We start from the raw sequence: 107,054 nt of genomic DNA on the forward strand, positions 1-107,054 counted from the left end.
GTCGTTTCCTGTGGTCGTGCGTCGCCGCATGAACGGCGACGTCAATAGCGGGGGCCGCCTATGCGGGCGCGGAGTTTGACACGGCCATGTTGCTGCTTCATGACGCGTCCCGGGCGGAGCCGAAAACCGTTCACACGTGCAACTAGTCGAGCTTCAGTGCCGCGCGCACTTCCGCCTTCGCATCGGCAAAGTCGCGCTGAAAATCCGGATTGGCCATCAGCGCCGCCGCGACGAGCGTTCCGTCGATGCGACCCGCTTCGACATCGCTCGGATAGTGGACGCCGTCGACGACGCGGTTCATGCCGAATTCGCGCCCGCGCGCGAATAGCGCATCGCGCTTCTCGGGGACCATCTGCGCGAGCAGGATCGCGCACAGATAGCCGAAGGTCGCATGACCGCTCGGGTACGAGTTGTAGTCGTCGCCGGGCCGCTTCGGCACGATCGGTTGCACGTCGCGGCTCGCGATGAAGGGCCGCGCGCGGCTAAAGAAATGCTTGCCGCCTTTTGCGACCCGCTCGGCATCGTGATCGACGGCTTCGAACAGCGCAGCGGTTTTCGGCAGACCGGCTTCGTTGAAGTCCGGTCCGAGCACATCCGCGAAACGGAACACGGACTTGGTAGCGTCCGCCTTCGCGCGCGCCACCTGCTCCGGCGTGCGGCTGCGCTGCGCGTTCAGCACGGCATCGAGATCGGCTTGCTGACGCTCGGAACCATCGGCGGCAGGTGGCGCGAGCAGCACGCCAAGCGGAATTTGACGGGCGTCGAGATAACTCGCCTCCGCGGACGGTGCGGCGTAACTCGCCGCGCTCGCAGCGACGAAGAGGGAAGCCGCGAGCGGCAAGTAGGTCAAGCGTTTCATCGTGTGCGAGAAATGAAGAGAGATTGCAACGAAGTGGCACGGCGCTATCGCCGCCAGGAGAACAGGCGTGATTCACCGCCTGAACGGTGCTGCCGATGCTAGTGCGCACGTATGAATGCGCGGTGTCCACAAACTTACAAACCTGAGCGCGTCGCGTAGCGTCAGTGCGGATCGCGCTGTTGTGGGGGCATCCGTAATAGCAACATTAGATTCGTAAGATACCGATCACTTCGCATTAACGGACGGTTGATAGCATCCCGCCTCGTTCGACTCCCAGTTCATCGCCCCACTCGCGAAAGGATGCTGCACCATGCAACGGGTTAGTTTTCCCCTTAGAAAGAAGCCGCTGACGCAATTCGTTCTTGCCACACTGTGCGCGGCCGGCGCACAGATCTCGCATGCCCAGACCTCGGGCGATCTCGGCTCCGTGCAAAGCATGGCCGTCTCGTCATCGAACAGCGGCACGGCCACCAGCACCAACGTGCCGTCGGCACCGGCACAGGCGCCTTCGCAAGGCTCGCTCACCGCAACCCAACCGCAGTCGGTGATCAGCCGGCACTACATCGAAAACAGTACCGCTCCGACCGCGAACTACAGCGAGATCGTGCAGATCGCGCCGAGCGTGTCGAATGTTTCTCCGAACGGCTCCGGCCTGATGGAATCGCAGAGCCTGTCCATTCGCGGCTTTCAGGACGGTCAGTTCAACGTGACATTCGACGGCATCCCGTTTGGCGATACCAACGACTTCACCCATCATTCGACGTCGTTTTTCTCGAACCGGGTGCTCGGCAATATCGTCGTCGACCGCGGTCCCGGCGACGCTTCGCAGATCGGCTTCGCCACATTCGGCGGAACGATCAGCCTGCAGTCGAGGGATCCGTCGGCATCGCCGGCATTCTCGGTGCTCGGCTCGTACGGCAGCTTCGACACATGGCAGGCCGGCGCCGAGTTCAATACCGGCTATCTGCAGCAATGGGGCGATGCGCGCGCAATGGTCGGCTATGCGCAGAGCAGCAGCGACGGTTATCTGACCAACGCGGACCAGCGCCGTCAGAACGTCTACTTCAAGCTCGACAAGCCGATCGGCGACAACACGCTGCTCACGCTGTTCGCGACTTACAACAACATCCACCAGAACGTGCCGCTCGGCGCGACGGCCGCGCAGATCCAGCAGTTCGGTCCCAACTTCGGTCTTAGCGCCGACCCGACGAGTCAGGCCTATGCCGGCTACAACTTCGACAAGATCAACACGGACTTCGAATACATCGGCGTGAAAACGAAGGTCGCCGAGTGGGTGATCGACAACAAACTCTATACGTACGGTTACTACCACAACGGCTTCAACGGACTCGACCCGAACGGTGAAACGCCAAACGGCACGATCTTCGGCCCGAACAACGTGCCGGGCCAGGAAATGAACAACAACTACCGCGCGTTTGGCGACGTCCTCGCGCTCGAGCGGCAGCTCGGTCCCGGCAAGCTGCAGACCGGCATGTGGATCGCGCACCAGTCCAACTTCCGCGACAACTTCAATGTCGATTCGTCGCTGAACTTCGCGTTCATCTCGCAGAACTTCACGATGAACGACACGATGCTGACGTTTCAGCCGTATCTGCAATACGCCTGGCAACTGCAGAACGGTTTGACGATTACGCCGGGACTCAAGTACGTGTCGTTCAACCGCAGCATCGATACGCCGATGAACCAGAAGACCGGTGAGCCGCTCGATTTCAGCCACACGTGGGACAAGGTGCTGCCGTCGTTGACGCTGCACCAGCAGATCACCCCGCAATGGAGCGCGTATGCGCAGTACGCGCAGGGCTTTCTCGCGCCGAACCTGAATGTGTTCTATGTCAACGATCCGACCGTCTCGGGACAACCCGATCCGGAACAGACCGACAACTACCAGATCGGCACGACGTACAAAACGGGGCGTCTGACCGTCGCCGCCGATCTGTACTACATCAACTTCCGCAACGCGGTGACGAGCCGCACGGTCGGCAACAACGTGATCTTCTCGAATGCGGGTGGTGCGACCTACAAGGGCGTCGAAACCGAAGCGACCTTGTCGGTCGGCGACGGCTTCAGCCTGTACGGCAATCTGACCTTCAATTCGGCCAAACAGAAGAGCACCAATACGTGGATGCCGAACGCGCCGCAATCGACGGCCGCCGCCGGCGTGCTCTACGAACGCGGGCCGCTCAACGGTTCGTTGCTGATGAAGTTCGTCGGCCATCAGTATGGCGATACCGGCAACACCCAGCCGATCGGCGGCTATGCGATCACCAACTTCGCCAGCTCGTACACGTTTGCCCGACTCGCACCGTGGACGCATGACACGCGCCTCGGCTTCCAGATCGACAACCTTTTCAACCGCACCAGCATCAATGCGCTGGCCGGCTACACCGCCGCGGACAACACACCGCTTTACTGGACCATCCCGGGCCGCGCGTTCGTCGCGACGCTGTCCACCGATTTCTGAACGGAGCTTCTTTCATGACTGTCGATAACCTGCTGCACCTCGCGAACAATTCCGGTGGCGTGTTGTATGTGATTGCCGCCATGCTGTTCGTTGCCCTGACGATCATCATCGAGCGCTCGTGGTTCCTGCAGCGCGCATCGAGCGGCAGCCGCGCGGTGCTCGACCAGGTCGACCGCCTCGAACAACTGAACGCCGCCTCGCTGACGGCATGCGCCGAACAGTTTCAGGCGCTGCCGATGGCGAGCCTGCTGAAGGTCGCCGGCCGGCTTGCCGGTCAGACGTCGCGCGATGAGCTCGATGCGTGTCTCGACGAAGCGATCATGCGCGAAGCACCGAACATCGACCGCTTCCTGTGGGTGCTCGACACGATCGTCACGCTCGCGCCGTTGCTCGGTCTGTTCGGCACGATCGTCGGTATGTTCAACGCGTTCCAGGTGCTGTCGAATCCGGGCAACGCGCCGACCCAGGTCACGGGCGGCGTGGCCGAGGCACTCATCGCTACGGCGTCGGGTCTGTTCGTCGCGATGATCGGCCTCGTGTTCTTCAACGGCCTGCACAACCGCGTAAGAGGCGTCGTCCATCAGCTCGAAACCCTGAAGGCGGCGCTCGTAAACCGGCTTGCGGCCAGAACGCATGAGTCGCTCAAGCCGGTGCATGAAGTGCCGCGCCCGGTGGTCGGCAAATTCGCCTCGCAGGGAGTCTGACGATGAAGTATTTCGAGGCGCGAAAGGCGCGCATCGAGATCATCCCGATGATCGACATCATGTTCTTTCTACTGGTGTTCTTCATCATGATCACGCTGCACATGATCCCGAACGCGGGGCTGCGCTCGCAGCTGCCGTCGAGCGCCACGGCACAAGCGCTGCCGCCGGCGCAGGTCACGGTAACGCTCGCGACCGACGGCAGTCTGTCGGTCGACGGCCGCACGCTGAGCCTTGCGCAATTGACCACCCTGCTCGCCGCCCGCACGGACGTCGCGCATACGGTCGTGACGATTGCCGGCTCGAAGCAGGCGCAGATCCAGCACCTCGTCTCGGTGATGGACGCGTGCCGCGCCGCGGGTGTATCGCAAATCGCGCTCGCCGCGCAGCCCGTGGCGAACTGATATGGCAACCGTACCCGCCTCCGGGATCGTGCAGGAACGAACGCGCCTATTGCCGGCCGCCGCCATCGCGCTCGTCGCGCAAGCGCTGCTGCTCGGCGCGACGATTGCGCTGCTCACGCATACGACCCGGGTGTCTTCCGTATCGCATGAAGCGCCGCCAACGCTGCTGACGCTGACGGCACCGGCTCCCGCGCCGCAACCGCCGCAGCCGCCTGCGAAGCCCGTGCCGCCTCCCGCGCGGCCGGTCGTACCCGTGCGCCATGCTGCGCACACGCCCGCGAAGCCCGTGACGGCCGCGGTGCCGAAGCGCGTGCCGACTCCGGTGCCGGTGCAGCCCGCGGCGACACCGACCGAGCCGCCATCCGCGCCCGCGCCGCAACCGCCAGCCGAGCCCGCGCGGCAACCGCCCGCACCCGCTGCGGCGCCGGTTGCAGCCGCGCCTACGCCAAGCTTCGAGGGTGCGCTGCGCGCGGCGATTCAGGCCGCGCTGCGCTATCCCGAGTCGGCCCGCATGGCTGGCATGACGGGCCGCACACGCGTCGCGTTCCGGTATCGCGACGGCGTCGTGTCCGACCTCAGCGTCGTGGTGTCGAGCGGTATCGGACTGCTGGACCGCGCGGCGCTCGCAGCCGTGCGCGACGCCGCTTATCCGAAACCCGAGTCCGCATTCGTGGGCAAAACGCTCTCGGAGCAATTGTGGGTCGACTTCAAACTCGACGACCACGAATGATGATCCGCTAACGCCCAACCGCACGAGAGACGTCATCCGCCCACCGGAATGGCGTCCCTCTTCCCAATCCATCCGCAGTACTAGTATGAATCTGCTCAACGTGAAACTGAAAAATATCCTGTCCGCCTTGATCGCCGGCGGCGTCGCTTCCCTGCTCGCGCTGTCGAACGTCCATGCGGCGACGGGCGCCAACGCCGATCAATTCGAAATCGCGAAACGCTATGGCCTCGAAGGCGGCGAGCGTTGGGATTACGTGGCGTACGACGCTGTTCGCCAGCACCTCTTCATCAGCCGCGACACGCACGTGCAGGTGATCGATACGCGCACCGGCAAACCGGTCGGCGAGATCGCCAACACCGACGGCGTGCACGGCTTCGCGTTCGTGGAGGACCTCAAGCTCGGCTTCGTCACCAACGGCCGCGCCAATACGGTGAGCGTCGTCGATCTCGACACACTCAAGGTCGTCGACAGCATCAAGGCCGCGGGCTCCGACCCGGACGGCATCCTCTACGTGCCGGCCTTGCGGCGCATCTTCGTGAGCAATGGCCACGACGGCAGCGTCAGCGCAATCGACGTCGCGACGCGCAAGGTGGTCGCCACGATGAGCGTGGGCGGCAAGCCGGAGGCGCTCGCGGCGGACAGCCACGGGCACGTGTTCGTCAATGTGGAAGATCGCGCCGAGATCGTCGAGATGGACGGTCGGTCCGCGACGGTGCTGGCGCATTGGCCACTCGCACGGTGCGAGTCGCCGACCGGACTCGCGATCGATCCGGCGAGCGAGCGCCTGTTTTCGGTTTGCGCCAATCACCGCATGATGATCGTCGATACGACGTCGGGCCGTCGCGTGGCCGCGGTGCTGATAGGGGGTCACCCCGACGCGGCGGCTTTCGATCCGGCCTTGAAGCTCGCGTTCAGTTCGAACGGCGCGGACGGCACGCTGACGATCGTGCATGAAGACGATGCGGACCATTACACGGTCGCGCAGAACATGCCAACGCTGGAAGGCGCGAAAACGATGGCGCTCGATGAACAGCAGCACCGGATCTATCTGGTGTCGTCGAAGTTCGGCGCGGCCGACCCGGCCACGGCTGCCAATTCTCATCCGCGCGCGACGGTCATCCCCGGTACGTTCGAAGTGCTCGAGGCGCAGCTCAAGGCACGCTGACGTGTGGCATCGACGCACGGCCGCCCGTTGATCGCGGCGGCGCGTCAAACATCGGTTCGCCTAGATGAGGCCGTGCGCGACGCCGCTCGGCGTCGCCCAGCGCTCGCTGTCGTTCGACACGCCGAAATCGGCGGCCCGTAGTGAAACGGTGGCCGAGCAGGCCGTCGCACGCTTTGCGCTGGCGCGCGCGAGGATGCGCTGCTCGTGCACATAGAAGAATTCGAGTTGGCGCGCGTCGGACGCTTTTCGTTGGAGCTCGAACACATCCTCGAGCACGCGCCGCGACACATGAAAACGCTGAAGTCCGCGGCCAAGCCGGATCTGAAAGACAACACCGTCGCTGTTGTGCGGCACCGCTGCCCAGATAAGCGGAATGCTACTCATGGAGCCCCCGTAACTGGATCTTCATGTCAGGAACATTGACGATTTCATCGTCGCACGGATAAACGCACGGCGCGACTTGTCAAAATTAAACAAGGTTGAGTTGTCGTTTTCACCACAGTGGCAGGTGTTGCGACGCAACGCCCCATTGATCGACGACGCACCAATCTGGAGCGAATCCTTACTCGACAGCAGTCCGTCGCTTGCGCCGCGCGGTCGTTCGTCGGGTACGATGCAATGCGGCCCGATTTAATTTGCCACGCTTCTCGCTGATTTTTCGGTGGCCGGCCATGCAGAAGAATCATTCGCCTTTGCGTCGGGAATCCACACGCAAGGAATATGCGTTGGCTCGTTTGCGTCTTGCCACGAGCCGCCTTATGCGCGCTGAGTCAGAAGCTGAAAAGACACTCGCCACCTGCTGGATGAAGGCGTGGGCAAGCGTCATCGGCGATGCGCAGTTCCCTAAGCTTCCTTACCGACCGGCCACACCCAAAGCGAGGCGGCGCGCCTCGCCAAGGCCCCGCGATTGATATCTGCCGTCGCTCGAACTGAATGGCGACGCGGCGACATCGTCGCGCACTCCGACCCCATTCATTTGACCGTATGGTTCGCCACCTCACAGACCGTCTACGCCCTCTGCTCGCATGATCGCTTCACGACGCCTTCGAGCGTTCGCGACAAACAGAGCAACAAAGAAGAAACGACAAAACGGCGAGCGCGTCCCGCAACGATCGGGCTGCCCGCCGCTCAAGGGTACCCATGAAAGCTGGAAAGGTAATCTGGGTAGTGGCCTTGCCGTGTCTGATCGAAACGTCGCATGCGCAGGAGGTCTATCTGCAAGGCGGCACACTGGGCATCGGAGTTGGCGCGGCGTGGAGCGTCACGTCGTGGTTCGGCGTGCACGCGGACTTCAACGCGATCAATTTGTCGCACAACTTCGAGGTTGGCGGCAATCGCTACGAAGACGGCATACGGCTGCGTCAGGGCGGTCTCTACGGCGATTTCTTTCCGTGGGCCGGCACCGGCTTTCGCGTGACAGCGGGCCTGCGTCTGACCGACAACGAAGTCAGCGGCAACTCGGTTCCGACCAACGGCATGTACGTATTCGAGGGCAAGGCCTCGCCGGCCTTTCCTGGCGAATACGCGACGGCGACCGCCCGATACCCGACCGCGATGCCCTACCTTGGCATCGGCTATGGCTTGCACCCGGGAGCCAAGGGCTGGGGGCTCGTGGTGGATCTCGGTGTCGCCTACGGCATTCCGAAGACCTCTTACACACTGTCGCCGGCGCTGTCGCAGGCCGCGGGACCGGAGATGAGTCAGCAGATCATCAACACCGGATTGCAGCAACTGCGCGATAAGGTCTCGCCTTATCGATGGTATCCGACGTTGCAGGTCGGCATTTCTTATCGCTTCTGAGGCGCAGCGCACGGAAACCGTCGCAGTACTATAAATTTGCGAAGGACTTTTCACAATCCGATTGCATAAAAAAACAAACGAAAGAAAGCGCGATACGACCTTCGCTTTTTCTGGTTATTTATCGAGATGAAAAGATATGCAATGATCGCCGCCGAATCAGCGGAGCATGTCTGAACCTTGCGCGAGCATACGTTCCGGCAACCCCACGGCCCATTGCTTTTTCATTGAACCGATAATGACCACCTTTCTGTTCGATCTGCTGTCGAACCTCGCCTTGTTCGCTATCGTATCGATGGCCTGTCGACTGTATAACCGGTTCGGGTCGGGTGCCGCGCTGAGCGGCCCTGCGATTTTCATCGTGATCGCGCTGGCCGCGTGCGTGCTCGACGGCGTGTTGACGTTTGTCGTGTTCGCCGACGCGCAGAACCGCTATGGACAATTCGCCCTGCCGACGTCGTTTCTTCAGCGTGCTGGCGCGTATGCGCTCGCGATCGTGATCGCGTTCACGTGGCACCGGATATCGAGGCGCCGGCGCGCCGTGAAAAGCGCCCCGGACGACGCGGTTGTCATCCAGACGTCACCGTACTCCGAATCGCGGCTGCGCATGTGAGCCCGGCACGCCCCGACCGACTTTTCACGTACGCCCCGCCATGTTTCATCTCTGTATTGCCGCCGCGAGCAGGGCAGGAACGGTCCTTGCGCATGCGGGCGCCGTCGGCTATAACTCCCGAAGACCGCGCGTTGTGGGTCATGGCACCACTGTCGTTCAATCCGTTGATGGCAACCTATAACGAGGAAACATCTTGGATATCGAAACCGTACGTGCATTCGTCATGACCCGTGGCATCGACATCGGCACCAAGGTCATCGGCGCAATCGTGCTGTGGATCGTCGGCCGCTGGATCATCGGGCTGATCTCCAACCTGTCGCGCAAGCTGCTCGCACGCAACGGCCGGGTCGACCCGACACTTGCCCACTACCTCGCGTCGATTCTCGCCGGGTTGCTGAACCTGCTGCTCGTCCTCGCGATCCTGGAAATCTTCGGGGTGCAGACGACGTCGTTCGCCGCGTTGCTCGCCGGCCTCGGCCTCGCGATCGGTACTGCGTGGGGCGGCCTGCTCGCGCACTTCGCGGCCGGCGTGTTCATGCAGGTGCTGCGGCCGTTCAAGGTCGGCGATTTCGTCATGGCCGCGGGCGTCACCGGCACCGTCACGGAGTTGGGCCTGTTCGGCACCACGATCGTGACGCCGGACAACGTGACGACCATCATCGGCAACAACAAGATCTTCTCCGACACGATCTCGAACTACAGCGTGCTGCCGTTCCGGCGCGTCGAGCTGACCGCGAAGATCGCCAATGGCGTCGATCCGACCGATGCGATCGCGCGTTTGAAAGCCGCCGTCGCGAAGATTCCGAACGTGGCCGAAAACCCCGCGCCGGATATCGAGGTCTTGAGCTTCACGCCAGAAGGACCGCTGCTGTGCGTGCGCCCTTACTCGTCCAACCAGAACTACTGGCAGGTCTACTTCGACACCAATCGCGCGATCGTCCAGACCTTCAAGGAAGCCGGCTATCCGACGCCGGAAACGCCACTCGCACCGCGAGCGATCACGCGCGATTGATCTGATCGAACCTCCGCGCGCACCCGACACGGGTCGTCGGCATGGCGGCATGAAACAAGGCGTCGCGAGATTCGCGACGCCTTTCGTGTTTTCAAGGCCCGAAATACCGCAAACAACCCGTCATCAACGCGTACTCGCGTTCGCGCGATTCTTGCGCAGCATCTTCCACAGCGCGCCGAGCACGATCGGTACGATCGCCGCGCCGATACCGACCAGCACGATCACGTTCAGATACTGACGGATGAACGGGATGTTGCCGAAGAAATAGCCGAGCAGTGTCAGCAGCAGCACCCACAACAGCGCGCCGACGACGTTGAACATCTGGAAGCGGCTCCACGTCATGGACGACGCGCCCGCGACGAACGGCGCAAACGTCCGCACGACAGGGATGAAACGCGCGAGCACGATCGTCTTGCCGCCGTGTTTTTCATAGAAGTTGTGAGTCTTCTGCAGCGCGGCGCGATCGAGAAAGCGCTCGAGCACCGGAATGTGCGTATTGAACACGCGCGGTCCGATCGCGCGGCCGATCAGATAGTTGGTCGTATTGCCCAAGACCGCCGCCACCAGCAGCAACAGGATCAGCAGTCCGAGATGCATCTGCCCGGTTGCGCAGAACGCGCCGCCGATGAACAGCAGCGAATCGCCCGGCAGAAACGGCAGCACCACGAGCCCCGTTTCAGCGAACACGATCGCGAACAGCACCGCGTAGACCCAGGCACCGTACACATGAATGAAGTCTCCGAGAAACTTGTCGATGTGCAGGACAAGATTGGCGAAATGTAGCAGCGTATCCAAGGAACGTCCTTTTAAACCAGTGTATGCGTAGAGGGAAAACGGCCGCCGCGCGACCCTGCAACAGGCGCAGCGAGCGGCGGGCCGACCGCTGCGAATTGACCGCGACATGATACCGAAAGTGCCTCGGGTCGAATGAAAATCTGCTGGTTGGGCGTCTGCGCGGGCGGCGTGCGCCGAGTCGCTATAATTTCGCCATGTCCGAATTCTCCGAAACGCCTGCGGGCACCGCGGCCGCACCTTCCGACGCCTCCCTCGCGGCGCCCGTGCCGCGTCCGTTGCGCGCCATCCAGCCGCTCCCCGATCAATTGATCAGCCAGATCGCCGCCGGCGAAGTGGTCGAGCGGCCGGCGTCGGTAGTCAAGGAGCTGCTCGAGAACGCGCTCGACGCGGGCGCGCAGACGCTGCGCATCCTGCTCGACGAAGGCGGCGTCAAACGCATCTCGATCACCGACGACGGCTGCGGCATCCCCGAGAACGAACTCGTGCTCGCCCTGACGCGCCATGCGACCAGCAAGATCCGCTCGCTTGCCGAACTCGAAGCGGTCGCGACGCTCGGGTTCCGCGGCGAAGCGCTGGCGTCGATTGCGTCGGTCGCGCAGATGAGCATCACGAGCCGCACCGCAGATGTGCCGCACGCGGTGCGCATCGACGCGGAAACCGGCGTGCTGAGTCCCGCCGCCGGCACCCAGGGCACGACGATCGAAGTCCGCGAGCTGTACTTCAACACCCCGGCACGCCGCAAATTCCTGAAAAGCGAACAGACCGAACTCGGCCACTGTCTTGAACAGATCCGCCGCGCCGCGCTCGCGCGGCCGGACGTCGCGATCTCGGTGCTGCACAACGGCAAGGCCGTCGAGCACTGGAACGCGAGCGAGCCGCCCGCGCGGGTTGCGAAGATTCTCGGCGAGACGTTCGCGACCGCCCATCTGCCGCTCGGCGAATCCGCCGGTCCGCTTGCGATCTACGGCTGCGCCGGTCTGCCGACCGCGAGCCGCGGTCGCGCCGATCAACAGTATTTCTTCGTCAACGGCCGCTTCGTGCGTGACAAGCTGCTCACGCACGCGGTGCGCGCCGCGTATGAAGACGTGCTGCACGGTGAGCGTTATCCGTCGTACGTGCTGTTCCTCGATTTGCCGCCAGAAGGCGTCGACGTGAACGTACATCCGTCGAAAATCGAGGTGCGTTTCCGCGATTCGCGCTCGATCCACCAGTTCGTGTTCCATGCGGTGCAGCGCGCGCTCGCTCGGCACGCGGGCGCGTCGCCTGAAACGACGGCGGGCGGGCATGCGGCGCACCTGGAACCGTCGGCCGATGGACCGGCTTCATCTGGTTCGACGCCGCCGGGTGTCACAAGCGGCGTAGGCGACGGCATTGGCGCGGGCGCCGGTCTTTCGAGCGGCGCGGGCTTCGGCGCGGGAAGCCGCGGCGTCCTTGGCGGCGGCAGCGGCTTCAGCAGCTTCGGCGCCCCGGGCGCCTCGCAGCCTGGCAACACGTGGATGCGCCAGGCACGCATGACGCAAGGCACGCTGCCGGTCGCGCAACCGCTCGCCGGTTACGACGCGCTGTTCGGCCGCAAGGATCCGCTTGCCGGCCGGGTCGAAGGCGCGTCGCTGTTCGAAGCGCGCGACTCCGCAACCGACGCGACGTCGCCATACGACGCAGCGCCGATCGCGCCGCGCCCGGCTTCCCCCGCATTCGACGCCACCGACGACCAGCCGCTCGGCTTCGCGCTCGGCCAGATCCACGGTATCTACGTGCTCGCGCAGAACCGCCAAGGGCTCGTAATCGTCGACATGCATGCGGCACACGAGCGCATCCTGTACGAGCAGTTCAAGAGCGCGCTCGCCGACCGCGCGATCGCCGTGCAGCCGCTGCTGATCCCGCAGACGATGCAGGCCGATCCGGTCGAAATCGGCACGGTCGAGGAAGAGCGCGATACGCTCGATGCGCTCGGCTTCGACCTCGCGGTGTTGTCGCCGACCACGCTCGCGATCCGCGCGGTCCCCGCCTTGCTGAAGGACGCCGACCTGCAAGCGCTTGCGCGCGCGGTGCTGTCCGACCTGCATGCATTCGGCGGCTCGCGCGTGCTGACCGAGCGTCAGCACGAACTGCTCGGCACGCTCGCGTGCCATCACGCGGTGCGCGCGAACCGGCGTCTGACGCTCGACGAAATGAACGCGCTGTTGCGCCAGATGGAAGCGACCGAGCGCGCCGATCAGTGCAACCACGGGCGTCCGACCTGGTATCAGCTGACGCTGGCCGATCTCGATCGGCTGTTCATGCGCGGGCAGTAACGACGCTGCGTTTCGATCACACCGTTGCGCCGCGCGCCCGCTTGCCCATGACGTCACACCCTACCCCCATCCCGTGCCTGCTCGGCCCGACCGCGTCCGGCAAGACCGCCGCCGCGCTCGCGCTCGCCGCGCGGCGGCCGGTCGAAATCATCAGCGTCGACTCGGCGCTCGTCTATCGCGAGATGGACATCGGCACCGCGAAGCCGACCGCGGAAGAACGCGCGGTTGCGCCGCATCATCTGATCGATATCGTCGATCCGGCCGACTCGTACTCGGCCGCGCAGTTTCGCGCCGATACGCTGCGGCTCGTCGGAGAAATTCATGCGCGCGGGCGGCTGCCGCTGCTGGTCGGCGGCACGATGCTTTACTACAAGGCGCTCACGCAGGGCCTCAACGACCTGCCCACCGCCGATGCCGAAGTACGCGCGAGGCTCGACGCCGACGCCGCCCGCGACGGCTGGCCGGCGCTTCACGCGCGGCTCGCCGCGCTCGATCCGGTCACGGCCGCGCGTCTCGCGCCGAACGATTCGCAGCGCATCCAGCGCGCGCTGGAAGTGTTCATGCTGACCGGCCAGCCCATGTCGACGCTGCTCGCCGCGCCCGCGCGCACCGACGACGCCGCATCGGCACGCTTCGTGCCGGTCGCGCTGGAGCCGTCCGAGCGTGGCGTGCTGCACGCGCGCATCGAGCAGCGCTTCGATTCGATGCTCGCGCACGGTTTCGTCGATGAAGTGGTGAAGCTGCGTGCGCGCGGCGACCTGCTGCCCGAGATGCCGTCGATGCGCTGCGTCGGGTATCGGCAGGTGTGGGAATACCTCGATGGCGCGGTCGACTATCGGACCATGCGCGACAAGGGCGTCTTCGCGACGCGGCAACTCTGCAAGCGGCAGCTCACGTGGCTGCGCAGCATGCCGGAAAGACAGGTGGTGGATTGCTGCGATCCGCACGCGACGGCGCGGGTGGTGGAGTTGATCGAAACGCTGGTTTGAGGCGCCGATCAGCGTGAGGGAATCGGAGGGACGTAAAGCGGGAATTTGAAGCGGAAATTTGAAGCGGGAAATGTGAAGCAAAGGATTCGAAGCCCGCGCGGCGCACCATTGCGGCACGCCACGCGAGCCCGCGTCAATCTTTAGACCACGACCGTCTGCGCTTCACCCGCTGCGCTTTCACGGACCGTGCCGATCTTCCAGACCTGCTCGCCCGCCGCGGACAGCAGACCGATCGCCGCTTCGGCATCCGCGGCCGACACGATCACCGCCATACCGATACCGCAGTTGAACACGCGGTGCATTTCCACATCGGCGACGCCGCCGTGCTTCTGCAGCCACGAGAACAGCGGCGGCAGCGGCCACGCGCGATGGTCGAGCTCGGCCGTCAGGCCTTCGCGCAGCACGCGCGGAATGTTCTCGACCAGGCCGCCCCCCGTGATGTGCGCCATACCCTTGACCTCGATCTGCTGCATCAGCGCGAGCAGCGGCTTCACGTAGATGCGCGTCGGCGCCATCAGCGCGTCGGCGAGCGTGCGGCCGTCGAAGTCCGCGTTCAGATCGGGATTGGCACGCTCGATGATCTTGCGCACGAGCGAAAAGCCGTTCGAATGGATGCCGCTCGACGCGAGCCCGAGCACCACGTCGCCCGACGCGATCTTGCTGCCGTCGATGATCTTGCTCTTTTCCACCGCGCCGACCGCGAAACCAGCCAGGTCGTATTCGCCGTCCGGGTACATGCCCGGCATTTCCGCGGTTTCGCCGCCGATCAACGCGCAACCCGACAGCTCGCAGCCGTGCGCAATGCCCTTCACGACGGTCGCCGCCGTGCCGACGTCGAGCTTGCCGCAGGCGAAATAGTCGAGGAAGAAGAGCGGCTCGGCGCCCTGCACGAGGATGTCGTTGACGCTCATCGCGACCAGATCCTGGCCGACCGTGTCGTGCTTGTTCAGCTGGAACGCGAGACGCAGCTTGGTGCCGACGCCGTCGGTGCCGGACACGAGCACCGGTTCCTTGTACTTCTTCGGCACTTCGAACAACGCGCCGAATCCACCGATGCCGCCCAGCACGCCGTCGCGCAGGGTCTTCTTGGCAAAGGGCTTGATGGCGTCGACGAGGGCGTCACCCGCATCGATGTCCACGCCGGCGTCGCGATACGACAAACCTTGGGCCGAATCGGTTGAAGGCTCGGCGGATTTCGGTTGATTCATGGGGAAAAGCTCGAAGGTCGGTAAAATGCGATTTTAACCGATGCTGGTCGCCTGGCTGGAATTCACGCGTTCCGACGATATCCTGGAAACGACATTGCAACACGACACCCCGATTCCGGCGCCGCCGACCCGCGCAATTGCGCGAGCCGTGCTTCGCGACGCGCGGCCTCACGACCCGGCGAGCACGCTTCACGACAACTGAGCGCCTGGCGACCTTCCAGGCCCCGAGGTCCGGGCCACTCGCGGCCTGAGCCTCATTTTCGGCATGAACCTACTGTGCTTCGTCAACTGACGCTCGATCTCGGCACCCCGCCGCCATCGACATTCGACAATTTCTTCGCCGGCGCGAACGCCGAGCTGGTCACGCGCCTGCGTGAGCTCGACGACGCGCTCGCCTCCGGACCGGTCGCCGATCGCACCTTCTACATCTGGGGCGAAGCCGGCAGCGGCCGCACGCACCTGCTGCAGGCGCTCGTGCACGAAGCGCCGCCGGGGCATGCGCGCTTCGCCGGGCCGCAAAGCAGCCTCGCCGCCTTCGGCTTCGATCCGCGCGTCGCGCTCTATGCAATCGACGACTGCGACGCGCTGTCGGCCGCGCAGCAGATCGCCGTGTTCAACCTGTTCAACGAAGTGCGCGCGCATCCGACCAGCGCGCTCGTCGCCGCGGGCAACGCGGCGCCGATCGGCATGACGGTGCGCGAAGATTTGCGCACGCGCCTCGGCTGGGGACTGGTGTTTCACCTTGCGCCGTTGCCCGACGACGCGAAGGCCGCGGTGTTGAAACGCGCGGCGCGCGAGCGCGGCATCATGCTCGCCGACGACGTGCCGGCCTACCTGCTCACGCACTTTCGCCGCGACATGCCGAGCCTGATGGCACTGCTCGACGCGCTCGACCGCTTCTCGCTCGAACAGAAACGCGCGGTCACGCTGCCGCTGTTGCGCACGATGCTCGCGTCGCCCGACCCCGCCGCCGCGCCGGGTTCACACGCCGCTCTTCCCGCTTCAAGTAAAATAGGCGCCCATGGCTAACCTTGCACTCTTCGATCTCGACCACACGCTCATTCCCACCGACAGCGACCACGAATGGGGCCGCTTCATGGTGAAAAAAGGCATGGTCGACGCCGAAAATTTCGCCCGTGAAAACGATCGCTTTTACGCCGACTACAAGGCCGGCAAGCTCGACATTCACGCTTATCTGATCGCCATGCTGACGCCGCTCGCGAAGTACACACGCGCGCAGCTCGCTGACTTTCACGCGCAGTACATGCACGAGGTCATCACGCCGGCCATCCAGCCGGTGGCGCTCGAACTCGTGAAACAGCATCGTGAAGCGGGCGACCTGTGCTGCGTCGTCACCGCGACCAACGAGTTCATCACGCGGCCGATCGCGCAGGCGTTCGGCGTCGACACGCTGATCGCCTGCGAGGCGGAGACCGTCGGCGGGGAGCCGCACGGCGCCTACACCGGTCGCCCCACCGGCACGCCGAGCTACAAGGAAGGCAAGATCGTGCGCGCCGAAATGTGGCTCGCGTCGCTCGGCAAGAGCTGGAGCGACTTCGAGCACAGCTATTTCTATAGTGATTCGCACAACGACATCCCGCTGCTCGAAAAAGTCACCGATCCCATCGCGACCAATCCGGACGACACGTTGCGCGCCCATGCGCAGGCCAAAGGCTGGCGCATCCTCGAACTCTTCCAACCCTCGTGATCAAGAAACTCATCCGCAAGCTATTCGGCCAGGACACGGCGACCGCTGACGACACGCTCTCCGCCGCCGCCAGCGTCGACGGCAATGCCAATGGCAAGCCGCCGGCGCGCGGCAAGTCCGTATCCGGCACGACCGCGCGGCCGCGCCGCAAGTCCGCAGGTGCCGCTGCTGCCGCGCAAGCGCCGCGCGAGCCGGACGTACCCGTCATCATTCCGCACGACGTGCACGGCATCGACCCCACGCTGATCTCGCGCAATGCGATCCGCGTGACCGAGGGCCTGCAACAGGCGGGCTTCCGTGCGTTCATCGTCGGCGGCGCGGTGCGCGACCTGCTGCTCGGCGTCAAGCCGAAAGACTTCGACGTCGCGACCGACGCGACTCCCGAACAGGTGCAGAAGCTGTTCCGCCGCGCGCGCATCATCGGCCGGCGCTTCCAGATCGTGCACGTGCAGTTCGGCCAGGAAATCATCGAAACCTCGACGTTCCGCGCGCTGGTCGATCCGCCCGCGGCCGACGCGCCGCCGCCGAAGCGTCTGAAGCGCGACGAGCTCGACCGCCGCACCCACGCGGTCGATGCGAGCGGCCGCGTGCTGCGCGACAACGTGTGGGGCGAACAGCACGAGGACGCCACGCGCCGCGACTTCACGATCAACGCGATGTACTACGATCCGGCCACGCAAACCGTGCTGGACTACCACAACGGCATGGCCGACATGCGCGCGCGCCTGTTGCGCATGATCGGCGACCCGGCCACGCGCTATCGCGAGGATCCGGTGCGCATGCTGCGCGTCGTGCGCTTCGCCGCCAAGCTCGACTTCGACATCGACGACGCCACGCGCGCGCCGATCGAGAAGATGGCCGATCTGATCGACAACGTGCCCGCCGCGCGTCTGTTCGACGAAATGCTGAAGCTGATGCTGTCGGGTCACGCGCTCGCGTGCCTGACGCGGCTGCGCCAGGAAGGCCTGCATCACGGGCTGTTGCCGCTGCTCGACGTCGTGCTCGAGCAGCCGACCGGCGAAAAATTCATTTCTCTGGCACTCTCTAACACAGATGCACGCGTGCTCGCCGGCAAGCCGGTGTCGCCGGGCTTCCTGTTCGCGACGCTGTTGTGGCACGACGTGCAGCAGCGCTGGCAGAAGTTCGAGGCCGAAGGCGAGTATCCGGTGCCCGCGCTGCATCGCGCGATGGACGAAGTGCTCGACATGCAGACCGAAAAGCTCGCGATCCACAAGCGCTTCTCGGCCGACATGCGCGAGATCTGGGGCCTGCAGCTGCGCCTCGAAAAACGCTCGGGGCGCAGCGCGCTGAAGCTGCTCGAACACCAAAGATTTAGAGCGGGGTATGATTTCCTCCTGTTGCGCTGCGCATCGGGCGAACTCGACGAGTCGGTCGGTGCATGGTGGACGGAGTTCATCGAAGGAGACGTCGCCGCGCGCGAGACATTGCTCACGCAAGGCGGGAAGGACCGGAGCCCAAGAAAACGACGGCGGCGCGGTGGCGCCAGAAGCCGCAAATCAGGTGACGGAGTGGAGGGCGGCTCGTCCGCCGAACGCACGGACAACGACGCGGGCCTCGAAGGCTCGCACGAAGACTGACGCGGCGTTCGCGGAAAAGCCGTCAAAACGATAGCTGCAGGAAGTTATGCCATGACGGTTGCTTATCTCGGCCTCGGCGCGAATCTCGGGGACGCGCGCCAGACCCTGAAAGACGCGGTGGTGTGCCTCGCACAACAGCACACCATCACCGTGCTCGCCAAATCGAGCCTGTATCGTACTGCCCCGATCGACGCGGGCGGCGACGACTATTTCAACTGCGTCGTGAAGCTGGAAACGACGCTCCCCGTGCGGCATCTGCTCGCGCTGTGCCACAAGATCGAGCATCAGTTCGGCCGTGAGCGGCCGTTCCGCAATGCGCCGCGCACGCTCGATCTCGACATCCTGCTGTATGGCGATCAATCGATCGACGAAGCCGATCTGATCGTGCCGCACCCACGCCTCGTCGAGCGCGCGTTTGCGCTGGTGCCGCTCGTCGAGATCGACGCGGCGATCGTCATTCCGCTGCATGGCCGGGCCGCCGCGCTGCTCGACAGCGTGAGCGATCAGCGCATCGAGAAAGTGAAGTCGCCCTGCCAGTGCCCGATGCTCAATGCGCTGACCGGCAATTCCGCCGAAAAAGGCCGTTGCGAATGAGTTCGCCGCCGCTCACGGTCACCGCGCCGCAGCTGCGCCCGCCGTTCGGCTATATCGCGATCGAAGGGCCGATCGGCGTCGGCAAAACCTCACTCGCGCGGCGCCTCGCGCAACGCTGGTCGATGCACGAACTGTTCGAACGCTCGCAAGACAATCCGTTTCTTGAACGCTTCTATCGCGACACCACGCGCTATGCGCTACCGGTGCAGTTGCACTTCGCGCTGCAACGCGCGCAGCAGGCGCAGGAAGTCAGCGCCGCGCAGGCGAGCGGCACGCCGCTGATCGCCGACTTCATCACGCAGCGAAACGACATCTTCGCGCGTCTGACCTTGCAGGAAGACGAGTGGCAGTTGTACCGCGCGCTTGCCGTGCGGCTCGACGTCAGCGCGCCGGAGCCGGACTTCGTCGTTTATCTGCAGGCGAGCCCGGAGGTGCTGTTCGCGCGCATCCAGAAGCGCGCGGTGCCGATGGAGCTGCAGATTTCCGATGCCTATCTGCGCGCGCTGTGCGACGCGTACAACGAATTCTTCTACCACTACGACCGCACGCCCGTGCTGACGGTCAACGCCGAACACCTGAATCCGCTCGACTCCGACGCGGACCTTGCGCTGCTCGCCGAACGCATCGAGACGATGCGCGGCCGCAAGGAATTCTTTGTCAAAGCCACGTCGCTGTAAGCGGCGCGGCTAGTTCATTTTTTTCACTGGATTGACCATGACTTATTTGCAGGAAGCGAGCCGGAGCGCGATCACCGTGCCGAAACTGCAGGCAATGCGCGACGCTGGCGAAAAGATCGCCATGCTCACCTGTTACGACGCGAGCTTCGCCGCGCTGCTCGATCGCGCGGGCGTCGACGTGCTGCTGATCGGCGACTCGCTCGGCAACGTCCTGCAAGGCCAGGCGACCACGCTGCCGGTGTCGCTTGCCGACATCGCGTATCACACGGCGAGCGTCGCGCGCGCGCGGCCGTCGGCGCTGATCGTCGCGGACCTGCCGTTCGGCACCTACGGCACGCGCGAAGACGCATTCAGGAGCTCGGTCGAACTGATGCGCGCGGGCGCGCAGATGGTCAAGCTCGAAGGCGGCGAATGGCTCGCCGACACGGTGCGGTTTCTGGTGGAACGCTCGATTCCGGTGTGCGCGCATGTGGGTCTCACGCCGCAGTCGGTGCATGCGTTCGGCGGCTTCAAGGTGCAGGCCAAGACCGAAGCGGGCGCGAGCCAGCTGCTGCGCGATTCGCTCGCCGTGCAGGAAGCCGGCGCGCAATTGATCGTGATGGAAGCGATCCCGTCGCAACTCGCGGGCGAGGTCACGCAGCAGCTGCGCATTCCGACGATTGGTATCGGCGCGGGCCTCGGCTGCTCGGGTCAGGTGCTGGTGCTGCACGACATGCTCGGGATTTTTCCTGGCAAGCGACCGCGCTTCGTGAAGGATTTCATGCAGGGGCAGCCAAATATTCAGGCGGCCGTCGAGGCGTATGTGCGGGCGGTAAAGGACGGCACGTTTCCCGGCGCCGAGCACACGTTCTGATGCTTCATTGCCGCGCGAGCGCGCGGCATTCCCGTATTTTTCAGTGCTCTAACCAACCAGCCGTGCCGGCACCGCGCCGCGCAACGCGTTGCACACGAGCAGCGCTTCGGCGTTCAGCACATCCGCCCGCGTCAGCACTTTTTCACCTGCCCGCAAGCCCGACGCCTCGTCGAGCAACACGCTTCGCATTACACCTGGCAGCACGCCTGACGCGAGCGGCGGCGTCCACCATTGTCCCGCGAGCTTCACGAACACGTTCGACCTGCCGCCTTCGGTCAGTTCGCCCCGTTCGTTGAAAAACAGCGTATCGAAGGCGCCCTTCGCCTCGGCTTCGCGCCAGCCGCGGTCGTAGTCTGCCCGGCGCGTGGTCTTGTGGCGCAGCAGCGGATCGGCGGCGTGGGTCGGCGCGAACTGCGCTTCGGGGCCGAGCAGAACACCAACGATCGCATCCGCCAACGGCGCAAGTATCGCGGCCGAGATCTGGGTCACCCCGCTCTTGCTCAAAGCAAGCCGCATTCGATGCGGCATCTGCGCCGGGAGCGTGGCGCACCGCGCTGAAATCTCCCCACGAATGCGCGCTTCGTCGAACCCGAAGCCCAGCGTCGCGGCGCTCGACGACAAGCGCCGCAGATGCCGCTCGACGTGCCGCACGCCGTCTTCCCGCGTCGCGTACATCGTTTCGAACAGTTCGAAACCCGGCTCGGCGCCCATCAGAAAACGTGCTTTCAATCGACACTCCTCGTGCTCGTCGGCGGCCACGCTGTCGAGCACGATGCCCGCGCCGATGCCCATGCTGCCGCGCAGACCATCCGTGCCGCCGGCTTGCGCGGTCGACGCAGTCAACGTCAACGTGCGAATCGCGACCGACATGCAAAAGTCGCCGCAATCGTGATCATCGCCCGGCGCATCGAGCCAGCCGATCGCGCCGGTATAGAGCCCGCGCGGCGTGCTTTCCAGTTCGTCGATCAACTGCATCGTGCGATGCTTCGGCGCACCGGTAATCGAGCCGCAGGGAAACAGCGCGCGCAGGATCGTCGCGAACGAGGTGCCATCGAGCAACGTCGCCTCGACAGTCGACGTCATCTGCCACACCGACGCATACGGCTCGACCGAAAACAACGCCGGCACGCTGACCGAGCCGATCCGCGCGACTCGCGACAGATCGTTGCGCAACAGATCGACGATCATGACGTTCTCGGCGCGGTTCTTCGGATCGGTCGCGAGGAACTCGGCGTTACCCCGGTCGACGGCAGGATCTTGCGAGCGCGGCGCCGTGCCCTTCATCGGCCGCGCGCGCAACGTCGGGCCGTGCTTTTCGACGAATAGTTCGGGCGAACACGACAGCACCCACGCACCGTCCGGCAACGCGATCAGCGCGCCGAACGACACGGGCTGGCGCGCGCGCAACCGCCGATAGAACGCGAGCGGCGAGCCGAACACGTCGAAGCCGAGGCGGTACGTGTAGTTGACCTGATAGGAATCGCCCGCGCGCAGGGCGGCGTGAATCGCGTCGATCGCCGCGTCGAACTCGGCGCGATCGACGCTCTCGCGCACGTTCTCGGTGCCCGCGACCGACGGCTCGAAAGCGCCGTTGTCCCGCGCCGTCAGCCACGCGTCGACCTCGTCGCGCGAAAGCTTCGCACAACGTTCGAACAATGAAAAACGCAGCGTGGCATTGCCACGCTGCGTTTCAGAAGACCGGCGCGCATCGAAACCCATCAGCGCGCGGCCAAATTCATAATCGGCGAGCACAACGGCGTGCAAACCGCTTCGGGTATCCGCCGCGACGCTGTCGCACACGGCTTCGAGCTGCGCCGCCTCCGTGCAGACCCGCTCGCGCACGAAACCCGTGTACAAGCGGCTCGACGGAAGCGCCGCCGTTGCACCGCAATCGTCGAGCAGCGCGAACGCCGCGCCGCGACTGTCCACCGTCATACTGACCGCCGAATCAAATCAATCGAAAAAGCTCTTTACGCGATCGAACCAGCTCTTGCTTTGCGGACTATGCCGCGAACCGCCTTCCACGAGCGCCTTTTCGAACTGCTTGAGCAGATCGCGCTGCGCTTCGGTGAGCTTGACCGGCGTTTCAACCTGCACGTGTACGTACAGATCGCCGGCGATGCTCGAACGCAGCCCCTTGATGCCCTTGCCGCGCAAACGGAACGTCTTGCCGGACTGCGTGCCTTCCGGCACCGTGAAGCTGGCGCGACCGGCGAGCGTCGGCACCTCGATATCGCCGCCGAGCGCCGCGGTAGTGAACGGGATCGGCATCTGGCAATGCAGATCGTCGCCGTCACGCTCGAACACCGAGTGCTGCTTGATATGAATCTCGACGTACAGATCGCCCGCCGGACCGCCATTAATGCCCGGCTCGCCATTGCCGGCCGAGCGGATGCGCATGCCGTCGTCGATACCGGCCGGGATCTTCACTTCGAGCGTCTTGGTTTCCTTCACCTTGCCCGCGCCGTGGCAGTGATTGCACGGCTCGGGGATGTAGGTGCCGGTGCCGTGGCACTTCGGGCAAGTCTGCTGGATGCTGAAGAAGCCCTGCGACATGCGCACCGAACCCGAGCCGCTACAGGTCGGGCAGGTTTCCGGCTTGGTGCCCGGCTTCGCGCCCGAGCCATGGCAGACTTCGCACGAAACCCAGCTCGGCACGCGAATCTGCGTGTCATAGCCGTGTGCGGCCTGCTCGAGCGTGATTTCCATGCTGTAGCGCAGATCGGCGCCGCGATACACCTGCGGGCCCGCGCGGCCGCCTGCGCGTGCGCCGCCGCCGGCCGCCTGGCCGAAGATGTCGCCGAAGATGTCGCCGAATGCATCGGCAAAGCCGCCGAAACCTTGCGCGCCGGCCCCACCCATGTTCGGATCGACGCCCGCGTGACCGTACTGATCGTACGCGGCGCGCTTTTGCGAATCCGACAGCATTTCATAGGCTTCCTTCACTTCCTTGAAATGCTCTTCCGCATCCTTGTGACCCGGATTGCGGTCGGGGTGGTGCTTCATCGCGAGCTTGCGATAAGCCTTCTTGATTTCGTCGTCGCTCGCGTTCTTTGCGACGCCCAGAACCTCGTAGTAATCCCGTTTCGCCATATCGGTTCAACGCCGCCGCGCAAAGCGACGCGGTAGCTCCTTGTGAATGCTGTGGAGTCTCACGACTCGTCCGGCCGCTGTCTGCGCCGCGCCAGGGCACGGTTCAAAACAACGCCCTCCATAAAACGAACGTGCCCGGAGAGCCCCAAAAAGGCTCGCCAGGCGCGAAAACCGCTCTTGCACTTTGGGCGCCCCGGGGGCGCCGTTCTCGTGCAGCCGGGCCGCGCACATTGCTGTGCACGGCTTTACGGTCGGATGCCGACCTGGCTTTAGTCTTTCTTCACTTCCTTGAACTCAGCGTCGACCACATCGTCGGCCTGCTGGCTCGCACCCGCCGATGCACCGGCACCGCCCGCCGCGCCCGCCGCCGCTTCGGCACCTTGCGCAGCCTGCATGTCGGCGTACATCTTCTCGCCCATCTTCTGCGACGCCGTGGCCACCGCTTCGATCTTCGCTTCGATCGCGGCTTTGTCGCTCGAGTTGCTCTTCAGCGCGTCTTCGAGGTCCTTCAACGCGGCTTCGATCTTGTCCTTCTCGCCAGCTTCGAGCTTGTCGCCATACTCGGTCAGCGCCTTCTTCGTGCTGTGGACGAGGGCGTCACCCTGGTTGCGGGCGTCGGCCAGCTCACGCAGCTTGTGATCTTCTTCCGCGTTCGCTTCGGCGTCCTTCACCATCTTCTCGATTTCGGCTTCGGACAGACCCGAGTTCGCCTTGATCGTGATGCGGTTCTCCTTGCCGGTCGCCTTGTCCTTCGCGCCGACGTGCAGAATGCCGTTCGCGTCGATGTCGAAGCTCACTTCGATCTGCGGCACGCCGCGCGGTGCCGGCGGAATGCCTTCGAGGTTGAACTCGCCGAGCAGCTTGTTGCCCGCTGCCATTTCGCGTTCGCCCTGGAACACCTTGATCGTCACGGCGCCTTGATTATCATCAGCCGTCGAGTAGACCTGCGCGTGCTTGGTCGGGATCGTCGTGTTCTTGTTGATCATCTTCGTCATCACGCCGCCGAGCGTTTCGATGCCGAGTGACAACGGGGTCACGTCGAGCAGCAGCACGTCCTTGCGGTCGCCCGACAGAACCTGGCCCTGGATCGCGGCACCAACGGCCACGGCTTCGTCCGGGTTCACGTCACGGCGCGGATCCTTGCCGAAGAACTCCTTCACCTTTTCCTGCACCTTCGGCATACGGGTCATACCGCCGACCAGGATCACGTCGTCGACTTCGCCGACCTTCACGCCCGCGTCCTTGATCGCGACGCGGCACGGCTCGATGGTGCGTTCGATCAGGTCTTCGACCAGCGCTTCCAGCTTGGCGCGCGTGATCTTCAGGTTCAGGTGCTTCGGACCCGATGCGTCCGCCGTGATGTACGGCAGGTTGATTTCGGTCTGCTGGCTCGACGACAGTTCGATCTTGGCCTTTTCAGCCGATTCCTTCAGGCGCTGCAGCGCGAGCACGTCTTTCGACAGATCGACGCCCTGCTCCTTCTTGAACTCGCCGATGATGTAGTCGATGATGCGCTGGTCGAAGTCTTCGCCGCCGAGGAACGTATCGCCGTTCGTGGACAGCACTTCGAACTGCATTTCACCGTCGACGTCCGCGATTTCGATGATCGACACGTCGAACGTACCGCCGCCCAGGTCGTACACCGCGATCTTGCGATCGCCCTTTTCGGCCTTGTCCAGACCGAACGCGAGAGCCGCGGCGGTCGGTTCGTTGATGATCCGCTTGACTTCGAGACCGGCGATGCGGCCGGCGTCCTTGGTTGCCTGACGCTGGCTGTCGTTGAAGTACGCCGGCACCGTGATCACGGCTTCCGTGACGGTCTCGCCAAGGTAGTCCTCAGCGGTCTTCTTCATCTTGCGCAGGACTTCGGCGGAGATTTGCGGCGGCGCGAGCTTCTGGTCGCGCACTTCGACCCACGCGTCACCGTTGTCGGCCTTGATGATCTTGTAGGGCATCAGGCCGATGTCCTTCTGCACTTCCTTCTCTTCGAAGCGGCGGCCGATCAGGCGCTTGACCGCGAACAGCGTGTTCTTCGGGTTCGTGACCGACTGACGCTTGGCCGGCGCGCCGACCAGGATCTCGCTGTCATCCATGTAAGCGATGATCGACGGTGTGGTGCGCGCGCCTTCCGAGTTCTCGATGACCTTGACCGAGTTGCCTTCCATGATCGCCACGCACGAGTTGGTCGTGCCGAGGTCGATACCGATGATTTTGCCCATTTTTACAAATCTCCTGACTTTGATCGCTGCGGAAAGCGCCCGGTTGGCCCATCTGGCGGCGGGACGATCCGCTCTCAATTCATACCTGCACTCAAAATGAGTGCGGCCACATCGTTTTCAAGACCTCTTTTGCGATGCGGTCTTTAATTTTTCTCAATCACGGGGCGAGGCGTCTGAATCTTCGCTGCGAGCCCGCTCCGTCAGTCTGCGCGGCGCCCCCGGCGTGGTTCGCCGGAAGTGCCTGAATCGATGGGACCTTTGCGGCACGTAGCGATGCGAAGCGACGCAGCAGACGCCACCGGCGCAAACGCCCGGAGCGAGTGTCGACGTGATTACTTCGGCGCCGCGACGGTCACGAGCGCGGGACGCAGCACGCGATCCGCGATCACAAAGCCCTTTTGCAGCACCGCGACGACGGTGTTCGGCTCCTGGTCGGCCGGCACCATCGAAATGGCCTGATGGCGATGCGGATCGAACTTTTCGCCGACCGGATTGATCGCCACGACGCGACCCTTCTCGAGCGCGCCGCTCAACTGCCGCAGCGTGAGCTCGACGCCTTCGCGGACCTTCTGCAAGTCGTCGGACGAATGGGCGACGGCCGCCTCGAGACTGTCGACCACCGGCAGCAGATGCTCGGCGAAGCTCTCGATCGCAAACTTGTGCGCCTTGGCGACGTCGTCCTGAGCGCGACGGCGCACGTTTTCGGTTTCGGCCTTCGCGCGCAGGAAGCTTTCCTGCAACTCGGCGATCTTCGCCTGAGCGTCGGCCAGCGCCTGCTCGGCGGCACCCTGGGCCGGTTCCGCGGGGGCGCCGGTGTCCGGCTGTTGAGCAGCGGCCCCGGCCGCCTCGGCGGCCTGGCGCGCGGCTTCGTCGGCGGGCGTGGGATTCTGGCTCGTCGGGTTCTCTTGCGTGTTTTCCATGTCGCTGAAAGTCGTTAAAAAGTAAAAGCCAAAGGCGGTGCAAGCCGTTCCGACACAGTACGATTCATGCTTTGCAAAATCGCGACACGCGTCTTCGCGCCGATCCGCCAGACCGGACCCCAGATGGGGCCTGAAAAAGCCGTTTCAAGCGGGTCGAGGGTTTTTTCGCACCACCGACGTGCAGGCGAAATGCGCCGTAACAAGCCTCAACGTGGCGCAATCAGATAGAGATTGAGTGCAGCCCGCAACTGACCTATTCTCCAGTCATGGAGCGGCAACGCCACGTTAACCCTAATCTGACGTAAGCGTTACCGACACCTGACAGTCGTTCCGATAGCCTGTTTCAGCCCGTCAAGGGGAGTACCGTGAAACTGACCTTTGCAATCGGCGTGGTCGCACTGGTACTGATCGCGGGCACCACGACCATCTGCATGTCCGGTGCGGTCAACGACCACACCACCGAGTACGGCGGCGCACACGCCACCGTGGAGCAGTTTCTCAATCCCCACCTGAAAATCTGTCGATAGTGCGCCGGTCGCGTTTGGTCGGTCGGCCGTGCAGCGCGGCGGCCGGCTCGCGGTAGACCTTGCGCCGTTCCTGCTCGACCTGCCGCTTCGCCTTGCTCTGCGCGGTTTCCACATAAAGCGTCTGCGCGACGCTCGCCGGACCGCGTACGTCGCATACGCCCAGCACCTCCACCTGCCACACGTAGCGCTCGATCTCGATTTCGACCAGATCGCCGACACGCACGTCCTTCGCCGGCTTCACGGCCACGCCGCCGATACGCACCCGCCCCTTGTCGACCGCCTCCGCGGCCAGCGAACGCGTCTTGAAGAAGCGCGCGGCCCACAGCCATTTGTCGATGCGCAGTTTCGCGCCCGGTTCGGTTGAAATGCGGTAGTTCATCTGCGTATTCAAGCTCCTGTCGTGTGCGGCACCGGCACCGCCTGCACGGGCCAGCCCTGCAGATGCTGCGCAACGATTTCGCCAAGCGCGGCAACCCACGGCTGCGACGCGTTCAGACAGGCGATCCGGTGAAACTCCTTGCCACCCGCCTGCAGAAATTCGCCGCGCACTTCCATGCCGATTTCCTCGATCGTTTCGAGGCAGTCGGCGGTGAAACCCGGGCAAAACACGTCAGCACGCCGCACGCCTGCCGCGCCGAGTTCCTTCAACGTCGGCGCCGTGTAGGGCTGCAGCCATTCGGCCTTGCCGAAGCGCGACTGGAACGTGATGCGGCATTCGACCGACGTCAAATCGAGCGCCTGCATCAGCAGCGCGCCGGTCTGCTGGCATTGCTCGTGGTACGGGTCGCCGAGGTCGAGCGTGCGCTTGGGCACGCCGTGGAAACTGAGCACGAGCTTGTCGCCCGCCGCGAAATCGGGGCGGCCGTGCAGATGCCAGTAGTGGTGCACCTGTGCGGCGAGCGCCGCGATGTACGCCGGGTGATCGGCGTACTGGCGCACGGTGCGGATTTCCGGCTGGTTGCGCATGCGCTTGAGCGCGGAAAAGGCTTCGTCGAACGCGGTCGCAGTGGCCGACGCCGAATACTGCGGATACATCGGCATCAGCAACACGCGCTCGGCGCCCGCGAGCTTCAGCTGGTTCAGCATTGCCGGAATGCCGGGCGTGCCGTAGCGCATCGCGTAGTCGACCAGCACCGTGTAGTCGTTCAGTTGCAGCAGATGGCGCAGGCCCTCGACCTGCTTTTCGGTGTGGACGCGCAGCGGTGAGCCCTCGGGCATCCACACCGCCGCATACTTCTTCGCAGAGCTGCGGCCGCGAAACGGCAGAATCAGCAGACGCAGAATGAGCTGCCACAGCAGCGCCGGAATTTCGACCACGCGAGGATCGGACAGGAACTGCGCGAGGTAGCGGCGCACCGCGCGCGGCGTCGGCGCGTCGGGCGTGCCGAGATTGATCAGCAACACGGCGACGCGATGCGACGTGGCGTTCTGTGAAGGCCGCTCGAGGTCGAAGCGCATAGGTAGCAGAAATCACCGCATTTTGCGGCGAGTCGATTCAATGGAGATTCATTATAGCGGCGCGGGTTCTGCCCGGCGCCGCCAGAGACCCCTGGCCATTCGGACGATTGGCAGACACCGCGCGTTCGCGCATCATGGTCGCCACGGACTGCGATGACGACAGTTCCGCGGAGCCCGAGGACTACTGCTGGCTGAGCGTCATGGACAACAGCCGCGCGGTTATGTCCACGATCGGAATCACGCGGCTGTAGGCCATGCGGGTCGGTCCGATCACACCGAGCGTGCCGACGATCTTGCCGTTCACCTCGTACGGCGCGGTGACGACGCTCATTTCCTCGATCGGTACCAGATTCGATTCGCCGCCAATGAATATTTGCACGCCCGCCGCGTGACTCGACACGTCGAGCAACTGAAGGAGGCTGGTCTTCTGGTCGAACACATCGAACAGCTTGCGCAGGCGCGCCATGTCCGACGAAAGATCGGCGACTTCGAGCAGATTGCGCTCGCCCGAGATCAACACGGTCTCGCCGGTGTCGGATTCGTCGGTGCTGGCGGTGACGGCCGCGTGCATCAGCGAGGTCATGTCGCCACGCAGCTCGTCGATTTCCTCGCGCAGGCGGCGGCGCACCTCGTCGAACGAGAGGCCCGCGAAGTGCGCGTTGATGTAATTGGAGGCTTCCACCAGCTGCGAAGGCGAAAAGTCGCGCTGGGTGGCGAGGATGCGGTTTTGCACGTCGCCTTCGGGCGTCACGATGATCAGCAGAATGCGCTGGTCGGACAGGCGCATGAATTCGATCTGCTTGAACACGTGGCTGCGACGCGGCGTGAGCACGACGCCGGCGAACTGCGACAGATTTGACAGCACGCTCGCCGCCGCGGCGACGATCTTCTGCGGCTCGCCCACCTGCAGCGTGGTCTTGACGGTGCGCGTCACCACCTCCTCGTCGGCGGCGGATTCGACGGTCAGCATCGTGTCGACGAACAGGCGGTAGCCGCGTGGCGTCGGAATGCGCCCTGCCGACGTATGCGGACTGATCACGAGCCCCAGATCCTCGAGGTCCGACATCACGTTGCGGATCGTGGCCGGACTCAGTTCGAGGCCCGAAAAACGTGACAGCGTGCGCGAGCCGACCGGCTGACCTTCGGCGATGTAGCGCTCAATCAGCGTTTTGAGGAGGGTTTGTGCGCGAGGATCTAGCATGACGAAAAATTTTAGCTCATTGGCATGGCAGCCGAGAGCGCCCGCGGCGCCCGCTCCCGGCGAATGCACCGCCGTCGGCGGGCTCGCATGTCATCGGGTCTTCACCATTCTAACGATAATCGCGACATACGCAGACGCCCTGCGTGCGCCGCCCCACAACCGGGTTGGTCTGCGGTTCTTTTCAGGCCCTACCTATGGTGTAATGCCGGCATGCAAGTGACCAGCCAGTTCAAGACCGTCGCGCTCGTCGGGCGCAGCAATACGCCAGGCATCGGCGAGCCGCTGACCGCGCTCGCCGCCTGCATCGCGAAGCTCGGCCTGGAAGTCGTGTTCGAAGCAGACACCGCCGACGAAATCGGCGTGACCGACTATCCGGCGCTGCGTCTCGCCGAGATCGGCGCGCGCGCCGACGTCGCCGTGGTGCTCGGCGGCGACGGCACGATGCTCGGCATCGGCCGCCAGCTCGCGCCGTATCGCACGCCCTTGATCGGCATCAACCACGGGCGGCTCGGCTTCATCACGGACATTCCGATCTCCGACATGCGCGAGATCGTGCCGCAGATGCTGTCCGGCAATTTCGAGCGCGAGGAGCGCGTGCTGCTCGAAGCGCGCATCGTGCGCGACGGCACGCCGATCTACCACGCGCTCGCGTTCAACGACGTGGTGGTCAACCGCAGCGGCTTCTCGGGCATGGCGGAGTTGCGCGTGTCGGTCGACGGCCGCTTCATGTACAACCAGCGCTCGGACGGCCTGATCGTCGCGACGCCGACCGGCTCGACCGCGTACGCGCTGTCCTCGCAGGGGCCGATCCTGCATCCGCAACTACAGGGCATCGTGCTCGTGCCGATCGCGCCGCACGCGCTGTCGAACCGGCCGATCGTGCTGCCGGACGAATCGAAGGTCAGCATCCAGATCGTTTCCGGGCGCGAGGTGAACGTCAATTTCGACATGCAGTCGTTCACGTCGCTGGAGCTCGGTGACACGATCGAGGTGCGCCGTTCGCGCCACACGGTGCCGATGCTGCATCCGGTCGGCTACAGCTACTATGCGACGCTACGCAAGAAGCTGCACTGGCACGAGTACCCGTCGCACGAAGAAGACCCGAGGCCGTAAGCGGCACTTTGATTTCGCACGCCGCCGCGGCCGCCACCCGAATCCCAAGCTCACCCGACGACCTCCATGCTTCGCCACCTCTCGATACGCGACTTCGTCATCGTCGCCGCGCTCGACCTCGAATTCGACAGCGGCTTTACCGTTTTCTCGGGCGAAACCGGCGCCGGCAAATCGATCCTGATCGACGCGCTCGCGCTGGCACTAGGCGCGCGCGCCGAGGCGAGCGTCGTGCGCACCGGCGAGAGCCGCGCCGACATCACCGCGGAGTTCGAGACGCACGCACAGGTCGATCAATGGCTCGACACGCAGGCGCTCGGCGCGGCCGACGACGGCCAGCACGGCGGCACCGTGATGCTGCGGCGGGTGGTCGACGCGAACGGCCGCTCGCGCGCGTTCATCAACGGTACGGCGGCCACGCTCGCGCAGCTGCGCGAGGTCGGCGAGATGCTCGTCGATATTCACGGCCAGCACGCGCACCAGTTGCTGATGCGCCCGGACGCGCAGCGCGAGCTGTTCGACACGCACGCGGGCCTGTCCGACCTGGCCGCCGCCGTCACGCGCGCGTGGCGCACGTGGCGCGACAAGGCGCAGGTCGTCGAGCACGCGCAAACGCGCGATCGCGAGCTGCAACTCGAACGCGAGCGACTCGCATGGCAACTCACCGAACTCGACAAGCTCGCGCCACAGCCGGGCGAATGGGAAGAAGTCAACACCGAGCATCGGCGGCTGTCGCATTCCGCGAATCTGATCGACGGCGTGCAGGGAGCGCTCGGCGCGCTGTCCGAATCGGACGACGCGATGATCACGCATCTCGGCTCGATCGTGTCGAAGGTGCGCGACCTCGCGGAGATCGACCCCGCGCTGAACGACGTGCTCGCCGCGCTCGAACCGGCCGAAATCCAGTTGCAGGAAGCCGCGTATTCGCTGAGCCACTACGCGCAGAAGCTCGAGCTCGATCCGGAGCGGCTCGCGCAGGTCGAAAAGCGCCTCGACGCGCTGCACTCGGCTGCGCGCAAGTTCCGCCTGCGGCCTGAGACGCTGCCGGAAGAACACGCCGAGCGGCGCAAGCAATTGGCCGCGCTCGACGCCGCCGCCGACCTCGACGGCCTGCGCGCCGCCGAAGCGCAAGCGAAGGAAGTGTTCGTCGCCGAGGCGAAAAAGCTGTCGAAGGCCCGCGCGAAAGCAGGCAAGGCGCTCGGCGAGGCGGTCACGACTGGCATGCAGGAACTGTCGATGAAAGGCGGCAGCTTCGAGGTCGCGCTGGTGCCGCTGCCCGAAGGCGGCGCGCACGGGCTCGAGCAGATCGAGTTCCGCGTCGCCGGTCATGCCGGCGTGCCGCTGCGGCCGCTCGCGAAGGTTGCGTCAGGCGGCGAACTCGCGCGTATCAGTCTCGCGCTCGCAGTGATCGCGAGCGCGGCCAGCCCGACACCGACCCTGATCTTCGACGAAGTGGATACGGGCATCGGCGGCGGCGTGGCCGAAGTGGTCGGACGGCTATTGCATCAGCTCGGCGAGGCGCGCCAGGTGCTGTGCGTGACCCATCTGCCGCAGGTCGCCGCGCGCGGCGATCATCATTTCCAGGTCGCAAAGATGAGCAACGGCACCGGCGGCACGCTCAGCAGCGTGAGCTCGCTCGACAAGGCGAGCCGCATCGAGGAAGTCGCGCGCATGCTCGGCGGCCTCGAAATCACGGCGACCACGCGCAAGCACGCGAAGGAAATGCTGGCCGCCTGAAATTGCGCCGCGCATCGGCGGCCGCACACGGCTGAGTCGGCCTGGCCGGGACGTCACACCGATCCCGGCCGCGCATGATGCGCCACGCGAAGTGCGTGAGCGCCCTTACCCAAACACCCTCTTCCACAACGCCAGCACCGCCTCGCGCTCGGCCGCGACCAGCGCCGGATCGACCCGCGCCTTCTCCATCCCATCGAGCCGCAGCGTGTGCTGCAGCTTGCGATAGCGCCGATAGGCGGCGCCGACCGTCTCCGCTTCCGCTTCGCTCATCAGCCCGAAACGCGACACCTCACGCAGCAGCGCGATATTGCCGGTATTGCGGATCAGCTCGGGATCGCGCGCCGCATGCAGCAGCACCCAGTACTGCACGGTGAACTCGATATCGACCATGCCGCCGCGGTCGTGCTTCAGGTCGAATAGCGCCGGCGTATGGTTCGGATGTCCCGCCTCGACACGCGCGCGCATCTCGACGATCTCTTTCGCGAGCGGCGCCGCTTCGCGCGGCGTCGTCAGCACCTGTTCGCGGATCGCCTCGAACTTCGCGCCGATCTCCGGATCGCCCGCGCAGTAGCGCGCACGCGTCAGCGCCTGATGCTCCCACACCCACGCGGTATTCGCCGCGTCGCCCTCGCGCAGCTGGTAGCGACGGAACGCATCGAGGTCGGTGATGAGCAGGCCCGACTCGCCATTGGGTCGCAGCCGCAGGTCGATGTCGAACAATGTGCCGGCGCCGGTCGCGGTGGTCAGCCATGTGATCAGACGCCGTGTGTAGGTTGCGTAGACGTCGGCGGCGGCATCGCCGGGATCGTCGTACAGGAAGATCAGGTCGAGGTCCGACGCGTAGCCGAGCTCCTTGCCACCGAGCTTGCCGTAGGCGATCACCGCGAAGCGCGGCACGTCGCGATGACGTTTGGCCAACTGCTTCCACACGGCTTCGATCGTCACGTCGAGCACCGCGTCGGCGAGCTCGGACAGCCGGTCGCTGACGTGCTCGACGGACAGCTTGCCGGCAAGATCGATCAGCAGAATACGGAACACCTCGGCCTGATGCGCGTGACGCAGCAGATCCATCTGCTGCTCGACGCCATCGGCGGCGGCGAGCCGCAAACGCAACGTACGCTTGAATTCAGCCCAGTCGAACGGACTGTTGATCGCCTCGACGTCGAGCAGCTCGTCGAGCAGCTGCGGATGGCGGATCAGATAACCGGCCGCCCAGCGCGAGCCGCCCAGCACCGACAGCACCTGGTGCAGCGCCTGCGGATACTCGGTCAGAAGCGCCAGATACGCGCCGCGCCGGCTCACCGCTTCGAGCAGATCGAACAGGCGCGCGACCGTATCGCCGCGCCGCCCGGCCGGCTCCAGCGTGCGCGCGGCTTCGAGCGCGCGCTGCGCGACGATGTCGAACCGCTGCCGGCTGCGCTCGTTCAGGCCCGTGTAGCGCGACGAGCGCCACACCGCCTGCAGCCGGGCGAGCAGCTCACCGGGCTCGGCCACCCCCAGTTCGACGAGGCGCGCGCGCAGTGCGTCGTCGGCGCTATCGTCGGCGAGCGCGCTGCTCCACACCCACGCGGCCGCGCCGTCCTCGGGCGCGCCGCAACCGTCGCGGCCGCCCACCTTGTCGGCGAAAATCTGGTCGAACTGCTGTTCGACGAACTCGCGATGCGCGTCGAGCTTCGTCATCAATTGCGGGTAGTCGTCGCAGCCCATCACGCGCGCGAGCGCCATGCGGTCTTGGGCATCGACGGGCATCGCGTGGGTCTGCGAGTCGTTGCGATATTGCAAACGATGCTCGAGCTCCCGCAGAAAGCGATACGCCTGCGACAGCTTCACGCACACCGACGGATCCATCAACCCATTCGTGGCCGCGTGGCGCAGCACGGCGAGCGTCGGCCGCACGCGAAAGCCGGCGTCCTGGCCGCCGCGGATCAGCTGGAACACCTGCGCGCTGAATTCGATTTCACGGATGCCGCCACGGCCGAGCTTGATGTCGTCGGCCTTGTCGGGGCGCATCGACGCGCGGCGCTGCGCCTCCTGGCGGATCTGCAGATGCAGCGCGCGAATCGCGCTGATCACGCCGAAATCCAGATAGCGTCGATAGACGAACGGTGTGACGATCGCCTCGAGCTGCTTCTGCAGCCGCTGCGCCGAGGCGCTCGCGACCTCGGACACGAGCCGGCCCTTGATCCACGCGTAGCGCTCCCACTCGCGGCCCTGCACATAGAAATACTCTTCGAGCATGCCGAGGCTGCATACGAGCGGCCCCGAATCGCCGTTCGGCCGCAGACGCATATCGACGCGAAACACGTAGCCGTCGGCGGTGACTTCGGCGAGCGCGCCGATCAGCCGCTTGCCGAGCCGCGTGAAGAACTCCTGGGTCGCGAGCGGCGAGCGCTGGCCGCCGGCTGTCTCGCCGTCGTCCTCATAGACGAAGATCAGGTCGATATCCGACGACACGTTCAGCTCGCGCCCGCCGAGCTTGCCCATACCGACCACGCCGAGCGTGAGCCGTTCGCCCTGCTGGTCGCGCGGCTCGCCATACAGCGCTTCGAGCTCGGCGCTCAACACCGTCAGCGCGCGCTGGATCGTCGTTTCCGCGAGATCGGTCATCGCGCCGGTGACTTCGGCGATATCGGCCTCGCCGGCCAGGTCGCGCTCCATCACCGCGCAGAACACTTCGGTGCGCAGCTGGCGCAGCGCGCGCTTCAGCGCATCTTCGTTGACCGGCGCACCGGCTGGGCCCGCCGCCTCGGCGCACAGTTCGTCGAGACGCGCGTCGATGCGCTCGCGCGTCAGCGGTTCGTCGGCCAGCGCGCCGACATGCGCGACCAGTTGCGGGCGGGCCGCGGCGGCGCGCGCGGCATAGTGTGAATAGCTGGAACTCAGGAGGGTGGCGTCAGTCATCCAAAATCTGGCTCGCTCGTTGCTTGATCGAATTTGTCCGGCGGTATTCTGACGGTGTACGGGTGTCGTTCCAGGGTCGTTGTCGTGTCGTTCCGTCGTGCCATCGGGATGCGGCGACAAGCGTGCCGGCCCCCTGCCGGACGGCCTCGCCAATCGCCGTCACGGGCCGTCGGACAGGGTTTGCAGGAGGTCCGCCGACGCTTTCCCGTGTGATACATTTCGTCGTTAACACGCAAAACTACCATACGCCCAGCCGCCGCAGCATGTCCGAGCGAAACGAATCCGCCGACCCGCAAACCCCACCGCAGGTCCGGCATGTGAGCGGAAGCGACCACATCGTGCTGCGTCGGACGTTGCGCGTGCTCGCCGCGCTCGCGCTCGTCCTCTATTTCATCGCGGGCGGACTGTTTCTGGGTTTGCGCTACGTGGTGCTGCCGCGCGCCGACATGTTCCGGCCGCGCATCGAAGCCGCGGTCTCCGACAAGCTGCGCACCCAATTCACGATCGGCCGGCTCGCGCCGCACTGGAGCGGCTTCCAGCCAGGACTCGATGTCACGAATCTCGTCATCCGCGATCACGACGGCCAACCCGCGCTGACGATTCCGCACGCCACCGCGTCGGTGTCCTGGCGCTCGCTGTGGGAGTTTCATCTGGCGCTGTCGAGCCTGATCGTCGATCAGCCGGACGTGCTGGTGTCGCGCAGCGAGGACGGCGTGCTGTCGGTCGCGGGCGTGCCGGTGCCGACGCGCCACAGCGGCAACGACGCGCTGTCCACCTGGTTGTTGCGTCAGCAGGCGATCGTCGTGCGCGGCGGCGTGCTGCGCTGGCGCGACGCGACGCGCACCGAACCCGAACTGGCGCTGCGCGACATCCGCATCGCGATCCTCAATGACGGCCGCGACCACCGCATGGCGCTGCAGGCGCCACCCGACGGCCAGGTGCTGAAAGGCCCGCTCGACTTCCGCACGCACTTCCGCCACGCGCCGCTCTCGGCGCTCGGCAAGCCGATCAACTGGAGCGGGCAGGTGTACATGTCGACGGGCCCGGTCGATCTGCCGACGCTCGCGCGCTACATCCAGTTCCCGATCGAGACGTTCGCCGGCCGCATCGACAATGCAATCTGGATCGACTTCAGCGAAGGCCGCATGACCCAGGCGACCGGCCAGTTGAGCGGTTACGACGTCGCGATGCGCGTGCGCCCGACCCAGCCAAGGCTGCTCGTGCCGATCACCCACTTTCTGTGGCGCGTCGAGGCAAACGAAGGCGAGTACCGGCTGCAGCTGTCGGACCTGCGTGCCGAGCTCGGCCAGCCGCCGCTCGAAGACGGCACGCCGCTCACGCGCATCCTGCGCTTCCGGACCCTCGACAGCCGCTACCGGATGGCCTCGCAGCAGCATGGGCAGCTTTTGAGCGTCAGCGGCGATCGCGTCGATCTCGGCATCCTCGCCGAATTCAGCCGCGCGCTGCCGCTGCCGCGGCACTTTCTCAATGAACTCGTGCGCATCAATCCGCGCGGGCGCGTCGCGAACTACGTGATCGAGCTCGAGCGCGGCAAGCCGGAATCCGGAGAAGTGGGCAGCGACCGTCGGCCGACGGGTGCTGAACCGATCGAGCGTTATCGCTTCAAGGGCGATTTGCAGGGCATCAGCTTTGCCGCCCAGGAGCCGGGGCCGGGCCTGACGCCGCGCGGCCACCCGCGCGCCGGCGTTCCCGGCATCGAAAACCTGTGGGGCAACGTCGACGCCGATGAAAAAGGCGGCCACGCGAACTTCGATACGACCAACGTGGCGATCACGCTGCCGGGCGTGTTCGACGATCCGCGTCTCACGCTTGCGCGTCTGCACGGCCGCGCCGACTGGACGATGGGCACGAAGGCACCGGGCGACACGCGTCCCGCGTTCGCGCTCAAGCTCAACGATTTCAGCATATCGAACCCTGACGTCGAGGCGAGCGCGACTGCGAGCTACAGCAATCCCGGCCACGGCCGCGGCTCGCTCGACCTGAAAGCCGACTTCCAGCGCGCGCAGGTGACGCACATCGCCCGCTATCTGCCGACCGCGGTCAGCGAAAAGCTGCGCATTTACCTCGGCCACGGCTTGCAGGCTGGCGTGTCGCATGGCGGCACGATCGAAGTGCACGGCGACCTGACCAAGTTCCCCTACGCGCGCGACCCCGACGCCGGCATCTTCCACATCGTCGCGCCGTTCACCGGCGGCAAGTTCGATCCGACGCCGTTCCCGCCGCGCAACATGCGCAACGGCACGCCAAACGTTTGGCCGCCGCTCGACGGCATCGACGGCGTGTTCGAGCTCAAGCAGAACGTGCTGCGCTTCGACATCGACCGCGGCCGTTACAAGCGCGTCGCGCTGACCGGCGTGAACGGCCGCGTCGACGACCTCGGCACCAAAGGCTCGAACCTCACCATAGAGGGCAACGGCCGCGGCCCGCTCGCCGATATGCTCGACTACGTGAACGGCAGCTCGCTCGGCATCATGGCGCGGCACCAGACCGAAAAGATTCGCGCGGAAGGGCCCGCGTCGCTCGCGCTGAAGCTGACGATCCCGCGTACGCCGAAGCCGCATATCGGCGTGGAAGGTGCGCTCGGCTTCCAGAACAACCGCCTGAGCGTGAGCAATGCGCCGTCGCTGTCGCAGTTGAACGGCCGGGTGCGCTTCACCGAACGCACGGCCGAGGTCGAGCGGCTCTCCGGCCAGTTCCTCGGCGGTGACGTGCATGCGAACGGCGGCTTGCGGCAAGACGGCACGTACGCGCTCGCGCTCAACGGCCACATCGCCGTCGATGCCGCGCGCGAACTGCATCTGCATGGCCCGGCCGCACAGGTGCTCACGCATATGAGCGGCAGCGCGCCTTATGCATTGCGCGTCACCGGCGCGAAGGGCCGCCTGCCGGAGGTCAGCGCCAACTCTGATCTGAGCGGCCTCGGGCTCGATTTTCCAGCGCCGTTCAAAAAGACTGCCGGCACGCCGATGCCGCTGCACTTCTCGGTCAATCCGTCGACGGTGCCGGGCGAAGCCGGCCTCGAACGCGCCGACCTGACGTTGGGTCCGGTCGCCGCCGCGTATCTGCTGAGCTATCGGCCGAACGCGCAGCCGCGTACGTCACCGACCGTCGTGCGCGGCGCGATCGGCGTGAACCGGCCGGTCGACCTGCCGTCCGAGGGCGTGGTCGCCGCGGCGGACATCAAGGAGATCGATGCCGACGCCTGGCGCGCGCTAGCCGCGCAGCTGCGCGCGGGCGTGAGCGCGGGCGGGGCGAATGGCGTGAACGGCGCTGCTGGCGGCAATACCGCCAGCAGCGCGGCCACACCCGCGGCCGCGCCTACGGCCGTGCCGAATCCCATGCTCACGCAGTTCCTGCCGAACCGCTTCGCGCTGCACATCGACATGCTTACGCTGCTCAAGCGTCACTGGGACAACGTGATCGTCGGCGCGTCGCACGCGGATCGCACGTGGCAGGCGAACATCGCGTCGAATCAGGTGTCAGGCCACGTGTCGTGGCTGCCGGGAGCGACCCGCGAATCGCCGGGCGAACTGCAGGCGCGCTTCGCGCGCGTCGTGATTCCGTCGGTCGCGGACAAGGACCTGCTCGGTCCGGCAATGTCGGCGCCCGCGCTGAACATGCCGTCGATCGATCTGGTCGTCGACGAGCTGATCGTGCACGATCGCAACGTCGGCCGGCTCGAGGTCGACGCGCACAACTTCGAAGAAAACGGCGTGCCGGTCTGGCAGCTCGACAAGCTCGACGTGACGAACCCCACCGCGACGCTGACCGCGACCGCGAACTGGCGCACCTCGACCGAACTGCCCATCTCGGCCGACGAAGCCATGCCGCGCCGCACCGTGTTCGATTTCAAGCTCGACATCAAGGATGCCGGCGCGATGCTCGATCGCTTCGGTCTGCCGAGGACGCTCAGGGGCGGCACCGGCTCGATTCAGGGCAAGGCCGTGTGGCAGGGCGGCCCGACCACGATCGACTATTCGACGCTGAACGGCAACCTCGCGCTGGATCTACACCACGGTCAGATCCTGAAGGTCGATCCGGGCGTCGCGACGCTGCTCGGCGTGCTGAGCCTGCAAAGCCTCGCGCGCATCGCCACACTCAATTTCCGCGATGTGATCGGCGAGGGCCTGCCGTTCTCGAGCGTGACGGGTACCGCGCAGATTCATGACGGCATCGCCCGCACCGACAACTTCAGGATGGTGACCGCGCCGGCCCGCGCCGAGATGGTGGGCTCGGTCGACATCGCGCAGAAGAGCCAGGACCTGCACCTGCACGTAGTGCCGACCGTCAGCGCCGGCTCCGCAGTGATCGCCGCGACGGTCATCAATCCGCTGATCGGCCTCGGCGCACTGATCGCCGATATCGCGTTCACGCATGGGGTGTCGCACGTATTCGCGCGCGACTACGCGATCACCGGATCGTGGTCGAAACCGCACGTCGAGCGGGTGACGGGCGAAGGGGGTAAGATTGACGCTCCGGCTTCGACCGTGGAAGCGCACTGAGCTCCGGTTTCCCTGGCGCCGCCGTCTCGAACCACGCGGCCGCTCGTGCCGCTCTATCGACTCAATGCGCCAACGGGGCCGAGCCAGCCCAGAACCATGTATGCGGCGCCCGCGCTTCACACCGCCGCCCGCCGGGAGTCTTTCGACACGCTCATGAGCGAAACACACGTCACTTCATCCGCATCCGCCGCAACGTCCAGCGGCCTTGTAGCCAACCCCTTCCGGGTCGCCGCGCTGCAGATGGTCAGCTCGCCGGATCGCGATCGCAATCTCGCCGACGCAGAGCGCCTGATCGCCGAAGCCGCCGCCGACGGCGCGCAACTCGTGCTGCTCCCCGAGTATTTCTGTTTCATGGGCTTCAAGGACACCGACAAGCTCGCCGTGCGCGAGCCACATCAGGACGGCCCGATCCAACGCTTTCTCGCCGACGCCGCGCGCCGCCACCAGTTCTGGGTGATCGGCGGCACCCTGCCGCTGAACGCACCGGAGCCGTCGCGCGTACTGAACACGACGCTGGTGTTCGACCCGAACGGCAACGAGGCCGCGCGCTACGACAAGATCCACCTGTTCAACTTCGAAAAGGGCGAAGAATCGTTCGACGAAGCGCGCACGATTCGACCCGGCACCTCGGTGCAAAGCTTCGAGGCGCCATTCGGCCGGGTCGGCCTGTCGGTCTGCTACGATCTGCGCTTTCCCGAGCTGTACCGGCGCATGGGCGACTGCGCGCTGATCGTCGTGCCGTCGGCGTTTACCTACACGACCGGCCGCGCGCATTGGGAGCTGCTGCTGCGCACTCGCGCGATCGAAAACCAGTGCTACGTGCTCGCCGCGGCGCAAGGCGGCAAACATGAAAACGGCCGCCGCACCTGGGGCCACAGCATGCTGATCGACCCGTGGGGCGAGATCGTCGCGGTGCGCGACGAGGGCGCCGGCGTGGTCGCGGGCAACCTCGAACGCGCGCGCATCGACGAAGTGCGGCAGAGCCTGCCGGCATGGCGTCATCGCGTGCTGACCTGAAACCGACATTGAAACTGCGGCGCCCGCCACGCATATAGCGACGCAGGCGCTCCCCGACCCCTTCGTATCGAGCAGAACATACTTCGCATGAACATCATCGAACCCGGTATCCGTAATCTCGCCGCCGCCAAGGACATCCTCCTCACGCCCTATGGTCTCGACGAATCGCTGCTCACGCGCACGCTCGCCGAAATCTTCACGCACCGCGTCGACTACGCGGACCTGTACTTCCAGACCACCCGCAGCGAAGCGTGGAGTCTCGAGGAAGGCATCGTGAAGTCGGGCAGCTTCAGCATCGATCAGGGTGTCGGCGTGCGCGCCGTGTCGGGCGAGCGCACCGCGTTCGCCTACTCGGACGACCTGTCGCCCGAAGCGATCCGCCAGGCGGCCATCGCCACGCGCGCGATCGCCAAGGCAGGCGGCGGCAAGCAGCAGATCAAGGTGGCGTCGTCGCTGACCGGCATCGCCGGGCGCGATCTGTACCTGCCGTCCGACCCGCTGCATTCGCTCGACGCCACCGCCAAGGTCAAGCTGCTTGAGCGCATCGAGCAGATGGCGCGCGGCCGCGACCCGCGCATCCAGCAGGTGATGGCGGGCCTCGCCGGCGAATACGACGTGGTGCTGGTCGCGCGCAGCGACGGCGGCTTCGCGGCCGACATCCGGCCGCTCGTGCGTGTCTCGGTGACGGTGATCGCCGAGCAGAACGGCCGCCGCGAAATCGGCAGCGGCGGCGGCGGCGGGCGTTTCGACTACGGCTATTTCACCGATGAAGTGCTGTCGCGCTATGTCGACGATGCGGTGCACGCCGCTCTCGTCAATCTCGACGCGCGTCCGGCGCCGGCCGGCGCGATGACCGTCGTGCTCGGGCCGGGCTGGCCCGGCGTGCTGCTGCACGAGGCGATCGGCCACGGGCTCGAGGGCGACTTCAACCGCAAAGGGTCGTCGGCATTCGCGGGACGCATCGGCGAGCAGGTCGCCGCGAAGGGCGTCACCGTGGTCGACGACGGCACGCTGCCGAATCGTCGCGGCTCGCTCAATATCGACGACGAAGGCAATCCGACCCAGTGCACGACGCTGATCGAGGACGGCATCCTGAAGGGCTACATCCAGGACACCCTGAACGCGCGTCTGATGAAGATGCCGGTCACCGGCAACGCACGGCGCGAATCGTACGCGGCGCTGCCGATGCCGCGCATGACCAACACGTACATGCTGAACGGCGACAAGGACCCGCAAGAAATCCTCGCGTCCGTGAAGAACGGCCTGTATGCGGTGAACTTCGGCGGCGGTCAGGTCGACATCACGAACGGCAAATTCGTGTTCTCGGCCTCCGAAGCGTACATGATCGAGAACGGCAAGATCACGTATCCGGTCAAGGGCGCGACGCTGATCGGCAGCGGACCGGAATCGCTGAAGTACGTCACGATGATTGGCAACGACATGAAGCTCGATTCGGGCGTGGGCGTGTGCGGCAAGGAAGGCCAGAGCGTGCCGGTGGGCGTCGGTCAACCGACGCTGCGCATCGAGCGGATGACGGTCGGCGGCACGGCCTGATTTCGTCACGGATGCACGCTTCGCGCACGCAAGGCGCGAAGTGTGCGGGTTTTCCGCATTTTTCGACGCCCCAGCTTGTCAGCCGAGCCTGTACCGGGTTATAAACTCACTCACCCTTTTTGACCAGCGACGCATTCACTTCGCCATGTCCGCCAAGTTTTATTTTTACTTTTTTTGGTATCTCAGACCGCTGGCGGATCGAGAGGGGTGTTAGTGCACGCAGGACACCGAGAATTCCCGAAAAACCGCCAGCTAGCCTGGCGGTTTTTTTTCGTCTCACGCTTTTCGATACCTGACTGACATTTTGTCGTTGACCATTTTTTGATCGTCGTCCGCTCTGGCCTCGCTGTTTGATCACTGACTGATCGCCCCCGTTGCCCGCGCGAACACGCTACGAACCGATTCAGGAGAACAACATGCCCCCGCACAATACCGATGATGTCCGCATCCGCGAATTGAAGGAACTCACGCCGCCCGCTCACCTGATCCGCGAATTTGCCTGCGACGAGACGGTTTCCAACGTGATCTACGACTCGCGCACCGCGATGCATCGCATTCTGCACGGCATGGACGATCGTCTGATCGTCGTGATCGGCCCGTGCTCGATTCACGATCCGAAGGCCGCGATCGAATACGCGGGGCGTCTGATCGAGCAGCGCAAGCGCTTTGCCGGCGAACTCGAAGTCGTGATGCGCGTGTACTTCGAAAAGCCGCGTACGACGGTGGGCTGGAAGGGTCTCATCAACGACCCGCATATGGACAACAGCTTCAAGATCAACGAAGGTCTGCGCACCGCGCGCGAGCTGCTTCTGCGCATCAACGAACTCGGCCTGCCGGCCGGCACCGAGTACCTCGACATGATCAGCCCGCAGTACATCGCGGATCTGATCTCCTGGGGTGCCATCGGCGCGCGCACGACCGAATCGCAGGTGCACCGGGAGCTGGCTTCGGGACTGTCGTGCCCGGTCGGCTTCAAGAACGGCACGGACGGCAACGTGAAGATCGCCGTCGACGCGATCAAGGCCGCCTCGCAGCCGCACCATTTCCTGTCGGTCACGAAGGGCGGCCACTCGGCGATCGTATCGACCGCGGGCAACGAGGACTGCCACGTGATTCTGCGCGGTGGCAAAACGCCGAACTACGACGCCGACAACGTCAACGCGGCCTGCGCGGACATCGGCAAGGCGGGTCTAGCCGCGCGTCTGATGATCGATGCGAGCCACGCGAACAGTTCGAAGAAGCACGAAAACCAGATTCCGGTGTGCGCGGACATCGGCCGTCAGATCGCCGCGGGTGACGAGCGGATCGTCGGCGTGATGGTGGAGTCGCACCTCGTCGCGGGTCGCCAGGATCTGCAGGAAGGCTGCGAGCTCACGTACGGGCAGAGCATTACCGATGCATGCATCGGCTGGGACGAGAGCGTCGCGGTGCTCGAAGGCCTTGCCGAAGCGGTCAGGCAGCGCCGCGTCGCGCGCGGCAGCGGCAACTGAACGCCTGCCCCGCCACCACGGCGGGGGCTTGTCAGCCGTCCGTAGAAAAAACCCCGGTTCAATTTCGAACCGGGGTTTTTTATTGGCCATTCGGACGAATGGTACTCAGCCTGCCGCCTCGATATCGTCATAGCTCGTTGCCTGGTCGCTTACACGCTTGACCAGGCTGGAGAATGCGTATAAGATTTTATACATGAGGTGGCGATGGAGCGGGAAAAAGAAATTCGCTGGTTAGGCTCCAGCTACCGTGATTTGCTCGCTTTTCCCAACGAAGCGCGTCGTCTCGCAGGGTTTCAGCTTCACAAGATTCAGTCAGGATTCGACCCTGACGACTGGAAACTGTTCGAGTCTATCGGCGCGGGAACGCGCGAAATTCGCATCAGAGACGAGGACGGCATTTTTCGCGTGATGTACGTCACCAAATACGCCGAAGCGCTGTACGTGCTGCATTGCTTTCAGAAGAAAACGCAGAGGCTCGGACCGCACGACAGAAGAATTGCCGAAACGCGCTACCGCGCCATCACCCATTACAGGACCACCCAGCCATGACGATCGACACCAACATTCGTCACGTAACGCGAGCCGGCGCGAACGTGTTCCTCGAACTCGGTTTTTCCGCCGATGAAGCGAAGCGCCTTCACGCGGCGTCGCAAAAGCAGATCAACGACACGCGGCTGCTCAAGGAACAGCTGATGACCGAGCTGTCCACGTGGATCGAACAGCATCATCTGAAGCAGGCCGAGGCGGCCGAAATCCTGATGGTGTCGCGCCCGCGCGTGTCCGACGTCGTCAACAAGAAAACCACCAAGTTCACGATCGACACGCTCGTGGAAATGCTGAGCCGCATCGGCAAGCCGGTCACGCTCGCCGTCGGTTGAGCGTCGGCTCGTGCGAAGCACCGTGCGTGTCCATGCGCACATGTGCGTCGCCATTCAAGGCGCGCCGCGATCGTGCTGCCACAGCACGTCGGTGCCGCCGTCCGCGCGATTGAGCACGCGCGCCAGCACGAACAGCAGATCGGACAGCCGGTTCACGTACTGACGTGGCGCCGCGTTCAGCGCCTCGTGTTCGCCAAGCGCGACGATCGCCCGCTCCGCGCGGCGGCAAACGGTACGGCACACATGCGCGAGCGCGGCCGCGCGCGAACCGCCCGGCAGAATGAATTCCTTCAGCGGCGGCAGCGTGGCGTTGTAGTCGGCGAGCCAGCCGTCGAGCTGCGCGAGATGCTGTTCGGTAATCATCGTGTGACCGGGAATGCACAGCTCGCCGCCCAGATCGAACAGGTCGTGCTGGATTGCGACCAGCGCCGCACGTACGTTCTCGGGCAGGTTCTCGCACAACAGCACGCCGAGATTCGAATTGAGTTCGTCGACGTCGCCAATCGCGGCGATACGCGCGCTGTCCTTGCGCACGCGGCGGCCGTCGCCGAGACCGGTGGTGCCGTCGTCGCCGGTGCGAGTGGCGATCTTGCTGAGGCGATTGCCCATGACGTCTCCCATGTATTAGTGACGATGCTGCCAACTGGTTTGTCCATATTGCACGCATCGCGAAATCGCCGCCATTATATGAGCGGAAGCCGGCCCAGCGCTGCCTGGCGGGCGAACGGCGTAAAATGAAACACGTGCTGCAAACAGACCGTTATCTAAAGAAACTTTCATGGGACCGGAGTGAGCGCTGTAGCGCTAACTCCGGTCGACACAGGAGACATGCGTGAACCATCCCGTGCCGCCGGCGCCGCTACGCCGGCCGTTTCCCGCCGAATTGCTTAACCAGCTCAAAGCCGCTTTCGGCGATCGGGTTTCCGTTGCCGAAGCCGTGCGTGCGCACCACGGCCGCGACGAATCACCGTTCGATCCGCAACTGCCTGACGCCGTCGTGTTCGCGCGTACAACCGAAGACGTGCAAACCGCCGTCAAGCTGTGCGGCCAGTACGACGTGCCGATCATTCCGTACGGCAATGGCTCGTCGCTCGAAGGACATCTGCTTGCCGTGCAAGGCGGCGTGTCGATCGATCTGTCGGAAATGAACCGGGTGTTGTCGATCAACGCCGAAGACCTGACCGTCACCGTCGAGCCCGGCATCTCGCGCAAGCAACTGAACGAAGCGCTGCGCGACACCGGCCTGTTCTTCCCGATCGACCCCGGCGCCGACGCGAGCATCGGCGGCATGTCGGCAACCCGCGCGTCGGGTACCAACGCCGTGCGCTACGGCACGATGCGCGAGAACGTGCTCGGCCTGACGGTCGTGCTCGCCGATGGCCGCGTGATCAAGACCGGCTCGCGCGCGCGCAAATCGTCGGCGGGGTACGACCTCACGCGCCTGTTCGTCGGCTCGGAAGGCACGCTCGGTGTGATAACGGAAATCACGCTGCGCCTCTATCCGCAGCCGGAGGCGGTGTCGGCCGCGGTGTGCAGGTTCCCGTCGATGGGCGATGCGGTGCGCGCGGTCATCGAGACGATCCAGATCGGCGTGCCGATCGCGCGTGTCGAGTTCGTCGATTCACTTGCGATCCGCTCGATCAATCGCCATTCGAATCTGACACTGCGCGAAGCGCCCACATTGTTCTTCGAATTTCACGGCACCGAGGCCGGCGTCAAGGAACAGGCCGAACTCGTGCAGGAAATCGCCGCACAGAATGCCGGTGAAGGCTTCGAATGGGCGACGCGCCCCGAAGATCGCAGCCGTCTGTGGACCGCGCGTCACAACGCGTATTTCGCGATGCTGCAACTGAAGCCCGGCTCGCGCGCGGTCACCACCGACGTCTGCGTGCCGATCTCGCGTCTCGCGGAGTGTGTGGTCGAAACGGAGCAGGATCTGTTGGCGTCGCCGCTGCCCTGCCCGATCGTCGGCCATGTCGGCGACGGAAACTTCCACGTCGCGATCCTGATCGACCCGGACAAGCCCGAAGAGCTCGAGGAAGCCGAGCGCCTGAACCATCGCATCGTGCAGCGCGCGCTGCGGATGGACGGCACCTGCACCGGCGAGCATGGCATCGGCCTGCACAAGATGGGCTTTCTGCTCGAGGAGCACGGCGACGTCGCGGTCGACACGATGCGCTCCATCAAGCACGCGCTAGACCCTCGCAATCTGATGAACCCGGGCAAGATTTTCGCCTGGGCGGCGGCCTGATCGACACTGCGCATGCCGGCCGCGGCAAACCGCTGACACACCCAGCGGCAACCGCGCCAAGCTGAACACGCAAGTGATGCAAAGCAGGCAGCACGAAACAGCCGGCTCGAACCAGCAAGCCGGACCGGCGCAAGCCACGAGGAGACAACTCACATGAACGCACCCGCTGAACTGTCGGCCGAAGTCCTCGCGCAGCGTCAGCGCGAAGTCGTGCAGGCGCTGATGGCCGTGTTGCCGACCCACTGTCTGCTGTATCGCGAAGAAGACACCGTCGCGTACGAATGCGACGGACTCGCCGCGTACCGGCGTTTGCCGCTCGCGGTCGTGTTGCCGGAAACCGAATCGCAGGTGCAGCGCATCGTGCAGATCTGCCATCGCCTCGAGGTGCCCATCGTGCCGCGCGGCGCGGGCACCGGGCTGTCCGGCGGCGCGATGCCGATTCGGCACGGCGTGGTGGTATCGCTCGCGCGCTTTCGCAAGATCGTCGAAGTCGACTCGTACGCGCGCATCGCGACCGTGCAGCCGGGCGTGCGCAATCTGGCGATCTCCGAAGCCGCGGCGCCCTATGGTCTTTACTATGCGCCGGATCCGTCGTCGCAGATTGCCTGCACGATCGGTGGCAACGTGTCGGAGAATTCGGGCGGCGTGCATTGCCTGAAGTACGGCCTCACCGTGCACAACGTGCTGCGCGTGCGCGCGGTCACGATGGAAGGCGAGATCGTCGAATTCGGCTCGCTCGCGCCCGACGCGCCGGGGCTCGATCTGCTCGCGGTGCTGATTGGCAGCGAAGGCATGTTCGCGATCGTCACCGAGGTCACCGTCAAGCTGATCCCGAAGCCGCAAACCGCGCAGGTCATCATGGCCAGCTTCGACGACGTCGTCAAAGGCGGCGACGCCGTTGCGGGCATCATCGCGGCGGGCATCATTCCGGCCGGCCTCGAGATGATGGACAAGCCCGCCACGCGCGCGGTCGAGGAGTTCGTCAACGCCGGCTACGACCTCGACGCGGCGGCGATCCTGCTGTGCGAATCGGACGGCACGCCCGAGGAAGTCGCGGCCGAGATCGTGCGCATGACCGCGGTGCTGCGCGAGCACGGCGCGACCCGTATCCAGATTTCACGCACGGAAGCCGAGCGCCTGCGCTTCTGGTCCGGGCGCAAGAACGCGTTTCCGGCCGCCGGCCGCATTTCGCCGGACTACTACTGCATGGACGGTACCGTGCCGCGCCGCAGTATCGGGCCACTGCTCGCGCGCATCGAGGAGATGGAGAAGACCTACCAGTTGCGCTGCATCAACGTATTCCATGCCGGCGACGGCAACATGCACCCGCTGATCCTGTTCAACGGCAACGACCAGGACGAGTGGCATCGCGCCGAGTTGTTCGGTTGCGACATCCTCGAAGCTTGCGTCGAGCTGGGCGGCACGGTGACGGGCGAGCATGGCGTCGGCATCGAGAAGATCAATTCGATGTGCGTGCAGTTCTCGCCCGAAGAGCGCGACACGTTCCACGCGGTCAAGCGAGCATTCGACGCGCCCGGCCTGTTGAACCCCGACAAGGGCATCCCGACGCGGGCGCGCTGTGCCGAATACGGCAAGATGCACGTGCGCGGCGGGCTGCTGCCTCATCCCGAGCTGCCGCGCTTCTAGCGGCTGGCGTTTGCAGCGCGCATCCACCGTTCGCCGCGCCCGCGCCGATGCTGGCGCGGCCTGCGCGGCGCTTTGCGCCCTCTCCTCCAGACCGATGCCGCGCCCCGTCATGCGGGTGCGCTCCGGCTTGCCAGCGAGCCGCCGCCCGGTACAATCAAACCAAACACAACGAGCAGGCCACCATGGAAGAGGACGACATCGTCGCCGTATGGTCCGAACGCGTGCGGTCGGCCAGCGCCGAGGGACGCGCGGTGCGCATCCGCGGCGGCGGCACCAAAGACTGGTATGGCCAGACGCTGGAAGGTGAGATCCTCGACACGCGCGCTTATCGCGGCATCATCGCGTACGATCCGGCCGAGCTCGTGATCACCGCGCGCGCGGGAACACCGCTGCTGGAAATCGAAGCCGCGCTCGCCGAGCACAACCAGATGCTGCCGTTCGAGCCGCCGCACTTCGGGCCGCAAGCCACCTTCGGCGGCTGCATCGCCGCTGGGATTTCGGGGCCGCGCAGGCCGGCCGTCGGCGCCGCGCGCGACTTCGTGCTCGGCGCCGTCGTGATGAACGGCCAGGGGCAGGTGCTGCACTTCGGCGGCCAGGTCGTCAAGAACGTCGCGGGTTACGACGTGTCGCGGCTGCTCGCGGGCTCGCTCGGCACGCTCGGGCTGATCCTCGAGCTGTCGGTCAAAGTGCTGCCGCGGCCGCAGGTCGAAGCCACGCTGAAGTTCGACATGAACGGCACCGACGCGGTACGCAAGCTCAACGAATGGGGCGGCCGGCCCCTGCCGATCACCGCGAGCGCATGGCGCAACGGCACGCTCGCGGTGCGCCTGGGCGGCGCGGAAGCCGCGGTCAAGGCAGCGCGCACCGGGCTCGGCGGCGAAGTCGTCGATGCGGTCGAAGCTGAACGCTTCTGGGCCGGCCTGCGCGAACAGACCGATTCGTTTTTCGCGGGCATTCCACCGAAGGCCGCGGTGTGGCGTCTCGCGCTACCGTCGATCACCGAGCCGCTGCAGCTGCCCGGCGCGCAACTGATGGAATGGGGCGGCGGCCAGCGCTGGTGGATCACCGACACCGACGCGCAAACCGTGCGTATCAGCGCGAAACAGGCCGGCGGCCACGCGACCATCTTCCGCAGCGGCCACGGCTACGACCGCAGCGCCGGCGTATTCACACCGCTGCCCGCGCCGCTGATGAAAATCCATCGCGGCCTCAAACATGCATTCGACCCGGCCCGCATCTTCAACCGCGGCCGTCTCTACTCCGACTTCTGAGCGACGCGATGCAAACCAACCTCGCGGACTTCATTCGTAATACGCCCGATGGCAACGAAGCGGACGCCATCCTGCGCAAATGCGTGCATTGCGGTTTCTGCACGGCCACCTGCCCAACCTACCAACTGCTTGGCGACGAGCTCGACGGCCCGCGGGGGCGCATCTATCTGATCAAGCAGATGGTCGAAGGCGCGCCGGTCACGCGCAGCACGCAGGTTCACCTCGACCGCTGCCTGACCTGCCGCAATTGCGAATCGACCTGCCCGTCGGGCGTGCAATATGGGCGGCTCGTCGAAATCGGCCGCAAGCTCACCGAAGAGAAAGTCACGCGTCCGCTCAATCAGCGGCTGATGCGGCGCCTGCTCGCGAGCGTGCTGCCGAACAGCGCGATCTTCACGCCGGCGATGCGGCTGGGTCAGCACGTGCGCGGCCTGCTGCCGAAGAAGCTGCGCGACAAGGTGCCCGCGCGCCAACACCCGCTCGAATGGCCGAGCGCAAAACACGAACGCAAGGTGCTGATGCTGGCGGGCTGCGTGCAACCGTCAATGATGCCGAACGTCAACATCGCGACCGCGCGCGTGTTCGATGCGCTCGGCATCGAAACACTGATCGCGCCCGACGCCGGCTGCTGCGGCGCGATCCGCCTGCACCTCGGCTACCACGACGAAGCGCTCGACGACCTGCGCGCGAACATCGACGCATGGTGGCCCTACGTCGAACAGGGCGTTGAAGCGATCGTGATGAACGCGTCGGGCTGCGGCGCGACGGTCAAGGAATACGCGCACCTGCTGCGCCTCGATCCGAACTATGCCGAGAAGGCGCGCCGCATCGTCGAATTGACGCGCGACGTCTCCGAGATCCTGCCCGAGTTCGAAGAACGGCTCGTCGCCATCACGCGCCGCCGCTCGGTACACACGGTCGCGTTTCATCCACCCTGCACGCTGCAGCATGGCCAGCAGATCCGCGGCAAGGTCGAGCAACTGCTCGGCGCGCTCGGCGTCGAAGTGCGCCTGCCCGCCGACAGCCATCTGTGCTGCGGCTCGGCCGGCACCTACTCGCTGCTGCAGCCGCGCCTGTCGTACGCGCTGCGCGACCAGAAGCTCGAGCGTTTGCAGGCGCAGGAGCCGCAGGTGATCGTGTCGGCGAACGTCGGTTGCATCGCGCATCTGCAAAGCGGTACGTCGACGCCGGTCGCGCACTGGATCGAATTGGTCGAGCACATGCTCTCCGTATAATCGGGGCATCGTCTTCGCTGAACACCGGTTCGTTCCATGTCCGATCTGCCTCACAATCTCGCCGACGTGCACGAGCGCATCGCCAGGGCCGCGCAAGCGGCCCACCGCGACGCGCAGTCCGTGACGCTGCTCGCGGTCTCCAAAACGTTTCCCGCCGATGCCGTGCGCGCCGCTCATGCGGCCGGTCAACGCGCATTCGGCGAAAACTATGTGCAGGAAGCGCTCGACAAGATCCAGACACTTGCCGATCTGCGCGCGTCGCTCGAATGGCATTTCATCGGGCCGCTGCAATCGAACAAGACGCGGCCCGTCGCCGAGCATTTCGACTGGGTACATTCGGTCGATCGGCTGAAGATCGCGCAGCGGCTGTCGGAGCAGCGCCCGGACAACCTGCCGCCGCTCAACGTGTGCCTGCAGGTCAACGTCAGCGGTGAGGCGTCGAAGAGTGGCGTCGCCGTCGCCGAGGCGGCCGCTATCGCGCAGCAGATCGCCGCGCTGCCGAAGCTGAAGCTGCGCGGACTGATGTCGATTCCCGAACCGGGCGGCGATCTCGCAGAACAACGCGCGCCGCATCGCCAATTGCGCGAGTTGTTCGAGCGCTTGCGTAACGACGGGCTCGCGCTCGATACGCTGTCGATGGGCATGTCGGCCGATCTCGAAGCAGCCGTGCTCGAAGGCGCGACGATCGTGCGCGTCGGCACCGCGATCTTCGGCGCACGCGATTACTCGCGCTGAGCAATTTCCACGGGCCTTGCGCGAACCTGGCTGCGCGAAGCCCTCACCGCATCTCATCTGAACCTACCCGGACCATCATGAAAATTGCGTTTATCGGCGGCGGCAACATGGCCGCGGCGTTGATCGGCGGCCTCATCAAGCGGGGCGTCGCGCCCGCGGACCTGTACGCGGTCGATCCGAACGAAGACGCGCGCCAGCGCAACGAGCAGCAATTCGGCATCCGCACCGGCGCGGCCGCCGACGTCACGCTCGCCGACTACGACGCGGTCGTGCTCGCGGTGAAGCCGCAGATACTGAAGAGCGTCGCCGGGACGCTGGCGCCGCATCTGCGCGCGTCGCAACTCGTCGTCAGCATCGTCGCGGGCATTCGGATCGGCGATATGTCGCGCTGGCTCGCTGGCCACGACCGCGTCGTGCGCGTGATGCCGAATACGCCGGCGCTGATCGGCAGGGGCGTCACGGGTCTCGTCGCCAGCAGCAGCGTCGACGAAGCGGGCCGAGCGCTCGCGTCGCAGGTGCTCGGCGCGGTCGGCGAAACCGTCTGGTTCGACGACGAAGCGAAGATCGACGCGGTCACCGCGATCTCGGGCAGCGGGCCGGCCTACGTGTTCTATTTCATCGAAGCGCTGCAGGAAGCCGCGCGCCAGCTCGGTATGGACGAAGCGCAGGGCCGCGCGCTGGCGGTCGCGACCTTCACGGGCGCCGCGCAACTCGCGGCCAATTCCGACGAGCCGCCGAGCGTGCTGCGCGAGCGCGTGACATCCAAAGGCGGCACGACCGCGGCAGCGCTCGCCTCGTTCGAAGCGAGCGGCATCAAGGACGCGATCGTGCGCGGCGCACTGGCCGCCGACGCGCGGGCGCGCGAGATGGGCGACGAGTTCGGCAAGCAGTAACGCGAACCGGCGTCGAAAAGAAACAGCGGAAACAGACACGCCGTAGCGCGACTGTCCTTCTTCTCATCAGGGCAGGCGCCTACGGCGTGTAGAAACGCAGCGGTCTGAAGCCAGAAAAGCGCTGACGCGAATTAAAACGAAGCCACCACGTAATGCGCGGCGATCCCCGCGAACAACGCGCCGCCGAGCCAGTTGTTGTGACGGAACGCGGCAAAGCACGGCATGCGCTCGCGATGGCGGATCAGCGTGTAGTGATAGATCGCGCAACCCACCGCGACCGCCCAGCCGAGCCAGTACAGCGGACCAAACCCGAGCGTCACGCCGATGCCGACGTAAATCCCGAGCGTCACCGCATAGCACAGCATGACCGCGGCCACGTCGAAACGGCCGAACGTCAGCGCCGACGTCCGGATGCCGATCTTGATGTCGTCGTCGCGATCGACCATCGCGTATTCGGTGTCGTACGCAACGGCCCAGAAGATATTCGCGACCAGCATCACCCACGCGAGCAGCGGCACGTGATCCTGCACAGCGGCGAACGCCATCGGAATACCGAAGCCGAACGCGATGCCCAGATACGCCTGCGGAATCGCGAAGAAGCGCTTCATGAACGGATACGTGCCGGCGACGAACAGCGCGACCACCGACAACTCCCTGGTCAATGCATTGAGCGGCTGAATCAGTAGAAACGCGACCAGCGACAGCACGGTTGCCAACCCGACCGCTTCCCACGCATTGATCTTGCCGGACGTGATCGGCCGGTTCTCGGTGCGCTTCACGTGACGGTCGAAATCGCGGTCCGCGTAGTCGTTGATCGCGCAGCCGGCCGAGCGCATCAGCACCGTGCCGAGCGTGAAGATCACCAGCAATTGCCACGACGGATGACCGCCGGACGCGATCCACAGTGCGTTGAGCGTCGGCCACAGCAGCAGCAGGCTGCCGATCGGCTTGTCCATGCGCACGAGGCGCAGATACAGGGGAAGTCGGTCGAACATGGGACGAATTCGGTGAAGTGCGACACGGTGCGCCTATTTTACGGGAAGCGCACGGCGGCCCAGGATTCGCGCGGCCGCGTATCGAAGTGCCACGCGCTCGAATCTGTGCGTCGTGCGGCAGCGGCGCAAAAAACAAAGCCTCCCGTGCAGGGAGGCTTGTGCGTTTTTAGCACGGCGCGCGCGATGCCGGCGCCGGCATCGGACTCGACTTGACCGGCTCGGCTGCGCCAAATCAGGCGAGCAGCGAGCGCAGCATCCATGCGGTCTTTTCGTGTGTCTGCATGCGTTGCGTGAGCAGGTCGGCGGTCGGCTCGTCGTTGGCGGCTTCCGTCGACGGGAAAATCGCGCGCGCGGTGCGCACCACCGCTTCCTGACCTTCGACCAGCTGACGGATCATGTCTTCCGCGGCCGGCACGCCGTCCGCTTCGGGGATCGACGACAGCTTCGCGAAATCCTTGTAGCTGCCCGGCGCATGCACGCCCAATGCGCGGATGCGTTCGGCGATCGAGTCGACCGCGAGCGCGAGTTCGTTGTACTGCGTTTCGAACATCAGGTGCAGCGTATTGAACATCGGACCCGTGACGTTCCAGTGGAAGTTGTGGGTCTTCAGGTACAGCGTGTAGGTGTCGGCGAGCAGACGCGACAGCCCTTCGGCGATCTTCTTGCGATCCTTGTCGCTGATCCCGATGTTGACGTGCTGTACTGCTGCGGCGGCTTCTTTCTTGGCCATGATGACTCCTTTGAAGAGTGATACGAACCGGTCGGCAGATGACGGTCAGCGAAAACACGAATAAAACGTTCGACAGTGTAGCGTGAATGCCGCAAGGTTTGCGCAACGCGTGCCCGAGAGCCTTGCTGCGCAGCCATTCTGGCGGTACAGCGCTCAGCCGCCCAGTGCGTGTTGCAACGCCTGCGCGGCGATTACCGCAAAGCCGCTCGCGACGATCGCAAAGCCCAGCGCCTTGCGAAACATCAACGCCTGCCATTGCGCCTGCATGCTCGGCGCGGCGGCCCGACCGCCAATGCTCGCCATCATCATCCGAATCATGATCGTACTCCGGGTTCGTCTCGTGACGGACCGCAGCAATGCGCCGCGCCGTCGATTACTTTGCCACTGCTTTACCATCCGCCGCGTATATGACGCCTAGCGGTTCCTGCCTTCCCGCAACGCGGCGAGCGCCGCGATCACACCTTCCGCGTAAGCCGGATCGGCGCGGCGGAAATGCTCGATCTGACGCGCGACGATCTCCTGCGGCACGCCGTCGATATGTCGCGCGATATTGCCGAACAGACGCTCACGTTGCGCGTCGTCGAACAGCGCGAACAACATGCGCGGCTGCGTGTAGTAGTCGTCGTCCTCGCGATGCTCGTAACGCGCGACCGCGCCCGCCGCGAGCGGCGGCTCGGACGCGTTCGCGTCCTGCACGAAGTCGCCGAAGCGATTCGGCTCGTAATTCACGTTGCCGCCGCGATTGCCGTCGGTGCGCAGCGCGCCATCGCGATGAAACGAATGCGGGTTCGGCACGCGCGGCGCATTCACCGGAATCTGGTGATGATTGATGCCGAGCCGGTAACGCTGCGTATCGCCGTACGAGAACAGCCGCCCCTGCAACAGACGGTCCGGCGAAAATCCGATGCCCGGCACCACGTTCGCCGGCGTGAACGCCGCCTGCTCGACGTCCGCGAAATAGTTCGCCGCGTTGCGATTCAGTTCGAGCGTGCCGACGTCGATCAACGGATAGTCCTTCTGCGACCACACCTTCGTGATGTCGAACGGATTGAAGCGGTAGTTCGCCGCATCCGCTTCCGGCATCACCTGAATTGCGAAGCGCCACTTCGGAAAGTTGCCCGCGTCGATGCTGTTCACCAGATCGCGCTGCGCGCTTTCGCGGTCATCGGCGACTACCTGCGCGGCATCGGCGTCGGTGAAGTTCTCGATGCCTTGCAGCGACTTGAAGTGGAACTTGACCCAGAAACGCTCGTTGCTCGCGTTGATGAACGAGTACGTGTGCGAGCCGAAGCCGTGCATCTGCCGGTAGTTCTTCGGAATGCCGCGATCGCTCATCAGAATCGTCACCTGATGCAGCGACTCCGGATGACTCGACCAGAAGTCCCACGCGGCGACGTTGCTGCGCAGATTCGTGTACGGATCACGCTTCTGCGTATGAATGAAGTCCGGAAACTTGAGCGGATCGCGAATGAAGAACACCGGCGTGTTGTTGCCGACCACGTCCCAGTTGCCTTCCCCGGTGTAGAACTTGATCGAGAAGCCGCGCACGTCGCGCTCGGCGTCGGCCGCGCCACGCTCGCCGGCCACCGTCGAAAAGCGCATGAAAAGCGGCGTTTCCTCGCCGACCTGCGCGAATACCTTCGCCTTCGTGTAGCGCGAAATGTCGTGCGTCACCGTCAGCGTGCCGAACGCGCCCGAACCCTTCGCGTGAACGCGCCGCTCGGGAATCACTTCGCGATCGAAGTGCGCGAGCTTTTCGAGCAGCCAGACGTCCTGCAGCACCACGGGGCCACGCGGGCCGGCGGTCATCGAGTTCTGGTTATCGGCGACGGGCGCGCCGGCGGCATTGGTGAGCTTACGTTCGGACATGGGCACTCCTGCGTGGTTTCTATCGAATCGGGGGAAAAGCATGTGACATCCGTGCGTGACGGACGCCGTCACGGGTAGGCACGTCAGGCGGCCAGCACCCGGTCGGCCAGCAACGACACGGCGACCGTCCGGATACTCGGCGCGGCGGCCGTCGTGGCCGGTTGCGGGGGAAAAGCGTGGATGGGCTGTGAAGGCGCTTGCATGGTGTTTTCCTCCTGGCTTGTCTCGCGCCCCGACTCGGAGTCTGGGCGCTGAGCCTTATCGAATAAAGGGATCGGGCGATCCGTGGAGGAAACTATAGCAACATCTATCGAATATTCGTATTTGATTAATTTAATCTATTCGATAGGGCTTGCGCCCTTTTTGCGGCAGGCCGCACCGGTGTCCGGCGCGGCTGCGGATGATGGCGAGTCAGTTGACGGCGGCGGGCAGATCGAGCTTTTTGACGCCCGGCAGGTCGCACGCGGCGACGGCATCGCAGATCGCGTCGATCGCGGGCATGCGCGTGAAGCTCTTGCGCCATGCCAGCACGACGCGGCGATCGGGCACCGGCTCGTCGAACGCGACATAGCTGAGCAGGCCCGCGTCGATACCGCCCGCATGTGGCTTGACCTCGTGCACCGACATGCGCGGCAGCACGGTAATGCCGACGCCGCTTGCGACCATATGACGAATCGTTTCGAGCGACGAGCCCTCGAAGGTCTTCTGGATGCCGTCGGCGTTCTGCGAAAAGCGCATCAGCTCGGGACACACGCCGAGCACGTGATCGCGGAAGCAGTGGCCGCTGCCGAGCAGCAGCATGGTTTCCTGCTTCAGGTCGTCGGGGTCGATCTTCGGGCGGCTTTCCCATGCGTGGCCGGACGGCAGCGCGACGACGAACGGCTCGTCGTACAGCGGACGCAGCATCAGCCCGGTTTCGGGAAACGGCAGCGCCATGATCGCCACGTCGATTTCGCCCTGCTTGAGCAGCTCGATCAGCTTCAGCGTGTAGTTTTCCTGCAGCATCAGCGGCATTTGCGGCACGCGCCGGATCATCTGCTTGACGAGCGTCGGCAGCAGGTACGGTCCGATCGTGTAGATCACGCCGAGGCGCAGCGGACCGAGCAGCGGGTCCTTGCCCTGCTTGGCGATTTCCTTGATCGCGAGCGTCTGCTCGAGCACGCGTTGCGCCTGCGTAACGATCTGTTCGCCGATCGGCGTCACGCTGACCTCGCTGGTTCCGCGCTCGAAAATCTGCACGTTCAGCTCGTCTTCGAGCTTCTTGATGGCGACGGACAGCGTGGGCTGGCTGACGAAACACGCTTCGGCGGCACGGCCGAAGTGCCGCTCGCGGGCCACCGCCACGATGTATTTCAATTCGGTGAGCGTCATTCGGGGATCAATCAGTCCGATGGATTCGATAGGTTCTAGTTATACACCTATAGGGTCGGTTCGCCAACTTTTTAGCCGTTGTGCTTGCGGCGGGGACGGCGCTCAGGCCTTCAGATACTGCTCGCGCGCGCCGAGCCAGCGCGCCAGATGCTGGATGACCACGTCCGGATATTGGTCGAGCAGCGTCGCGGCGGCTTCGCGCGCCGGCTCGATCAGGTGCTGATCGTTCTGCAGGTCGGCGAAACGCAGCATCGCGGCGCCTGACTGCCGCGCGCCGAGGAACTCGCCAGGCCCGCGGATTTCGAGGTCGCGGCGGGCGATCTCGAAGCCGTCGGTGGTTTCGCGCATCGTTTGCAGGCGCGCGCGGGCGGTCATCGACAGCGGTCCGGTGTAGAGCAGCACGCAGACCGACGCGGCGCTGCCGCGCCCCACGCGTCCGCGCAACTGATGCAGCTGCGCGAGACCGAAGCGCTCCGCATGCTCGATCACCATCAACGATGCGTTCGGCACGTCGACGCCGACTTCGATCACCGTGGTCGCGACCAGCAGCTGGATCTCGCTGCGCGAGAACGCGTCCATCACCGTGGCCTTTTCGGCGGGCGCGAGGCGCCCGTGCACCAGCCCGACCTTCAGCTCGGGCAGCGCGGCCACCAGCGTCTCGTAGGTCTCGACCGCGGTTTGCAACTGCAGGGTCTCGCTTTCCTCGATCAGCGGACACACCCAGTACACCTGGCGCCCCGTCAACGCCGCCTCGCGCACGCGGCCGATCACCTCTTCGCGGCGCGCGTCGGACACGAGCTTCGTGAGGATCGGGGTGCGGCCGGGCGGCAGTTCGTCGATCGTGGAGACGTCGAGGTCCGCGTAGTAGGTCATGGCGAGTGTGCGCGGAATCGGCGTCGCGGACATCATGAGTTGATGCGGCTGGAAGTCGGCCGCGCCGTCGGCGGCGCCCTGCGCCTTCGCGCGCAACGCGAGCCGTTGCGCGACGCCGAAGCGATGCTGCTCGTCGACGATCACGAGTCCGAGGCGCGCGAACTCGACCGCGTCCTGGATGATCGCGTGCGTGCCGATCACGAGCTGCGCGGTGCCGAGCGCGGCCGCTTCGATCGCGGCGCGCTTCTCCTTCGTCTTCAGACTGCCCGCGAGCCACGCGACACTCACGCCGAGCGGCTCGAGCCAGCCGCGCAATTTGCGCGCGTGCTGCTCGGCGAGAATTTCGGTCGGCGCCATCAGCGCGGCCTGGTAGCCGGCGTCGATCGCCTGCGCGGCGGCGAGCGCCGCGACGATCGTCTTGCCGCTGCCGACGTCGCCCTGCAACAGCCGCTGCATCGGATGCGGCTGCGTCAGATCGAGTGCGATCTCGCCGCCGACGCGCTGCTGCGCGGCCGTCAGCGAAAACGGCAGCGCCTTCAGCAGCCGCGCGACCAGCGCCGACTCGTCGCCGAGCTTGCGGCGCGGCATGGCCGGCGCGGCGCGCGTGCGCCGCTCGTCGTGCGCGCGCTTCAGCGACATCTGCTGCGCGAGCAGCTCCTCGAACTTGATGCGCACCCAGGCCGGATGCGTGCCGTCGATCAGCGCCGTTTCGTCCGACTGCGGGCCCGGATGATGCAGCGTGCGCACCGCGTCCATCAGCGCCGGCACGCCGAGCGGTTCGAGAAACGCGCGCGCGACCGGCGCGGGCAGCAGCTCCGGCAGCGACGTGCGCGCGAGCGCGTTGTCGATCGCCTTGCGCAGATACGCCTGCGACACGCCCGCGGTGCTCGGATAGACCGGCGTCAGCGCCTGCGGCAGCGGCGTGTCTTCATCGACGACGCGCACGGTCGGGTGCACCATCTCCATGCCGAAGAAGCCGCCCCGCACGTCGCCGCGCACGCGCAGGCGCGCGCCGGGCGCCATCTGCTTGACCTGCGAGCCGTAGAAATTCAGAAAGCGCAGCACGAGTTCGTCGCCGTCGGCGTCGCGCAGCTTCACGAGCAACTGCCGGCGCGGGCGATAGGCGATCTCGTTGTCGAACACCACGCCTTCGGTTTGCGCGATGCCGCCGGGCAGCATGTGACCGATCGGCGTCAGCGAGGTTTCGTCTTCGTAGCGCATCGGCAGATGCAGCACGAGGTCGATGTCGCGCGTGAGGCCGAGTTTGGCGAGCTTGTCGGCGGTTTTGACCGGGGCTTTGGCGGCGGCTTTTGCCGCGCCTTTGGTTTTGGCGGCGGGTTTGTCGTCGCTCGCGTGGTCGGCGGCGAATTGATCCGGCGGGTCGCCCGCGTGGCCGCCGGGCTTGTCGCCGTCGCGCCCGGCATCGTGGCCAGCGGCCATCATGCCGCCTTGCGCGCCCGCTTGCGCCGCATCCCGCTCCCCCGCCTCCGCCCGCGCACCGCGGCGCCGCGGTTCGGCGCCCGATTCGAGGGTGGCAACGGACGATCGGCGGTCGGACAAAGGCATAGGCTGCTTCGCAAGTACAATATCGGGTGCTGTCGAAAAGAAGTCGTGCCGCCCTTCGCGCGTCCAGCGTAGGCAGGATGCGGCACAAAGCGCGCGGGCCGCTTCGGCGTCCCGTCATCATAGCCGCCCGGCTCCGGCTTCGGCTCAATTCAGTCCCAATTCAGTCCCAACCCGCTTCCAGTCGTTCGCATGTTTACGCTTTCCGATTTCGATTTCGATCTGCCGCCCGAGCTGATCGCGCAAGTCGCGCTGCCCGAGCGCAGCGCAAGCCGTCTGCTCGACGTGGACGCCGCAGGCGCCGCCGACGGCGCCGCGCGCCTGATCGACCGCCGCTTCACCGAACTGCCCGAGTGCCTCGCGCCGGGCGATCTGCTCGTCTTCAACGATACCAAAGTGCTGAAGGCGCGCTTCTTCGGCCAGAAGTCGAGCGGCGGCAAGATCGAAGTGCTGGTCGAGCGCCTGACTGGCGAGCGCAGCGCGCTCGCGCAGATCCGGGCGAGCAAGAGCCCGCAGGCGGGCACGACGATCCGTCTCGCGGATGCGTTCGACGTCACCGTCGGCGAGCGCGTCGATCAGTTCTACACGCTGCATTTCCCCGACGACTGCCTGACGCTGATCGAGCAGTACGGCCGTCTGCCGCTGCCGCCGTACATCGAGCACGACCCCGACGCGACCGACGAAACCCGCTATCAGACCGTATTCGCGCAGAACCCGGGCGCGGTCGCCGCGCCGACCGCCGGCCTGCACTTCGACGACACGCTGCTCGCCCGCCTCGACGCCCTCGGCATCGACCGCGCGACGCTGACGCTGCACGTCGGCGCGGGCACGTTTCAGCCGGTGCGCGTCGAAAACATCGCCGAGCACAAGATGCACAGCGAGTGGTATCACCTGCCGCAAGCGCTCGCGGACAAGATCGCCGCGACCAAAGCGCGCGGCAACCGCGTGATCGCGGTCGGCACGACGTCGATGCGCGCGCTCGAAGCCGCCGCGCGCGACGCCGAAGCCGCCGGCCATCCGCTCGGCGCGGCGAGCGCGGAAACCGACATCTTCATCACGCCGGGCTACCGGTTCCGCGTGGTCGACCGGCTGGTCACGAACTTCCATTTGCCGAAATCTACGCTGCTGATGCTGGTGTCGGCGTTCGCCGGCGTCGAGACGATTCGCGCCGCGTACCGTCATGCGATCGACGAGCGCTATCGTTTTTTCAGCTACGGTGACGCGATGCTGCTCACGCGGCGCGATGCATGAGCCGGTTCGAGCACTGCTTCAGCGTATTGGCAGTTTTCCTAGCCGCCGCGATCCCTCGTGGCGGTTTTCATTGATTGCGCCGGACTGTTTTCCGGTCGCCCAGGAGTGATCCCCATGACCCTTGGTCATCCCTCGCAACAGTCTGCCCACGAGCGCCCCGAGAACGGCCTCAAATTCGAACTGCTCGGCACCGACGGCCTCGCGCGCCGCGGCCGCGTCACGCTCAATCACGGCGTGGTGGAGACGCCGATCTTCATGCCGGTCGGCACCTACGGCACCGTGAAGGCGGTCCAGCCGCGCGAGCTCGACGAAATGCACGCGCAGATCATCCTCGGCAATACGTTTCACCTGTGGCTGCGACCCGGCCTCGAAACCATCGAGGCGCACGGCGGCCTGCACGGCTTCATGGGCTGGAAGAAGCCGATCCTGACCGACTCGGGCGGCTTCCAGGTGTTCTCGCTCGGCGATCTGCGCAAGATCACCGAGGACGGCGTCACGTTCGCGTCGCCGATCAACGGCGACCGGCTGTTCCTGTCGCCGGAAGTGTCGATGCAGATCCAGAAGGTGCTGAACTCGGACATCGTGATGCAGTTCGACGAATGCACGCCGTACGCGACCAACAACATCCCGACCTCGCACAAGGAAGCCGCCGAATCGATGCGCATGTCGATGCGCTGGGCGCAACGCTCGATCGACGAATTCGAGCGCCTCGGCAATCCGAATGCACTATTCGGCATCGTGCAGGGCGGCATGTTCGAGGATCTGCGCGACGAGTCGCTCGCCGGCCTCGCGGAGAAGAACTTCCACGGCCTCGCGATCGGCGGTCTGTCGGTCGGCGAGCCGAAGGAAGACATGATGCGGATCCTGAACCACGTCGGCCCGAAGCTGCCGGCCGACAAGCCGCACTACCTGATGGGCGTCGGCACGCCGGAAGACCTGGTGGCCGGCGTCGCGGCCGGCGTCGACATGTTCGACTGCGTGATGCCCACGCGCAACGCGCGCAACGGCTGGCTCTTCACGCGTTTCGGCGACATCAAGATCCGCAACGCGACGCACAGGAACTCGCTGCGCCCGCTCGACGATCAATGCGGCTGCTACACCTGCCGCAATTTCACGCGCGGCTATCTGCACCACCTGCATCGCGTCGGCGAAATTCTCGGCGCGCAGCTGAACACGATCCACAACCTGCATTACTACCTGGAACTGATGCAGGAAATGCGCGATGCGATCGAGGCGACACTGTTCGACGCGTTCCGCAAGCGTTTCCACGAAGACCGCGCGCGCGGCGTCGAACCGTCGTCCTGACGGCCCGCCACATGGATTGCGCATGCCGCACGCGGACAACTTACAATTTACTTTCGCCGGCCGCTGAATTTGCCCCGAATCGGACCTTTAAACGGTTGATCCCAAAGCCGATTTGCCGCGCCGGCGCGCGTGTGGCCGGTGGTAGAATAATCGGCTGATTTTTTTGATCGTTTGACTGATAACGGAGAGACCAACGTGTCGTTCATTTCCAATGCCTTCGCGCAAGGCGCAGCAGCAGGTGGTATCGAATCGAACCTGATGAGCTTCCTGCCGCTGATCCTGATGTTCGGCGTGCTGTACTTCATCATGATTCGCCCGCAAATGAAGCGTCAGAAGGAACATCGCAACATGCTCGCAGCGATGGCCAGGGGCGATGAAGTCGTGACGAACGGCGGCATCGTCGGCAAGGTGACGAAGGTGGGCGAAGCCTACGTCGGCATCGAAATCTCGGAAGGCACGGAAGTCACCGTGCAAAAGGCGTCGGTCACGACAATTCTCCCGAAGGGCACGATCAAGTCGCTGTAAGGCCTGCACTCCCCGCGTCCGGTGCGGCCTCGCCGGCGGTTCAGGCAGTTCGCTGAACGGCCCGCGCTCATCGCCGGACGCATCGCATCCAAGCCAACCTTCCCGTTGGACCACTCATGAATCGCTACCCCCTCTGGAAATATGCCGTGATGCTGGTGGCTCTGGTCATCGGCCTCGTGTACACGCTGCCCAATCTGTACGGCGAAGCGCCGGCGGTGCAGGTGTCGAGCGGCAAGGCCACGGTCAGACTCGACGCCGCCACACTAGCGTCGATCGAAGCCGCGCTCGCGGGCAATCACATCAAGCCGACCGCAATCACGTTCGACAACTCGCAGAACAACGCGAACATCCGCGTGCGCCTGACGGACACGGACACGCAGCTGCGCGTGAAAGACCTGCTGCAGAAGTCGCTCAATAGCGACCCGAACGATCCGCAGTACGTCGTCGCACTGAACCTGCAAAGCGCGTCGCCGACCTGGATGACCGCGCTGCGCGCGCTGCCGATGTACCTCGGTCTCGACCTGCGCGGCGGTGTGCACTTCCTGCTGCAGGTCGACATGGCCGGCGCGCTGAACAAGAAGCTCGACTCGGACGCCTCGGACGTGCGCACGCTCCTGCGCGACAACAACGTGCGCGACGGCGGCGTGAATCGCGTGAACCAGTCGGTGGTGGTGAATCTGGCCGACCAGGCCACGGCGGACGCGGCACTCAAGCTGCTCGGCCGCAGCGTCAGCGAACTGCAGTGGGCGTCGCAGCCGAACACCGGCGCGGACGGCGGCGTGCAGCTCGTCGGCACCTTTACGCCGGCCGTGCAGCGCGCGGTGCAGGACGCCGCGCTCAAGCAGAACATCACGACGCTGCATAACCGCGTGAACGAACTCGGCGTGGCCGAGCCGGTGATCCAGCAACAGGGCACGGACCGCATTGTCGTCGAGCTGCCGGGCGTGCAGGACACCGCGAAGGCGAAGGACATCATCGGCCGCACGGCGACGCTCGAAGCGCGCCTCGCCGATCCGGTCAACACGCATCCGAACCCGAACGACCCGGTGCCGCCGGGCGATGAACTCTTCACGCAAGGCAACCAGGCGCCGGTGCTGCTGCGCAAGCAGGTGATCTTCACCGGCGACCGCATCATCGACGCGTCGGCGGGCTTCGACGAGCATCAGCGTCCGTCGGTCAATATCCGTCTCGACTCGGCCGGCGGCCGCGCGGTGCGCGCGGTATCGCGTGACAACATCGGCAAGCCAATGGCGATGGTGCTGTTCGAGCGCGGCAAGGGCGAAGTGCTGACCGTCGCGACGATTCAGTCGGAACTGGGCGACCGCTTCCAGATCACCGGCCAGCCGACCCCGCAAGCGGCCGCCGACCTCGCGCTGCTGCTGCGCGCCGGTTCGCTCGCCGCGCCGATGGAAATCATCGAGGAACGCACGATCGGCCCGAGCCTCGGCGCCGACAACATCAAGAAGGGCTTCCACTCGGTCGTGTGGGGCTTCGCGGCCATCGCCGTATTCATGAGCGCGTACTACATGCTGTTCGGCGTGATCTCGATGATCGGCCTGTCCGTGAACCTGCTGCTGCTGGTCGCGGTGCTGTCGATGCTGCAGGCCACGCTCACGCTGCCGGGTATCGCCGCTATCGCGCTCGCGCTCGGTATGGCGATCGACGCGAACGTGCTGATCAACGAGCGCGTGCGCGAGGAACTGCGCCACGGCGCGCCGCCGCAACTGGCCATCCAGAACGGCTACGCGCATGCATGGGCGACGATTCTCGACTCGAACGTGACCACGCTGATCGCCGGCCTCGCGCTGCTCGCGTTCGGCTCCGGTCCGGTGCGCGGCTTCGCGATCGTCCACTGTATCGGCATTCTGACGTCGATGTTCTCGGCGGTGTTCTTCTCGCGCGGCCTGGTCAACTTCTGGTACGGCGGCAAGAAGAAGCTGAAGTCGCTGTCGATCGGCCAGGTGTGGCGTCCGCAAACGGCGGCGGCAGGCTCGGCCGCGTATGCCGGCAACACCCTCGGCGGCAGCGACGCCGCGACCGACACCGCGCAGGCCATCGCCACGGCGAAGGCGAAAGCGAAGGCAAGCTCGAAGGCACCGGCCGCAGCCGGCGCGCAGGGTCGCTCGAAGCCGACCGTGCGTCGCCGCAATGCGCCGGGCACGCCGACGTCGAATGACTCGACGCGGCAAAAACCGGGTTCATCCCGCTGAGTCCCGGAGAACAAGACCATGGAATTTTTCCGTTTCCGCAAAGACATTCCGTTCATGCAGCGCGCGTTGATCTTCAACGCGATCTCGCTGATCACCTTCCTCGCCGCCGTGTTCTTCCTCGTGCATCGCGGGCTGCATCTGTCGGTGGAATTCACCGGCGGTACCGTGATCGAGGTGCAGTATCCGGGCGCGGTGCCGCTCGACCCGGTGCGTAACACGCTCGGCAAGCTCGGCTATGCCGACGCGCAGGTGCAGAACTTCGGCTCCTCGCGCGACGTACTGATCCGTCTGCCGCTGAAGACGGGCTACACGTCCGCGCAGCAGAGCGACCAGGTGATGGGCGCGCTGAAGGCCGACACGCCGGAAGTGCAGTTGCAGCGCGTCGAGTTCGTCGGTCCGCAGGTCGGCAAGGAGCTCGCCACCGACGGTCTGCTCGCGCTCGCCTGCGTGGTGGCCGGCATCGTGATCTACCTGTCGTTCCGCTTCGAATGGAAGTACGCGATCGCCGGCGTGATCGCCAACCTGCACGACGTCGTCATCATTCTCGGCTTCTTCGCGTTCTTCCAGTGGGAGTTCTCGCTGTCGGTGCTGGCCGCGGTGCTCGCGGTGCTCGGCTATTCGGTCAACGAGTCGGTCGTTATCTTCGACCGGATTCGCGAAACCTTCCGCCGCGAACGCAAGATGACCGTGATCGAAGTGATCAACCACGCAATCACCAGCACGATGTCGCGAACCGTCATCACGCACGGCTGTACGCAGATGATGGTGCTGTCGATGTTCCTGTTCGGCGGCCCGACGCTGCACTACTTCGCGCTCGCGCTGACGGTCGGTATTCTGTTCGGTATCTACTCGTCGGTGTTCGTCGCCGCGGCTCTTGCCATGTGGTTCGGCGTCAAGCGCGAAGACCTGATCAAGGACAAGAAGGAACGCGTCGATCCGGACGATCCGAACGCGGGCGCCCAGGTTTGATGCGCGCGTAACCGCTGGGGATGCGCGGAATAAAAAAGGCCGGTTCTGTCGAACCGGCCTTTTGCGTTTACATACGCCGTCGTTACCGCCTCGTTCCTAGCGGAACCCCAGCTTGCGCCGTGCGCCGATCAGCGCCGCGATGCTCAGCAGCGCGGCAAACATCACGTAGTAGCTCGGCGCTGCCTTCGAACCGGTCGCGCTGATCAGCCACGCGATGATGAACGGCCCGAAGCCGCCGAAGATCGTCACCGCGATGTTATACGCGAGCGACATGCCGGTCGTGCGCGTCTGCACCGGGAATATCTCCGACAGCAGTCCCGGCGTCGCGCCGAAGTAGCCGCTGACGAGAAAACCGAACACGATCTGCCACACGATCAGCGTGCCGAAGCTCGGATGCGCGATCAGGAACGCGAACGCCGGATAGACGAGCACGAACAGCAGCACGGCCGCGCCCAGCATGATGCGTGTGCGTCCATGCAGGTCCGACCAATGCCCGGCCACCGGCGAGAACACCATCTGGATCAGACCCGTCACCGCGATCGCCGAGAACGCGACCGACGGCGCGAGGCCCAGTTGCCGCACGCCATAGGTCGGCATGAACAGCATCAGATACGCGGACACGGTCCCGAGGATCACCACGCCCATCGCGATCACGAGCCGCAGCTTCTGCGTCGCGAACGTATCGCGCAGCGGCGTCTGCGTCGTTTCGGCGGCGAGGAATTCGGGCGTCTCGTCGAGCCTGGTGCGGATGTAGAACGCAACGGGCCCGATCAGCAGACCGAAGAAGAACGGCACGCGCCAGCCCCACGATGCCATCTGTTCCGGCGACAGCTGGCCGGTCAGCAACGCGCCGAAACCGGCCGCGAGCAGCGTCGTCAGACCCTGGCTCGCCATCTGCCAGCTCGCGTAGAAGCCGCGCCGGCCCGGCACGTGCTCGGCGAGAAACGCAGTCGCGCTGCCGAATTCGCCGCCGGCCGAGAAGCCTTGCATCAGCCGCGCGAGCACGAGGATCAGCGGCGCGGCGAGACCGATGCTCTGGTAGGTCGGCAAAATCGCGATGATCAGCGTGCCGCTCATCATCAGCAGGATGGAAAGCGTGAGCGCCCCCTTGCGCCCGGCGCGGTCCGAGTACGCGCCGATCACGATCGCGCCGAGCGGCCGCATGAAGAACGACACGCCGAACGTGCCGAGCGTGAGCAGCAGCGATACGGTATCGTTGCCGGCCGGAAAAAACAGCTTGGAGATGGTCACGGCGAAAAAGCCGTACACCACGAGATCGAACCATTCGAGCGCGTTGCCGATCGAGGCGGCCACCACCGCGCGCCACGAATTCTGCCGGCTTCCCGCGACGCTTGCTGCTGTCGTTGCATTCATCCAGATCTCCTGTAGTGCGCGAAATATTTATCGACACGAACGCATAACGTCCGCCCGGGCCATCCCGGCAACGCGCAGCACCGGCATGACTGCTTGCGCTCTATTTAACTGAAAAAATAAAAGCGATGCGAGCGACAAATGGCCGAGGCGCGCCACCATGGCCGAGGCGTTCGCAACGGGCGACAAAAAACCGCTTCGTCGGTGAACGACCGAAGCGGTTTTCGTATTGCGGCGCAGCGCGGATCGAATCGCAACAGCGGCCGGCGCGCTTACTGCTGCTTGATACCTTCCGACTGGATATGCAGGCGCGTCTGCATGCTGAAGCCGTACTTCGCGCCGAACTCCATGCCGTAATCGGCGCGATTGAATTCGGTGCTCGCCTCGACGCCGCAGACTTCGCGCTTGAGGACCGGGTGCTGCATGCACTTGAACGAATCGATCTTCAGATTCACCGGCTTCGTGATGCCGCGAATCGTCAGCGTGCCGATCACCTCGACGGGCTTGTCGCCGTCGAACTTGATCTCGGTGCCCTTGTAGGTGACGGTCGGATACTTCTCGACGTCGAAGAACTCGGCGGCCCTCAGGTGATCGTCGAGCTTCGGGTTGCCGGTCTGCACCGAAGCGGGATCGACGGTGACGTCGACGGTGCCGGTTTTGGCGGCGCGATCGAGCGTCACCGTTCCCGTGGTCTTCGTGAATTTGCCGCGCCAGATCGACAGACCGCCAAAGTGGTCGGCCTCGAAGCTCGGAAACGTATGCATCGGATCAAGCAGATAGGTATCGGCGGCGAAGGCGCCGAGCGACAGCGACGAAGCCAGCGCGCCAACAGCGATCAACATGGACGTTTTCAATTCGTGCTCCTGTTTTGCGTTGAAAATCGCGGTGCAGCCTGCGGTGGGAAAGCGGCCGCGCCCCACGTGGCGCGGCAGACCTCGCGCACGCCGTGCGCGTTACTTGCGCGCGGCGACGATATGAAACTTGATCACGACCTCGTCGGCGACGACCGATGTGTCCTTCCATTCGCCGGTGCCGATGTCGAACTGCGAGCGCTTGATCGGCAGCGCGCCGTCGAAGGTCTGCATCGCGCCCTGCTGGCCAACCGTGACCGGCACCACGACCGTCTCCGACTTGCCCTTGATGGTCAGCTTACCGGTCACCTTGAACTGGCTGCCGCCGGCCGGCGCGATCGCGCTCGACACGAACGTCGCGCTCGGAAAGGTCTTCGCGTCGAACCATTCCTTGCCGCGCACCTGCTCGTTGTAGCTCTCGTCGCCGAGATCGTAGCTGGCGACGTCGATGTTGAGCTGCGCGCTGCCAACCGTCGGTTTGGCCGGATCGAAGCTGACCTGCGCCGTGAACTTGTTGAACTTGCCTTCGACCGGCACGTTCATCTGCTTCGAGGTAGCCGTCACCGAACTCTTCGCGACGTCGACCTGCGCGAGCGCCGCGCCCGCGGCGCTCAGCGACGCCGCTGCGAACGCGGCCAGCATGTACCGATAAAACGAACCCTTCATGGTTGTCCTTATTTGAGGAAAGGGAGCATGCGCGACAGCAGGCCGTCGCGATCGAGCCATTGATGCTTGAGCGCCGCCGCGGTGTGTAGCGCGACCAGCACGAGCAACGTGTAATTCAACGCGATGTGCAGGTTCTTCAGCACTTCCTTCAGGTGCGGATCGGGCGCGATGATTCGCGGCAGCGGAATCAGCCCGAGGTAGACGACCGGCACGTTCGCCGCCGAGCTATACAGATAGCCGGACACGGGAATCACGATCATCAGCACGTACAGCAACAGATGTGTGAGATGCGCGGCGCCACGCTGCCAGGTGGGCATGCGGCGCGGCATCGGCGGCGAGGCGTGGGTCGCGCGCCACAGGATGCGCACGATCGCGAGCGCGAACACGGTCACGCCGATCCATTTGTGCCACGAGAAATAGCGCAGCTTGGTGGGCGTGAAGCCCGGGATGTCGGTCATCACCCAGCCGAGCGCAAAGCCGCAGACGATCAGCAGTGCGATCAGCCAGTGAAACGCGATGGCGGTCCGCGTGTACGACTCCCGGGTACCGAACGATGGATTGAGTGTCATGACAGATCAACGCAGGCTGTTAGAAGTTAACGGCGCGCCGCGGCCAGCTATTCCGCGATCACCGCCGCGCATCGGCGCGGCGCGCGCGGCCGATGCGGCGGACATGATCGCCACAAAAGGCCGCCGGGCATGCCACGGGCGCCATCCTACCCCAAGCGCGAAAAGCTGGCTGGAGCGCGTCGGCGGAACGGGCCCGAATTTTGCGGCGAAATGGCCCCAAGGCGTCGCGCCACCGCCCTTGCGTTGAACGATTCGGGGACGGAAAGCCCCGAAGCGACGCCTTCTCAGGCCCGGACCAGCGCGCGCCGGGGACGGCGCCCCGCGCCGCGCGCGGCTCGCGTCGGTCGCGAGGCCGCCTTTGGTACTATTGCTGCTCACCGCCGCCCGCCCCCTCGTAACGAGCAGGCCTTACAAGCCGCCACTACGTCGTTAGCCCATCTGCCGCATGGAACATGACAACCTGATCGCGTGCCATGAATGCGATACGCTGTTCCGCAAGCCACGGCTTGTCGGGCGCGTCGCCGCGCGTTGTCCGCGCTGCGGCGCAACGCTCTATCGCGGCGTCTCGCGCAAGCTCGACGCGATCTGCGCACTGACGCTCGCCGCGCTGATCACGTTCGTGATCGCGCAGGGCTTTCCGATCGTCGAACTCGAAACCAACGGCATCACGTCACAGACTACGCTGTTCGGCGCGCTCGTCGCGCTGTGGGGCGAGGACATGGAGATCGTCGCCGTGATGGTGTTCTGCTCGACGATCCTCTTTCCGTTCACCGAACTCGTCGCGCTGCTGTACGTGCTGGTGCCGCTACGCGCCGGCTACGTGCCCGCGCACTTCAATCGCGTGCTGCGCGCGATCCAGTTCGTGCGGCCGTGGGGCATGATCGAAGTGTTCATGCTCGGCGTGCTGATCACGATCGTAAAGATGGTGAGCCTCGCGCGCGTGATTCCCGAGGCGGCGCTGTTCGCGTTCGGCGCGCTGACGCTGATGTTCGCGGTCGTCGTCACATTCGATCCGCGCGTGCTGTGGGATGTCGCCGACGAGATCGACGCGAGCGGCGATCGGCCGTTGCCGCGCACGTCGGCCGACAGCGCGGCGGTCGCGGTCGGCTCGCTCGCCGGTCCGCCGGCGCCGTCCGCGCGCGTCGCGGGCTCGACCAGCGGCAGCGCGGGTGGCACAACCAACAGCACGGCGGACGGCACCCCGCCCGGCTTGCCGCCCACGCCGCGCGAAGGATGAGCCCGCGATGAAATACGTCACCGCGAAACGCGCGGGCCTGCTGTCCTGCCATTCGTGCGGGCGCGTCGAACCGCGCATCCGCTCGGTCACGCCGCAGCACTGCGGCCGCTGCGGCGCGCATCTGCACTCGCGCAACCCCGACAGCCTGATGCGCACATGGGCACTGCTGATCGCCGCGGCGCTGCTGTATATCCCGGCGAACCTGCTGCCGGTGATGCACACGTCGTCGCTGCTCGGCTCCGAGGACGACACCATCATGAGCGGCGTCGTCTATTTCTGGACCTCCGGCGACTGGCCGCTCGCGATGATCGTGTTCATCGCCAGCATCCTGGTGCCGATGCTGAAACTTTCGGTGCTCGTGCTGCTCACCGTCACCGCGCAGCGCCGCTCGCGCTGGCGTCCGCAACAGCGCACGACGCTGTACCGGATGGTCGAGCGGATCGGCCGCTGGTCGATGCTCGACGTGTTCGTCGTCACGCTCACCGTGGCGCTCGTGCGTTTCAAATCGCTGGCCGTGATCACGGCCGGCCCGGGCGCGATCGCGTTCGGCTCGGTTGTGATCCTGACGATGCTGGCCTCCATGCAATTCGATCCACGCCTCATCTGGGACCCCGTGGAAAGCCGTACCCCAACACCTCAGGATCTCGACCATGACTAGCCCGCAAGGACCGACGCCCGCCTCCGATGATGCGCCGCGCAACGATTCGAACGGACCCAGACTGCCGCCCCAACTGCCCGACCCCGAGATCGAGCCACGCAGCCGCTGGCTGCCGTCGCTCGTCTGGGTGATTCCGCTGATTGCCGCGCTGATCGGCATCGCGCTCGTGATCAGGTCGGTGACCGAGCGCGGACCCGTGATCACGATCAGCTTCGTCAGCGCGGAAGGGCTCGAGCCGGGCAAGACCAAGGTCAAGTACAAGGACGTCGACGTTGGTGCGGTGAAGACGATCACGCTGTCGCAGGATCTGTCGCACGTGCTCGTGCAGGTGCAGTTGACCAAGGAAGGCGGAAAGTTCGCGGTCAAGGACTCGCGCTTCTGGGTGGTGCGTCCGCGCGTCGGCGCGAGCGGCGTGTCGGGTCTGACGACGCTGCTGTCGGGCTCGTACATCGGCGCCGACGCGGGCCGCTCGACCGAAAGCGAGAGCAACTTCGTCGGCCTCGAAACGCCGCCGCCCATCACCGGCGACCAGAAAGGCCACCAGTACACGCTGCACGGCGATTCGCTCGGCTCGATCGACATCGGCTCGCCGATCTTCTACCGGCGCGTGCAGGTCGGTCAGGTGGTCGGCTTCTCGCTCGACAGGGACGGCACCGGCGTGACGATGCGTGTGTTCGTGTCGGCGCCGTTCGACCAGTACGTCGGCACCAACACGCGCTGGTGGCATGCGAGCGGCGTCGATCTGCGGCTCGATTCGAGCGGCTTCAAGCTGAATACGCAGTCGCTCGCGACGGTGATCGTCGGCGGTCTGTCGTTCCAGTCGCCGCCCGGCCAGAACATGGGCCCGCAGGCGCCGAACAACCAGACCTTCCGCCTCGGCTCGGACGAAGCGGACGCGATGCGCGAACCAGACGGCGTGCCTTTGCGCGTCGTGATGAACTTCAACCAGTCGCTGCGCGGGCTGTCGATCGGCGCACCGGTCGATTTCCGCGGCATCGTGCTCGGCCAGGTGACCAATATCGGCATCGACTACGATCCGAAGACGCAGAGCTTCACGATGCCGGTCACGATGAACCTGTACCCGGACCGCCTCGGCAAGCGCTTTCGCGAGAGCTCGCCGCAGCCGGGCACGCTCGCCGGCGAGAACCTGATGCAGGAACTCGTCAGGCACGGCCTGCGCGGCCAGTTGCGCACCGGCAACCTGATCACGAGCCAGCTGTACGTGGCGCTCGATATCTTCCCGAAAGCGCCGCCGGCCAAGGTCGACGTGACGACCGATCCGCTCGAGCTGCCGACCATTCCGAACACGCTCGACGAATTGCAGCTGCAGGTCGCCGACATCGCGAAGAAGCTCGACAAGGTGCCGTTCGACCAGATCGGCGCGAATCTGAACACCGCGCTGAAGAACGCCGAACAGCTGTTCTCGCGTCTCGACAAGGAAGTCGTGCCGCAGGCGCGCGACACGCTGACGGCCGCGAAGCAGACCTTCAGTTCGGCCCAGGCAACCTTGCAGCAGGATTCGCCGATGCAGTCCGACGTTCATCAGGCGTTGCAGGAACTGACGCGCACGTTGCAGTCGCTGAACGCGCTGTCGGACTACCTCGAGCGTCATCCCGAATCGCTGTTGCGCGGTAAATCAGGAGATAAACCATGATGTTTGCCCGGCTCCCCCGTCCGCCGCGCGCGCTCGTGCGCGGTGCCGTACGCGGCGTCGCGTACGGCACCGCACTGGCTGCGGCTCTCGCCATCGCGGCGTGCTCGTCGCCGTCGAGCCGTTTCTATACGCTGGGTGGCGCGGATAGCGCAAGCACCGCCGCGAATGGCGCCGCGCCGGCCGTCGCGCGCACGAGCGCCGCGCCTGCCTGGCTGATCGAAGTCGCGCCGGTCAACGTGCCGCCGCAGGTGGCGAGAAATCAGCTGGTCGTGCAGACCGGGCCGACTCAGGTGCAGTTGCTCGAACAGGAGCGTTGGGCGTCGCTGCCCGGCGATGAAATCCGCCGCGCGCTGTCGACGAATCTGACGCAGCAGCTCGGCACCATCGATACGTTCGGCACCGCGCACCCCGACGACGCGGCCGTGTACCGGATCGCCATGAACGTGCAGCGCTTCGAGTCGTGGCCCGGCTCGCATGCGTTGATCGATGCGGTGTGGAGCGTGCGGGCCGTGCGCAGCAATGCGGTGATGACGTGTCGCAGCGTGGTCAGCGAGACGGTTGGCGGCGGCTACGACGCGCTCGTCGATGGACATCGGCGCGCGCTCGCGGAAGTGTCGACACAGATCGCGATGGGGGTGCGCGCGATGGCGGCAACGGCCGTCGCTTCCACGAACACGACGGGCCGGCCTTCGTCTTCGGCCAGACCGGCCGCGGCGCCGGCCGTGCCGCCCTGTCCTTCGGCGGGAACGGCCGCGGGAGCCGGCGCCTGACAGGCCCGGCTGGCGCGGCGAGCTCAACGGTGTCCGCATGCCGGCGGGCGCCGCGGGCCAAAGCGGGACGCGAGGCGAGATGACGCAACGACAGACGACGGCCCGGCGCGCCAATCGCGCCGGGCCGCCGATCTCGACCGCGTACAATAGCGCCTTATCCAACGCCTTGCGGCAACCTCAATGTCCTTCGATTTCTTCCTTCCTTGCCCGCGCGGGCTCGAAGCTCCGCTCGCGGCCGAACTCGGCGAAATTGCCGCCAAACATCTGAACGGCGCCCCCTTCACGGCCGGCGCCCAGGTACCGGGCGGCGTGCATTTTCGCGGCGGCTGGGCCGCCGGTATGGCCGCCAATCTGCACTCGCGTCTCGCGAGCCGCGTGCTGCTGAAAATCGCGGAGCGGCCCTACCGCGGCGAGCAGGACATCTACGCGCTCGCGCTCGAGCAGCGCTGGGAGCAGTGGTTCTCCGCGCACGAGACGCTGCGCGTCGACGTCACCGCGATCAAGTCGCCGCTGCGCAGTCTCGAGTTCACCACGCTGCGCGTGAAGGACGCGATCTGCGATCGTCTGCGCGAAAAAAGCGGCGCGCGGCCGAGCGTCGACACCGCGATGCCCGACGTGCGCGTGTTCGCGTTCCTGAGCGCGACCGACTGCACGCTGTACCTCGACACTTCCGGCGATCCGCTATTCAAGCGCGGCTGGCGTCTCGACAAGGGCGCGGCGCCGCTGCGCGAAAACCTCGCGGCTGGCATTTTGCGTCTGACTGGCTGGCAGGCCGGCACGCCGCTCTACGATCCGATGTGCGGCAGCGGCACGTTCCTCGCGGAAGCGGCGCAGCTCGCGTTGAACATCGCGCCGGGCGTCGAGCGGCGCTTCGGCTTCGAGAAGCTCAAACAGTTCGACGCGCGGAGCTGGCAAGCACTGAAGGGCGCCGCGCTCGAGGCGAAAAATGCGGCGCGCGGCTCGCGCGGCGCGGATCTGGAGATTTTCGGCAGCGACATCTCCGGCGACATGCTCGAAAAAGCGCGCGCGAACTTCGAGCGCGCCGGCTTGCCGCCCATTTCGCTCAAGCAGCTCGATGCGCGCGACATGACGCCGCCTGGCTCGGCGCCGGGCATCCTCGTCGCGAATCCACCGTATGGTGAGCGGATCGAAGTGCGCGGCCGCAATGCGCGCGGCGAGCTTCGCGAAGGCCGCGGCAATCGCGACGACGACGGCTTCCGCCGCATTCAGGAAGAAGCGCCGGACAGCGAGTTTTTCCAGTTGCTCGGCAATGCGTTGAAGCAGCGCTTTGCCGGATGGCATGCGTTCATCCTGACGTCGGATCGCAAGCTTCCGGGGCAACTGCGGCTGCGCGAATCGACGAAGACGCCGCTGTTCAACGGCGCGCTCGAATGCCGGCTGTTCCGCTTCGATCTGATCGCGGGCAGCGTGCGGCAGCGTCCGCAGGGCGATACGCCGGCGGCTTGAGGCTGTTTCTAGCGGGGCGGCGCGCTGTCGTCGCCCTGTCGTCATCGCGTCGCTCGAAAAGCAGGCCACGCGCCTGAGCGATGTGGTCGGCGTGTTTCAGTTGCTGGTGGGGTGAAGCGGTCGCGTCGTCGCACCCTACTGCCACCACGCTGTCAGCAGCACCGCCGCACACTCCTTCTCACGCCATCCGGCGCTTGAATGGCCTACTGCCAACCGAAGGAGAGTGTCATGTCCGCATTGCCCAAACTCGTTGCCTGGTTCGAAATCCCGTCCGTCGATTTCGATCGCGCGGTGCGCTTTTACGAAGCCGCGCTCGACGCCCCGCTGAATCGTCAGGAGATCGGCGGCCAGCCGATCGCCGTGTTCAGCTACGAGGAGCCCGCGACCGGCGGCGCGATCGTCCACAATCCGTCGATGACGCCCGGCGTCGACGGCGTCACCGTCTACCTGAACGCGCTGCCCACCGTCGACGCGGCGCTTGCGCGCATCGAACGGGCGGGCGGCAAGACCGACGGCCCGGTGATCAAGCTGCCGCAGGACATCGGCTATATCGCGTTCTTCACCGATACCGAAGGCAACCGCCTCGGCCTGCATTCGCGCACCAACGGCTAAGCGCGCACCTGAAGCCGCTGCGCCCGGACCGAAGGCCGCCATGCGGCGCTATCATCGCGGGACCGTCCCCTTCCTCCCCTACCCGACGCCCACGATGACGCGCCGCGCCGACCGCCTGTTCCAGATCGCCGAGCTGCTGCGCGGCCGGCGCCTGACCACCGCGCAGCAACTAGCCGACTGGCTGAACATCTCGCCGCGCACGGTCTATCGCGACGTGCGCGATCTGCAATTGTCGGGGGTGCCGATCGAAGGCGAAGCGGGCATCGGTTATCGGCTGTCGCGCTCGGCAAGTCTGCCACCGCTGACCTTCACCGCCGACGAACTCGCCGCGCTCGCCGCCGGCGCGCGCATGCTCGAATCATGGGGCGGCGCGGGCTTCGCGAGCGGCGCGCGGGGCGCGCTGGCCAAAATCGCATCGGCGATGCCCGCCGACAAGCGCGCGGCGCTCGAACGGCTCGCGATCTTCGCGCCGTCGTTTCACATCAAGGGGGATTTTTCGACGCAGCTCGACACGCTGCATCGCGCGATCGATGCGCGCCAGGTGGTGCGCTTCGCGTACACCGACGCCAACGGCGCCGACACCGAGCGCCGCGTCTGGCCGCTCGCGCTCGCGTACTGGGGCGCGCGCTGGACGCTCGGCGCATGGTGCGAGCTGCGTGCTGATTTCCGCAACTTCGGACTGGAGAAGATTCGCGATCTCGAAGTGCTCGAGACGTATCCGGATCAGGAAGGCAGGCGGCTCGCGGATCTGCTGCGGCACGTAAACGCGAGGCCGAAAATATGAAAAGGATCGCGGCGCGACGCACCGCGATCTCAGGGTCTGTTTACCGCTAACGAGCTACTCGACCGACTTCACCATATCCTCGATCACCTTTTTCGCGTCGCCGAACACCATCATCGTCTTGTCCATGTAGAACAGGTCGTTGTCGAGCCCGGCGTAGCCCGCCGCCATCGAGCGCTTGTTGACGATCACGGTGCGCGCCTTGTACGCCTCGATGATCGGCATGCCCGCGATCGGCGACTTCGGATCGTTCTTCGCGGCCGGATTCACCACGTCGTTCGCGCCGAGCACGAGCACCACGTCGACCTGGCCGAACTCGCCGTTGATGTCCTCCATCTCGTACACCATGTCGTACGGCACTTCGGCCTCGGCGAGCAGCACGTTCATGTGACCCGGCATGCGGCCGGCCACCGGGTGAATGGCGTACTTCACCTCGATACCCTTCTCGACCAGCTTGTCGGTCAGCTCCTTCAGCGCATGCTGCGCGCGCGCGACGGCCAGCCCGTAGCCCGGCACGATCACGACCGTTTCCGCGTTGCCCATCATGAACGACGCGTCATCGGCCGAACCCGATTTCACCGGACGCTGCTCCGCCGCGCCGCCCGCGGCCGCGCCCGGCTCGTTGCCGAAACCGCCGAGGATCACGTTGAAGAACGAGCGGTTCATCGCGCGGCACATGATGTACGACAGGATCGCACCCGACGACCCCACCAGCGAGCCGGCGATGATCAGCATCGGATTGTTCAGCGAGAAGCCGATGCCCGCCGCCGCCCAGCCCGAGTATGAGTTCAGCATCGACACGACGACCGGCATGTCCGCGCCGCCGATCGGAATGATGATCAGCACGCCGAGCACGAACGCGATGATCGTCATGATGATGAACGGCAGCCACGACTGCGTGAGGAAGAAGAGGACGCCGAAGCCGAGCATCGCGAGCGCGAGCATCAGGTTGATCAGATGCTGGCCGCCGTAGACCACTGGTGCACCCTGAAACAAGCGGAACTTGTACTTGCCCGACAGCTTGCCGAAGGCGATCACCGAGCCGCTAAAAGTAATCGCGCCGACGAAAGTGCCGATGAACAGTTCGATGCGGTTGCCGTACGGCAGGAAGCCCTCGATCGGCACGTCGGGATCGACGAGGCCGAACGCGGCCGGCTCCGACACCACCCCATACGCGATGCACACGGCCGCGAGACCGATCAGCGAGTGCATCGCCGCGACCAGTTCAGGCATCTTGGTCATCTCGACGCGCGCGGCGACGAACGCGCCGATCGCGCCGCCGATCACGAGCCCGAACAGCAGCAGGCCGAGTCCGAGACCGAGATTGGAGCCGAGTACTTCGGCCTGCCGCGAGATCAGCGCGATGGTGGTCAGAATCGCGATCGCCATGCCGACCATGCCGAAGGTATTGCCGGCGCGCGCGCTCTTCGGATTCGACAGCCCCTTGAGCGCCTGGATGAAGCAGACCGACGCGACCAGATACAGCAGCGTGACGACGTTCAGGCTCATTTACGTACCCTCCTTGCCGCCAGCCGGTAGTTTCCTGGGTTCCTTCTTCTTGAACATCTCGAGCATTCGCCGTGTGACGAGGAATCCGCCGAACACGTTGACGGCGGCGAGCGCCACCGCGATCGTGCCGAAGAACTTCCCGGCGCTGCCGACGGTGAGACCGGCCGCGAGCATCGCGCCGACGATCACGATCGCCGAGATCGCATTGGTCACCGCCATCAGCGGCGTATGCAGCGCGGGCGTGACGTTCCAGACCACGTGATAGCCGACGTAGATCGCCAGCACGAAGGTGATCAGGTTGATCACCGTGTGATTGATGACTTCCATCTTCGGCCTCCTATGCGTTGCGCGTGACCTGGCCGTCGCGAGCCAGCAGCGTGGCCGCGACGATGTCGTCCGCGAGATCGATGTTCAGCGTGCCTTCCTTGGCGATAATCAGCTTCAGGAAGTCGAGCACGTTGCGCGCGTACAGCGACGACGCGTCGGCGGGCACCATCGCGGCGAGATTCGTATAGCCGACGATCTGCACGCCATAGCGCACCACCACCTGGTCCGCCTCGGTCAGCGGACAATTGCCGCCGCGCCGGCCGTCGACTTCGGGGCCGCGGCCGGCCGCGAGGTCGACGAGCACCGAGCCCGGTTTCATCGCCTGCACGGTTTCGACCGACAGCAGCGTCGGCGCGGGGCGGCCCGGAATCAGCGCGGTCGAGATGACGATGTCGGCCTGCTTTGCGCGCTCGTGCACCAGCGCCGACTGGCGCGCGAGCCACGACGGCGGCATCGGCCGTGCATAGCCGCCCACACCTTGCGCGGCCTCGCGCTCCTCGTCGGTCTCGTAGGGCACGTCGAGGAACTTCGCGCCGAGCGACTCGATCTGCTCCTTGACGGCCGGGCGCACGTCGGACGCCTCCAGCACGGCGCCGAGGCGCTTCGCGGTGGCGATCGCCTGCAGGCCAGCCACGCCCGCGCCGAGAATCAGCACGCGCGCGGCCTTCACGGTGCCGGCCGCGGTCATCAGCATCGGCATGAAGCGCGGATAGAGCGTCGCCGCGAGCAGCACCGCCTTGTAGCCGGCGATGTTCGCCTGCGACGACAGCACGTCGAGGCTCTGCGCGCGCGTGGTGCGAGGCGCGGCTTCGAGCGCGAACGCGGTGACGCCGGCCGCGGCGAGCTTGCCCGCGTTGTCGGCGTTGAACGGATCGAGCATGCCGACCAGCGTCGCGCCGCGCTTGAGCAGCGGCAGTTCGGAATCGGTGGGGGATTGGACTTTGAGGACGAGATCTGCGCCGAATGCAGTGGCGGCATCGACGATTTCCGCGCCCACGGCCGTATAGGCGTCATCGGGAAAGCTCGCGCCGGCGCCGGCGCCGCTCTGGAGCGTGACCCGGTGGCCTTGCGCCACGTACTTCTTGACCGTCTCGGGCGTCGCGGCAACGCGGGTTTCATGCGCGCGCGTCTCGGCTGGCACTCCGATGTGCATCGTTGTTCCTCCTCGACTTCCTGTTTGACGACAGATCCGCCGACGAGGCTCGCCGGCTTGCACATGCAACGGCTAACGCAGGCCCCACTTTAACCGGAAACCGCCACATCACAAATATCGGGGTCGATGCCAATGCGCGGCAGACCGCCAAACTGTTACGGATCGGTCGCGATTCCACCTCGAACACGCTGCGAACCGGCTGCCAGCGGTCACCAGGCAGCCGGCGCGCATAACCGGTAAAATGCGCACCCATGAAACCGGAAACCTGGCGGCCGCACGTGACCGTCGCGGCGATCGTCGAGCGTGACGGGCGCTTCCTGCTTGTCGAGGAACACACTGCCGCGGGCCTGCGCCTGAACCAGCCCGCCGGCCACCTCGAGGCGGGCGAAACGCTGCTGGAAGCGGTGGTCCGCGAAACGTTCGAGGAAACCGCGCATCCGTTCGCTCCCGAGGCGCTCGTCGGCATGTACATGACCCACTTCGAGCGGCCGGACCGCGCGGGCACCACGTACCTGCGCTTCACCTATTGCGGCGCGGGCGGCGAACCGGACCCGGCGAGTTCGCTCGATCCCGACATCGTCCGCACGCTGTGGATGAGCGCCGATGAGTTGCGCGCGTGCCCCGAGCGGCATCGCACGCCGCTCGTGATGCAGTGCATCGACGATTACCTGGCCGGCCGGCGTTTCCCGCTCGACGTCGTCCATACGCATTCGGTTGCGCCGAAGCAATAAGGCCGTCACGAGCGGCCCCACAGATCCATGCAGTCATGCAGCACCCAGTGAGTACCTTATGAGCAAGCGCAAAGTCGTAGTAGGCATGTCGGGCGGCGTCGATTCGTCGGTCACCGCGTGGCTGCTAAAGGAACAGGGCTACGACGTGGTCGGCCTGTTCATGAAGAACTGGGAAGACGACGACGACAGCGAATACTGCTCGACGCGCCAGGACTGGATCGACGTGGTGTCGGTGGCGGACCTGATCGGCATCGACGTCGAGGCGGTCAACTTCGCGGCCGAGTACAAGGACCGCGTGTTCGCCGAATTCCTGCGCGAATATTCGGCCGGCCGCACGCCGAACCCGGACGTGCTGTGCAACGCCGAGATCAAGTTCAAGGCCTTCCTCGATCACGCGATGTCGCTCGGCGCGGAAACGATCGCGACCGGCCACTACGCGCGCGTGCGCGAGAACGATGGCCGCTTCGAGCTGCTGAAGGCGCTCGACCATACCAAGGACCAGTCGTACTTCCTGCATCGGCTGAACCAGGCGCAGCTGTCGAAAACACTGTTCCCGCTCGGCGAAATTCCCAAGACAAAAGTGCGCGAGATCGCCGCGCAGATCGGCCTGCCGAACGCGAAGAAGAAGGATTCGACCGGCATCTGTTTCATCGGCGAGCGGCCTTTCCGCGACTTCCTGAACCGCTATCTGCCGACCAGGCCGGGCCCGATGAAGACCACCGACGGCAAGATCGTCGGCGAGCACATCGGCCTCGCGTTCTACACGTTCGGCCAGCGCAAGGGCATCGGTCTCGGCGGCAGCAAGGACGGCAGCGGCGAGCCCTGGTTCGCCGCCGGCAAGGATATTCCGACCAATACGCTGTACGTCGCGCAGGGACACGACCATCCGTGGCTGCTGTGCCGTACGCTGTCGGCCGGCAACACGAGCTGGGTCGCGGGCGAGCCGCCGGCCGACGGCTTCGCGTGCGGCGCGAAGACGCGCTACCGACAGGCCGACGCGGCGTGCACGTTCAACGCCCCGGCGGGAGGCGGTTCGGGCGAAGGCCTCTTCGAACTGAGCTTCGACGCCGCGCAATGGGCCGTCACGCCGGGCCAATCGGCGGTGCTGTATGACGGCGACGTGTGCCTCGGCGGCGGCATCATCGAACGCGCGATGACCGGGCAACCGGCCGAGCTGCCGCAGGATCAGGCGCCGAAGCAAACCCGCGCGCAGCGTCGCAAGCAGGCGCACAAGCCAAAGCAGCCGCAAGGCCAGGCGCAGGACGAGCCGCAAACCCCGCGGCAAAAAGCGGCTCTGCTCGGCGCGCGTTGAGCGATGCATAACGGCGGGCGCGGCGGGTCGTACCATTCCGGCAGATTCACGCCGTTCACCATGTTTCCCCCGCCTGGCGCATTCACACACACTTCACCTTCGCGTGCGACGCTTGGCTTCCATTCGCAGGCCTTATCTTCGGGCTTCGCCGGTCCGCGTCGCACCGTGACCCGCAACCGCCATTTTTCCCTCGCGACCGATACCGCCCGCACCCCCGTGCGGACGATGCCGCCGCAATGATCTTCACTGCACTGGAGTCCCCATGTTTTCTCGACGCTATCTGGCCATGTGGTGCGCAATCGCCGTCACCGCGGTATGTGCCGCGCTCGCCGCGACGCATCGCCTGTCGTGGTTCTGGATCCTCGTGCCGGCCGCGCTCGTCGCGCTCGGCGTGTTCGACCTGAGCCAACAGCGCCATGCAATCCTGCGCAATTACCCGCTGTGGGGCCACCTGCGTTTCATTTTCGAATCCATCCGCCCGGAGATCCGTCAGTATTTCGTCGAAGACGATACCGACGAGAAGCCGTTCTCGCGCGCGCAACGCAGCATCGTCTATCAGCGCTCGAAGAACGATGTCGACAGCCGCCCCTACGGCACGCGGATCGACGTGAAGGCGGTCGCGCACGAATGGATCAGCCACTCGCTCGCGCCGACCACGCTCGATGGTCACGACTTTCGCATCGTCGTCGGCCCCGATCGCGCGCGGCCGTATTCGATGTCGATCTTCAACGTGTCGGCGATGAGCTTCGGCTCGCTATCGGCCAATGCGATCATGGCGCTGAACCTCGGCGCGAAGAAAGGCAACTTCGCGCACGACACCGGCGAAGGTTCGATGTCGAAATATCATCGCGAACATGGCGGCGACATCATCTGGGAAATCGGGTCCGGCTATTTTGGATGCCGTAACGACGACGGCACCTTCAACGCCGGGAAGTTCGCGAAGCAGGCCGCCGAACCGCAGGTGAAGATGATCGAGGTGAAGCTGTCGCAAGGCGCGAAGCCCGGTCACGGCGGCGTGCTGCCGGGCGCGAAGATCACGCCCGAAATCGCCGAGACGCGCGGCGTGCCGATGGGCCGCGACTGCATCTCGCCGGCGACGCACTCCGAGTTCTCGACGCCGCGCGAGCTGCTCGAATTCGTCGAGCGGCTGCGCACGCTGTCGGGCGGCAAGCCGACCGGCTTCAAGCTGTGCATCGGGCATCCGTGGGAATTCTTCGGTATCGCGAAGGCGATGCTGGAAACGGGCATTTTGCCGGACTTCATCGTCGTGGACGGCGCGGAAGGCGGCACCGGCGCGGCACCGCTCGAATTCACCGATCACGTCGGCGTGCCGTTGCAGGAGGGGCTGCTGCTCGTGCACAACACGCTGGTCGGCATCGGTCTGCGGCAACGCATCCGCATCGGCGCGAGCGGCAAGATGATCACCGCGTTCGATATCGCGAAGACGCTCGCGATCGGCGCGGACTGGGTCAACGCGGCGCGCGGCTTCATGTTCGCGGTCGGCTGCATCCAGGCGCAGACCTGCCATACCGGCCGCTGCCCGACCGGCGTCGCGACCCAGGACCCGGTGCGCCAGCGCGCGCTGGTGGTGCCGGACAAGGCCGATCGCGTGTTCAACTTCCACCACAACACGCTGCACGCGTTGCAGGAAATCATCCAGGCCGCCGGGCTCCGGCATCCGGCTGAGTTGCGCGCGCATCACATCGTGCGGCGCGTGTCCTCGCATGAGGTGCGGCTGATGTCGGATCTGCTCAAATATCTCGAACCGAACGACCTGCTCAACGGCAACTATCGCTATACCCTGTTCGAGACGTACTGGCCGATCGCGCAAAGCGATTCGTTCTCGCCTAAGGCGGAGCTGGCGGCGAGCTGAACGTGCGCGCGGCCCTTGCCGCGTCGCCTGTCGCCCAAAAACCGCATCGCGGCCCGTCCGACCCCGCAAAACGGGCCGCCCCCCTTCCTTTCCGTTAAAATCTCGGGTTTAGCACTTCGCTCCACGGCCCCCTCGCGCGCTTAGGCGCACGCGGCATGGCCCCATGCCCGAAAGGCACTTCATGCTCACGTTTCAGCAAATCATCCTGACCTTGCAGTCCTACTGGGACAAGCAGGGCTGCGCGTTGCTCCAGCCGATCGACATGGAAGTCGGCGCGGGCACGTCCCACGTCCATACGTTCCTGCGCGCGATCGGCCCCGAGCCGTGGCGCGCCGCCTACGTGCAGCCGTCGCGCCGCCCGAAAGATGGCCGCTACGGCGAGAACCCGAACCGTCTGCAGCACTACTACCAGTATCAGGTGGTGCTCAAGCCCGCGCCGGAAAACATTCTCGACCTGTACCTCGGCTCGCTCGAAGCGCTCGGCTTCGACCTGAAGCAGAACGACGTGCGTTTCGTCGAGGACGACTGGGAAAACCCGACGCTCGGCGCGTGGGGGCTGGGCTGGGAAGTGTGGCTGAACGGCATGGAAGTCACGCAGTTCACGTATTTCCAGCAGGTCGGCGGTCTCGACTGCAAGCCGGTGCTCGGCGAAATCACCTACGGCCTCGAACGCCTCGCGATGTATCTGCAGAAGGTAGAGAACGTCTACGACCTCGTCTGGACCGAGTGGGAAGAACAAGGCCCGAACGGCCCCGAACTGCGCCGCCTGACCTACGGCGACGTGTATCACCAGAACGAGGTCGAGCAGTCCACCTACAACTTCGAGCACGCGAACGTCGATCTGCTGTTCACGCTCTTCAACAGCTACGAAGCGGAAGCGAAGCGCATGATCGATGCACAGATCGCGCTGCCCGCCTATGAGTTCGTGCTGAAGGCCGGCCACACGTTCAACCTGCTCGACGCGCGCGGCGCGATTTCGGTCACGGAACGCGCGGCGTACATCGGCCGGATTCGCGCGCTGTCGCGTGTGGTCGCGCAGGCCTACTACGACTCGCGCGAAAAGCTCGGCTTCCCGATGCTCGGCAATCCGGTGCACGGCGTGCCCGGCCTCACCACCGACGAGCAGGAAGCCGCGATGCCCGCGTGGGCGCCGCCGCTGAAAGTCGAACGCAAGATCGACCAGGACTGACGAGAACTTCAACCAATGACTCAATCTCAACACGCTACCCTGCTCGTCGAGCTGCTGACCGAAGAACTGCCGCCGAAGGCGCTCGCCCGTCTCGGCGACGCCTTCGCCGAAGGTATTGCGCAGCGCCTCGCGGCGCGCGACCTGATCGAAGGCGAGCCGTCGTTCGAACGCTTTGCCACGCCGCGTCGTCTCGCGGTGACGATTCACAACGTGCGCGCGGTCGCGCCGGAAAAACACGTGCGCGAAAAAGTGCTGCCGGTTTCCGTCGCGCTCGATAAAGACGGCCAGCCCACCGCGCCGCTCGCAAAGAAACTCGCCGCGCTCGGCTTCCCCGACTTCACGGTGAACGACCTCGAACGCGCCCAGGACGGTAAAGCCGAAGCGTTCTTCCTGCGCTACGCGGCGCCGGGCGCGACGCTCGCCGACGGCCTGCAAGGCGCGCTCGACGAAACGCTCGCGAAGCTGCCGATCGCAAAGCCGATGACGTATCAGCGCCCGGACGGTTCGAGCGTGCAGTTCGTGCGCCCGGTGCATCGACTGACCACGCTGCACGGCGAAGAGGTCGTGCCGGTCAGCGTGCTCGGCATCGACGCCGACGACACCACGCTCGGCCACCGCTTCCTGTCCGAAGGCTTCGTGCAGATCCAGCACGCGCAATCGTATGCCGAAACGCTCGAACACAGAGGCCGCGTGATCGCGAGCTTCGCGAAGCGCAAGGAAGCGATCCGCTCGCAACTGCTCGCGCAAGCCGGTGACGACAAGGTCGTGATGCCCGAAGCGCTGCTCGACGAAGTGACGTCGCTGGTCGAATGGCCGGTTGTCTATGAGTGCCGCTTCGAGGACGAATTCCTGCAAGTGCCGCAGGAATGCCTGATCCTGACGATGCAGACGAACCAGAAGTACTTCGCGCTGACCGATGCGAACGGCAAGCTGCGCTCGCGCTTCCTGATCGTGTCGAACATCGAGACGGCGACGCCGGTCGAGATCGTCGAAGGCAATGAGCGCGTGGTGCGTCCGCGTCTCGCCGATGCGAAGTTCTTCTTCACGCAAGACAAGAAGAAGCCGCTCGCGGATCGCGTCCCACTGCTCGCGAACGTCGTTTATCACAACAAGCTCGGCTCGGCGCTGCAACGCGTGGAGCGGCTCGAAGGGCTGGCCGGCGCGATCGCCGCACTGACCGGCGCCAACGTCGCGCTCGCGAGGCGCGCCGCGCGCCTCGCGAAAGCCGACCTGATCACCGACATGGTCGGCGAATTCCCCGAGCTGCAAGGCACGATGGGCACGTACTACGCGCGCCACGACGGCGAGCCGGAAGAAGTCGCGCTCGCATGCTCGGAACACTACCAGCCGCGCTTCTCGGGCGACGCCTTGCCCACCACCGCGACCGGCACCGTCGTCGCGCTCGCCGACAAGCTCGAAACGCTGGTCGGCATCTGGGGCATCGGCCTGCAGCCCACCGGCGAGAAAGACCCGTTCGCGCTGCGCCGTCATGCGCTCGGCGTGCTGCGCATTCTGGTCGAGAAACAGTTGAACGTCGACTTCGTCGAGCTGCTGCGCATCGCTTATGCGCAATTCGCCGGCGTGCCGAACGTCGCCGATTCGACCGACGCGATCTACGAATTCAGCATGGACCGCCTGCGCGGCCTGCTGCGCGAACGCGGCTACGCGGCCGGCGAAATCGACGCGGTGCTCGCGCTGAACCCGACGCGGCTCGACGACCTCGTCGCGCGCCTCGACGCGGTGCGCGAATTCGCGTCGCTCGCCGAAGCGGCGTCGCTCGCGGCGGCCAACAAGCGTATCTCGAACATCCTGAAGAAGTCGGAAGGCGTGACGAATGGCGGCGTGCAGCCCAGCTTGCTCACCGAGGCAGCGGAGAAGGCGCTCAACGCGCAGCTCGAACAGGTCACGCCGCGCGTGCAATCGCAACTGGCCGTGCGCGACTACACTGGCGCGCTGACGGCGCTGGCCGCGCTGCGCGAACCGGTGGACACGTTCTTCAACGACGTGATGGTCAACGCCGAAGACCCCGCGTTGCGCGCGAACCGTCTGGCTCTGCTCGGCGCTCTGCATCAGCAGATGAACTGCGTCGCCGATATTTCCCGACTCGCCGCCTGAGCACCGCGCCATGCCGATCAAGAAAGTGGTGATCCTCGACCGCGACGGTGTGATCAACGTCGACTCCGACGCGTTCATCAAGTCGCCGGACGAATGGGTCCCGCTGCCCGGCTCGCTGGAAGCGATCGCACGCCTGAACCAGGCCGGCTATCGCGTCGCGATCGCGACGAACCAGTCGGGCATCGGCCGCGGTCTGTTCGACATGGATGCGTTGAACGCGATGCATCTGAAGATGCACCGGATGGCGGCAGCGGTCGGCGCGCGCATCGAAGCCGTGTTTTTCTGCCCGCACACGGCGGAAGATCAATGCGAATGCCGCAAGCCGAAGCCCGGCATGCTGAAGATGATCACCGAGCGATTCGAGGTCGATCCGGCGCATACGCCGACAGTCGGCGATTCTCTGCGCGATCTGCAGGCGGGCGCGGCGCTCGGTCACCCGGTGCATCTGGTGCTGACCGGCAAGGGCCGCAAGACCCTCGCCGCGGGCGGCTTGCCCGAAGGCACGATCGTGCACGACGACCTGCGCGCGTTCGCGCTCGACTTTCTCGCCGACGCTCAGGAATAAACGCGCGCACCGCGCTCCCCCCCCCCCACCGACCACGCCGATGCGCTTTATCCGTTCCCTGCTGCTGCTGATTTATTTCGTTGTGTTCACAGTGCCGTACGCGACCGCGTGCTTCATCGCGTTTCCGTTCCTGCGCGCGGAAAACCGCTACTGGATGGCGGCCGGCTGGTGTCGTGTGACGCTGTGGACGGTGCGCTACCTGAACGGCATCCGCTACCGCATCGAAGGTTTCGAGAATCTGCCCAACGGCCCGGCCGTGCTGCTGTCGAAGCATCAGTCGGCGTGGGAAACGCTCGCGTTTCCGGCGATCATGCCGCGCCCGCTGTGCTATGTGTTCAAGCGCGAGCTCTTGTATGTGCCGTTCTTCGGCTGGGCGCTCGGCATGCTGAAGATGGTTCACATCAACCGCAAGGAAGGCAAATACGCGTTCAAATCGGTCACGAACCAGGGCAAGGCCCGCATGGCCGAAGGCGCATGGGTCATCATGTTTCCGGAAGGCACGCGCACGCCGACCGGCAAGCAGGGCAAGTACAAGACCGGCGGCGCGCGCTTCGCGATCGCGACCGGCGCGCCCGTCGTGCCGATCGCGCACAACGCGGGCCGCGTGTGGCCGCGCAACTCGTTTCTTAAATATCCGGGTATAGTCACGGTGTCGATTGGCAAGCCGATCGACACGACGGGGCTCACGCCCGACGAAGTGAACACGCGCGTCGAACAGTGGATCGAAGCCGAAATGCGCCGCATCGATCCGACTGCCTACAGCGCGGCGGCTAACGATTCCGCCGCCGCGCCCATCTGACGCGCCACGCCCTCAAACTCCGAAGGCGTATTGCGCGAAGCGAAGCCGATGCAGAAGTCTCCTACGCCGCAGCCCGCCGCGGCGCTCGAAAACCGGCAGCTCGATCTCCCGCTCTTCGCCGAGCCGGGGTCGACGTCGTCGTCTCCTTCACCTTCCGCGCCGGGTTCATCTGGCTCAGCGCCGGCCCGGCCGCCCGTCGCGCCGCTCGCGCCGGACGGCAGCAAGCTGCGCAGTCTCGCCATCGGTTCACGCACGCTGCATTACGCGCTCAAGCGTTCCGCGCGCCGCTCGATCGGCTTTGCGATCGACAGCACCGGCCTCACGATCACCGCGCCGCGCTGGGTCACGCTCGCCGATATCGAAACCGCGATCACCGAAAAACAGCGTTGGATTTTTACGAAGCTGATCGAATGGCAAACGCGCGTCGAGCAGCGTGCATTGCCGAAGATCGACTGGCAAGACGGCGCCGAAGTGCCCTACCTCGGTCAGCCGGTGCGCGTGACGCTCGGGGCGCCGCAAGGCATGCTCGCGTTCAGCGCCGAGCACGGCGCGTTGCAATTGCCGCTGCCGTTGCAAGCCGACCCGCAGCAGATCAAGGACCGCGTGCAGGGCTGGCTGCAAGGAGAAGCGAAGCGGCTGTTCGGCGAGCGTCTGGCGATCTACGCGCAGAAGCTGGGCGTCAACTATCGCGCGTATGCCTTGTCTTCGGCGGCGACGCGCTGGGGCAGTTGTTCGAGCGACGGCAAAATCCGCCTGAACTGGCGGCTCATCCACTTTCCGCTGTCGATCATCGACTACGTCGTCGCGCACGAGCTGTCGCATCTGCGCGAGATGAATCACAGTCCGCGCTTCTGGCAGACGGTCGAATCGATTTTTCCGGAATTTCGCGAGGCGCGGCAGACACTGAAGTCGCATCCGCCGGAGCTGCTGCCGACGCTTTGAGGCCGGGCGCTATCTATGCGAGAGCGCTTTCGCGGACTGCAACAGATCGTCGAGCATCACGCCGCGCCTGTCCGGGCTCGTGTCGCGGCCGGTCATGAAACACAGCGCCGCAATCGGCAGTCCCGCACGGTCGCGAATCGGCGCTGCCATACAAAGCCTGAACGCATTCGAGAGTCCTTCGGTGCAGCAGTAGCCTCGTTCTTTTGCGGCCTGCACGTCGTTCAGGAATTCGTCGAATTCGATATTCGCCCCGTTGTCGAGGATGAAATCTTCGGCCGGAATGAGCGCGCGAATCTCGTCGGCATTCAGGTGACCTAGCAGCAGACGTCCCGTGGCGGTCCACGGAATCGGCACTCTCACGCCGATGTCCGAACTGATGTTGAAGGGCCGGGCACTGTTCTCGGATAACACGACCGTGTACTTGTTGCCTTCCAGCATGCACAGCTGCGTGGTCTCGTCGTACTTCCGTACCAATGCCAGAATGGATTGATGCGCGCGGCTAATCAGATCGTTGTGCGTTGCATAGTCGGACCCGTAGTAGTGCATCTCGCGCCCGAAGAACACGCTCCCATCCGCGGCCGTCTCGAGCCAGCCCACTTCCGCGAGAATCGCGACCAGCTCGTAAATGCTCGAACGCGGCGCGCCGGTCGCCTCGATTAATTCGCGCATGGTCAGCGGGCGTTGGGCGACGTGCAATTGCCGGAACATCGCGATGACGCGATCCACGCCTCTCGCCCGAGACGATTCGGTTACAGCCATGCGTTCACTCCGTAAAGCGTTCATCCGACCGGTTGTCTTTCAAGCGACGTGAGTTTATCGCGCGGCAGACCCGCGAAAGCGACTTTCAGGCCGCGACAGATCAATGGTCGAGGACTCTGTGCAGAAACTGCCGCGTGCGTTCGTTCGCGGGATTGACGAAGATCTGTTCCGGATCGCCCTGCTCGGCGATGACGCCCTTGTCCATGAAGACGACGCGGTCGGCGGTCTTGCGGGCAAAGCCCATTTCATGCGTGACGACGACCATCGTCATGCCGTCGCGCGCGAGCCCACGCATCACCTCGGTGACCTCGCCGACCAGTTCCGGATCCAGCGCGGACGTCGCCTCGTCGAAGAACATGATGCCGGGCTCGACCGCGAGCGCTCGCGCAATTGCCACGCGTTGCTGCTGACCGCCCGATAACTGGCTTGGATAGTGTGCCGCGCGGTCCGCGAGCCCGACACGGTCGAGTGTGTCCATGGCGCGCTTGCGCGCGTCGTCCGGACTCATGCGGCGTGCCTTGATAAGCGCGAGCGTGACATTGCCGAGCGCGGTCTTGTGAGGAAACAGATTGAACTGCTGGAAGACCATGCCGACATGGCCACGAATCTCTCGCGCTCGGCGCGGATCATGCATGGGCACATCGTTGACCCAGACCTCGCCGGAATCGGTGGTCTCCAATCCCGCCATGATTCGCAAGACCGTGCTCTTACCCGAGCCGGACGCGCCAATGAGCACCAGCACTTCGCCCGAGCGAACCTCGAGATTGATTTCGTTCAACACCCGAGTCGAACCGAATGCTTTGCTGACGCCCGTCAGTGAAATGATGGGTCTGGTTTGGCTTTGGTTACTCACGACAATCTCCTGCGGTCATGGTGGCGCACCCATTGCGAGAGCGGGAAGCACACGGCGAAGTAAATGAGGGCGACGAGTCCGTAGATTTCCACGGGCTTTCCGACCCGATCGACGATGGCCTGGCCACCATGCATCAACTCGGACATTCCGATCATGCTGACGATCGACGTGTCCTTGATGAGCGACAGATACTGACCGACGAGAGGCGGCAACACGATCTTTCCCGTCTGAGGCAGCACGACGAACGAGAACGACTGAGCCCGCGTGAGGCCGAGGATCTGAGATACCTCCCATTGACCTTTGGGTACCGCCTCGATCCCTGAGCGGAAGATTTCGGCGATGTAGGCGCCCTGATAGACGCTCAAGCCGATGACGCCGGCTGCGAAGACGTCGATCGCGTAACCGAAGTACGACACGCCGAAATAGATGAACATCAGCGTGATGAGTACCGGCGTGCCGCGAAACAGCTCCGTATAGAGTCTGGCAATGCGGGCTGTGCCCCACGGTCCGAACGACCGCAAGACGGCGGCGAAAAGGCCGATCAGCGTGCTGCCCGCGATGGACGCAATGGAAAGCAACAGCGTCGTCACCAGACCCTGCAGCAGGATGGAGAAACTGGTTTTCAGCAACTCGACTGACATGATCCAACTCCAATCCGGGAATCAGGCCCGTTTCGTCCGGCGCATCAAGCCGGTCCCGAAACCGGTGCGCGCCGGCATGACGAGGGGAGGATGAAAGATCCGCGCTCCGAGCTGGCCCGCAAGCCAGGACAGTACGTTACTGAGCACGAGATACGCGACGAGCGTCACGCTGAACGTCTGAAGGTAGAGAAGCGTCCGCGAGTTGATCACGGTCGCAGTGCCGGTCAACTCCGGCAACGCAATGGCGGACAGCAGCGACGTACCGAGCAGCAACTGGATCAGGTAGTTGACGATGGCCGGATAAACCGCGCGCGTCGCCTGCGGTAGCACGACCTCGACGAAGATCTGCGCGCGTTCGAGACCGAGAATGCCGGCGGCCTCGAGTTGGCCGCGCGGCACCGACTGTATGCCGGCGCGGAACACTTCCGATAGATAAGCACCGACGTTGACGCCGAGCGCAATGACACCCGCCCAGTATGCGTCGAGCGAAATACCCGCCGACGGCAGACCGAAGAAAACGATGAAAATCTGCAGGAGAACAGGCGTGTTGCGGATGATTTCAACGTAGCCGCGAGCAATCAACCGAAATGGCGCGAGCGGAGAAACGCTGGCAAGCGCGGTCAACAAGCCGAGGACTAGCGCCAGTACGAATGCCAGCACGGTCACTTGCAACGTCAGCCAGCTCGCGCTCAAAAACTCGGGCACGTAGCCCCACAGAGTGAGCCACTCGTAACTCATCTCACCCTCCGCATCGTTCGGGTTTCAATAGATATCGGCATCTCCCGCTCCTCAAAACTGCGGATTGAGCGGGTAGCGCGGATCGGTGCCGAACCACTTGTTGTAGAGCTGCGCGTTGAGCTTCGACGCATTGACGTTGAAGAGGAACAGATTCAGGTAGTTGAGCCATTCCTGATCGCCGGCCTTGACACCGAACGCGTTGTATTCGAGCGGGACCAGCGCTTCGTTCGTGACGGCAAGTTCAGGATCGAGCTTGGCCTGATACGCGAGAAAGTTGTTGTCCTCGATCATCGCGTCGGCCTGCCCCTGCTTGACGGCAAGAATCGCGGCCTGCGAGCTGTCGTATTCCTGGATCTTGATCGGGATATTCAGCGAGCGCACTTCGTCGCCATTGGTCGAGCCCTTGACCGTCGCAATCGTGCGACCGCCCATGTCCTTGATCGACTGAACGCCACTATTTTTTCTGACCAGCAGTGCTTCGCTGGCAACCACGTAGGGGGTCGTGAATTCAATTACCTTCGCGCGCTCCAGATTACGCGTGAAGTTGCAGAACACGACATCCACTTTGCTGGTCTGCAGATTCGGAATCCGGTTCGCGCTCGTCGTATTCACGACCTCGAGCTTCACGCCCATCTGCTTCGCGAGTTCCTTCGCGAGGTCCACGTCATAGCCGTCTGGTTGGCCGTCCTTGTTATAGAACCCGAACGGCGCGAACGTCAGGCAGTCGCCGACGCGCAGCGTGCCTCGCTGCAGCACGGCCTGAAGCGTCGAGGGGGATGCCGCTGCGCTCTGCCCTGGCGTGGCAACCTTGGTGCAGCCGGTGATGGCGAGCAATCCAGCAACAGCGAACAGAAAGGCGGCTTGGGCGCCTCGTTTGGCAAGCTTCATGGCAGGGTCCTAAGCGGAGAAGAGTGGTCCGGAGCGGACGAATCGGCTTCAGCGCCTGTCTGCACGCTCAACGAATCGCCGGGTCACGCATGGATTGTCCGATATATCAGACTGCTATCTGACAAACCGGATTGATGCTGAGTGTTGGACACTAATATCAAACCGGCAACCGCACACAAACCCTTATTGCCCATACTTTTTTGTTCAAATAGATCCGATCGAATTCCACGATGCGCATCGAGTCCGCAGTGCGCCGGACGGGCGGCGCGGCTTCGGACTCAAGCTATACGGCAATCATTTACAATTGCCGCAGGTCGACGCATTTATCCACAAACTATCAAAGGAGTCCTCATGCGAATCTTGCATACCATGCTTCGAGTCGGTGATCTGGACGCATCGATCCGGTTCTACACCGAAGTTCTAGGAATGCGCCTGCTTCGAAAGCACGACTACCCGGACGGGAAGTTCACCCTCGCATTCGTCGGTTACGAGGACGAATCCGAAGGCGCGGCGATCGAACTGACGTACAACTGGGACACGAGCAAGTACGACCTCGGAACCGGCTACGGTCACATCGCCCTCGAAGTCGACGACGCCTATGCGGCATGCGAAGAAGTGAAGAAACGCGGCGGTGTCGTTACACGCGAAGCTGGGCCCATGAAACACGGCACGACTGTCATCGCCTTCGTCGCCGATCCGGACGGGTACAAGATCGAGCTGATACAGAAGAAGGGGCGAGTCGACTGAACGTCCGGTGGCGAGCACGAGTCGCGCTGTCAGCCAGAACGATGAAAACACAGCCCGGCTTCACGTTGCACCCGGCGAATTGACGCCGGGCGAATTCGCCCGGCAATCTTGCCTCGTGCCGACGCCATCAAAAAACGCCGACGACTGACGCTCGGCGTTGCCGCCAAGAAAATCAGGCAACTCAGACGCATCAACGACCGGCATCCGAGCGCGCCCGCCGAAATCCCTACGGCTCGGCGCACGCTCGCAGAAGACAGGGCGTCGGCTCGCGCAGGCAGGTTTGCTATCGTATGGCCTTCGCCGCGCACCGGACCGACCGGCTCGCCGTGCGCTCTCCACCTCTTCACCACACCGCCATGAGCACGACCACCGCCCTGCCCGCGCGCCGCACCCCGGATAGCTTCGCGATCCTGTTGATGATCGGCCTGTGCGCAATCTGGGGGCTGCAGCAAGTCGCGATCAAGACCACCAATGCGGCGGTGCCGCCGGTCTTTCAGGCGGGGCTGCGCTCGACGATCGCGGCGCTGCTCGTGTGGGCATGGGCACGCTCGCGCGGCACGCCGCTCTTTCGCGATGACGGCACGCTCGGCGCGGGCCTGCTCGCGGGCGTGCTGTTCGCGGCCGAGTTCGTCTGCATCTTTCTCGGCCTGACGCTGACGAGCGCGTCGCGCATGGCGGTCTTTCTGTACACGGCACCGTGTTTCACGGCACTCGGCCTGCACTGGTTCGTCGATGGCGAACGCATGCGGCGCATCCAGTGGCTTGGCATCGGCGTCGCGTTCGCGGGGATGGCGCTCGCGTTCGCGGACGGCTTCCTGCACCCGGACGCGGGCACGGCTGCAAGCGCGGCCCACGGCTCGACGCCCGCGGGCGCGGCCGGCGATGCGCTCGGCGTGCTCGGCGGCATCGCGTGGGCCGCGACCACGGTCGTCGTGCGCGGCTCGCGGCTCGCGCGGACGAGCGCGAGCAAGACGCTGTTCTATCAGCTGACTGTGTCGGCGGTGGTGCTGCTCGCGCTGGCGCTGGGGCTCGGCGAGGTGCGCGTGGAAAGCGTGACGCCGCTCGCGCTCGCGAGCCTCGCGTATCAAGCCGTGATCGTCGCGTTCGTCAGCTATCTGTTGTGGTTCTGGCTGTTGACGCGTTACATCGCGTCGAGGCTGTCGGTGTTTTCGTTTCTGACGCCGCTGTTCGGCGTCACCTTCGGCGTGCTGCTGCTCGGCGAGCCGTTCAGCGCGCGCTTTCTGATCGCCGCGCTGCTGGTGCTGAGCGGCATCGCGCTCGTCAACGCGCCGGCGAAACGGTAAGCGGGCTCGACGGCGGCGCCCTCCGCGTCGAGCGTCGAGTCTATTCCGGCGCAGCGGCCGAGCGCGCCGCCACCGCCTGCGCCACACTCACGTATTCGGCGACCGGCACGTCCTCCGCGCGGCGTTGCAGATCGAAGCCGAGCGCGTCGAAATCGACGGTGTCGCGCAGCGCGGCAAGCGTGTTGCGCAACATCTTGCGACGCTGCGAGAACGCCGCCGTCACCACCCCGCCGAGCACGCTTTCGTCGACCACCGGCAGTTCGTGCCGCTCGTACGGAATCATCCGCACGATCGCCGAATCGACCTTCGGCGGCGGCTGGAACGACTCGGGCGGCACGTCGAGCTGCTTGTCGATCACGTAGCGGTACTGCAGCATCACCGACAGGCGACTGAACGCCTTCGTGCCCGGCTCCGCCACCATCCGCTCGACCACCTCGTTCTGCAGCATGAAGTGCTGATCGATCACGCGCTCCGCGAACGTCGCCAGATGAAACAGCAGCGGGCTCGAAATGTTGTACGGCAGATTGCCGACGATGCGCAGCGACGCCTTGTCGCCCGGTGCCGCGAGCGAGCCGAAGTCGAATTCGAGCGCGTCGCCCGCGTGCAGTTCGAGCAGGTTGCCGAACTTCGTCTTCAGACGGCCGATCAGATCGCGGTCGAGTTCGACCGCATGCAGCGGCGTCTCGGGCGTCGCGAGCCGCTCGATCAGCGGCTCGGTCAGCGCGCCGAGGCCCGGCCCGATCTCGACCATGCGCTCGCCGCGCTGCGGCCGGATCACGTCGACGATCGAATCGATCACGCCCATGTCGACCAGGAAGTTCTGACCGAAACGCTTGCGCGCGAGATGGCCCTGGTGCCGGCCTTGCTGTCTGCTGGTGGACATCGGAGAAACGCTAGAAAGAAAACTGCTTGAGAATGAAAGACGTCACGGTGGAAACACGACGCCACGCGGCGCGTCACGCGCGCCGCATCCGCTCACATCAACCGCGCGTCAGCCCGCGCGACGATGCTGCGCCATCGACACCGCCGTGTCGATCGCGGCCATCAGGCTACCCGCGTCGGCGCGGCCGGTGCCGGCCAGATCGAGCGCGGTGCCGTGATCGACCGACGTGCGGATGATCGGCAGGCCGAGCGTCACGTTGATCCCTTCGCCGAACGTCGCGAATTTCAGCACCGGCAGGCCCTGGTCGTGGAACATCGCGAGCACGCAGTCGGCTTCGTCGAGATAACGCGGCTGGAACAGCGTGTCGGCCGGATACGGACCGCGCGCGTCGACGCCCTCGCCGTTCACCTGCCGCAACGCCGGCGTGATCACGTCGATTTCCTCGCGGCCCAGATAGCCGTTTTCGCCAGCGTGCGGATTGAGCCCCGTCACGAGGATGCGCGGCGCGGGCAAGCCGAAGTGGTGACGCAGGTCGTGATCGATGATGCGCAGCGTCGCGACGAGGCTTTCGATCGTCAAAGCCGCCGACACGTCCTTCAACGGCAGATGCGTGGTCGCAAGCGCGACGCGCAGCGGCCGCTTGCCGGTGCCCGCGAGCATCATCACGACGCGCGGCGTATGGGTGCGCTCGGCCAGATATTCGGTGTGGCCGGTAAACGGCACACCGGCGTCGTTGATCGTGCTTTTTTGCAGCGGCGCGGTGACGATCGCGTCGAACCTGCCTGCCACCGCGCCGTCGATCGCCGCATCGAGCAGATCGAGCACATAGCGGCCGTTCGCGGCGTCGAGTTTGCCTGCCTGCGCTGGTGCGCCAAGCGAGTGATGTTCGAGCCGCACGCGCGGGCCTGGCGCGAGCAGCGCCGCCCAATCGACGCCGACCGCGCGCGCGCGCTCAGCGAGCAGTTGCGCATCACCGAGCACGGTGAACTGCGCCTGAGGCCAGTGCGCCGCCGCGCCGGCCAGCGCCTGCGCGGTCAGCTCGGGACCGACGCCGGCGGGTTCGCCGGTCGTGATCGCGATCTGCAGCGGACGGTGGGTGGGCTGGGCAGCGCTCGTCATCGCATTGGCTCTGTTATTGCACGTTCGCCGTGGCCGGCTTCACTTCGACGTACGCGGTATCGCGCAGCTCGCGCAGCCAGTCGGCATACGCCTGTTCCGCCTTGCGCTGGCCGATGGCCTGACGCGCGAGATCCATCTGCTGCGCAATCGAGCCTTGCGCATCGCGGCGGCCGAGCACCTGAATCAGGTGGTAGCCGTATTCGCTGCGCACTGGTTCGCTGATCTGACCGTCCTGCAGCGAGTTCATTGCGCGCTCGAACTCGGGCACCGTCTCGCCCGGGCTGACCCAGCCGAGGTCACCGCCTTGCGACGACGAGCCGTCCTGCGAGTAGGTGCGCGCGAACTTCGCGAAGTCGCCGCCGGCGGCGATCTGGTTGCGGATGTCGAGCAGCTTCTGGCGTGCCTGCGGTTCGGACTGACCGTCGCCGACGCGCAGCAGAATATGGCGCACGTGCGTCTGCACGAGCTTCGGCGCGTCCGCGCTGGTGCCCTGGCCGGCACGGCGCTCGACCAGACGCACGATCTCGAAGCCGTCGTTGGTGCGGATCAGATCCGGATTGATCTCACCCGGACGCAGTGCCGACGCGGCCTTCACGAACTCGGGCGGCAGCTTCGACGGCGCGAGGAAGCCGAGATCGCCGCCGTTCTTCGACGCGTCCGGCGCCTGCGAATTGGCTTTCGCGAGCTTTTCGAAATTCGCGCCGCCCTTCGCTTCGGCGAGCAGCGCCGCGGCCTTCTTCTGCGCCGCCTCGATGTCGGTCTCCGAGGCGTTGAGCGGCGCCTTCACGAAAATGTGCTGCATGTGCAGGTCGTTCGTCTGGCCGGCGCCCGGACCGCGCTGGCTGGCGATATAGTTCGCGACCTCGGCGTCCGTCACCGTGATCTTGCTGTCCACTTCCTTCTCGCGCAGACGCGACAGCGTCAGCTCCGTGCGCGCGTCGCTCGTGAAAGTGGTCCAGGGCACGCCTTGCGCTTCGATGCGCGCGCGGTACATGGCCAACGGCATGTTGTTCGCCTGCGCGAGACGCTCGAGCGTGCGCTGCACGGCCGCGTCGTCGATGGTGATGCCGTCTTCCTTGGCCTTCTGCAGCTGGATGCGCTCGAGCACCATCTGCGTGAGCACCTGCTGGCGCAACTGGTCCGTCGGCGGCACCGGAGCGTTCTGCTGGTTCAGCCGGTGCGCGATCAGACTGACCCGCTCGTCGAGCTCGCGCTGCGTGATGACACCGTTGTTGACCACTGCGGCGATGGTGTCCACCGTCTGGCCGCTATTGCCGCCCAATGCCTGCGCCTGTACCGACGCGACTGGAACGAAGGACGCCGCGGCGACGAGACCCGCCGCGAGTATTGCCAAGCGAAGCTGTTTCATGATTGCCACAGATACTCCAATGATGTCGGGCGCTTCGCCCGTCTTTTCGCAAGCCGTGAATGACCGGGCAACCGTCATTCGTAGTTGGTGAACCGCGACTCCGGCGGTGGCGGTGGCGGCAACGGCATGTAGCCGGCCACACTGCTGCGGAACGCGGTCATCAGCCCGTTGTCGACGCTCGACAAGCCCTTGAACGTCAACTGCGCCAGAAACCGTGTGCTCGACTGATTCTGTCCCGACGAGTTCAGGCCGTTCGCGTAGCGCTGGATGCCGGCGCCGAGCGTCCAGCAGTCCGCGTCGTATTGCAGGCCGACCAGGCCGTCGACGATACGGTGGCCACCCAGGTCGTAGTTGAACCGGCCGACACCGTACATCCGGTGCGTCAGCGGCCATTGGCCCGAAATCAGCACCTGATTGATCGGCTGGTTGTCGAGCGTGGTGTTGGCGCGCGTGTAGCGGTACGCGACGTTGATGACCTTGCCGCTCTCCGGACTGAACCCGAAGCCGACACTCGTCTTCGTGAGCTGGTTATTGTCCGCATTATATTGGAACGCCGTTTCCGAAGCGAAACCGGCGCCCAGCTTGATCGACGCGCCCGCGATCAGGTCCGAGTGCGTGGCCTGGGTACTGGTCTGGGTCGGCGTCAGCGTAACGCGCTGATCCCGGAAGTAATACTGCTGCGCGATCACGAAGCGCGCGCGCTCGTCGCCGGTGGACGGGTTGATGAAGCGCGTGGTGAGACCGGCGGTCAGGCGGTTCGCGTCGGCGATCCGGTCGTTACCGACGAACGTATTCGGCGTGAAGATTTCCGCGAGACCGAAGTCGGATTCGGCGGTATCGAACAGCGGCGCGTTGTTCTGATTGCGGTACGGCGTGTACACGTAGTACAGGCGCGGCTCCAGCGTCTGGATATAGTCCGCGCCGAAAATGCGCACCGAGCGCTCAAACGTCAGTCCCGTGTCGAACGTGAAGGTCGGAATCGACTCGGTGAAATTCTTCTGCGCTCCCGGCACGTTCGCCAGATCGGTGCCGATGTTGTTCAGGTTGTACGACGCAAAGTGCCACTGCACCTTCGGCGTGACGAAGTAGCCCGGCCCCACCACCGAATACGACAGGTACGGGTTGAACAGCACCCGCTGGCCTTCGCTCAGATCCGCGGTGGTGATGCGGAAGTTCGAGTAGTCGGCTTCGGCGCCGAAGTCGAAGCCGCCGATGTTGTACTTCGCGTACCTGACGTTCAACTGCGGCTGGCGGCCGTACGGCGCGACCGACGGCTCCAGCGTCTGCCAGTGCTGCTCGCGCGCGAGCACGGACCACGGTCCGTTGTTGTAGGTCAACCCGGCTTCCTGCTGATACAGGAGCTGGGTGCCGTTCATGAACTGGTTGACCGACGACGACAGGTCTTCCGGATACGTGTTGTCCGAAACCTTGTTGTAATAGATGTAGCCGCCGAAGCCGTTACCGAAATTCTGGTTGTGCTGGATGTACAGCGCGTAGCGGTTGGTCTTCGTCAGGCGATCGTCGGGCAGAAATTCACCGGTGATCGACCCGGAATACGTCGGCGACAGATAGCGGAACGTGCTCTGCAACTGCACACCGCGCTTCGAGATCAGACGCGGCGTGACCGTCAGATCGCGATTCGGCGCGATGTTGAAGTAATACGGCACCGACAGCTCGAAACCGTTCGTCGAGCTCAGCGAGAACGTGGGCGGCAACAGGCCGCTGCGCCGATCGCCCGACAGCGGGAACGACAGCCACGGCGACGCGAACACCGGCACGCCCTGGAAGAACAGCACGCTGTTGTGGGCGACGCCTTCGTCCGCGCCGGTGTCGAAATCGAACTCGCTGCCCTTGATGTACCAGGCCGGATTGTCCGTACACGCGCAGGCCGTGTAGGTGCCCTTCGTGAACACGGAGCGCTCCGCGTCGAGCAGGTCGACGCGCTGCGCGCTGCCCGAGCCGCCCGTCAGCGTGAAGTGGTACTTCGGCGCGGTCATGAAGCCTTCGGTCGAATCGACGCGCAGATGCGCTTCGGGTCCGATGAAGGTATTGCCGGTATTGATCACGTGGACATTGCCGTACGCATCGGCCATGTCCGTGTCCTGATCGTAGTGCAGGGCGTCGGCCTTGATCACGGACGTGTTGTGCCGCACTTCCGCCGAGCCCTTGGCGGCCAGATCCTGGTCGATCGTGCCGCTCGCGTGGTCGCCGAGCACGAAGGTGGCCGGCCGCTGGCCCGTTTGCAACGGATGATCCTCGAGCTGCGGCGCAAGCTGCATGCCCCACGGCGGGTAGACCGCCTGCGGTTGCGCAGCTTCCCCCACCAGCTGGGCGTGCGCAAGCGCGGGCATCAGGCCCGGAACGGCGATCAGCGCCGCGACGAGCCGCCTTTTGCGCGGCACTACTGCACAGGAAGGAGTGGTATCGGAAAGCTGTCTGGGCGGCATGTATCGTTTGGCGAGTCGACCCCTGCGCAAGCTTCCGTCGTCACGATCCACCGCCTGCACACCGCGACCGTTAGAGTCGGCTGCACGTCTGGATTCCCAATTTGCCGAGTGATAAGGCGGGCGGTGAAACGGAGCACGCGAAAGCTGGCGTGTGAGTCGCGTCAAAAAAGTCGTGGGGTATTATATGGCAAGACGTTGTCCCCAAGAATTTGCCGCCGCTTTTCATGACGCTGCCTTCCACCCAAGATTTCACCGACACCCGTCTCTCCCTGCTCAAGGCCTGGCTGCAAGGCCACGCGGCGCGCCATGCGCTCGAGCCCGACACCCTCGTTCCGGCCTCGTCCGACGCCAGTTTCCGCCGTTATTTCCGGCTCGCCGGTAAGGCGCCGCAAGGCAATGGCGCGGCCACGCTGATCGCCGTCGACGCGCCGCCGCCCGAAAAATGCCGCGAATTCGCACAGATCGCGCAATTGCTCGCCGCCGCCGGCGTGCACGTGCCGCGCGTGCTCGAGGTCGACTTCGACGCGGGCTTCATGCTCGTCACCGATCTCGGCACCGCGTCGTATCTGGGCGCGCTGACCGACGCGCAGGCCGCGGGCGATACGCGCGCGGCTCGCGCGCTGATGCGCGACGCGCTCGACGCACTGATCCGCTGGCAGCTCAGCTCGCGCGAAGACGTGCTGCCGCCGTTCGACGAAGCGTTCCTGCACCGCGAGATGGAGCTGATGCCCGAATGGTTCATCGGCCGGCACCTTGGCCGCGAGGTCGATGCCGCCACGCGCGCGCTGCTCGACCGCACGTTCGCGCTGCTGATCGCGAGCGCGCGCGCGCAGCCGCAAAGCTTCATGCTGCGCGATTTCATGCCGCGCAATCTGATGATCGCCGAGCCGAACCCAGGCGTGCTCGACTTCCAGGACGCGGTGTACGGGCCGATCACGTACGACGTCGTGTCGCTGCTGCGCGACGCGTTCCTCAGCTGGGACGAGGAGTTCGAGCTCGACTGCTTCGCGTACTACTGGGAGCGCGCCAAAAAAGCCGGCCTGCCGGTCGATGCCGATTTCGGCGAGTTCTACCGCCAGCTCGAATGGATGGGGCTGCAGCGGCACATCAAGGTGCTCGGCCTGTTCTGCCGCATCAACTACCGCGACGGCAAGGCGCATTACATGAACGACCTGCCGCGCTTCATCGGCTATGCACGCAAGGTGGCGGAACGTTACGCGCCGCTGCGCGGGTTCGCGAAACTGCTCGACGACCTCGACGGCCGCGCGCAGGAAATCGGCTACACCTTCTGACCGATGACGATGTCCGTAAAGAAAGCGATGATTTTCGCCGCGGGCCGCGGCGAGCGCATGCGTCCGTTGACCGACGCGTGCCCGAAGCCCTTGCTCGAAGCGGGCGGCAAGCCGCTGATCGTATGGCAGATCGAACGGCTCGCGCGGGCCGGCATCCGTAGCATCGTGATCAATCATGCGTGGCTCGGCGCGCAGCTCGAAGCCGCGCTCGGCGACGGTTCGCGCTGGCAGGTCGAGCTGCGCTATTCGCCCGAGCACGAGGCGCTGGAGACCGCGGGCGGCATCGCGCAGGCGCTGCCGCTACTGACCGACGAGGGCGCGGATCAGTTGTTCGTCGCGGTGGCCGGCGACGTGTACACCGAGTACGACTACGCCGCGCTGCACGCGCACGCCGGCCGGCTGAAGGCGCTGCCCGAGCCCGGCATGCATCTGGTGATGGTGCCGAATCCGGGATTTCACCCGAACGGCGACTTTGGTCTCGTCGACGGCGTGCTGTCGCTCGACGCGCAGCCGCGCCTCACGTTCGGCAGTTTCGGTCTGTACGACACGCGCATGTTCCGCGATCTGCCGCGCGGCACGCGGCGCGCGCTGAGCCCGTATTACCGCGCGACCATCGCGCGTGGGCTCGCGAGCGGCGAGCTGTATGAAGGCTTGTGGGAGAACATCGGCACCCAGGCGCAGCTGGAAGCGCTCGATCGGCTGCTGCGCGCGCGCTGAGCTTTACTTCGCCGGGCTCTCACCTGCCCCGACTGCTTCCGCTCTTTCCACCGCATCCGTGGTGTGCGCGGCGCGCTGCTGCAGCGCCCACATCTGCGCGAACAAACCGTTCGCGCGCAACAGCTCCGCGTGCGTGCCGCGCTCGACGATGCGCCCTTTGTCCATCACGATGATCTGCTGCGCGTGCACGACCGTCGACAGCCGGTGCGCGATGATCAGCGTCGTGCGTTCGCGCGCGATCAGGTCGAGCTCATGCTGGATCGCGCGCTCGGAGCGTGAATCGAGCGCGGACGTCGCTTCGTCGAACAACAGGATCGGCGGATTCTTGAGTATGGTCCGCGCGATCGCGACGCGCTGCTTTTCGCCGCCGGACAGCTTGAGCCCGCGCTCGCCGACCGGCGTGTCGTAGCCCTTCGGCAGACTCTCGATGAACTCGTGGATATGCGCGGCGCGCGCCGCCGCGATCACTTCGTCGCGCGTCGCCGACGGCCGACCGTATGCGATGTTGTAGTAGATCGAGTCGTTGAACAGCACCGTGTCCTGCGGCACGATGCCGATCGACGCGCGCAGCGAATCCTGCGTGACGTCGCGAATATCCTGCCCGTCGATGCGAATCGCGCCGCCCGTCGCGCGGTCTAGATCGTAGAAGCGGAACAGCAGCCGCGCGAGCGTCGACTTGCCCGAGCCGCTGTGGCCGACCACCGCCGTCGTCGTGCCGGCCGCGATCGTGAAGCTCACGCCGTGCAGAATCTGCCGCGAAGGCTCGTACGCGAAGCTCACGTTGTCGAAGCGCACCTGCGCGCCGCTCACTTGCAAAGCCACCGCATTGGGCGCGTCGGGCACTTCCCGCGGTGCGCCGAGCAGCGTGAACATGCGGTCCATGTCGGTCAGGCTCTGCTTCAGCTCGCGATAGACCACGCCGAGAAAATTCAACGGAATATACAGCTGCAGCATGAACGTGTTGATCAGCACCAGGTCGCCGAGCGTCAGACGCCCGGCCATCACGCCCTGGGTCGCGCGCCACAGGATGAACACGAGCCCCGTGCCGATGATCGCCTGCTGCCCGAAGTTCAGCGCCGACAGCGAACGCTGCGACTTGATCGCCGCCGCGCGATAGCGCTTCAGGTTCTCGTCGTAGCGGCTCGCTTCCCACTCCTCGTTGCCGAAGTACTTGACGGTCTCGTAGTTGAGCAGCGAGTCGATCGCGCGCGAATTCGCCTTCGAATCGAGCTCGTTCATCGTGCGGCGAAAGTGCGTGCGCCACTCGGTGACCTTCACCGTGAACGCGATGTACACCGCGAGCGCGACGAACGTGACGATCGCGTAATAGGCCTCGTATTTGACGACGAAAAAGCCGAGCACGAGACCGACTTCGACGAGCGTCGGCAGGATGCTGTACAGCGAATAGGAAATCAGCTGCGTGATGCCGCGCGTGCCGCGTTCGATATCGCGCGACATGCCGCCCGTCTGCCGCTCCAGATGAAAGCGCAGCGACAGTCCGTGCAGATGGCGGAATACTTTCAGCGCGAGTTGGCGCACCGCGCTTTCGGTCACTTTCGAAAACAGCATTTCGCGCAACTCGGTGAAGAGCGACGTCGATAGCCGCACCACCGCATACGCGACCACCAGCAAGCCGACGCCGCCGAGCAGCACGATGCCGGGCGCGTCCTGCGCGCGACCGAGCGCGGTCAGATGCCGGACCGACGCGAGACTGTCGACGATGTGCTTCATCACGATCGGCACGCCGAGGTTCGCGACCTTCGCGCCGATCAGGCAGCTGAGCGCGAAGCCGACTCGCCATTTGTAGGTGGCAAGGTATGGCAGCAGCGACAGGATCGTTTGCCAGTCGTTGCGGGGTGCGGTGGAAATCGGCGAGGGTTCGGACGAAGGAGCGCGGCGCATAAATCGTGGGGAGAGTGTGGAGCTGCCGGAGTTCGCAGCGGCGCGCGGCTCGCGCGCTTCGCTGGGTGCTTTCCCGTACAATTCCTGATCTTTCTATTGTCGCAGAAGCCGACTGATGGCGCTTTGCATGGCCTACTGTCGAACTGGCCCAGCCATTGCGTCAATGCGCGTCAATACACTCGAACACGTTTCCCAAGGATGTCCCGATGACCGATCTTCTTCAACTTCCGTCCAAGCCGTGCGCGCTGCGCGTCATGCCGCAGCCATCGGACGCGAACATTCATGGCGACGTGTTCGGCGGCTGGATCATGGCGCAGGTCGACATCGCCGGCTCGATTCCGGCAAGCCGTCGCGCGAATGGGCGGGTCGCGACGATCGCGGTTAATTCTTTCCTGTTCAAGCAACCGGTGTTCGTCGGCGATCTGCTGAGCTTTTACGCCGATATCGTGAAGACCGGCAATACGTCGGTGACAGTGTCGGTCGAGGTCTACGCGCAGCGGTTGAGGCTCTCGCAGGAAGTCGTCAAGGTCACGGAAGCGATCCTCACTTACGTCGCCACCGACAGCGACCGCCGTCCGCGCGCGCTGCCCGCGCTGGACTGAGCCGGCGAGGATGCTTAAGCTAGCGATTCCACGCGTCACGCGCCGCGCCGCCCGCTAGCCGTTCCAGCCGGTCAGCGCACGAGGCGCGGGGCGCCCCCATAGTCGCTCTTCTCATGGAAACGAGATGAAACTGATCGGAATGCTCGACTCGCCCTACGTGCGGCGCGTCGCCATCTGCATGAAGCTGCTCGCGCTCGACTTCGAACACGAGTCGATTTCGGTTTTCCGCACCTACGACCAGTTCGCGAAGATCAACCCGGTCGTCAAGGCGCCGACGCTCGTCGCCGACAACGGCGCGATCCTGATGGACTCGACGGTGATCCTGCAGTATCTGGCAACGCTCGCCGGCCCCACCCCGCTGTTCCCGACGCAGGCCGACGCGGCGTTGCGCGCCGCGCGTCTGACGGGTCTCGCGCTCGCCGCGTGCGAAAAGAGCGTGCAGATCGTCTACGAGCGCAATCTGCGGCCTCAGGAGAAGCAGCATGAACCGTGGGTCGAGCGCGTGCGCGCGCAACTGCTCGCCGCCTATGCCGAACTCGAACGCGAGTTGGGCGAAGGGCCGCTGCCCGACACGCAGCAGCAGTTCAGCGCGGCGGACGTGGCCGTCGCCGTAGCCTGGCAGTTCACGCACATGATGCTGCCGGAGGCGCTCAGCAAGGCCGATCATCCGCGGCTCGAGAAGTTTTCCGCGTTCGCGGAAAGCCTGCCGGTGTTCAAGGACACGCCGGCTCAGTGACCGGCGTTGGACGCGGCACGCTCCCCTCACGCCGGCTCCAGCTCCGGCACCAACCCGCCGTGCAGCAGTTCGGAAATCGCTTCCGTCGATAGCGGCTTCGCGAAAT

Annotated in this window: 95 protein-coding genes; 58 read left to right on the top strand and 37 right to left on the bottom strand. The window is 65.1% G+C overall.

Annotation, left to right across the window (positions count from 1 at the left end):
- Positions 1-142: 142 nt before the first annotated feature.
- The gene (locus HDG33_RS24030) at positions 143-850 is read right to left on the bottom strand and encodes a phosphatase PAP2 family protein (RefSeq protein WP_184034382.1); all 708 of its coding nucleotides are present in this window, start codon (positions 848-850) and stop codon (positions 143-145) included.
- 319 nt (positions 851-1,169) lie between these two features.
- On the opposite strand from HDG33_RS24030, the gene HDG33_RS24035 reads away from it, so the two are divergent.
- From HDG33_RS24035 to HDG33_RS24055, 5 genes are all read left to right on the top strand, one after another.
- On the top strand, positions 1,170-3,341 hold the full coding sequence (locus HDG33_RS24035; protein WP_184034383.1) for a TonB-dependent receptor: 2,172 nt from the start codon (positions 1,170-1,172) through the stop codon (positions 3,339-3,341).
- A gap of 14 nt (positions 3,342-3,355) precedes the next feature.
- A complete protein-coding gene (locus HDG33_RS24040) occupies positions 3,356-4,045 on the top strand; it encodes a MotA/TolQ/ExbB proton channel family protein (RefSeq protein WP_184034384.1) in 690 nt (229 codons plus the stop codon).
- 2 nt (positions 4,046-4,047) lie between these two features.
- Positions 4,048-4,446, top strand: a complete 399-nt coding sequence (locus tag HDG33_RS24045; protein ID WP_184034385.1) for a biopolymer transporter ExbD — start codon at positions 4,048-4,050, stop codon at positions 4,444-4,446.
- 1 nt (position 4,447) lies between these two features.
- Entirely contained in the window at positions 4,448-5,176 is a 729-nt protein-coding gene (locus HDG33_RS24050) for a TonB family protein (RefSeq protein WP_184034388.1), read from the top strand.
- An 85-nt stretch (positions 5,177-5,261) separates the two neighbouring features.
- A complete protein-coding gene (locus tag HDG33_RS24055; protein ID WP_184034391.1) occupies positions 5,262-6,341 on the top strand; it encodes a YncE family protein in 1,080 nt (359 codons plus the stop codon).
- A 60-nt stretch (positions 6,342-6,401) separates the two neighbouring features.
- Here the strand turns inward: HDG33_RS24055 and HDG33_RS24060 are convergent, their stop codons facing one another.
- A complete protein-coding gene (locus tag HDG33_RS24060) occupies positions 6,402-6,725 on the bottom strand; it encodes a hypothetical protein (RefSeq protein WP_184002279.1) in 324 nt (107 codons plus the stop codon).
- 756 nt (positions 6,726-7,481) lie between these two features.
- On the opposite strand from HDG33_RS24060, the gene HDG33_RS24065 reads away from it, so the two are divergent.
- The 3 genes from HDG33_RS24065 (at position 7,482) to HDG33_RS24075 (ending at position 9,763) form a co-directional block, all read left to right on the top strand.
- A complete protein-coding gene (locus tag HDG33_RS24065; protein ID WP_184034394.1) occupies positions 7,482-8,141 on the top strand; it encodes a hypothetical protein in 660 nt (219 codons plus the stop codon).
- 235 nt (positions 8,142-8,376) lie between these two features.
- Positions 8,377-8,751 (top strand): hypothetical protein, encoded by a 375-nt coding sequence (locus tag HDG33_RS24070; RefSeq protein ID WP_184034397.1) that lies wholly within the window; start codon positions 8,377-8,379, stop codon positions 8,749-8,751.
- 193 nt (positions 8,752-8,944) lie between these two features.
- The gene (locus HDG33_RS24075; protein WP_184034400.1) at positions 8,945-9,763 is read left to right on the top strand and encodes a mechanosensitive ion channel family protein; all 819 of its coding nucleotides are present in this window, start codon (positions 8,945-8,947) and stop codon (positions 9,761-9,763) included.
- Between the two features lie 123 nt (positions 9,764-9,886).
- Here the strand turns inward: HDG33_RS24075 and HDG33_RS24080 are convergent, their stop codons facing one another.
- Positions 9,887-10,558 (bottom strand): VTT domain-containing protein, encoded by a 672-nt coding sequence (locus HDG33_RS24080; RefSeq protein WP_184034403.1) that lies wholly within the window; start codon positions 10,556-10,558, stop codon positions 9,887-9,889.
- Between the two features lie 194 nt (positions 10,559-10,752).
- Here HDG33_RS24080 and mutL point away from each other — a divergent pair, with 194 nt between their 5' ends.
- Both mutL and miaA read left to right on the top strand, forming a co-directional pair.
- On the top strand, positions 10,753-12,852 hold the full coding sequence (gene mutL / locus HDG33_RS24085) for a DNA mismatch repair endonuclease MutL (protein WP_184034406.1): 2,100 nt from the start codon (positions 10,753-10,755) through the stop codon (positions 12,850-12,852).
- A gap of 47 nt (positions 12,853-12,899) precedes the next feature.
- Complete coding sequence (gene miaA, locus HDG33_RS24090; protein WP_184034409.1) at positions 12,900-13,841, top strand: tRNA (adenosine(37)-N6)-dimethylallyltransferase MiaA; 942 nt, start codon at positions 12,900-12,902, stop codon at positions 13,839-13,841.
- Positions 13,842-13,981: 140 nt separating this feature from the next.
- Here the strand turns inward: miaA and purM are convergent, their stop codons facing one another.
- A complete protein-coding gene (purM, locus tag HDG33_RS24095; protein WP_184034412.1) occupies positions 13,982-15,049 on the bottom strand; it encodes a phosphoribosylformylglycinamidine cyclo-ligase in 1,068 nt (355 codons plus the stop codon).
- A gap of 40 nt (positions 15,050-15,089) precedes the next feature.
- Here purM and HDG33_RS24100 point away from each other — a divergent pair, with 40 nt between their 5' ends.
- The 7 genes from HDG33_RS24100 to panB all read left to right on the top strand — a co-directional run bounded on the left by HDG33_RS24100 (position 15,090) and on the right by panB (position 20,479).
- Positions 15,090-15,251 (top strand): hypothetical protein, encoded by a 162-nt coding sequence (locus HDG33_RS24100; protein ID WP_184034415.1) that lies wholly within the window; start codon positions 15,090-15,092, stop codon positions 15,249-15,251.
- 74 nt (positions 15,252-15,325) lie between these two features.
- The gene (gene hda / locus HDG33_RS24105; RefSeq protein ID WP_090803130.1) at positions 15,326-16,078 is read left to right on the top strand and encodes a DnaA regulatory inactivator Hda; all 753 of its coding nucleotides are present in this window, start codon (positions 15,326-15,328) and stop codon (positions 16,076-16,078) included.
- A complete protein-coding gene (locus HDG33_RS24110; protein ID WP_184034418.1) occupies positions 16,071-16,757 on the top strand; it encodes an HAD family phosphatase in 687 nt (228 codons plus the stop codon). Before hda ends, HDG33_RS24110 begins: the two co-directional genes overlap by 8 nt.
- The gene (pcnB, locus tag HDG33_RS24115) at positions 16,754-18,355 is read left to right on the top strand and encodes a polynucleotide adenylyltransferase PcnB (RefSeq protein ID WP_184034421.1); all 1,602 of its coding nucleotides are present in this window, start codon (positions 16,754-16,756) and stop codon (positions 18,353-18,355) included. The genes HDG33_RS24110 and pcnB overlap by 4 nt, the downstream gene beginning before the upstream one ends.
- Positions 18,356-18,406: 51 nt before the next feature.
- A complete protein-coding gene (gene folK, locus HDG33_RS24120; RefSeq protein WP_090803125.1) occupies positions 18,407-18,949 on the top strand; it encodes a 2-amino-4-hydroxy-6-hydroxymethyldihydropteridine diphosphokinase in 543 nt (180 codons plus the stop codon).
- Positions 18,946-19,626, top strand: coding sequence for a deoxynucleoside kinase (locus tag HDG33_RS24125; RefSeq protein WP_090803123.1), 681 nt, complete (start codon positions 18,946-18,948; stop codon positions 19,624-19,626). The genes folK and HDG33_RS24125 overlap by 4 nt, the downstream gene beginning before the upstream one ends.
- A 37-nt stretch (positions 19,627-19,663) precedes the next feature.
- Positions 19,664-20,479: a 3-methyl-2-oxobutanoate hydroxymethyltransferase gene (gene panB / locus HDG33_RS24130; RefSeq protein ID WP_184034424.1), complete on the top strand. Its 816-nt coding sequence runs from the start codon at positions 19,664-19,666 to the stop codon at positions 20,477-20,479.
- Positions 20,480-20,527: 48 nt separating this feature from the next.
- On the opposite strand, the gene pabB is transcribed toward panB, so the two are convergent.
- The 4 genes from pabB to grpE all read right to left on the bottom strand — a co-directional run bounded on the left by pabB (position 20,528) and on the right by grpE (position 26,711).
- A complete protein-coding gene (gene pabB, locus HDG33_RS24135) occupies positions 20,528-22,414 on the bottom strand; it encodes an aminodeoxychorismate synthase component I (protein ID WP_184034428.1) in 1,887 nt (628 codons plus the stop codon).
- Positions 22,415-22,432: 18 nt separating this feature from the next.
- On the bottom strand, positions 22,433-23,572 hold the full coding sequence (dnaJ, locus tag HDG33_RS24140; RefSeq protein WP_184034432.1) for a molecular chaperone DnaJ: 1,140 nt from the start codon (positions 23,570-23,572) through the stop codon (positions 22,433-22,435).
- 269 nt (positions 23,573-23,841) lie between these two features.
- Complete coding sequence (gene dnaK, locus HDG33_RS24145; RefSeq protein ID WP_184034449.1) at positions 23,842-25,791, bottom strand: molecular chaperone DnaK; 1,950 nt, start codon at positions 25,789-25,791, stop codon at positions 23,842-23,844.
- Between the two features lie 332 nt (positions 25,792-26,123).
- Positions 26,124-26,711: a nucleotide exchange factor GrpE gene (gene grpE, locus HDG33_RS24150; RefSeq protein WP_184034452.1), complete on the bottom strand. Its 588-nt coding sequence runs from the start codon at positions 26,709-26,711 to the stop codon at positions 26,124-26,126.
- Between the two features lie 365 nt (positions 26,712-27,076).
- On the opposite strand from grpE, the gene HDG33_RS24155 reads away from it, so the two are divergent.
- Positions 27,077-27,238 carry a hypothetical protein gene (locus HDG33_RS24155; protein ID WP_167368620.1) on the top strand — a complete coding sequence of 54 codons (162 nt, stop codon included), beginning with the start codon at positions 27,077-27,079 and terminating at the stop codon, positions 27,236-27,238.
- Here the strand turns inward: HDG33_RS24155 and HDG33_RS24160 are convergent.
- The 3 genes from HDG33_RS24160 to hrcA form a co-directional block, all read right to left on the bottom strand.
- Complete coding sequence (locus tag HDG33_RS24160; RefSeq protein ID WP_184034455.1) at positions 27,210-27,617, bottom strand: RNA-binding S4 domain-containing protein; 408 nt, start codon at positions 27,615-27,617, stop codon at positions 27,210-27,212. The genes HDG33_RS24155 and HDG33_RS24160 overlap by 29 nt on opposite strands.
- 8 nt (positions 27,618-27,625) lie before the next feature.
- Positions 27,626-28,696: a ferrochelatase gene (gene hemH / locus HDG33_RS24165; RefSeq protein WP_184034458.1), complete on the bottom strand. Its 1,071-nt coding sequence runs from the start codon at positions 28,694-28,696 to the stop codon at positions 27,626-27,628.
- Positions 28,697-28,877: 181 nt separating this feature from the next.
- Positions 28,878-29,897, bottom strand: a complete 1,020-nt coding sequence (hrcA, locus tag HDG33_RS24170; RefSeq protein WP_184034461.1) for a heat-inducible transcriptional repressor HrcA — start codon at positions 29,895-29,897, stop codon at positions 28,878-28,880.
- 210 nt (positions 29,898-30,107) lie between these two features.
- Here hrcA and HDG33_RS24175 point away from each other — a divergent pair, with 210 nt between their 5' ends.
- Both HDG33_RS24175 and recN read left to right on the top strand, forming a co-directional pair.
- Positions 30,108-31,010 carry an NAD kinase gene (locus HDG33_RS24175; RefSeq protein WP_184034464.1) on the top strand — a complete coding sequence of 301 codons (903 nt, stop codon included), beginning with the start codon at positions 30,108-30,110 and terminating at the stop codon, positions 31,008-31,010.
- A 66-nt stretch (positions 31,011-31,076) separates the two neighbouring features.
- Complete coding sequence (gene recN / locus HDG33_RS24180) at positions 31,077-32,744, top strand: DNA repair protein RecN (RefSeq protein WP_184034466.1); 1,668 nt, start codon at positions 31,077-31,079, stop codon at positions 32,742-32,744.
- A gap of 105 nt (positions 32,745-32,849) precedes the next feature.
- Here the strand turns inward: recN and glnE are convergent, their stop codons facing one another.
- Positions 32,850-35,645: a bifunctional [glutamate--ammonia ligase]-adenylyl-L-tyrosine phosphorylase/[glutamate--ammonia-ligase] adenylyltransferase gene (gene glnE / locus HDG33_RS24185; protein ID WP_184034469.1), complete on the bottom strand. Its 2,796-nt coding sequence runs from the start codon at positions 35,643-35,645 to the stop codon at positions 32,850-32,852.
- Positions 35,646-35,908: 263 nt separating this feature from the next.
- Between glnE and HDG33_RS24190 the strand changes: the two genes are divergently transcribed.
- The 6 genes from HDG33_RS24190 (at position 35,909) to HDG33_RS24215 (ending at position 45,107) form a co-directional block, all read left to right on the top strand.
- A complete protein-coding gene (locus tag HDG33_RS24190; protein WP_184034472.1) occupies positions 35,909-40,168 on the top strand; it encodes a YhdP family protein in 4,260 nt (1,419 codons plus the stop codon).
- A gap of 153 nt (positions 40,169-40,321) precedes the next feature.
- Positions 40,322-41,185 (top strand): carbon-nitrogen hydrolase family protein, encoded by an 864-nt coding sequence (locus tag HDG33_RS24195; RefSeq protein ID WP_184034474.1) that lies wholly within the window; start codon positions 40,322-40,324, stop codon positions 41,183-41,185.
- Between the two features lie 87 nt (positions 41,186-41,272).
- Entirely contained in the window at positions 41,273-42,739 is a 1,467-nt protein-coding gene (tldD, locus tag HDG33_RS24200) for a metalloprotease TldD (RefSeq protein ID WP_184034484.1), read from the top strand.
- Between the two features lie 416 nt (positions 42,740-43,155).
- Positions 43,156-44,229, top strand: coding sequence for a 3-deoxy-7-phosphoheptulonate synthase AroG (gene aroG, locus HDG33_RS24205; RefSeq protein WP_090805593.1), 1,074 nt, complete (start codon positions 43,156-43,158; stop codon positions 44,227-44,229).
- Positions 44,230-44,433: 204 nt separating this feature from the next.
- Positions 44,434-44,778: a type II toxin-antitoxin system RelE/ParE family toxin gene (locus tag HDG33_RS24210; protein WP_184034487.1), complete on the top strand. Its 345-nt coding sequence runs from the start codon at positions 44,434-44,436 to the stop codon at positions 44,776-44,778.
- A complete protein-coding gene (locus tag HDG33_RS24215) occupies positions 44,775-45,107 on the top strand; it encodes a helix-turn-helix domain-containing protein (protein ID WP_090803102.1) in 333 nt (110 codons plus the stop codon). The genes HDG33_RS24210 and HDG33_RS24215 overlap by 4 nt, the downstream gene beginning before the upstream one ends.
- Positions 45,108-45,161: 54 nt before the next feature.
- On the opposite strand, the gene HDG33_RS24220 is transcribed toward HDG33_RS24215, so the two are convergent.
- Positions 45,162-45,716: a cob(I)yrinic acid a,c-diamide adenosyltransferase gene (locus HDG33_RS24220; protein ID WP_090803100.1), complete on the bottom strand. Its 555-nt coding sequence runs from the start codon at positions 45,714-45,716 to the stop codon at positions 45,162-45,164.
- A gap of 223 nt (positions 45,717-45,939) precedes the next feature.
- On the opposite strand from HDG33_RS24220, the gene HDG33_RS24225 reads away from it, so the two are divergent.
- From HDG33_RS24225 to proC, 6 genes are all read left to right on the top strand, one after another.
- Positions 45,940-47,358 carry an FAD-linked oxidase C-terminal domain-containing protein gene (locus HDG33_RS24225; protein ID WP_184034490.1) on the top strand — a complete coding sequence of 473 codons (1,419 nt, stop codon included), beginning with the start codon at positions 45,940-45,942 and terminating at the stop codon, positions 47,356-47,358.
- Positions 47,359-47,511: 153 nt separating this feature from the next.
- Positions 47,512-49,005, top strand: coding sequence for an FAD-linked oxidase C-terminal domain-containing protein (locus tag HDG33_RS24230; protein ID WP_090803097.1), 1,494 nt, complete (start codon positions 47,512-47,514; stop codon positions 49,003-49,005).
- Between the two features lie 182 nt (positions 49,006-49,187).
- Complete coding sequence (gene glcE / locus HDG33_RS24235; protein WP_184034493.1) at positions 49,188-50,276, top strand: glycolate oxidase subunit GlcE; 1,089 nt, start codon at positions 49,188-49,190, stop codon at positions 50,274-50,276.
- 8 nt (positions 50,277-50,284) lie between these two features.
- Positions 50,285-51,511 carry a glycolate oxidase subunit GlcF gene (gene glcF / locus HDG33_RS24240; RefSeq protein WP_184034495.1) on the top strand — a complete coding sequence of 409 codons (1,227 nt, stop codon included), beginning with the start codon at positions 50,285-50,287 and terminating at the stop codon, positions 51,509-51,511.
- A 36-nt stretch (positions 51,512-51,547) separates the two neighbouring features.
- Positions 51,548-52,246 carry a YggS family pyridoxal phosphate-dependent enzyme gene (locus HDG33_RS24245; protein ID WP_184034497.1) on the top strand — a complete coding sequence of 233 codons (699 nt, stop codon included), beginning with the start codon at positions 51,548-51,550 and terminating at the stop codon, positions 52,244-52,246.
- Positions 52,247-52,323: 77 nt separating this feature from the next.
- Entirely contained in the window at positions 52,324-53,139 is an 816-nt protein-coding gene (gene proC / locus HDG33_RS24250; RefSeq protein WP_184034499.1) for a pyrroline-5-carboxylate reductase, read from the top strand.
- 131 nt (positions 53,140-53,270) lie between these two features.
- Here proC and ubiA read toward each other — a convergent pair whose 3' ends face one another.
- The 6 genes from ubiA to recG form a co-directional block, all read right to left on the bottom strand.
- Positions 53,271-54,134 carry a 4-hydroxybenzoate octaprenyltransferase gene (ubiA, locus tag HDG33_RS24255; protein WP_184034501.1) on the bottom strand — a complete coding sequence of 288 codons (864 nt, stop codon included), beginning with the start codon at positions 54,132-54,134 and terminating at the stop codon, positions 53,271-53,273.
- 232 nt (positions 54,135-54,366) lie between these two features.
- Complete coding sequence (locus HDG33_RS24260; RefSeq protein WP_184034504.1) at positions 54,367-54,864, bottom strand: Dps family protein; 498 nt, start codon at positions 54,862-54,864, stop codon at positions 54,367-54,369.
- Positions 54,865-55,017: 153 nt separating this feature from the next.
- The gene (locus HDG33_RS24265; protein ID WP_184034506.1) at positions 55,018-55,182 is read right to left on the bottom strand and encodes a hypothetical protein; all 165 of its coding nucleotides are present in this window, start codon (positions 55,180-55,182) and stop codon (positions 55,018-55,020) included.
- A 96-nt stretch (positions 55,183-55,278) separates the two neighbouring features.
- A complete protein-coding gene (locus HDG33_RS24270; protein WP_184034509.1) occupies positions 55,279-56,733 on the bottom strand; it encodes a catalase in 1,455 nt (484 codons plus the stop codon).
- Between the two features lie 411 nt (positions 56,734-57,144).
- A complete protein-coding gene (locus HDG33_RS24275; protein WP_184034512.1) occupies positions 57,145-58,104 on the bottom strand; it encodes a LysR substrate-binding domain-containing protein in 960 nt (319 codons plus the stop codon).
- 102 nt (positions 58,105-58,206) lie between these two features.
- Positions 58,207-60,543: an ATP-dependent DNA helicase RecG gene (gene recG, locus HDG33_RS24280; RefSeq protein WP_184034515.1), complete on the bottom strand. Its 2,337-nt coding sequence runs from the start codon at positions 60,541-60,543 to the stop codon at positions 58,207-58,209.
- A gap of 189 nt (positions 60,544-60,732) precedes the next feature.
- Here recG and queA point away from each other — a divergent pair, with 189 nt between their 5' ends.
- The 5 genes from queA to secF all read left to right on the top strand — a co-directional run bounded on the left by queA (position 60,733) and on the right by secF (position 66,800).
- Complete coding sequence (gene queA / locus HDG33_RS24285) at positions 60,733-61,791, top strand: tRNA preQ1(34) S-adenosylmethionine ribosyltransferase-isomerase QueA (RefSeq protein WP_184034518.1); 1,059 nt, start codon at positions 60,733-60,735, stop codon at positions 61,789-61,791.
- 114 nt (positions 61,792-61,905) lie between these two features.
- Entirely contained in the window at positions 61,906-63,096 is a 1,191-nt protein-coding gene (tgt, locus tag HDG33_RS24290) for a tRNA guanosine(34) transglycosylase Tgt (protein ID WP_184034521.1), read from the top strand.
- 195 nt (positions 63,097-63,291) lie between these two features.
- On the top strand, positions 63,292-63,621 hold the full coding sequence (yajC, locus tag HDG33_RS24295) for a preprotein translocase subunit YajC (RefSeq protein ID WP_184034524.1): 330 nt from the start codon (positions 63,292-63,294) through the stop codon (positions 63,619-63,621).
- Between the two features lie 116 nt (positions 63,622-63,737).
- Complete coding sequence (gene secD / locus HDG33_RS24300; protein ID WP_184034527.1) at positions 63,738-65,831, top strand: protein translocase subunit SecD; 2,094 nt, start codon at positions 63,738-63,740, stop codon at positions 65,829-65,831.
- Positions 65,832-65,849: 18 nt separating this feature from the next.
- Positions 65,850-66,800, top strand: a complete 951-nt coding sequence (gene secF / locus HDG33_RS24305) for a protein translocase subunit SecF (protein ID WP_184034530.1) — start codon at positions 65,850-65,852, stop codon at positions 66,798-66,800.
- A 96-nt stretch (positions 66,801-66,896) separates the two neighbouring features.
- On the opposite strand, the gene HDG33_RS24310 is transcribed toward secF, so the two are convergent.
- The 4 genes from HDG33_RS24310 to HDG33_RS24325 form a co-directional block, all read right to left on the bottom strand.
- Positions 66,897-68,174 carry an MFS transporter gene (locus HDG33_RS24310; protein WP_184034533.1) on the bottom strand — a complete coding sequence of 426 codons (1,278 nt, stop codon included), beginning with the start codon at positions 68,172-68,174 and terminating at the stop codon, positions 66,897-66,899.
- Positions 68,175-68,443: 269 nt separating this feature from the next.
- A complete protein-coding gene (locus HDG33_RS24315) occupies positions 68,444-69,013 on the bottom strand; it encodes a YceI family protein (RefSeq protein WP_184034536.1) in 570 nt (189 codons plus the stop codon).
- Between the two features lie 111 nt (positions 69,014-69,124).
- Complete coding sequence (locus HDG33_RS24320) at positions 69,125-69,688, bottom strand: YceI family protein (RefSeq protein ID WP_184034539.1); 564 nt, start codon at positions 69,686-69,688, stop codon at positions 69,125-69,127.
- 8 nt (positions 69,689-69,696) lie between these two features.
- Positions 69,697-70,257 carry a cytochrome b gene (locus HDG33_RS24325; protein ID WP_184034542.1) on the bottom strand — a complete coding sequence of 187 codons (561 nt, stop codon included), beginning with the start codon at positions 70,255-70,257 and terminating at the stop codon, positions 69,697-69,699.
- 445 nt (positions 70,258-70,702) lie between these two features.
- Here HDG33_RS24325 and HDG33_RS24330 point away from each other — a divergent pair, with 445 nt between their 5' ends.
- The 7 genes from HDG33_RS24330 to HDG33_RS24360 all read left to right on the top strand — a co-directional run bounded on the left by HDG33_RS24330 (position 70,703) and on the right by HDG33_RS24360 (position 77,439).
- Positions 70,703-71,494 carry a paraquat-inducible protein A gene (locus HDG33_RS24330; protein WP_184034545.1) on the top strand — a complete coding sequence of 264 codons (792 nt, stop codon included), beginning with the start codon at positions 70,703-70,705 and terminating at the stop codon, positions 71,492-71,494.
- Positions 71,495-71,501: 7 nt separating this feature from the next.
- Positions 71,502-72,152, top strand: a complete 651-nt coding sequence (locus HDG33_RS24335) for a paraquat-inducible protein A (protein WP_184034548.1) — start codon at positions 71,502-71,504, stop codon at positions 72,150-72,152.
- Complete coding sequence (locus HDG33_RS24340) at positions 72,145-73,806, top strand: intermembrane transport protein PqiB (RefSeq protein WP_184034551.1); 1,662 nt, start codon at positions 72,145-72,147, stop codon at positions 73,804-73,806. The genes HDG33_RS24335 and HDG33_RS24340 overlap by 8 nt, the downstream gene beginning before the upstream one ends.
- A complete protein-coding gene (locus tag HDG33_RS24345) occupies positions 73,803-74,576 on the top strand; it encodes a membrane integrity-associated transporter subunit PqiC (protein WP_184034554.1) in 774 nt (257 codons plus the stop codon). The genes HDG33_RS24340 and HDG33_RS24345 overlap by 4 nt, the downstream gene beginning before the upstream one ends.
- Positions 74,577-74,756: 180 nt before the next feature.
- Positions 74,757-76,043, top strand: a complete 1,287-nt coding sequence (locus tag HDG33_RS24350; RefSeq protein WP_184034557.1) for a class I SAM-dependent RNA methyltransferase — start codon at positions 74,757-74,759, stop codon at positions 76,041-76,043.
- A gap of 228 nt (positions 76,044-76,271) precedes the next feature.
- Positions 76,272-76,655 (top strand): VOC family protein, encoded by a 384-nt coding sequence (locus HDG33_RS24355; protein WP_184034560.1) that lies wholly within the window; start codon positions 76,272-76,274, stop codon positions 76,653-76,655.
- Positions 76,656-76,695: 40 nt separating this feature from the next.
- A complete protein-coding gene (locus HDG33_RS24360) occupies positions 76,696-77,439 on the top strand; it encodes a YafY family protein (RefSeq protein WP_184034563.1) in 744 nt (247 codons plus the stop codon).
- Between the two features lie 54 nt (positions 77,440-77,493).
- On the opposite strand, the gene HDG33_RS24365 is transcribed toward HDG33_RS24360, so the two are convergent.
- Genes HDG33_RS24365 through HDG33_RS24375 form a run of 3 tightly spaced genes read right to left on the bottom strand, consistent with a single transcriptional unit; the run spans position 77,494 to position 80,425 of the window.
- Positions 77,494-78,945, bottom strand: coding sequence for an NAD(P)(+) transhydrogenase (Re/Si-specific) subunit beta (locus HDG33_RS24365; RefSeq protein ID WP_184034566.1), 1,452 nt, complete (start codon positions 78,943-78,945; stop codon positions 77,494-77,496).
- Positions 78,946-79,272, bottom strand: coding sequence for an NAD(P) transhydrogenase subunit alpha (locus HDG33_RS24370; RefSeq protein ID WP_184034569.1), 327 nt, complete (start codon positions 79,270-79,272; stop codon positions 78,946-78,948).
- Positions 79,273-79,282: 10 nt separating this feature from the next.
- Positions 79,283-80,425 carry a Re/Si-specific NAD(P)(+) transhydrogenase subunit alpha gene (locus HDG33_RS24375; protein ID WP_090803055.1) on the bottom strand — a complete coding sequence of 381 codons (1,143 nt, stop codon included), beginning with the start codon at positions 80,423-80,425 and terminating at the stop codon, positions 79,283-79,285.
- A gap of 251 nt (positions 80,426-80,676) precedes the next feature.
- On the opposite strand from HDG33_RS24375, the gene HDG33_RS24380 reads away from it, so the two are divergent.
- The 8 genes from HDG33_RS24380 to HDG33_RS24415 all read left to right on the top strand — a co-directional run bounded on the left by HDG33_RS24380 (position 80,677) and on the right by HDG33_RS24415 (position 89,951).
- Positions 80,677-81,156, top strand: a complete 480-nt coding sequence (locus tag HDG33_RS24380) for an NUDIX hydrolase (RefSeq protein ID WP_184034572.1) — start codon at positions 80,677-80,679, stop codon at positions 81,154-81,156.
- A 58-nt stretch (positions 81,157-81,214) separates the two neighbouring features.
- Complete coding sequence (mnmA, locus tag HDG33_RS24385) at positions 81,215-82,468, top strand: tRNA 2-thiouridine(34) synthase MnmA (RefSeq protein WP_184034575.1); 1,254 nt, start codon at positions 81,215-81,217, stop codon at positions 82,466-82,468.
- A 262-nt stretch (positions 82,469-82,730) separates the two neighbouring features.
- The gene (locus tag HDG33_RS24390) at positions 82,731-84,341 is read left to right on the top strand and encodes an FMN-binding glutamate synthase family protein (protein WP_184034578.1); all 1,611 of its coding nucleotides are present in this window, start codon (positions 82,731-82,733) and stop codon (positions 84,339-84,341) included.
- A 181-nt stretch (positions 84,342-84,522) separates the two neighbouring features.
- Positions 84,523-85,530: a glycine--tRNA ligase subunit alpha gene (gene glyQ / locus HDG33_RS24395; RefSeq protein WP_184034648.1), complete on the top strand. Its 1,008-nt coding sequence runs from the start codon at positions 84,523-84,525 to the stop codon at positions 85,528-85,530.
- Between the two features lie 15 nt (positions 85,531-85,545).
- A complete protein-coding gene (gene glyS, locus HDG33_RS24400; RefSeq protein WP_184034580.1) occupies positions 85,546-87,645 on the top strand; it encodes a glycine--tRNA ligase subunit beta in 2,100 nt (699 codons plus the stop codon).
- A 10-nt stretch (positions 87,646-87,655) separates the two neighbouring features.
- Positions 87,656-88,210 (top strand): D-glycero-beta-D-manno-heptose 1,7-bisphosphate 7-phosphatase, encoded by a 555-nt coding sequence (gene gmhB, locus HDG33_RS24405; RefSeq protein WP_184034583.1) that lies wholly within the window; start codon positions 87,656-87,658, stop codon positions 88,208-88,210.
- 40 nt (positions 88,211-88,250) lie between these two features.
- Positions 88,251-89,009: a 1-acyl-sn-glycerol-3-phosphate acyltransferase gene (locus tag HDG33_RS24410; protein ID WP_184034586.1), complete on the top strand. Its 759-nt coding sequence runs from the start codon at positions 88,251-88,253 to the stop codon at positions 89,007-89,009.
- Positions 89,010-89,057: 48 nt separating this feature from the next.
- On the top strand, positions 89,058-89,951 hold the full coding sequence (locus tag HDG33_RS24415; RefSeq protein ID WP_184034589.1) for a M48 family metallopeptidase: 894 nt from the start codon (positions 89,058-89,060) through the stop codon (positions 89,949-89,951).
- A gap of 9 nt (positions 89,952-89,960) precedes the next feature.
- On the opposite strand, the gene HDG33_RS24420 is transcribed toward HDG33_RS24415, so the two are convergent.
- The 5 genes from HDG33_RS24420 to HDG33_RS24440 form a co-directional block, all read right to left on the bottom strand.
- On the bottom strand, positions 89,961-90,710 hold the full coding sequence (locus HDG33_RS24420; protein ID WP_184034592.1) for an IclR family transcriptional regulator: 750 nt from the start codon (positions 90,708-90,710) through the stop codon (positions 89,961-89,963).
- 100 nt (positions 90,711-90,810) lie between these two features.
- Positions 90,811-91,563, bottom strand: a complete 753-nt coding sequence (locus HDG33_RS24425; RefSeq protein ID WP_311548379.1) for an amino acid ABC transporter ATP-binding protein — start codon at positions 91,561-91,563, stop codon at positions 90,811-90,813.
- Entirely contained in the window at positions 91,560-92,204 is a 645-nt protein-coding gene (locus HDG33_RS24430) for an amino acid ABC transporter permease (RefSeq protein WP_184034595.1), read from the bottom strand. Before HDG33_RS24430 ends, HDG33_RS24425 begins: the two co-directional genes overlap by 4 nt.
- A 21-nt stretch (positions 92,205-92,225) precedes the next feature.
- Entirely contained in the window at positions 92,226-92,942 is a 717-nt protein-coding gene (locus tag HDG33_RS24435; protein ID WP_184034598.1) for an amino acid ABC transporter permease, read from the bottom strand.
- A 51-nt stretch (positions 92,943-92,993) separates the two neighbouring features.
- Positions 92,994-93,830: a transporter substrate-binding domain-containing protein gene (locus HDG33_RS24440; RefSeq protein WP_184034601.1), complete on the bottom strand. Its 837-nt coding sequence runs from the start codon at positions 93,828-93,830 to the stop codon at positions 92,994-92,996.
- A gap of 351 nt (positions 93,831-94,181) precedes the next feature.
- Here HDG33_RS24440 and gloA point away from each other — a divergent pair, with 351 nt between their 5' ends.
- A complete protein-coding gene (gloA, locus tag HDG33_RS24445) occupies positions 94,182-94,577 on the top strand; it encodes a lactoylglutathione lyase (protein WP_184034604.1) in 396 nt (131 codons plus the stop codon).
- A 60-nt stretch (positions 94,578-94,637) separates the two neighbouring features.
- Here gloA and HDG33_RS24450 read toward each other — a convergent pair whose 3' ends face one another.
- Positions 94,638-94,781, bottom strand: a complete 144-nt coding sequence (locus HDG33_RS24450; protein ID WP_184034607.1) for a hypothetical protein — start codon at positions 94,779-94,781, stop codon at positions 94,638-94,640.
- 152 nt (positions 94,782-94,933) lie between these two features.
- Between HDG33_RS24450 and HDG33_RS24455 the strand changes: the two genes are divergently transcribed.
- Positions 94,934-95,881, top strand: coding sequence for a DMT family transporter (locus HDG33_RS24455; RefSeq protein WP_184034610.1), 948 nt, complete (start codon positions 94,934-94,936; stop codon positions 95,879-95,881).
- A 40-nt stretch (positions 95,882-95,921) separates the two neighbouring features.
- Here HDG33_RS24455 and rsmA read toward each other — a convergent pair whose 3' ends face one another.
- From rsmA to HDG33_RS24475, 4 genes are all read right to left on the bottom strand, one after another.
- On the bottom strand, positions 95,922-96,764 hold the full coding sequence (gene rsmA, locus HDG33_RS24460) for a 16S rRNA (adenine(1518)-N(6)/adenine(1519)-N(6))-dimethyltransferase RsmA (protein WP_184034614.1): 843 nt from the start codon (positions 96,762-96,764) through the stop codon (positions 95,922-95,924).
- A 108-nt stretch (positions 96,765-96,872) separates the two neighbouring features.
- Complete coding sequence (pdxA, locus tag HDG33_RS24465; RefSeq protein WP_184034617.1) at positions 96,873-97,883, bottom strand: 4-hydroxythreonine-4-phosphate dehydrogenase PdxA; 1,011 nt, start codon at positions 97,881-97,883, stop codon at positions 96,873-96,875.
- A 13-nt stretch (positions 97,884-97,896) separates the two neighbouring features.
- The gene (locus tag HDG33_RS24470; protein WP_184034620.1) at positions 97,897-99,261 is read right to left on the bottom strand and encodes a peptidylprolyl isomerase; all 1,365 of its coding nucleotides are present in this window, start codon (positions 99,259-99,261) and stop codon (positions 97,897-97,899) included.
- Positions 99,262-99,326: 65 nt separating this feature from the next.
- Positions 99,327-101,699, bottom strand: coding sequence for an LPS-assembly protein LptD (locus HDG33_RS24475; RefSeq protein WP_184034624.1), 2,373 nt, complete (start codon positions 101,697-101,699; stop codon positions 99,327-99,329).
- Positions 101,700-101,923: 224 nt separating this feature from the next.
- Between HDG33_RS24475 and HDG33_RS24480 the strand changes: the two genes are divergently transcribed.
- Positions 101,924-102,991 (top strand): aminoglycoside phosphotransferase family protein, encoded by a 1,068-nt coding sequence (locus HDG33_RS24480; RefSeq protein WP_184034628.1) that lies wholly within the window; start codon positions 101,924-101,926, stop codon positions 102,989-102,991.
- A 3-nt stretch (positions 102,992-102,994) separates the two neighbouring features.
- Positions 102,995-103,708 carry an N-acetylmuramate alpha-1-phosphate uridylyltransferase MurU gene (murU, locus tag HDG33_RS24485; protein WP_184034631.1) on the top strand — a complete coding sequence of 238 codons (714 nt, stop codon included), beginning with the start codon at positions 102,995-102,997 and terminating at the stop codon, positions 103,706-103,708.
- A gap of 3 nt (positions 103,709-103,711) precedes the next feature.
- Here murU and HDG33_RS24490 read toward each other — a convergent pair whose 3' ends face one another.
- Complete coding sequence (locus HDG33_RS24490; protein WP_184034635.1) at positions 103,712-105,610, bottom strand: ABC transporter ATP-binding protein/permease; 1,899 nt, start codon at positions 105,608-105,610, stop codon at positions 103,712-103,714.
- Between the two features lie 206 nt (positions 105,611-105,816).
- On the opposite strand from HDG33_RS24490, the gene HDG33_RS24495 reads away from it, so the two are divergent.
- Together HDG33_RS24495 and HDG33_RS24500 are read left to right on the top strand one after the other, a co-directional pair.
- Positions 105,817-106,212 (top strand): acyl-CoA thioesterase, encoded by a 396-nt coding sequence (locus HDG33_RS24495; RefSeq protein ID WP_090803024.1) that lies wholly within the window; start codon positions 105,817-105,819, stop codon positions 106,210-106,212.
- Between the two features lie 124 nt (positions 106,213-106,336).
- Positions 106,337-106,948: a glutathione S-transferase family protein gene (locus HDG33_RS24500; protein ID WP_184034638.1), complete on the top strand. Its 612-nt coding sequence runs from the start codon at positions 106,337-106,339 to the stop codon at positions 106,946-106,948.
- Positions 106,949-107,054 lie beyond the last annotated feature (106 nt).

The sequence above is a fragment of the Paraburkholderia sp. Cpub6 genome (assembly GCF_014201065.1).
Classification (GTDB): Bacteria; Pseudomonadota; Gammaproteobacteria; order Burkholderiales; family Burkholderiaceae; genus Paraburkholderia; species Paraburkholderia tuberum.

Coding starts and splice junctions, on each gene's coding strand:
- HDG33_RS24035 (WP_184034383.1), top strand. CDS start 1,170: ATGCAACGGGTTAGTTTTCCCCTTAGAAAGAAGCCGCTGACGCAATTC.
- HDG33_RS24040 (WP_184034384.1), top strand. CDS start 3,356: ATGACTGTCGATAACCTGCTGCACCTCGCGAACAATTCCGGTGGCGTG.
- HDG33_RS24045 (WP_184034385.1), top strand. CDS start 4,048: ATGAAGTATTTCGAGGCGCGAAAGGCGCGCATCGAGATCATCCCGATG.
- HDG33_RS24050 (WP_184034388.1), top strand. CDS start 4,448: ATGGCAACCGTACCCGCCTCCGGGATCGTGCAGGAACGAACGCGCCTA.
- HDG33_RS24055 (WP_184034391.1), top strand. CDS start 5,262: ATGAATCTGCTCAACGTGAAACTGAAAAATATCCTGTCCGCCTTGATC.
- HDG33_RS24060 (WP_184002279.1), bottom strand. CDS start 6,725: ATGAGTAGCATTCCGCTTATCTGGGCAGCGGTGCCGCACAACAGCGAC.
- HDG33_RS24065 (WP_184034394.1), top strand. CDS start 7,482: ATGAAAGCTGGAAAGGTAATCTGGGTAGTGGCCTTGCCGTGTCTGATC.
- HDG33_RS24070 (WP_184034397.1), top strand. CDS start 8,377: ATGACCACCTTTCTGTTCGATCTGCTGTCGAACCTCGCCTTGTTCGCT.
- mutL (WP_184034406.1), top strand. CDS start 10,753: ATGTCCGAATTCTCCGAAACGCCTGCGGGCACCGCGGCCGCACCTTCC.
- miaA (WP_184034409.1), top strand. CDS start 12,900: ATGACGTCACACCCTACCCCCATCCCGTGCCTGCTCGGCCCGACCGCG.
- purM (WP_184034412.1), bottom strand. CDS start 15,049: ATGAATCAACCGAAATCCGCCGAGCCTTCAACCGATTCGGCCCAAGGT.
- HDG33_RS24100 (WP_184034415.1), top strand. CDS start 15,090: ATGCTGGTCGCCTGGCTGGAATTCACGCGTTCCGACGATATCCTGGAA.
- HDG33_RS24110 (WP_184034418.1), top strand. CDS start 16,071: ATGGCTAACCTTGCACTCTTCGATCTCGACCACACGCTCATTCCCACC.
- folK (WP_090803125.1), top strand. CDS start 18,407: ATGACGGTTGCTTATCTCGGCCTCGGCGCGAATCTCGGGGACGCGCGC.
- HDG33_RS24125 (WP_090803123.1), top strand. CDS start 18,946: ATGAGTTCGCCGCCGCTCACGGTCACCGCGCCGCAGCTGCGCCCGCCG.
- panB (WP_184034424.1), top strand. CDS start 19,664: ATGACTTATTTGCAGGAAGCGAGCCGGAGCGCGATCACCGTGCCGAAA.
- pabB (WP_184034428.1), bottom strand. CDS start 22,414: ATGACGGTGGACAGTCGCGGCGCGGCGTTCGCGCTGCTCGACGATTGC.
- dnaJ (WP_184034432.1), bottom strand. CDS start 23,572: ATGGCGAAACGGGATTACTACGAGGTTCTGGGCGTCGCAAAGAACGCG.
- dnaK (WP_184034449.1), bottom strand. CDS start 25,791: ATGGGCAAAATCATCGGTATCGACCTCGGCACGACCAACTCGTGCGTG.
- grpE (WP_184034452.1), bottom strand. CDS start 26,711: ATGGAAAACACGCAAGAGAACCCGACGAGCCAGAATCCCACGCCCGCC.
- HDG33_RS24160 (WP_184034455.1), bottom strand. CDS start 27,617: ATGAACTACCGCATTTCAACCGAACCGGGCGCGAAACTGCGCATCGAC.
- hemH (WP_184034458.1), bottom strand. CDS start 28,696: ATGCGCTTCGACCTCGAGCGGCCTTCACAGAACGCCACGTCGCATCGC.
- hrcA (WP_184034461.1), bottom strand. CDS start 29,897: ATGCTAGATCCTCGCGCACAAACCCTCCTCAAAACGCTGATTGAGCGC.
- HDG33_RS24175 (WP_184034464.1), top strand. CDS start 30,108: ATGCAAGTGACCAGCCAGTTCAAGACCGTCGCGCTCGTCGGGCGCAGC.
- recN (WP_184034466.1), top strand. CDS start 31,077: ATGCTTCGCCACCTCTCGATACGCGACTTCGTCATCGTCGCCGCGCTC.
- glnE (WP_184034469.1), bottom strand. CDS start 35,645: ATGACTGACGCCACCCTCCTGAGTTCCAGCTATTCACACTATGCCGCG.
- HDG33_RS24190 (WP_184034472.1), top strand. CDS start 35,909: ATGTCCGAGCGAAACGAATCCGCCGACCCGCAAACCCCACCGCAGGTC.
- HDG33_RS24195 (WP_184034474.1), top strand. CDS start 40,322: ATGAGCGAAACACACGTCACTTCATCCGCATCCGCCGCAACGTCCAGC.
- tldD (WP_184034484.1), top strand. CDS start 41,273: ATGAACATCATCGAACCCGGTATCCGTAATCTCGCCGCCGCCAAGGAC.
- aroG (WP_090805593.1), top strand. CDS start 43,156: ATGCCCCCGCACAATACCGATGATGTCCGCATCCGCGAATTGAAGGAA.
- HDG33_RS24210 (WP_184034487.1), top strand. CDS start 44,434: ATGGAGCGGGAAAAAGAAATTCGCTGGTTAGGCTCCAGCTACCGTGAT.
- HDG33_RS24215 (WP_090803102.1), top strand. CDS start 44,775: ATGACGATCGACACCAACATTCGTCACGTAACGCGAGCCGGCGCGAAC.
- HDG33_RS24220 (WP_090803100.1), bottom strand. CDS start 45,716: ATGGGCAATCGCCTCAGCAAGATCGCCACTCGCACCGGCGACGACGGC.
- HDG33_RS24230 (WP_090803097.1), top strand. CDS start 47,512: ATGAACGCACCCGCTGAACTGTCGGCCGAAGTCCTCGCGCAGCGTCAG.
- glcE (WP_184034493.1), top strand. CDS start 49,188: ATGGAAGAGGACGACATCGTCGCCGTATGGTCCGAACGCGTGCGGTCG.
- glcF (WP_184034495.1), top strand. CDS start 50,285: ATGCAAACCAACCTCGCGGACTTCATTCGTAATACGCCCGATGGCAAC.
- HDG33_RS24245 (WP_184034497.1), top strand. CDS start 51,548: ATGTCCGATCTGCCTCACAATCTCGCCGACGTGCACGAGCGCATCGCC.
- proC (WP_184034499.1), top strand. CDS start 52,324: ATGAAAATTGCGTTTATCGGCGGCGGCAACATGGCCGCGGCGTTGATC.
- ubiA (WP_184034501.1), bottom strand. CDS start 54,134: ATGTTCGACCGACTTCCCCTGTATCTGCGCCTCGTGCGCATGGACAAG.
- HDG33_RS24260 (WP_184034504.1), bottom strand. CDS start 54,864: ATGGCCAAGAAAGAAGCCGCCGCAGCAGTACAGCACGTCAACATCGGG.
- HDG33_RS24265 (WP_184034506.1), bottom strand. CDS start 55,182: ATGATTCGGATGATGATGGCGAGCATTGGCGGTCGGGCCGCCGCGCCG.
- HDG33_RS24270 (WP_184034509.1), bottom strand. CDS start 56,733: ATGTCCGAACGTAAGCTCACCAATGCCGCCGGCGCGCCCGTCGCCGAT.
- HDG33_RS24275 (WP_184034512.1), bottom strand. CDS start 58,104: ATGACGCTCACCGAATTGAAATACATCGTGGCGGTGGCCCGCGAGCGG.
- recG (WP_184034515.1), bottom strand. CDS start 60,543: ATGCCTTTGTCCGACCGCCGATCGTCCGTTGCCACCCTCGAATCGGGC.
- queA (WP_184034518.1), top strand. CDS start 60,733: ATGTTTACGCTTTCCGATTTCGATTTCGATCTGCCGCCCGAGCTGATC.
- tgt (WP_184034521.1), top strand. CDS start 61,906: ATGACCCTTGGTCATCCCTCGCAACAGTCTGCCCACGAGCGCCCCGAG.
- secD (WP_184034527.1), top strand. CDS start 63,738: ATGAATCGCTACCCCCTCTGGAAATATGCCGTGATGCTGGTGGCTCTG.
- secF (WP_184034530.1), top strand. CDS start 65,850: ATGGAATTTTTCCGTTTCCGCAAAGACATTCCGTTCATGCAGCGCGCG.
- HDG33_RS24310 (WP_184034533.1), bottom strand. CDS start 68,174: ATGAATGCAACGACAGCAGCAAGCGTCGCGGGAAGCCGGCAGAATTCG.
- HDG33_RS24315 (WP_184034536.1), bottom strand. CDS start 69,013: ATGTTGATCGCTGTTGGCGCGCTGGCTTCGTCGCTGTCGCTCGGCGCC.
- HDG33_RS24320 (WP_184034539.1), bottom strand. CDS start 69,688: ATGAAGGGTTCGTTTTATCGGTACATGCTGGCCGCGTTCGCAGCGGCG.
- HDG33_RS24325 (WP_184034542.1), bottom strand. CDS start 70,257: ATGACACTCAATCCATCGTTCGGTACCCGGGAGTCGTACACGCGGACC.
- HDG33_RS24330 (WP_184034545.1), top strand. CDS start 70,703: ATGGAACATGACAACCTGATCGCGTGCCATGAATGCGATACGCTGTTC.
- HDG33_RS24335 (WP_184034548.1), top strand. CDS start 71,502: ATGAAATACGTCACCGCGAAACGCGCGGGCCTGCTGTCCTGCCATTCG.
- HDG33_RS24340 (WP_184034551.1), top strand. CDS start 72,145: ATGACTAGCCCGCAAGGACCGACGCCCGCCTCCGATGATGCGCCGCGC.
- HDG33_RS24345 (WP_184034554.1), top strand. CDS start 73,803: ATGATGTTTGCCCGGCTCCCCCGTCCGCCGCGCGCGCTCGTGCGCGGT.
- HDG33_RS24350 (WP_184034557.1), top strand. CDS start 74,757: ATGTCCTTCGATTTCTTCCTTCCTTGCCCGCGCGGGCTCGAAGCTCCG.
- HDG33_RS24355 (WP_184034560.1), top strand. CDS start 76,272: ATGTCCGCATTGCCCAAACTCGTTGCCTGGTTCGAAATCCCGTCCGTC.
- HDG33_RS24360 (WP_184034563.1), top strand. CDS start 76,696: ATGCGGCGCTATCATCGCGGGACCGTCCCCTTCCTCCCCTACCCGACG.
- HDG33_RS24365 (WP_184034566.1), bottom strand. CDS start 78,945: ATGAGCCTGAACGTCGTCACGCTGCTGTATCTGGTCGCGTCGGTCTGC.
- HDG33_RS24370 (WP_184034569.1), bottom strand. CDS start 79,272: ATGGAAGTCATCAATCACACGGTGATCAACCTGATCACCTTCGTGCTG.
- HDG33_RS24375 (WP_090803055.1), bottom strand. CDS start 80,425: ATGCACATCGGAGTGCCAGCCGAGACGCGCGCGCATGAAACCCGCGTT.
- HDG33_RS24380 (WP_184034572.1), top strand. CDS start 80,677: ATGAAACCGGAAACCTGGCGGCCGCACGTGACCGTCGCGGCGATCGTC.
- mnmA (WP_184034575.1), top strand. CDS start 81,215: ATGAGCAAGCGCAAAGTCGTAGTAGGCATGTCGGGCGGCGTCGATTCG.
- HDG33_RS24390 (WP_184034578.1), top strand. CDS start 82,731: ATGTTTTCTCGACGCTATCTGGCCATGTGGTGCGCAATCGCCGTCACC.
- glyQ (WP_184034648.1), top strand. CDS start 84,523: ATGCTCACGTTTCAGCAAATCATCCTGACCTTGCAGTCCTACTGGGAC.
- glyS (WP_184034580.1), top strand. CDS start 85,546: ATGACTCAATCTCAACACGCTACCCTGCTCGTCGAGCTGCTGACCGAA.
- gmhB (WP_184034583.1), top strand. CDS start 87,656: ATGCCGATCAAGAAAGTGGTGATCCTCGACCGCGACGGTGTGATCAAC.
- HDG33_RS24410 (WP_184034586.1), top strand. CDS start 88,251: ATGCGCTTTATCCGTTCCCTGCTGCTGCTGATTTATTTCGTTGTGTTC.
- HDG33_RS24415 (WP_184034589.1), top strand. CDS start 89,058: ATGCAGAAGTCTCCTACGCCGCAGCCCGCCGCGGCGCTCGAAAACCGG.
- HDG33_RS24420 (WP_184034592.1), bottom strand. CDS start 90,710: ATGGCTGTAACCGAATCGTCTCGGGCGAGAGGCGTGGATCGCGTCATC.
- HDG33_RS24430 (WP_184034595.1), bottom strand. CDS start 92,204: ATGTCAGTCGAGTTGCTGAAAACCAGTTTCTCCATCCTGCTGCAGGGT.
- HDG33_RS24435 (WP_184034598.1), bottom strand. CDS start 92,942: ATGAGTTACGAGTGGCTCACTCTGTGGGGCTACGTGCCCGAGTTTTTG.
- HDG33_RS24440 (WP_184034601.1), bottom strand. CDS start 93,830: ATGAAGCTTGCCAAACGAGGCGCCCAAGCCGCCTTTCTGTTCGCTGTT.
- gloA (WP_184034604.1), top strand. CDS start 94,182: ATGCGAATCTTGCATACCATGCTTCGAGTCGGTGATCTGGACGCATCG.
- HDG33_RS24450 (WP_184034607.1), bottom strand. CDS start 94,781: ATGCCGGTCGTTGATGCGTCTGAGTTGCCTGATTTTCTTGGCGGCAAC.
- HDG33_RS24455 (WP_184034610.1), top strand. CDS start 94,934: ATGAGCACGACCACCGCCCTGCCCGCGCGCCGCACCCCGGATAGCTTC.
- rsmA (WP_184034614.1), bottom strand. CDS start 96,764: ATGTCCACCAGCAGACAGCAAGGCCGGCACCAGGGCCATCTCGCGCGC.
- pdxA (WP_184034617.1), bottom strand. CDS start 97,883: ATGACGAGCGCTGCCCAGCCCACCCACCGTCCGCTGCAGATCGCGATC.
- HDG33_RS24475 (WP_184034624.1), bottom strand. CDS start 101,699: ATGCCGCCCAGACAGCTTTCCGATACCACTCCTTCCTGTGCAGTAGTG.
- HDG33_RS24480 (WP_184034628.1), top strand. CDS start 101,924: ATGACGCTGCCTTCCACCCAAGATTTCACCGACACCCGTCTCTCCCTG.
- murU (WP_184034631.1), top strand. CDS start 102,995: ATGACGATGTCCGTAAAGAAAGCGATGATTTTCGCCGCGGGCCGCGGC.
- HDG33_RS24490 (WP_184034635.1), bottom strand. CDS start 105,610: ATGCGCCGCGCTCCTTCGTCCGAACCCTCGCCGATTTCCACCGCACCC.
- HDG33_RS24495 (WP_090803024.1), top strand. CDS start 105,817: ATGACCGATCTTCTTCAACTTCCGTCCAAGCCGTGCGCGCTGCGCGTC.
- HDG33_RS24500 (WP_184034638.1), top strand. CDS start 106,337: ATGAAACTGATCGGAATGCTCGACTCGCCCTACGTGCGGCGCGTCGCC.